The sequence below is a fragment of the Pseudomonas peli genome (genome assembly GCF_050563605.1).
GTDB classification, from domain to species: domain Bacteria; phylum Pseudomonadota; class Gammaproteobacteria; order Pseudomonadales; family Pseudomonadaceae; genus Aquipseudomonas; species Aquipseudomonas peli_A.
Genome location: NZ_JBNXUH010000006.1, coordinates 167,761 through 280,153, shown reverse-complemented (window position 1 = coordinate 280,153; position 112,393 = coordinate 167,761). Strand labels below are relative to the sequence as shown.

At 60.4% G+C, this 112,393-nt stretch carries 102 protein-coding genes and 1 pseudogene (2 of these 103 running past the window's edge); 75 read left to right on the top strand and 28 right to left on the bottom strand.

Annotated elements, in window-relative coordinates; genetic code table 11:
* From ACQ4LH_RS09830 to ACQ4LH_RS09810, 5 genes are all read left to right on the top strand, one after another.
* Positions 1-444: the 3' portion of a tetratricopeptide repeat protein gene (locus tag ACQ4LH_RS09830; protein ID WP_430697038.1), read on the top strand. Its footprint begins 138 nt before the window's first position; the window shows 444 of its 582 coding nt (coding positions 139-582); its start codon lies beyond the left edge, outside the window; the stop codon is at positions 442-444.
* Complete coding sequence (gene bamB / locus ACQ4LH_RS09825) at positions 437-1,588, top strand: outer membrane protein assembly factor BamB (protein WP_430697037.1); 1,152 nt, start codon at positions 437-439, stop codon at positions 1,586-1,588. The genes ACQ4LH_RS09830 and bamB overlap by 8 nt, the downstream gene beginning before the upstream one ends.
* A gap of 129 nt (positions 1,589-1,717) precedes the next feature.
* Positions 1,718-3,190, top strand: coding sequence for a ribosome biogenesis GTPase Der (gene der, locus ACQ4LH_RS09820; RefSeq protein ID WP_341436334.1), 1,473 nt, complete (start codon positions 1,718-1,720; stop codon positions 3,188-3,190).
* A gap of 119 nt (positions 3,191-3,309) precedes the next feature.
* A complete protein-coding gene (locus tag ACQ4LH_RS09815) occupies positions 3,310-4,458 on the top strand; it encodes a pyridoxal phosphate-dependent aminotransferase (protein ID WP_430697000.1) in 1,149 nt (382 codons plus the stop codon).
* Positions 4,446-5,240 carry an amidohydrolase gene (locus ACQ4LH_RS09810; RefSeq protein WP_430696999.1) on the top strand — a complete coding sequence of 265 codons (795 nt, stop codon included), beginning with the start codon at positions 4,446-4,448 and terminating at the stop codon, positions 5,238-5,240. Before ACQ4LH_RS09815 ends, ACQ4LH_RS09810 begins: the two co-directional genes overlap by 13 nt.
* A 9-nt stretch (positions 5,241-5,249) precedes the next feature.
* Here ACQ4LH_RS09810 and ACQ4LH_RS09805 read toward each other — a convergent pair whose 3' ends face one another.
* Both ACQ4LH_RS09805 and ACQ4LH_RS09800 read right to left on the bottom strand, forming a co-directional pair.
* On the bottom strand, positions 5,250-6,005 hold the full coding sequence (locus ACQ4LH_RS09805) for a substrate-binding periplasmic protein (protein ID WP_430696998.1): 756 nt from the start codon (positions 6,003-6,005) through the stop codon (positions 5,250-5,252).
* 85 nt (positions 6,006-6,090) lie between these two features.
* A complete protein-coding gene (locus tag ACQ4LH_RS09800; RefSeq protein ID WP_430696997.1) occupies positions 6,091-6,477 on the bottom strand; it encodes a MerR family transcriptional regulator in 387 nt (128 codons plus the stop codon).
* 76 nt (positions 6,478-6,553) lie between these two features.
* Here ACQ4LH_RS09800 and ACQ4LH_RS09795 point away from each other — a divergent pair, with 76 nt between their 5' ends.
* Positions 6,554-7,627 (top strand): SDR family oxidoreductase, encoded by a 1,074-nt coding sequence (locus ACQ4LH_RS09795; protein ID WP_430696996.1) that lies wholly within the window; start codon positions 6,554-6,556, stop codon positions 7,625-7,627.
* 15 nt (positions 7,628-7,642) lie between these two features.
* Here ACQ4LH_RS09795 and leuA read toward each other — a convergent pair whose 3' ends face one another.
* The 4 genes from leuA to xseA form a co-directional block, all read right to left on the bottom strand.
* A complete protein-coding gene (gene leuA / locus ACQ4LH_RS09790; protein WP_430696995.1) occupies positions 7,643-9,313 on the bottom strand; it encodes a 2-isopropylmalate synthase in 1,671 nt (556 codons plus the stop codon).
* A gap of 289 nt (positions 9,314-9,602) precedes the next feature.
* Positions 9,603-11,279: a flagellinolysin gene (locus tag ACQ4LH_RS09785; protein WP_430696994.1), complete on the bottom strand. Its 1,677-nt coding sequence runs from the start codon at positions 11,277-11,279 to the stop codon at positions 9,603-9,605.
* Positions 11,280-11,383: 104 nt separating this feature from the next.
* Complete coding sequence (locus tag ACQ4LH_RS09780; RefSeq protein ID WP_430696993.1) at positions 11,384-12,208, bottom strand: peptidoglycan DD-metalloendopeptidase family protein; 825 nt, start codon at positions 12,206-12,208, stop codon at positions 11,384-11,386.
* A gap of 18 nt (positions 12,209-12,226) precedes the next feature.
* Positions 12,227-13,606, bottom strand: a complete 1,380-nt coding sequence (gene xseA, locus ACQ4LH_RS09775; RefSeq protein ID WP_430696992.1) for an exodeoxyribonuclease VII large subunit — start codon at positions 13,604-13,606, stop codon at positions 12,227-12,229.
* 105 nt (positions 13,607-13,711) lie between these two features.
* On the opposite strand from xseA, the gene ACQ4LH_RS09770 reads away from it, so the two are divergent.
* Entirely contained in the window at positions 13,712-14,266 is a 555-nt protein-coding gene (locus ACQ4LH_RS09770; RefSeq protein WP_430696991.1) for a sugar ABC transporter ATPase, read from the top strand.
* A 30-nt stretch (positions 14,267-14,296) separates the two neighbouring features.
* Here the strand turns inward: ACQ4LH_RS09770 and ACQ4LH_RS09765 are convergent, their stop codons facing one another.
* Positions 14,297-16,414: a TonB-dependent siderophore receptor gene (locus ACQ4LH_RS09765; protein ID WP_430696990.1), complete on the bottom strand. Its 2,118-nt coding sequence runs from the start codon at positions 16,412-16,414 to the stop codon at positions 14,297-14,299.
* A 170-nt stretch (positions 16,415-16,584) separates the two neighbouring features.
* Between ACQ4LH_RS09765 and guaB the strand changes: the two genes are divergently transcribed.
* The 5 genes from guaB to tadA all read left to right on the top strand — a co-directional run bounded on the left by guaB (position 16,585) and on the right by tadA (position 24,111).
* Entirely contained in the window at positions 16,585-18,054 is a 1,470-nt protein-coding gene (gene guaB, locus ACQ4LH_RS09760; protein ID WP_430696989.1) for an IMP dehydrogenase, read from the top strand.
* Positions 18,055-18,146: 92 nt separating this feature from the next.
* Positions 18,147-19,727, top strand: coding sequence for a glutamine-hydrolyzing GMP synthase (gene guaA / locus ACQ4LH_RS09755; protein ID WP_430696988.1), 1,581 nt, complete (start codon positions 18,147-18,149; stop codon positions 19,725-19,727).
* A gap of 172 nt (positions 19,728-19,899) precedes the next feature.
* Complete coding sequence (locus ACQ4LH_RS09750; RefSeq protein ID WP_430696987.1) at positions 19,900-21,918, top strand: acyltransferase family protein; 2,019 nt, start codon at positions 19,900-19,902, stop codon at positions 21,916-21,918.
* 337 nt (positions 21,919-22,255) lie between these two features.
* Entirely contained in the window at positions 22,256-23,626 is a 1,371-nt protein-coding gene (locus ACQ4LH_RS09745) for a multicopper oxidase family protein (protein WP_430696986.1), read from the top strand.
* A 2-nt stretch (positions 23,627-23,628) separates the two neighbouring features.
* Positions 23,629-24,111: a tRNA adenosine(34) deaminase TadA gene (tadA, locus tag ACQ4LH_RS09740; protein ID WP_430696985.1), complete on the top strand. Its 483-nt coding sequence runs from the start codon at positions 23,629-23,631 to the stop codon at positions 24,109-24,111.
* Here the strand turns inward: tadA and mltF are convergent.
* Positions 24,108-25,568 carry a membrane-bound lytic murein transglycosylase MltF gene (mltF, locus tag ACQ4LH_RS09735; protein WP_430696984.1) on the bottom strand — a complete coding sequence of 487 codons (1,461 nt, stop codon included), beginning with the start codon at positions 25,566-25,568 and terminating at the stop codon, positions 24,108-24,110. The genes tadA and mltF overlap by 4 nt on opposite strands.
* Positions 25,569-25,732: 164 nt before the next feature.
* On the opposite strand from mltF, the gene purL reads away from it, so the two are divergent.
* From purL to ACQ4LH_RS09720, 3 genes are all read left to right on the top strand, one after another.
* A complete protein-coding gene (purL, locus tag ACQ4LH_RS09730) occupies positions 25,733-29,629 on the top strand; it encodes a phosphoribosylformylglycinamidine synthase (protein ID WP_430696983.1) in 3,897 nt (1,298 codons plus the stop codon).
* Between the two features lie 18 nt (positions 29,630-29,647).
* Positions 29,648-29,917, top strand: coding sequence for a CDGSH iron-sulfur domain-containing protein (locus ACQ4LH_RS09725; protein ID WP_430696982.1), 270 nt, complete (start codon positions 29,648-29,650; stop codon positions 29,915-29,917).
* A gap of 157 nt (positions 29,918-30,074) precedes the next feature.
* A complete protein-coding gene (locus tag ACQ4LH_RS09720; protein WP_430696981.1) occupies positions 30,075-30,392 on the top strand; it encodes an NGG1p interacting factor NIF3 in 318 nt (105 codons plus the stop codon).
* A 45-nt stretch (positions 30,393-30,437) separates the two neighbouring features.
* On the opposite strand, the gene ACQ4LH_RS09715 is transcribed toward ACQ4LH_RS09720, so the two are convergent.
* On the bottom strand, positions 30,438-30,941 hold the full coding sequence (locus tag ACQ4LH_RS09715; protein ID WP_430696980.1) for a L,D-transpeptidase family protein: 504 nt from the start codon (positions 30,939-30,941) through the stop codon (positions 30,438-30,440).
* A 15-nt stretch (positions 30,942-30,956) separates the two neighbouring features.
* The gene (locus ACQ4LH_RS09710; RefSeq protein WP_430696979.1) at positions 30,957-31,514 is read right to left on the bottom strand and encodes an NUDIX hydrolase; all 558 of its coding nucleotides are present in this window, start codon (positions 31,512-31,514) and stop codon (positions 30,957-30,959) included.
* A 162-nt stretch (positions 31,515-31,676) separates the two neighbouring features.
* On the opposite strand from ACQ4LH_RS09710, the gene ACQ4LH_RS09705 reads away from it, so the two are divergent.
* The 5 genes from ACQ4LH_RS09705 (at position 31,677) to ACQ4LH_RS09685 (ending at position 35,106) form a co-directional block, all read left to right on the top strand.
* On the top strand, positions 31,677-32,282 hold the full coding sequence (locus tag ACQ4LH_RS09705; protein ID WP_430696978.1) for a CoA pyrophosphatase: 606 nt from the start codon (positions 31,677-31,679) through the stop codon (positions 32,280-32,282).
* A gap of 19 nt (positions 32,283-32,301) precedes the next feature.
* Positions 32,302-32,826, top strand: coding sequence for a gamma carbonic anhydrase family protein (locus ACQ4LH_RS09700; RefSeq protein ID WP_430696977.1), 525 nt, complete (start codon positions 32,302-32,304; stop codon positions 32,824-32,826).
* The gene (locus tag ACQ4LH_RS09695) at positions 32,826-33,017 is read left to right on the top strand and encodes a DUF1289 domain-containing protein (protein ID WP_430696976.1); all 192 of its coding nucleotides are present in this window, start codon (positions 32,826-32,828) and stop codon (positions 33,015-33,017) included. The genes ACQ4LH_RS09700 and ACQ4LH_RS09695 overlap by 1 nt, the downstream gene beginning before the upstream one ends.
* Before the next feature lie 170 nt (positions 33,018-33,187).
* Positions 33,188-34,369 carry a formate-dependent phosphoribosylglycinamide formyltransferase gene (gene purT, locus ACQ4LH_RS09690; protein WP_430696975.1) on the top strand — a complete coding sequence of 394 codons (1,182 nt, stop codon included), beginning with the start codon at positions 33,188-33,190 and terminating at the stop codon, positions 34,367-34,369.
* Positions 34,366-35,106 (top strand): SGNH/GDSL hydrolase family protein, encoded by a 741-nt coding sequence (locus ACQ4LH_RS09685; protein WP_430696974.1) that lies wholly within the window; start codon positions 34,366-34,368, stop codon positions 35,104-35,106. The genes purT and ACQ4LH_RS09685 overlap by 4 nt, the downstream gene beginning before the upstream one ends.
* Here the strand turns inward: ACQ4LH_RS09685 and ACQ4LH_RS09680 are convergent.
* Both ACQ4LH_RS09680 and ACQ4LH_RS09675 read right to left on the bottom strand, forming a co-directional pair.
* On the bottom strand, positions 35,072-36,361 hold the full coding sequence (locus ACQ4LH_RS09680) for an HlyC/CorC family transporter (RefSeq protein ID WP_430696973.1): 1,290 nt from the start codon (positions 36,359-36,361) through the stop codon (positions 35,072-35,074). The two genes, ACQ4LH_RS09685 and ACQ4LH_RS09680, sit on opposite strands and share 35 nt — an antisense overlap.
* Positions 36,362-36,371: 10 nt before the next feature.
* Complete coding sequence (locus ACQ4LH_RS09675) at positions 36,372-37,172, bottom strand: cytochrome C assembly family protein (protein ID WP_430696972.1); 801 nt, start codon at positions 37,170-37,172, stop codon at positions 36,372-36,374.
* Positions 37,173-37,328: 156 nt separating this feature from the next.
* Between ACQ4LH_RS09675 and ffh the strand changes: the two genes are divergently transcribed.
* The 5 genes from ffh to rplS all read left to right on the top strand — a co-directional run bounded on the left by ffh (position 37,329) and on the right by rplS (position 40,896).
* Positions 37,329-38,702, top strand: coding sequence for a signal recognition particle protein (gene ffh, locus ACQ4LH_RS09670; protein ID WP_311088955.1), 1,374 nt, complete (start codon positions 37,329-37,331; stop codon positions 38,700-38,702).
* Between the two features lie 251 nt (positions 38,703-38,953).
* On the top strand, positions 38,954-39,205 hold the full coding sequence (gene rpsP / locus ACQ4LH_RS09665; RefSeq protein WP_090239277.1) for a 30S ribosomal protein S16: 252 nt from the start codon (positions 38,954-38,956) through the stop codon (positions 39,203-39,205).
* A 5-nt stretch (positions 39,206-39,210) separates the two neighbouring features.
* A complete protein-coding gene (gene rimM, locus ACQ4LH_RS09660) occupies positions 39,211-39,747 on the top strand; it encodes a ribosome maturation factor RimM (RefSeq protein WP_430696970.1) in 537 nt (178 codons plus the stop codon).
* 5 nt (positions 39,748-39,752) lie between these two features.
* Positions 39,753-40,505, top strand: coding sequence for a tRNA (guanosine(37)-N1)-methyltransferase TrmD (trmD, locus tag ACQ4LH_RS09655; protein WP_430696969.1), 753 nt, complete (start codon positions 39,753-39,755; stop codon positions 40,503-40,505).
* A gap of 40 nt (positions 40,506-40,545) precedes the next feature.
* Positions 40,546-40,896 (top strand): 50S ribosomal protein L19, encoded by a 351-nt coding sequence (gene rplS, locus ACQ4LH_RS09650; RefSeq protein ID WP_108486694.1) that lies wholly within the window; start codon positions 40,546-40,548, stop codon positions 40,894-40,896.
* A 60-nt stretch (positions 40,897-40,956) separates the two neighbouring features.
* Here rplS and ACQ4LH_RS09645 read toward each other — a convergent pair whose 3' ends face one another.
* A complete protein-coding gene (locus ACQ4LH_RS09645; RefSeq protein ID WP_430696967.1) occupies positions 40,957-41,631 on the bottom strand; it encodes a hypothetical protein in 675 nt (224 codons plus the stop codon).
* Between the two features lie 189 nt (positions 41,632-41,820).
* Here ACQ4LH_RS09645 and xerD point away from each other — a divergent pair, with 189 nt between their 5' ends.
* From xerD to ACQ4LH_RS09615, 6 genes are all read left to right on the top strand, one after another.
* Complete coding sequence (gene xerD, locus ACQ4LH_RS09640; RefSeq protein WP_430696966.1) at positions 41,821-42,717, top strand: site-specific tyrosine recombinase XerD; 897 nt, start codon at positions 41,821-41,823, stop codon at positions 42,715-42,717.
* A 93-nt stretch (positions 42,718-42,810) separates the two neighbouring features.
* Positions 42,811-43,536, top strand: a complete 726-nt coding sequence (dsbC, locus tag ACQ4LH_RS09635; RefSeq protein ID WP_430696965.1) for a bifunctional protein-disulfide isomerase/oxidoreductase DsbC — start codon at positions 42,811-42,813, stop codon at positions 43,534-43,536.
* Positions 43,537-43,649: 113 nt separating this feature from the next.
* Entirely contained in the window at positions 43,650-44,954 is a 1,305-nt protein-coding gene (locus ACQ4LH_RS09630) for a homoserine dehydrogenase (protein ID WP_430696964.1), read from the top strand.
* Between the two features lie 67 nt (positions 44,955-45,021).
* Positions 45,022-46,431 (top strand): threonine synthase, encoded by a 1,410-nt coding sequence (thrC, locus tag ACQ4LH_RS09625; protein WP_430696963.1) that lies wholly within the window; start codon positions 45,022-45,024, stop codon positions 46,429-46,431.
* A gap of 90 nt (positions 46,432-46,521) precedes the next feature.
* Positions 46,522-46,782, top strand: coding sequence for a ribosomal protein L7/L12 (locus ACQ4LH_RS09620; protein ID WP_430696962.1), 261 nt, complete (start codon positions 46,522-46,524; stop codon positions 46,780-46,782).
* Between the two features lie 39 nt (positions 46,783-46,821).
* Positions 46,822-47,556 carry a substrate-binding periplasmic protein gene (locus ACQ4LH_RS09615; RefSeq protein WP_430696961.1) on the top strand — a complete coding sequence of 245 codons (735 nt, stop codon included), beginning with the start codon at positions 46,822-46,824 and terminating at the stop codon, positions 47,554-47,556.
* A 27-nt stretch (positions 47,557-47,583) separates the two neighbouring features.
* On the opposite strand, the gene ACQ4LH_RS09610 is transcribed toward ACQ4LH_RS09615, so the two are convergent.
* The gene (locus tag ACQ4LH_RS09610; protein WP_430696960.1) at positions 47,584-48,783 is read right to left on the bottom strand and encodes a CaiB/BaiF CoA transferase family protein; all 1,200 of its coding nucleotides are present in this window, start codon (positions 48,781-48,783) and stop codon (positions 47,584-47,586) included.
* A gap of 333 nt (positions 48,784-49,116) precedes the next feature.
* On the opposite strand from ACQ4LH_RS09610, the gene ACQ4LH_RS09605 reads away from it, so the two are divergent.
* The 10 genes from ACQ4LH_RS09605 to recJ all read left to right on the top strand — a co-directional run bounded on the left by ACQ4LH_RS09605 (position 49,117) and on the right by recJ (position 62,709).
* Positions 49,117-49,746, top strand: coding sequence for a YjfI family protein (locus ACQ4LH_RS09605; protein WP_430696959.1), 630 nt, complete (start codon positions 49,117-49,119; stop codon positions 49,744-49,746).
* 4 nt (positions 49,747-49,750) lie between these two features.
* Complete coding sequence (locus ACQ4LH_RS09600; protein WP_167141962.1) at positions 49,751-50,452, top strand: PspA/IM30 family protein; 702 nt, start codon at positions 49,751-49,753, stop codon at positions 50,450-50,452.
* Between the two features lie 56 nt (positions 50,453-50,508).
* A complete protein-coding gene (locus ACQ4LH_RS09595) occupies positions 50,509-51,153 on the top strand; it encodes an OB-fold-containig protein (protein ID WP_167141959.1) in 645 nt (214 codons plus the stop codon).
* Between the two features lie 27 nt (positions 51,154-51,180).
* Entirely contained in the window at positions 51,181-53,226 is a 2,046-nt protein-coding gene (locus ACQ4LH_RS09590) for a hypothetical protein (protein WP_430696958.1), read from the top strand.
* Between the two features lie 114 nt (positions 53,227-53,340).
* The gene (locus ACQ4LH_RS09585; protein WP_430696957.1) at positions 53,341-53,580 is read left to right on the top strand and encodes a hypothetical protein; all 240 of its coding nucleotides are present in this window, start codon (positions 53,341-53,343) and stop codon (positions 53,578-53,580) included.
* A gap of 99 nt (positions 53,581-53,679) precedes the next feature.
* On the top strand, positions 53,680-58,935 hold the full coding sequence (locus ACQ4LH_RS09580) for a DNA repair ATPase (protein WP_430696956.1): 5,256 nt from the start codon (positions 53,680-53,682) through the stop codon (positions 58,933-58,935).
* Positions 58,932-59,492, top strand: a complete 561-nt coding sequence (locus ACQ4LH_RS09575; protein WP_430696955.1) for a rhomboid family intramembrane serine protease — start codon at positions 58,932-58,934, stop codon at positions 59,490-59,492. The genes ACQ4LH_RS09580 and ACQ4LH_RS09575 overlap by 4 nt, the downstream gene beginning before the upstream one ends.
* The gene (locus ACQ4LH_RS09570; protein ID WP_430696954.1) at positions 59,493-60,182 is read left to right on the top strand and encodes a phospholipase D-like domain-containing protein; all 690 of its coding nucleotides are present in this window, start codon (positions 59,493-59,495) and stop codon (positions 60,180-60,182) included. It begins immediately after the preceding gene.
* A gap of 74 nt (positions 60,183-60,256) precedes the next feature.
* Positions 60,257-60,796, top strand: a complete 540-nt coding sequence (locus tag ACQ4LH_RS09565) for a YaeQ family protein (protein WP_305590772.1) — start codon at positions 60,257-60,259, stop codon at positions 60,794-60,796.
* A gap of 200 nt (positions 60,797-60,996) precedes the next feature.
* A complete protein-coding gene (gene recJ, locus ACQ4LH_RS09560) occupies positions 60,997-62,709 on the top strand; it encodes a single-stranded-DNA-specific exonuclease RecJ (protein ID WP_430696953.1) in 1,713 nt (570 codons plus the stop codon).
* A gap of 4 nt (positions 62,710-62,713) precedes the next feature.
* Here the strand turns inward: recJ and ACQ4LH_RS09555 are convergent, their stop codons facing one another.
* Positions 62,714-63,385: a transglutaminase-like cysteine peptidase gene (locus tag ACQ4LH_RS09555; protein WP_430696952.1), complete on the bottom strand. Its 672-nt coding sequence runs from the start codon at positions 63,383-63,385 to the stop codon at positions 62,714-62,716.
* 353 nt (positions 63,386-63,738) lie between these two features.
* On the opposite strand from ACQ4LH_RS09555, the gene ACQ4LH_RS09550 reads away from it, so the two are divergent.
* Both ACQ4LH_RS09550 and ACQ4LH_RS09545 read left to right on the top strand, forming a co-directional pair.
* Positions 63,739-64,488: a tellurite resistance TerB family protein gene (locus tag ACQ4LH_RS09550; protein ID WP_430697036.1), complete on the top strand. Its 750-nt coding sequence runs from the start codon at positions 63,739-63,741 to the stop codon at positions 64,486-64,488.
* Between the two features lie 91 nt (positions 64,489-64,579).
* Positions 64,580-65,374 (top strand): hypothetical protein, encoded by a 795-nt coding sequence (locus ACQ4LH_RS09545; RefSeq protein ID WP_430696951.1) that lies wholly within the window; start codon positions 64,580-64,582, stop codon positions 65,372-65,374.
* Between the two features lie 3 nt (positions 65,375-65,377).
* Here the strand turns inward: ACQ4LH_RS09545 and ACQ4LH_RS09540 are convergent, their stop codons facing one another.
* Positions 65,378-67,015 (bottom strand): diguanylate cyclase domain-containing protein, encoded by a 1,638-nt coding sequence (locus ACQ4LH_RS09540; RefSeq protein ID WP_430696950.1) that lies wholly within the window; start codon positions 67,013-67,015, stop codon positions 65,378-65,380.
* Between the two features lie 170 nt (positions 67,016-67,185).
* Between ACQ4LH_RS09540 and prfB the strand changes: the two genes are divergently transcribed.
* The 7 genes from prfB (at position 67,186) to ACQ4LH_RS09505 (ending at position 73,963) form a co-directional block, all read left to right on the top strand.
* A protein-coding gene (gene prfB, locus ACQ4LH_RS09535) for a peptide chain release factor 2 (protein ID WP_430696949.1) occupies positions 67,186-68,281 on the top strand; the annotation gives its coding sequence in 2 pieces (ribosomal slippage) (positions 67,186-67,257 and positions 67,259-68,281; 1,095 coding nt in all).
* 86 nt (positions 68,282-68,367) lie between these two features.
* Complete coding sequence (gene lysS, locus ACQ4LH_RS09530; RefSeq protein WP_430696948.1) at positions 68,368-69,885, top strand: lysine--tRNA ligase; 1,518 nt, start codon at positions 68,368-68,370, stop codon at positions 69,883-69,885.
* 127 nt (positions 69,886-70,012) lie between these two features.
* A complete protein-coding gene (locus ACQ4LH_RS09525; protein WP_430696947.1) occupies positions 70,013-70,726 on the top strand; it encodes a TetR/AcrR family transcriptional regulator in 714 nt (237 codons plus the stop codon).
* A gap of 30 nt (positions 70,727-70,756) precedes the next feature.
* Complete coding sequence (locus tag ACQ4LH_RS09520) at positions 70,757-71,308, top strand: hypothetical protein (protein WP_430696946.1); 552 nt, start codon at positions 70,757-70,759, stop codon at positions 71,306-71,308.
* Between the two features lie 20 nt (positions 71,309-71,328).
* Entirely contained in the window at positions 71,329-72,624 is a 1,296-nt protein-coding gene (locus ACQ4LH_RS09515) for a flavohemoglobin expression-modulating QEGLA motif protein (RefSeq protein WP_430696945.1), read from the top strand.
* Positions 72,625-72,814: 190 nt separating this feature from the next.
* A complete protein-coding gene (locus ACQ4LH_RS09510; protein ID WP_430696944.1) occupies positions 72,815-73,564 on the top strand; it encodes a TIGR00266 family protein in 750 nt (249 codons plus the stop codon).
* Positions 73,565-73,657: 93 nt separating this feature from the next.
* Positions 73,658-73,963 carry a hypothetical protein gene (locus tag ACQ4LH_RS09505; RefSeq protein ID WP_090387930.1) on the top strand — a complete coding sequence of 102 codons (306 nt, stop codon included), beginning with the start codon at positions 73,658-73,660 and terminating at the stop codon, positions 73,961-73,963.
* Between the two features lie 142 nt (positions 73,964-74,105).
* Here the strand turns inward: ACQ4LH_RS09505 and ACQ4LH_RS09500 are convergent, their stop codons facing one another.
* Positions 74,106-74,447, bottom strand: a complete 342-nt coding sequence (locus ACQ4LH_RS09500) for a pilin assembly protein (RefSeq protein WP_430696943.1) — start codon at positions 74,445-74,447, stop codon at positions 74,106-74,108.
* Between the two features lie 154 nt (positions 74,448-74,601).
* Here ACQ4LH_RS09500 and ppc point away from each other — a divergent pair, with 154 nt between their 5' ends.
* From ppc to ACQ4LH_RS09465, 7 genes are all read left to right on the top strand, one after another.
* Entirely contained in the window at positions 74,602-77,238 is a 2,637-nt protein-coding gene (ppc, locus tag ACQ4LH_RS09495) for a phosphoenolpyruvate carboxylase (protein ID WP_430696942.1), read from the top strand.
* 246 nt (positions 77,239-77,484) lie between these two features.
* On the top strand, positions 77,485-78,132 hold the full coding sequence (gene adk, locus ACQ4LH_RS09490; RefSeq protein ID WP_305590786.1) for an adenylate kinase: 648 nt from the start codon (positions 77,485-77,487) through the stop codon (positions 78,130-78,132).
* 195 nt (positions 78,133-78,327) lie between these two features.
* Positions 78,328-79,113 (top strand): 5'-nucleotidase, lipoprotein e(P4) family, encoded by a 786-nt coding sequence (locus ACQ4LH_RS09485; protein WP_430696941.1) that lies wholly within the window; start codon positions 78,328-78,330, stop codon positions 79,111-79,113.
* A 150-nt stretch (positions 79,114-79,263) separates the two neighbouring features.
* Positions 79,264-79,944, top strand: a complete 681-nt coding sequence (gene tsaB / locus ACQ4LH_RS09480) for a tRNA (adenosine(37)-N6)-threonylcarbamoyltransferase complex dimerization subunit type 1 TsaB (RefSeq protein WP_430696940.1) — start codon at positions 79,264-79,266, stop codon at positions 79,942-79,944.
* Positions 79,945-80,078: 134 nt separating this feature from the next.
* Positions 80,079-80,420: a hypothetical protein gene (locus ACQ4LH_RS09475; RefSeq protein WP_430696939.1), complete on the top strand. Its 342-nt coding sequence runs from the start codon at positions 80,079-80,081 to the stop codon at positions 80,418-80,420.
* A 138-nt stretch (positions 80,421-80,558) separates the two neighbouring features.
* Entirely contained in the window at positions 80,559-81,419 is an 861-nt protein-coding gene (locus ACQ4LH_RS09470) for a DUF72 domain-containing protein (protein ID WP_430697035.1), read from the top strand.
* Positions 81,420-81,574: 155 nt separating this feature from the next.
* Positions 81,575-82,267: an extensin family protein gene (locus ACQ4LH_RS09465; RefSeq protein ID WP_430696938.1), complete on the top strand. Its 693-nt coding sequence runs from the start codon at positions 81,575-81,577 to the stop codon at positions 82,265-82,267.
* Positions 82,268-82,275: 8 nt separating this feature from the next.
* Here ACQ4LH_RS09465 and ACQ4LH_RS09460 read toward each other — a convergent pair whose 3' ends face one another.
* On the bottom strand, positions 82,276-83,040 hold the full coding sequence (locus tag ACQ4LH_RS09460; RefSeq protein ID WP_430696937.1) for a hypothetical protein: 765 nt from the start codon (positions 83,038-83,040) through the stop codon (positions 82,276-82,278).
* Between the two features lie 106 nt (positions 83,041-83,146).
* On the opposite strand from ACQ4LH_RS09460, the gene ACQ4LH_RS09455 reads away from it, so the two are divergent.
* Positions 83,147-83,935, top strand: a complete 789-nt coding sequence (locus tag ACQ4LH_RS09455) for a class I SAM-dependent methyltransferase (protein ID WP_430696936.1) — start codon at positions 83,147-83,149, stop codon at positions 83,933-83,935.
* An 18-nt stretch (positions 83,936-83,953) separates the two neighbouring features.
* Here ACQ4LH_RS09455 and ACQ4LH_RS09450 read toward each other — a convergent pair whose 3' ends face one another.
* Positions 83,954-84,592, bottom strand: a complete 639-nt coding sequence (locus ACQ4LH_RS09450) for a TetR/AcrR family transcriptional regulator (RefSeq protein ID WP_430696935.1) — start codon at positions 84,590-84,592, stop codon at positions 83,954-83,956.
* Between the two features lie 91 nt (positions 84,593-84,683).
* Between ACQ4LH_RS09450 and ACQ4LH_RS09445 the strand changes: the two genes are divergently transcribed.
* From ACQ4LH_RS09445 to ACQ4LH_RS09430, 4 genes are all read left to right on the top strand, one after another.
* Positions 84,684-85,805 carry an efflux RND transporter periplasmic adaptor subunit gene (locus tag ACQ4LH_RS09445; protein ID WP_430696934.1) on the top strand — a complete coding sequence of 374 codons (1,122 nt, stop codon included), beginning with the start codon at positions 84,684-84,686 and terminating at the stop codon, positions 85,803-85,805.
* A 5-nt stretch (positions 85,806-85,810) separates the two neighbouring features.
* On the top strand, positions 85,811-88,891 hold the full coding sequence (locus tag ACQ4LH_RS09440) for an efflux RND transporter permease subunit (protein ID WP_430696933.1): 3,081 nt from the start codon (positions 85,811-85,813) through the stop codon (positions 88,889-88,891).
* Between the two features lie 363 nt (positions 88,892-89,254).
* Positions 89,255-90,694 carry a sodium:solute symporter family protein gene (locus ACQ4LH_RS09435; RefSeq protein ID WP_430696932.1) on the top strand — a complete coding sequence of 480 codons (1,440 nt, stop codon included), beginning with the start codon at positions 89,255-89,257 and terminating at the stop codon, positions 90,692-90,694.
* Between the two features lie 91 nt (positions 90,695-90,785).
* Complete coding sequence (locus ACQ4LH_RS09430; protein WP_430696931.1) at positions 90,786-91,067, top strand: hypothetical protein; 282 nt, start codon at positions 90,786-90,788, stop codon at positions 91,065-91,067.
* 530 nt (positions 91,068-91,597) lie between these two features.
* On the opposite strand, the gene ACQ4LH_RS09425 is transcribed toward ACQ4LH_RS09430, so the two are convergent.
* Positions 91,598-92,359 (bottom strand): hypothetical protein, encoded by a 762-nt coding sequence (locus ACQ4LH_RS09425; protein WP_430696930.1) that lies wholly within the window; start codon positions 92,357-92,359, stop codon positions 91,598-91,600.
* Between the two features lie 15 nt (positions 92,360-92,374).
* The gene (locus tag ACQ4LH_RS09420; RefSeq protein WP_430696929.1) at positions 92,375-93,052 is read right to left on the bottom strand and encodes a DUF4197 domain-containing protein; all 678 of its coding nucleotides are present in this window, start codon (positions 93,050-93,052) and stop codon (positions 92,375-92,377) included.
* A gap of 358 nt (positions 93,053-93,410) precedes the next feature.
* On the opposite strand from ACQ4LH_RS09420, the pseudogene ACQ4LH_RS09415 reads away from it, so the two are divergent.
* Both ACQ4LH_RS09415 and ACQ4LH_RS09410 read left to right on the top strand, forming a co-directional pair.
* Positions 93,411-94,298, top strand: a pseudogene (locus ACQ4LH_RS09415) (cache domain-containing protein); the annotation flags it as partial.
* 561 nt (positions 94,299-94,859) lie between these two features.
* Positions 94,860-95,417, top strand: coding sequence for a methyl-accepting chemotaxis protein (locus ACQ4LH_RS09410; protein WP_430697034.1), 558 nt, complete (start codon positions 94,860-94,862; stop codon positions 95,415-95,417).
* Here the strand turns inward: ACQ4LH_RS09410 and ACQ4LH_RS09405 are convergent.
* Together ACQ4LH_RS09405 and plsB are read right to left on the bottom strand one after the other, a co-directional pair.
* On the bottom strand, positions 95,414-95,629 hold the full coding sequence (locus tag ACQ4LH_RS09405) for a hypothetical protein (protein WP_430696928.1): 216 nt from the start codon (positions 95,627-95,629) through the stop codon (positions 95,414-95,416). The genes ACQ4LH_RS09410 and ACQ4LH_RS09405 overlap by 4 nt on opposite strands.
* A 20-nt stretch (positions 95,630-95,649) precedes the next feature.
* A complete protein-coding gene (gene plsB / locus ACQ4LH_RS09400; RefSeq protein WP_430696927.1) occupies positions 95,650-98,133 on the bottom strand; it encodes a glycerol-3-phosphate 1-O-acyltransferase PlsB in 2,484 nt (827 codons plus the stop codon).
* Positions 98,134-98,345: 212 nt separating this feature from the next.
* Here plsB and ACQ4LH_RS09395 point away from each other — a divergent pair, with 212 nt between their 5' ends.
* The 8 genes from ACQ4LH_RS09395 to ACQ4LH_RS09360 all read left to right on the top strand — a co-directional run bounded on the left by ACQ4LH_RS09395 (position 98,346) and on the right by ACQ4LH_RS09360 (position 105,418).
* Positions 98,346-98,645, top strand: a complete 300-nt coding sequence (locus ACQ4LH_RS09395) for an HvfA family oxazolone/thioamide-modified RiPP metallophore (protein WP_430696926.1) — start codon at positions 98,346-98,348, stop codon at positions 98,643-98,645.
* Between the two features lie 27 nt (positions 98,646-98,672).
* On the top strand, positions 98,673-99,515 hold the full coding sequence (locus ACQ4LH_RS09390; protein WP_430696925.1) for an HvfB family MNIO-type RiPP peptide maturase: 843 nt from the start codon (positions 98,673-98,675) through the stop codon (positions 99,513-99,515).
* Entirely contained in the window at positions 99,512-100,210 is a 699-nt protein-coding gene (locus ACQ4LH_RS09385; protein WP_430696924.1) for an HvfC family RiPP maturation protein, read from the top strand. The genes ACQ4LH_RS09390 and ACQ4LH_RS09385 overlap by 4 nt, the downstream gene beginning before the upstream one ends.
* A 53-nt stretch (positions 100,211-100,263) precedes the next feature.
* Entirely contained in the window at positions 100,264-100,863 is a 600-nt protein-coding gene (locus tag ACQ4LH_RS09380; protein ID WP_430696923.1) for an HvfX family Cu-binding RiPP maturation protein, read from the top strand.
* Between the two features lie 229 nt (positions 100,864-101,092).
* Entirely contained in the window at positions 101,093-102,409 is a 1,317-nt protein-coding gene (locus ACQ4LH_RS09375) for an OprO/OprP family phosphate-selective porin (RefSeq protein ID WP_430696922.1), read from the top strand.
* A gap of 86 nt (positions 102,410-102,495) precedes the next feature.
* Positions 102,496-103,416, top strand: a complete 921-nt coding sequence (locus ACQ4LH_RS09370) for a ParB/Srx family N-terminal domain-containing protein (protein ID WP_430696921.1) — start codon at positions 102,496-102,498, stop codon at positions 103,414-103,416.
* A 66-nt stretch (positions 103,417-103,482) separates the two neighbouring features.
* Complete coding sequence (locus tag ACQ4LH_RS09365; protein ID WP_430696920.1) at positions 103,483-104,604, top strand: GNAT family N-acetyltransferase; 1,122 nt, start codon at positions 103,483-103,485, stop codon at positions 104,602-104,604.
* Positions 104,605-104,677: 73 nt separating this feature from the next.
* Positions 104,678-105,418 carry an MgtC/SapB family protein gene (locus ACQ4LH_RS09360; protein WP_430696919.1) on the top strand — a complete coding sequence of 247 codons (741 nt, stop codon included), beginning with the start codon at positions 104,678-104,680 and terminating at the stop codon, positions 105,416-105,418.
* A gap of 158 nt (positions 105,419-105,576) precedes the next feature.
* On the opposite strand, the gene ACQ4LH_RS09355 is transcribed toward ACQ4LH_RS09360, so the two are convergent.
* The 4 genes from ACQ4LH_RS09355 to ACQ4LH_RS09340 all read right to left on the bottom strand — a co-directional run bounded on the left by ACQ4LH_RS09355 (position 105,577) and on the right by ACQ4LH_RS09340 (position 109,853).
* Positions 105,577-107,409 (bottom strand): ABC transporter ATP-binding protein, encoded by a 1,833-nt coding sequence (locus ACQ4LH_RS09355; RefSeq protein WP_430696918.1) that lies wholly within the window; start codon positions 107,407-107,409, stop codon positions 105,577-105,579.
* A 124-nt stretch (positions 107,410-107,533) separates the two neighbouring features.
* Complete coding sequence (locus ACQ4LH_RS09350) at positions 107,534-108,088, bottom strand: peptidylprolyl isomerase (protein WP_282875273.1); 555 nt, start codon at positions 108,086-108,088, stop codon at positions 107,534-107,536.
* 12 nt (positions 108,089-108,100) lie between these two features.
* Positions 108,101-108,913, bottom strand: a complete 813-nt coding sequence (locus tag ACQ4LH_RS09345; RefSeq protein ID WP_430696917.1) for an alpha/beta fold hydrolase — start codon at positions 108,911-108,913, stop codon at positions 108,101-108,103.
* Positions 108,914-108,926: 13 nt separating this feature from the next.
* Positions 108,927-109,853, bottom strand: a complete 927-nt coding sequence (locus tag ACQ4LH_RS09340) for a LysR family transcriptional regulator (protein ID WP_430696916.1) — start codon at positions 109,851-109,853, stop codon at positions 108,927-108,929.
* An 88-nt stretch (positions 109,854-109,941) separates the two neighbouring features.
* On the opposite strand from ACQ4LH_RS09340, the gene ACQ4LH_RS09335 reads away from it, so the two are divergent.
* From ACQ4LH_RS09335 to rarD, 3 genes are all read left to right on the top strand, one after another.
* Positions 109,942-110,256 carry a 3-phosphoglycerate kinase gene (locus ACQ4LH_RS09335; protein ID WP_430696915.1) on the top strand — a complete coding sequence of 105 codons (315 nt, stop codon included), beginning with the start codon at positions 109,942-109,944 and terminating at the stop codon, positions 110,254-110,256.
* 341 nt (positions 110,257-110,597) lie between these two features.
* On the top strand, positions 110,598-111,197 hold the full coding sequence (locus ACQ4LH_RS09330; RefSeq protein ID WP_430696914.1) for an FMN-dependent NADH-azoreductase: 600 nt from the start codon (positions 110,598-110,600) through the stop codon (positions 111,195-111,197).
* Positions 111,198-111,397: 200 nt separating this feature from the next.
* Positions 111,398-112,294, top strand: coding sequence for an EamA family transporter RarD (rarD, locus tag ACQ4LH_RS09325; protein WP_305283800.1), 897 nt, complete (start codon positions 111,398-111,400; stop codon positions 112,292-112,294).
* Here the strand turns inward: rarD and ACQ4LH_RS09320 are convergent.
* A protein-coding gene (locus tag ACQ4LH_RS09320) for a dihydrofolate reductase family protein (protein ID WP_430696913.1) crosses the window boundary here: on the bottom strand, positions 112,289-112,393 show its final stretch. 450 nt of this gene lie beyond the right edge of the window; only the last 105 of its 555 coding nucleotides appear in the window; its start codon lies off the right edge, out of view; its stop codon occupies positions 112,289-112,291. The two genes, rarD and ACQ4LH_RS09320, sit on opposite strands and share 6 nt — an antisense overlap.

The following is a 112,393-nucleotide window of genomic DNA, read 5'->3' as shown; positions in this document are numbered from 1 at the left end:
GGCAAGCCTGATGCGAGCAAGGTCGCCGAGCTGGCCAACACGCTGAAGAATGATTTCTCCGGTACCCATTACGCCCAATACGGCAGCCTGTTTGTAGCCAAAGTTGCGGTCGAAGCGGGCAAGCTGGATGACGCTGCGAGCGAGCTGCAGGCGATTGTCGACAAGCCGGCGGATGACAGCCTGGCTGAGTTGGCTCGTCAGCGCTTGGCGCGCGTGTTGGCTGCTCAGGACAAGGCTGAAGATGCCCTGAAACTGTTGGATGCCAAGGTTGCGCCGGCGTTTGCCGCCAGCCGTGAAGAACTCAAGGGTGACCTGCTGGTGCAGCTCGGCCGTGCCGACGATGCGCACGCCGCCTACGAAAAAGCCAAGGCCTCGCTCTCTGAAGATGCCGCAGTCGGTGGTTTGCAAATGAAGCTGGATGATCTGGCAAAAGGGGATGCGTGACGTGATGCGCTGGAAGAATGCCGCACTGCTGGCCCTGGCCGTTCTGGCCGTAGGTTGCAGCAGCAATAGCAAGAAGGAACTGCCTCCGGCCGATCTGCCCAAGTTTGAGGAAGAGGTTAGCCTGCAGAAAGAATGGAGTCGTTCGATTGGCGACGGCCAGGGCGAGTCTTTCAACATGCTGGTACCGGCGATTGACGGTGAGCAGATCTATGCCGCCGACGTCGAAGGCCTGGTTGTTGCCATGGACCGCATGACCGGCAAGGTCATCTGGAAAGCTGACCTGGAGCTGCCGGTTTCTGGCGCAGTCGCCGCCGGCTATGGCCTGGTGGTGGTGGGCACGCTGAAAGGCGAGATCATCGCACTCGACACCGCTAACGGTGAAGAGAAGTGGCGCGCCCGCGTGACCAGTGAAGTGCTGGCTCCACCTGCGCTGAACGGCGACGTGGTGCTGGTACAAACCCAGGATGACCGTCTGATCGCTCTGGACATGAACACCGGCGAGCAGCGCTGGATCTTTGAAAACACCCCGGCGGTACTGACCCTGCGCGGCACTGGCAGCCCGGTACTGACCAACCGTCTGGCGATTGCCGGCCTGTCCACCGGTAAGGTGATTGCGCTGGATGCTCAGCGCGGTATTCCGGTCTGGGAACAGCGTGTGGCCGTTCCGCAGGGCCGTTCCGAACTGGATCGCGTAGTCGATATCGACGGCGGTCTGCTGCTCTCGGCTGGCACCCTTTACGCCGTCAGCTACCAGGGCCGCGTTGCCGCGATGGATCTGGAAAGCGGTCGTATCCTCTGGCAGCGCGAAGCGTCCAGTTCGGTCGGTGTTGCCCAGGGTTACGGCAGTGTTTACGTAAGCCTGGCCAGCGGCACCGTTGAAGGTATCGACGAACGTTCGGCTTCGGCACTGTGGAGCAACGATGCCCTGGCTCGCCGCCAGTTGTCGGCGCCAGAAGTGTTCTCCAGCTATATCGCGTTCGGTGACCTGGAGGGTTACCTGCACCTGGTTAGCCAGGTGGACGGTCGTTTTGTCGGCCGTACGCGGATCGACAGCGATGGCCTGCGTGCCCGTCCGCTGGTTGTAGGTGATTGGCTGTATGCCTACGGCAACGGTGGCAATCTGGTGGCGCTAACCATCAAGTGATCGCTCGCTGACGCTTTGGCTATGCTGCACAGCACTTAGGGCTGCGCAGCACTGGCCAGTGCAATGAATTCCGGCCGCTGCCTCTGCAGCGGCTTTTGTATTTTCTGAAATAACGAAGTGGAGAGCCTAATGGTTCCCGTAATTGCCCTGGTGGGCCGCCCTAACGTCGGCAAGTCCACCCTGTTTAACCGCTTGACCAAGTCCCGTGACGCGATTGTCGGCGACCTGTCTGGTCTGACCCGTGATCGCCAGTACGGCGAGGCCAAGTGGCAGGGGCGAACCTATATCGTCATCGACACCGGTGGTATTTCCGGTGACGAGGAAGGTATCGACGCGAAGATGGCCGAGCAGTCGTTGCAGGCCATCGAAGAGGCCGATGCCGTACTGTTTCTGGTGGATGCCCGCGCCGGGCTGTCCGCTTCCGATCAGATGATCGGCGAGCACCTGCGTCGACGTAACAAGCGCAGCTTCCTGGTCATCAACAAGGTCGACAACATCGACGCAGACCTGGCCCGCGCCGAGTTTTCCAGCATGGGCATGGGCGAATCCCTGGCAATTGCCGGTGCTCACGGTCGTGGCATCACCCAGATGCTCGAAGCCGTGCTGGGCTCTTTCCCCAAGGATGCCACCGAGCCGGAAGAGGGCGAGGAAGAGGAAATCGTTCTCGAAGGTCAGGAAGCCAAGCGCATTCCCGGCCCGAGCGAGAAGGACGGGATCAAGCTGGCGATCATCGGCCGGCCTAACGTTGGCAAGTCGACCCTGGTCAACCGCATGCTCGGTGAAGACCGGGTCATCGTCTATGACCAGCCCGGTACTACCCGCGACAGTATCTATATCCCCTTCGAGCGCGATGACGAGAAGTACACCCTGATCGACACCGCCGGCGTACGTCGCCGCGGCAAGATCTTCGAGGCCGTGGAAAAGTTCTCGGTGGTGAAAACCCTGCAGGCGATCCAGGATTCCAACGTCGTGGTATTCGTTATGGATGCCCGCGAAGGTGTGGTCGATCACGACCTCAACCTGCTTGGCTTTGTGCTGGAAAGCGGTCGTGCGCTGGTGATCGCCCTGAACAAATGGGACGGCATGGAGCCCAGCGAGCGCGACTATGTGAAGGTCGAGCTGCAACGCCGACTGTTCTTCGTCGACTTTGCCGATATCCACTTTATCTCGGCGCTGCACGGCACCGGCGTGGGCAATCTGTACAAGTCGGTGCAGGCCTCGTTCAAGTCGGCGATCACCCGTTGGCCGACCAACCGTCTGACCACGATTCTTGAAGACGCCGTCAGCGATCACGCGCCGCCCATGGTCAACAATCGCCGCATCAAGTTGCGCTATGCCCACCTGGGTGGTGCTAACCCGCCGCTGATCGTGATTCACGGCAACCAGGTCGAGGCGGTGCCCAAGTCCTATATCCGCTACCTGGAAAATACCTACCGCCGCGTGCTCAAGCTGGTCGGTACGCCGATCCGTATCGAGTTCAAGGGCGGCGATAACCCCTATGAGGGCAACAAGAACACCCTCACGGATCGTCAGGTAAACAAGAAGCGTCGTCTGATGAGCCACCACAAGAAGGCCGAGAAGAAGCGCAAAGACAAGCGCTAAGCTTGGATTGAAACGCTCTATAAAGGCACCTTCGGGTGCCTTTTGCGTCTCTGGGGGATCGGCTATTCTGCCGCATCAATAGCGTTCAAGCCCTGCGCTGACCCAGGAATATTGCCTCGATGATTATCAGCAAACTGCCGAACGTCGGCACCACCATCTTTACCCGCATGTCGCAGCTGGCTATGGACGCAGGTGCTTTAAATCTGTCCCAGGGCTTCCCGGATTTCGATGGTCCGCAGGCATTGCGTGATGCGGTCGGCCGGCATATTGCTGCTGGGCATAATCAGTACGCGCCGATGACCGGCTTGCCAGCGCTGCGCGAGCAGGTGGCGGCGAAGATCGCCCGCAGCTATAGCCGAACGGTTAGCGCCGATAGCGAAGTCACCATAGTTCCTGGCGCGACCCAAGGCATCTTCTGCGCTATCCAGGCGCTGATCCAGCCGGGTGACGAGGTCATCGTCTTCGACCCTAGCTACGACAGCTACGAACCCTCGGTCGAGCTGGCCGGTGGGCGTTGCGTGCATGTGCCGCTGGCCTTGCCGAGCTTCGCCATAGACTGGCAGCGTCTGGGCGATGCGCTGAGCGACAAGACTCGTCTGATTATCCTTAACAGCCCGCACAACCCCAGCGGTGCGCTGATTTCCCGTGCCGAGCTGGACCAGTTGGCGGCCTTGATCCGCGAGCGCGATATCTACCTGATCAGCGACGAGGTTTACGAGCATCTGGTGTTCGATGGCATTCAGCACGCCAGCATCCTCGCCCATGATGAGTTGTATCAGCGTGCCTTCGTGGTCAGCTCGTTCGGCAAGACCTACCACGTCACCGGCTGGAAGACCGGTTATGTAGTGGCGCCGCCGGCTTTGAGCGCCGAGCTGCGCAAGGTCCATCAGTACGTCAGCTTCTGTGGCGTGACGCCGCTGCAATGGGCGCTGGCCGACTATATGGCTGAGCATCCCGAGCACGTCGAAGAGTTGCCAGCGTTCTATCAGGCCAAGCGCGATCTGTTTTGCGACCTGCTGGCCGGCTCGCGCTTTACCTTCACCCGCGCCGCCGGCACTTATTTCCAGTTGGTCGACTACTCGGCCATTCGCAATGATCTGGATGATGTCGCCATGGCCGAATGGTTGACCCGTGAGCATGGCGTGGCCGCCATTCCGGTGTCGGTGTTCTATCAGCAGCCGCCCGAGGATTTGCGTCTGGTGCGCTTCTGCTTTGCCAAGCGTGAAGAAACCCTGCGCCAGGCGGCGGACAAACTATGCGCGATCTAGGCTTGTTGCCCGATCTTGAGCTGGTTCTGATCCAAACCACTCTGGCCTGGCAGGACCCAGCCGCCAATCGCGCGCACTTTGAGTCGCTGCTGACACAGGCGCGTGGTGCGGACCTGATCGTACTACCGGAGATGTTCAGCACCGGCTTTTCCATGGACTCCGCCGCCCTGGCCGAGCCCGAGGATGGCCCCACCAGCCAGTGGCTGCGTGAGCAGGCTCAGGCGTTGCAGGCTGTCGTCACCGGCAGCCTGATTATCCAGGCTGTCGATGGCGCCTACCGTAACCGTCTGCTCTGGGCACGCCCGGATGGAACGGTGGCTCATTACGACAAGCGCCATCTGTTCCGCATGGCCGGTGAGCACAAGCACTACAGCGCGGGTGAACAGCAGGTGCTGCTGGAGGTGAAGGGCTGGCAGGTGCGTCCGCTGATTTGCTACGACCTGCGCTTCCCGGTATGGAGTCGCGATCCACAGACCACCGACCTGTTGCTCTACACCGCCAACTGGCCAGCCGCGCGGCGCAATCACTGGAATCGCCTGTTGCCAGCACGGGCCATCGAAAACCTGTGTTATGTGGCGGCGGTAAACCGCATCGGCGAGGACGGCAAGGGGCATGCCTATAGCGGTGACAGCCAGGTGCTGGATTTTCAGGGCGAGCCGCTGCTGGAGCCTGGGGCGGCGGATGGCGTATTCCGGGTAACCCTCAATGCCTCGGAATTGGCCGCTTACCGTGAGCGTTTCCCGGCTTATCGAGACGCGGATGCTTTCACCCTGGCTGACTGATGGTCGGCTTCACTGCTTTAAGTAGTGATCGTAGATCGCCTGGTAGCGGCCGCTGGCCTTGAGTTGGGCGAGGCCGGCATTGAAGTCGTCGCGGATCTGCGGGTCGCGAAATACCGGTCGGTAGTTCTGCGGGTCTTCCTCGACGAACTGGTGCATGGCGATGGTTTTGGCCTTGAACAGGGTGGTGCGTTCAAGCAGCAGTTCGAAATAGCGATAGATGCTGCGATCACTCAGTACCAGATCGTAACGGCCCTTGTTCAGGCCAAGCACCTGCAGCTCCTGATTGTTCTGCTCGAAGTACAGGCCATCTTTCTGGCTGGCGGCCAACCATTCGGGGTAGCGCTGGGCGGCTCCCTGAAAGGCCACGATGCTAAGGCCCTTGATGTCCTCGGGCTTCTGGATGTCGAAGCGCCGGCCTTTCAGGCTGACAAACACGTTGTAGTAGATTACCGCCGGGTTGCCGTAGTGGCCACCTACAGCGGCAAGGTCCTGTCCCAGGTCGGTCATGGCCGCATCCACTTCACCTTTGCGAAACGCCAGTGGCACGCGGGCCAGAGGAAAGTAGCGGGGTTCGAGTGTGTGGCCGCGAAAGGCCAGGGCTTCGCCAATCACTTCCAGCTCGATACCGCTGTCGCTCTCCGGAAAGCAGAAGGGCGGAATCTTTTCACCGAAGGCCATGACCACGGTGTCCGCCAGGCTATTTGCGCTGCAGGCGAGCAGCAGCGGCAGAGTGAGGGTGCACATCCAGTGTGTCAGTGAACGCATGGTCAGGTACTCCTGCGATCTATTGATTGCAGTGTAGTTGTGACACCTGTGCTCGCCGTGCGTTTGGTCAGATAGCGGGTCTGATTTAGCGTGCAGTCATGGCTATTTGTATCGCCGCCTGTTCGGCGGCGCTGGCCTCCAGTCGCAGCTTTTCGCTACGCAGAAAGTCGCGCAGCTGCTGCAGGTCGGCAAGTTTCTGCTCCACCTCAACCAGCTTGCGGCTGACCAGCGCGGCGCCCTGGGTGCAGTCGAGCTGTTGCTCGCGCCGGGCTTTGAGGATTTCGCCGATCTCGCCGAGAGAAAAGCCCATGCCCTGCGCCTGCTGGATAAACCCCAGGTCATTGAGTGTTTGCTGGCTGTATTCGCGGTAATTGTTGTCGCGCCGCAGGGCGTTGATCAGCCCCAGGCTTTCGTAATAACGCAGGGTGTGGCGGCTAGCGCCGCTGCGTTTTTCCAGTTCGCCTATGCGCATGAAAATCTCGCTTGACTGTAGAGTGTGCTCGACAGTTTAGCCTGCTCGGGTCACTAATGGTTCGGGTGGATTGATCATGAACAAACACTGTTTGGTAACCGGCGGCAGCGGCTTTATCGGTCAGCATCTTCTGGCGCTACTGACTCGTCAGGGCCACTCGGCGACGCTGCTGATGCGCCAGCCGCAAACCTTGCCGGCCTTGTGCGCACAAATTGAGCAATTAGGCGGCCGCAGTGAGTTGCTGACGGCGGTGGCTGGTGACCTGGGGCGGGCTGACCTGGGCCTGGATGGCGCGGCGCGTGAGCTGGTGCGTCAGGCTGCTGTGGTGTTCCACCTGGGGGCGCAGTTCGCCTGGGGGCTGGCTGCCGAGCAGGCGCGCCAGGTCAATGTCGAGGGCGCGTTGGCAGTGGCTGAACTGGCGGCGCAGCAAGGCAGTCGCCTGCTGATGGTGGGCGGTTTTATGTTGGCCAATCATGGGCATCTGCAGCGCATCGGTATTGACCTGCAACGGCCCGAACGCACTGACTGGGACAAGGTCTATCAACGCACTGGCGCCTATGAGGGCAGTAAGCTGGAAGCGCATTTCCGCGTGCGCGTGCGTATGGCTGAGCTGCAAGCGCCACTGACGATGGTGCACCCGGCCACTGTGTGCGGTCATAGCCGCAGCGGGCATATTCTGCCGGCGCAGCCGTTGGCTGGGCTGATCAGCAATCTGGCGGGCGGTTTGCTCGGGGCGATTCCGGGTTCGGCAGCGCATTGGCTGCCGTTGGTCAGTGTGGATTTTCTCGCCGAGCTGATCGTGGCCGCGGCCTTTGATGAGCAGCAGGCAGGGCAGGAGATTCTCGCGTTGGATGCCGCGACGCCAAACCTGCAGGGCATGCTGCAGCAATTGGCCCACACGTTGGGTGTCAGCGCGCCGAGTCGGCATATGCCGATTCCTCTGCTGCGGGCGTTGCTGAAGATTCCAGGTGTGCCGCGTTTGCTGCGTACCGATGCCGAGTCGCTGGATTTTATCCAGACCACCCGTTTCAACACGGCTGCAACCCAGGCTTTGGCGCAGCGTCATCAGCTGCACTGGCCGGATATCGGCCAGGCCTTACAGGCTACCGCGCGCTACCTAGCTAACGAACCGTCAGCCGTGCAGGGCTGACGGTTCACTTGGCAATCAGGCAGCTTGTTCGGCTGCCTGACCGATCGCACGGTTAAGGGCGCTGAACAGCGCACGGAAGCTGGCGGTAGTCAGGTTTTCATCGATACCGACGCCGTGCAGCGCGCGGCCGCCGTTAACGCGCAGTTCGATATAGGCCGCCGCCTTGGCGTTGGTGCCGGCGCCGATGGCGTGTTCGCTGTAGTCCATGATCTCCACGGCCACCGGCAGGCCGGCAACCAGGGCTTCCAGCGGGCCTTTGCCGATACCGCGCCAGTGCTGGGTTTCGCCGGCATTGATGACTTCGACATCAACCGCGCTGGTGCCGTTTTCTTCCTGCAGGCGATGGCCTTTCAGCGCATAGGGCGCAGTGGCTTGCAGGTACTCGCGCTCCAGCAGCTGGTAGATCTGCGCGGCGCTCATTTCCAGGCCGAGGCGGTCGGTTTCCCTCTGCACTACTTGGCTGAACTCGATCTGCATGCGCCGCGGCAGGTTGATGCCGTATTCCTGTTCGAGCAGGAAGGTAATGCCGCCCTTGCCGGACTGGCTGTTGACGCGAATCACCGCCTCGTAATCGCGGCCGATGTCGGCCGGATCGATGGGCAGGTAAGGCACTTCCCAGATGGCGTCGCTCTTCTGCTGGGCAAAGCCCTTGCGGATCGCATCCTGGTGCGAGCCGGAGAACGCGGTATGCACCAGGTCGCCGACGTACGGATGGCGCGGGTGCACCGGGATCTGGTTGCAGTCCTCGACCACCTTGCGCACGGTGTCGATATTGGAGAAGTCCAGCTCCGGGTCAACGCCCTGGGTGTAGAGGTTCAGCGCCAGGGTCACCAGGCAGACGTTGCCGGTACGCTCGCCATTGCCGAACAGGCAACCTTCGACGCGATCCGCGCCAGCCATCACGGCCAACTCGGAGGCGGCCACACCGGTGCCACGGTCGTTGTGGGTGTGCACGCTGAGCAGCACGCTGTCGCGCTTGTCGATATGCCGGCCGAACCACTCGATCTGGTCGGCGTAGTTGTTTGGCGTGGCGCACTCGATAGTCGCCGGCAGGTTGAGGATCAGCTTGTTCGCCTGGGTCGGCTGGAACACCTCGATCACTGCGTTGCACACCTCGACGGCGAAATCGATTTCGGTGGAACTGAACACTTCTGGCGAATACTCGAAGCCCCAGCGCGTCTCGGGAGCGGCGTCGGCCAGGCGTTTGATGGTCTGGCCGGCGGCCACGGCGATGGCTTTGACGCCGGCCTTGTCCTGGTTGAAGACGATCTTGCGAAAGCTCGGTGCGCAGGCGTTGTAGTAATGAACGATGGCCTTCTTCGCGCCCTTCAGCGACTCGAAAGTGCGTTCGATAAGGTCGTCACGGGCCTGGGTCAGCACCTGAATGGTCACGTCATCCGGGATATGGCCGCCTTCGATCAGCTCGCGGACGAAGTCGAAATCGGTCTGCGAGGCGGACGGGAAGCCGACTTCGATTTCCTTCAGGCCCACGGCCAGCAGGCACTTGAAGAAGCGCATCTTCTTCTCGGCATCCATCGGCTCGATCAACGACTGGTTGCCATCGCGCAGGTCGGTGGACAGCCAGATTGGCGCCTTGTCGATGATCTTGTCCGGCCAGGTGCGGTCTGGAATCTGGATCTGGGTGAACGGGCGGTATTTGCTGGACGGGTCTTTAAGCATGCTCATGGGGCAATCCTTTTAGCGCGGCGGCAATCGGCGAGCCGGGCGGAATTTGAAAAATTAATGCAGGGCGTGGGCGTAAGAATTAGCCACGCAGTCGCTGGCTGACCAAGCAGAGGTTGGCGTGTTGGCGCAGCAGAATAAGAGTGTGATTAGTGTGCATGGCGTCAACCCTAACCAGCGAGGGTAAAGCGTGCAAGCATTGATAAAAAAACGCTTTCGGATTGCTTGTTTTTGATTGTTTTGGGTTTTATTTGCGGTGATGTGCCGAATATGCAGCGGAGATTGCGAGCGTTTAACCGAGCAGGCTTAGCACGGCTTGAGGCCGTTGATTGGCTTGGGCAAGTACGCTTTGCGCGGCTTGCTGAATGATCTGCCGAGAAACCAGATTGGAGGTTTCTGCCGCGAAGTTGGTGTCGAGGATACGTGAGCGGCTGGCGGCGGCGTTCTCGGCAATGCTTTGCAGGTTGTTGATGGTGCTTTCCAGGCGATTTTGCAGGGCTCCCATATAGCCGCGCTGGCGGTCGATATAGGCCAGGGCGTCATCGATGTCCATGACGGCCAGGCCAGGCGTCTTACTGAGGTCTAGGCGACTTAGGGCCATCGCATCGGCGCTGAATGCACTGAAGCCGACTTGTATGGTTTCGTAAGCCTCGGCCCCAACCTGGAATTGCGTGATGGTGTTACCGCCAACGCCGTTGACGTTAAATAATTCGGGCTCAACCAATTTGAAACCTTGTGAGCCCGGGAGGCCTGTGCCTTGGTTGAGCAGAACATTCTCGGCAGTAAGTACATTACCGCCATCGGCATCGAAACCACCAATTGCACCGGTGTCAGCGTTGTTCAGGTCTAGTCCTGCAACGTAGGTCGCGGCATCGGCATTGAACTGGGTATTAAAGTCAGCCAGGCTGCTGAAGGCTCCCTTGCTGGCGTTAGTCAATGCCTGGTCCAGAGTCGAGCCGCTGTTCTGTTGTAGGTAACCCATGATGTCTTTGATGCCCTTGCCGCCCGCCGCCTTGATTTCCTCATGCATGTAGCGAATTGCGGCATAGCCGCCGGAATAACCTGCTGAGGCGCTTACATCATCGGCGTTAAATGCAGCCAGAATGGCCGCCGTGTTGGTGCCTACAGCGGTGTCCCCAGCCAGGCGCTCATCAGCTCCCTGCACGGCCTCTGCGCTGCCCTCGATAAACCAGCTGGGCAGCCCGGCAAAGTTCATGGTGCGGCCCATGACCGCGTGCGCCATTTCATGGGCAATTACCCGGTCGGTGTATTGCGGTGTACTGCCGCCGTTGGGCAGGGTTGAGGCATCGAAATAGGCCAGGTTGACGTTGAGAACTTGATTAAAGATCTTCCCGCCAGCGCCCGCGCTGCCTGAAACAGAAGCCAGTGCTTGGCTGGATGAGTCGTTGGTAAAGGTTATTTCCAGTTCAGCGCCATCCGCGCTCAGGCCGAACGCATCGGCCACCCGCTGTTCACCCTCGCTGATCCAGAAACCTTTCAGGGCATTGAGTACGGCCCTCTGATCGAGATCGCCGAGAACCGAGAAGGTGCCTTGGTCAAATACCTTACGCCCAGCAAAGGTCGTGGTTTCGTTAACGCGGTTGATCTCTTGCAACAGCTGCTGGGCTTCTTGATCCAAGGCGGTACGTTCACTGGCGCCGTTGGAGCCGTTCATGGCCTGCAGGCCGAGCGAGCGAATGCGCTGCAGGGCGTCGGTGACGCTTTGCAAAGCGCCTTCCGCTACCTGCAGCAGCGATATGCCGTCGTTGGCATTGCGCGTAGCCACGTTCAGCCCTCGCACTTGCGAGGTCAGACGGTTGGAGATTTGCAGCCCGGCGGCATCGTCCTTGGCGCTGTTGATGCGTTGTCCGGTGGACAGGCGCTGCAGCGAAGTACCGAGGGCCGTGCTGTTGCTCTCCAATTGGCGACGCGTGAACGACGACGAGATGTTGGTGTTAACCGTCAGCATCTACGTGTGTACCCGCTCTACCGGGCGGAAAACCCGGTGTCACAGACGTAATCGGCATGCGCTGGAAAGGCTTGAGATGCTCGCGGAATCAAGTCGACGAACGGTCAGGGCTTGAAGGCACCGATAAAGATCGCCGGATCGACGCGTGCATCGTTGAGGCTGACGTTCCAGTGCAGGTGCGGCCCGGTGGCGCGGCCGGTGGCGCCGACTTTGCCGAGTACACCGCCACGGGGAATTTCATCGCCGACCTTCACACCGATGGCCGAGAGGTGGCAGAACATGCTGATCAGCCCCTGGCCGTGGTCGATAAATACGGTTTTACCGTTAAAGAAGTAGTCGCCAATCAGGATCACCTTGCCTGCAGCCGGCGCCTTGATCGGCGTGCCGCTATTGGCGGCGAAGTCCAGCCCGGAGTGCGGGTTGCGTTCTTCGCCGTTGAAGAAGCGGCGCAGACCGAATGGGCTCGACAGCGGGCCGTTCACCGGCCTGTCGAACAACAGATTGCTCGGCTGGCGCGCGCTGAACTGCTGGTAAGCGCGGGTCTGCTCCGCCAGTTCGCGTTCGATGCGTGTAAGGTTCTTGGCGTTCGGATTGACCTGCTGCTGATTCTTGATGGTGATGCGCTGCTCGACGTAATGCTTACTGCCGACCTGAAAGCTCAGTGTCTGGCTGCCGTTGACGCTGATCTGCTGGCTGCCCGGCTTGATGCTTAGCGGGATGCCGACGATTGCGATCCAGCGCTGCTGATCCTCATTAATCACCAGCACCGGTTTGTTCTGATAGCGCACGCTGGGCGCGCTGGCGGCCGGTCCCAAATTAACCACGGCCACGCCGCCCGGTACGGGCTTATTAAGCAGTCGGCTGATAAAGCCTTCGGCGTGGACGGGTAGGGCGAGGCAGAACAGGGTAAGCAGGGTGAATAAACGCATGGGGGACCTGTGTGGAAATCAATCGAGCAGCGAAAGGGTGATCGGCTGCACATGGTTGTCTTCGACCCGCACCTCCAACTCGCCGTTGCTCAGGCGCGCCTTCAGGCGTTGGCCGGGCTGGGTGTCGGTGGCGTTGCGAATGGCACGGCCCCGCTCATCCAGCAGAATGCTGTAGCCACGACCGAGGGTCGCCAGCGGGCTGACCGCGTGCAGCGTCTGCACCTGGCTATGCAGTTGCAGGCGGCGCGCCTTGAGGCTTTCGCGCATGCTGCGTTGCAGGCGTTCGGCCAGGGCTTGCAGGCGTTGATCCAGCAGCTTGAGGTTGCGTTCCGGGTGCAGGCTTAGCAGGCGGGTTTGCAGATGATTCAGGCGTTCGCGGCGGCTAGTCAGCTGTCGCTCGAAGGCGCGGGTCAGGCGCATATCCAGGTCATCCACGCGTTGGGCATGCTGGCGCAGACGCTCGCCGGGGTGGCGCAAACGCCGCTGCAAACCCTCCAGGCGCATGCGTTCGCGCTCCAAGCGGTGCTGCATACGCAGGTTGAGGCGGCGCTTGAGGTTGTGCAGGCGTTGCACCAGTTCGCTGCTGTCGGGGGCCAGCAGCTCGGCGGCGGCAGAAGGCGTCGGCGCGCGCACATCGGCGACAAAATCGGCGATGGAGACATCGGTCTCATGGCCCACGGCGCTGACGATGGGCGTGACGCAGGCGGCAATGGCGCGGGCCACCGGCTCTTCGTTAAAGCACCAGAGGTCTTCCAGCGAGCCGCCACCACGGGCCAGGATCAGTGCATCAAAGCCTTTGCTATCGGCCAGTGCGAGGGCGCGGACGATCTGTGCGGTGGCCTCGCGGCCTTGCACGGCGGTGGGGATCAGGGTCAGCTCGACCTGTGGGGCGCGACGGCGGAATACGCTGATGATGTCGCGGATCACCGCGCCGGTGGGCGAGCTGATAATGCCGATGCGTTTCGGATGAGCCGGCAGGGCAACTTTAGCCTCGGCCGCGAACAGCCCTTCGGCGTTAAGCTTTTCTTTCAGCGCTTCGAAGGCCAGGCGCAGCGCACCATCGCCGGCGGGTTCCACTGCATCGAGAATCAGCTGGTAGTCGCCGCGCCCTTCAAACAGCGAGACTTTGCCGCGCACCTTGACCGCCAGGCCATCACGCAGCGCTTGGCGCACCTTGGCGGCGTTCTGCCGGAACAGCGCACAGCGCACCTGGGCCTGACTATCTTTAAGGGTGAAATAGATATGCCCGGACGCCGGCTTGGCCAGGTTGGAGATTTCCCCCTCGACCCAGATACCGCCGAATACATCTTCCAGCAGCAGGCGTGCGCGATTGTTCAATTGGCTGACGCTGAGTACCTCGCGGTCGAGGTTCAGGCGTTGGAAGGGATCTTTGATCATGGCCGGCATAGTAAAGGCTTTGCCATGCCTGCCATAGGGGATTGGCCTTGACCGGCGCTGTAAGCCCTTTAAGCTGCGCGCCTATAGCGCAATCCGAGTCCAGCCATGAGTGAGCAGCAGGCCATTATCGTGCCGCAGATTTCCAGCTTTCCCGGCCATGAGGCGCGGGCGCGGTTGATCGTGCGCTGGCTGGTCAAGCAGAACATCATCGAAGAGCAGCTGACCACCTGTGGGCGCACCTTCAAACATATGGGCTACGGCATTGCCGAGGGTGCGCGACGGGTGGTCGAGCGCCCCGAGTTGTTGCCATATGGTCAGGCGGTGCATGGCCTGGAGATTATCTACAAGCGCTGCATCTATACCCCGACGACGAGCTTTCTCGAAGAGGCCGGCTGCCCTGAGTGCCGGCGGGAAGTCGGGGGAAGGTTGTTCGACAGCCTGGAGGAATGGATGCCGGGGCATACCGATAACTTTCGGTGCCCGCTGTGCGGCCATGAAGACGATATCAACGGTTTTCTGTTTCTGCAGCCCTGCGGGTTTTCCAACCTCGGCTTTATCTTCAACAACTGGGCGGATGCCGGCTTTAAGCAGAGCTTTCTCGACGAGTTTGCTGCGCGCTTGGGCTATCCGGTTTCCCTGGTACGGGTCGATCTTGCCTGAGTCGGCTCATCCCTGAGCCCTACTAAAAGGTCAAAAGTCGACGCTGGCCGATAGGCGCAGTTCGCGCGGTTCGCCGACCGCGACGCGCAGGTTGCCGCCGCTGGATGGGTAGTACTCCTGGTTGAACAGGTTGCGCGCGTTCAGCTGCAGGCGGGTCTTGTCGCCCAGTAGTTGGCTTTCCCAACTGATAAACGCGTCGGCCACGGTGTAGCTGTCCAGCCAGAAGCTGTTGGCGTTATCGCCTGCGCGTTCGCCGACATAGCGCGCGCCGCCGCCTACTCGCCATTCTCCGGCGTCGCTGGGCAGCGCCAGGTGGTGGGTCAGGTACAGACTGGCGATATTCTGCGCGGCATTGACCAGTTCATTGCCCTGGTTGTCCGGGTCGTCGAGGATTTCCGTATCGGTGTAGGCATAGGTGCCGAGCAGCTCCCAGCGTTCGGCAAGGCGCCCGCTGATATCGATTTCCACACCCCGCGAGCCGACCTTGCCGGCCGCCTGCGAGGTGCCATTGTTGCTGACCACAACGTTCTCTTTCTCGATATCGAACAGCGCGGCGCTGGCCGTGAGGGCGCTGCCCAGGTCGAGCTTGATGCCCAGTTCATAGCTGCGACCCTCTTCAGGGTCGAACGCTTGGCCGGTGTCGGCATCGGAGGCGTTGGGCACAAACGAGCGGCTGTAGTTGCCGTACAGCGAGACCTGCTGATTGAGCTGATAGACCAGGCCGGCAAACGGCAGAAAGCTGTTGTCCTGGCGGTCGGTAGTTTTCTCGTAGGCGCTGCCGCGGCCCTGTTCAACCAGTTGTTCGAAGTGTTGATAACGGCCGCCGGCCACCAGTATCCATTGGTCGTTAAGGTGCCAGTTGTCCTTCGCATACAGCGAACGCGAATGCAGCTCGTCGCTTCTGTCACTCTGCGCGGCGCTGATCAGCGACGGTTCTGCAAGGTTGCCGTAGACCGGGCGGTAGATATTGAAGCTGCCGACGGCCGGGCCGCGGTAGGTATCGCCGCGGAAGTTGTCGACCCGCTCGGTGTCCATGCCCAGGAGCAGGTCATGTTGTTGGCCGAACAGGCTGGCGTTGCCGATCCAGTCCCAGGCCAGATACTGGGTCTGATTGTCGTGTTCGCTGCCGTCGGCGCGGCGGCTGAGTGCGCCGGTGGTGGCATTAAGCGCGTTGGGCCGCGCTTCGGCGTAGTCGTAGCGCTCGTTGTTCCAGCCGTAGGTCAGGCGGCTTAGCCAGTCCGGGTTGAGTTGGTACTCGGCCTTGGCGGTAAACAGCTCATCGGTGCCTTCGGCTTTGGACCAGCTTTCGTTGAACCGTGCGTTGTACTGGGTGTTCGCCGGTTTGCCGTTGATGATCACCGTGCCGCGATCCACCGGGGTTGAGTATTCCTTGTGTTCGTAAGCCAGGCTGATGCGCAGATCTTCGCCGCTCCAACTCAGGGACGGTGCGATCAGGCTGTGGTTATCCGCGCCGAAATTGCGCCAGTAGTCCTCGTGCTGCCGTTCGGCAATCAGGCGATAGGCGAAGCCGCTGTCGCCCAACGGGCCGGTGGTGTCGAGCATGAGGTTGCCGCCGCCCTCGCTGCTGGTTTCACCGCTGATCTGCGTGCGCCGCTGGTATTCGGGCTGCTTGCTGATCACGTTGATCAGGCCGCCGGGCTCCAGTGCGCCATACAGCAGAGAGGCCGGGCCCTTTAGCACTTCCACGCGCTCGGTGGTGGCGCTGAAGTTGCGCGACAGGCTGGAACGGATGCCGTCACGCAGAATCGAGCCGTCGGCGTTGCTGCCGAAACCCCGTTTGACGAAGCCGTCCTGGGTGCCGGCCAGGGTGTTGCTCTGGGTCATGCCGCTGACGAATTTCATCGCATCGTCCAGCGATTGCACCTGATAGTCCTCGATCACCTGTTGGGTGACCACTTGCACCGCCTGGGCCTCCTGCATGATCGGTACGGCGCTTTTGCTCGCGGTACTGGCCGTGCTGGCGCTGTAGCTGCTGTCGTCTTCCCGGCTTGCAGTGACGGCCTGGCTGGGTAGCTCAAGTGGGCTGGCAGTTTCGGTCGCGAGGCTGCTGGCGGCGGGCATCAAGGCCAGGGCGAGCAGGGTGAAGCGCCAGGCTGGCTGGGCGGAGGAGAGGCGGGTGGAGGGCATGTGCTACTCAGTCGCGGATGTTTTTGAGAATCATTATTGTATTATTCTCGTCCCGCTTCTGGATAGCACCGTGTAGGCTTCGCGCAGTTATGTTGTTGTTTGCGTTGAGTGCAGGGGGGCGTCTGAGTATAATGGCGCGCTTCCAATTTTCCCGTCCGGGAGCCCCCGCCATGCTGCGTATCAGTCAAGAAGCTCTTACCTTCGACGACGTTCTACTTATTCCAGGTTATTCCGAAGTTCTGCCGAAGGATGTCAGCCTCAAAACGCGTCTGACCCGTGGCATTGAACTGAATATTCCGTTGCTCTCTGCTGCTATGGATACCGTGACTGAAGCCCGTCTGGCGATTGCCATGGCTCAGGAAGGCGGCATCGGCATCATCCACAAGAACATGACCGTCGAGCAGCAAGCTGCCGAAGTGCGCAAGGTCAAACGCTACGAGGCGGGCGTGGTCAAGGACCCGATCACCATCGAAGCCGACGCCACCGTACGTGATCTGTTCGAACTGACCCGCATGCACAACATCTCCGGCGTACCGGTGCTGAGCGATGGCGACCTGGTCGGCATCGTCACCTCCCGTGACGTGCGTTTCGAGAACCGCCTGGACGCCACCGTGCGTGAAGTGATGACGCCGAAAGAGCGTCTGGTCACCGTCCCGGAAGGTGCCGACAAAGACGTGGTGCGCGAGCTGCTGCACAAGCACCGCATCGAAAAAGTCCTGATCGTCGATGGTGCCTTCCACCTGAAGGGCATGATGACCGTCAAGGACATCGAAAAAGCCAAAGCCTACCCGCTGGCCAGCAAGGACGATCAAGGTCGTCTGCGCGTCGGCGCAGCTGTCGGCACCGGTGCCGATACTGCCGACCGCGTCGCTGCACTGGCTAACGCCGGCGTTGACGTGATCATCGTCGACACCGCACACGGTCACTCCAAAGGCGTGATCGACCGCGTGCGTTGGGTCAAGCAGAACTTCCCGGACGTTCAGGTGATCGGCGGCAACATCGCCACCGGCGAAGCCGCCAAGGCCCTGGCCGAAGCTGGCGCTGATGCAGTCAAGGTCGGTATCGGCCCTGGCTCGATCTGCACCACGCGCATCGTCGCTGGTGTTGGCGTGCCGCAAATCTCCGCCGTGGCCAACGTTGCCGCCGCACTGGCTGGCACCGGTGTGCCGCTGATCGCCGATGGCGGTATCCGTTTCTCCGGTGACCTGTCCAAGGCCATCGTTGCTGGCGCGTCCTGCGTGATGATCGGTTCGATGCTCGCCGGTACTGAAGAAGCACCAGGCGAAGTCGAGCTGTTCCAGGGGCGTTCCTACAAGGCTTACCGCGGTATGGGTTCGCTGGGCGCCATGGCGCAGGCGCAGGGCTCCTCGGATCGTTACTTCCAGGACTCTTCGGCTGGTGCCGAGAAGCTGGTGCCGGAAGGCATCGAAGGTCGCGTGCCATACAAGGGCGCAATGGCGGCCATCGTTCACCAGCTGATGGGCGGCCTGCGTGCCTCCATGGGCTACACCGGTTGCGCGACGATCGAAGAGATGCGCAGCAAGCCTGAGTTTGTTCGCATCACCGGCGCTGGCATGGCCGAGTCCCATGTACACGATGTACAGATCACCAAAGAAGCCCCGAACTATCGCGTGGGTTAATTGTTGATCAGTTGATATAAAGCCCGGGGCTGTCGCTGTTGTTTTACAGGGCAGCCCCGAGTCATTTGTGAATTCCGCTACGAGAGACGGCCATGGCTCATCAAGACATCCACGCTCACCGCATCCTGATTCTGGATTTCGGTTCCCAGTACACCCAGCTGATCGCCCGCCGCGTGCGCGAGATCGGTGTGTATTGCGAGCTGCACCCGTTCGACATGAGCGACGATGACATCCGTGCCTTCGCCCCGCGCGGCATCATTCTCGCCGGTGGCCCGGAGTCGGTGCATGAAGCCGGCAGCCCGCGTGCACCGAAAGCCGTGTTCGACCTCGGTGTACCGGTTTTCGGTATCTGCTACGGCATGCAGACCATGGCCGAGCAGCTGGGCGGCAAGGTTGAAGGTTCCGAGCTGCGTGAGTTCGGTTATGCCCGCGTTGATATCGTCGGCAAAGCCCGCCTGCTCAACGGCATCGAAGACCACGTCGATGACGACGGCGTGTTCGGCCTCGACGTGTGGATGAGCCACGGTGACAAAGTCACCGCCATGCCAGCCGGTTTCCATATTCTCGCCAGCACCCCGAGCTGCCCGATCGCCGCCATGGCCGACGACAGCCGCGGCTACTACGGCGTGCAGTTCCACCCGGAAGTGACCCATACCAAGCAGGGCGGTCGCATCCTCTCGCGCTTTATCCTGGAAATCTGCGGCTGCGAAGCGCTGTGGACTGCCTCCAATATCGTTGACGACGCCATCGCCAATGTGCGCGCCCAGGTTGGCAGCGCCAACGTACTGCTCGGCCTGTCCGGCGGTGTGGATTCCTCGGTGGTTGCGGCGCTGTTGCACAAGGCCATTGGCGACCAGCTGACCTGCGTATTTGTCGACAACGGCCTGCTGCGCCTGCACGAAGGCGAGCAAGTGATGGCCATGTTCGCCGAGAACATGGGCGTTAAAGTGATCCGCGCTAACGCCGAGGAGCAGTTCCTCAATAACCTGGCCGGCGAAGCCGATCCGGAGAAGAAGCGCAAGATCATCGGCCGCACCTTTATCGACGTGTTCGATGCCGAGTCCTGCAAGCTGGACAACATCAAGTTCCTCGCCCAGGGCACCATCTACCCTGACGTGATCGAGTCGGCTGGCGCGAAAAGCGGCAAGGCCCACGTGATCAAGTCGCACCACAACGTCGGTGGCCTGCCGGAAGAAATGAACCTGAAACTGGTCGAGCCGCTGCGCGAACTGTTCAAGGACGAAGTGCGCCGTCTGGGTCTGGAACTCGGCCTGCCGTATGACATGGTCTACCGTCACCCATTCCCGGGTCCAGGCCTGGGCGTGCGTATCCTCGGTGAAGTGAAGAAGGAATACGCCGACATCCTGCGTCGTGCTGACCATATCTTTATCGAAGAGCTGCGCAAGGCCGACTGGTACCACAAGGTCAGCCAGGCCTTCGTAGTGTTCCAGCCAGTGAAGTCGGTGGGCGTGGTTGGCGATGGTCGTCGTTACGCCTGGGTCGTAGCCCTGCGCGCCGTTGAAACCATCGACTTCATGACTGCACGTTGGGCGCACCTGCCTTACGAGCTGCTGGAAACCGTCAGCGGCCGCATCATCAACGAGATCGAAGGCATCTCCCGCGTCACCTACGACGTGTCGAGCAAGCCGCCAGCGACTATCGAGTGGGAGTAGAAGTTATTACTTGAGTTTTCCATATTTTTTAAATTATAGAAATTTTTCAGAGCAAGAATAAATTTCTGGCTTAGTTTGGTGTTTGCGTTAAATTTACAATTTTTAGAGTCGTTGTACGCGGCTGCTATAAATTCATAAGTAGAAAGAATAGTAGCAGGTAGCAGAGAGAAGTATGGACTACAGGCGAGAGATAGATGGGCTTAGGGCGCTTGCTGTGCTGCCAGTCATCCTGTTCCACGCAGGATTTGATACGTTTAGTGGCGGTTTCGTAGGTGTTGATGTCTTCTTCGTAATCAGCGGCTACTTGATTACAACAATTATTCTGGCTGAGCTTGAGCAAGGCCGGTTCTCAATTGTTAGCTTCTACGAGAGGCGTGCTAGGCGTATTTTGCCAGCGTTGTTTCTCGTAATGCTTGCGTGTATTCCCTTCGCTTGGGTTTTGCTTTCGCCCGCGGAACTCAACAGCTTTTCTAAAAGTTTGGTTGCCGTTCCTCTATTTATTTCGAACGTTTTCTTCTGGAGGGATGGGGGTTACTTTGAAACAGCCGCAGAGCTTAAACCGTTGTTACATACGTGGAGCTTGGCAGTAGAAGAGCAGTACTACGTTCTGTTTCCATTATTTTTGATGCTATTTTGGAGGTTAGGTAAGCGTTGGATACTTGTAATGCTTGGGCTTGTATTCGTTTCTAGTCTTGCTATTGCGCAGTGGGCAGCATACGCAAGGCCAGATGCCTCATTTTATCTTCTTCCCACGCGTGGCTGGGAGTTGCTGATTGGTGCCCTCGCAGCCTTTTATTTGTCGAGTGCTAATCGTAAAGACTTTGGAAAATTCTTAAGTGAAGTGGCTGGGTGGCTAGGCGTTTCGTTGATTTGCTACGCTGTCTTCGCCTATAGCAAATCAACGCCATTTCCAGGAGTCTATGCACTTGTTCCTACGCTAGGTGCGGTGCTGGTTATCTTGTTCGCTACACAAAAAACTTATGTTGGTAGGTTTGTAGGGAACAAGGTGTTTGTGGGGATGGGTTTGATAAGTTACAGTGCTTATCTCTGGCATCAGCCAGTATTGGCTTATGCCAGAAACTGGTTTATGGATATTGGCCATTTTGTTGTCTCTTTGCTGATCGTTGTTGTAATGGTTCTTTCTATTTTAAGCTGGAAAATCGTTGAGCAACCTTTCCGGAAAAAAGGAAAATTCGATAGAAAATTTGTTTTTGTGTCTTCGTTTTTAGGGGCGCTATTTTTTATTTTAACAGGGTATTTTACTTCTAAAATTGACTTCGCCATAGAGCGGGCTATGGCGAAAGAGTTATCATTAAGTGGCGCCATATATTCTTCAAACATTAATGAGCGTATTTTTGTGAAGAATAGGATTTTGTATGAGAATAGTAAGCCAGAAGCAATAGTTATCGGCTCATCTAGAATTATGCAGGCAGGTAGTAAGGTTGTTGGGCTCGATTTACTTAATCTTTCAGTAAGTGGCGCATCTCTGGAGGATTTGCTTGCGATTTGGGAGTTAAGTGCGAGGAAGTTCAATCCTTCTTATGTTTTCTTAGGTGCTGATCCTTGGATTTTTAATCGCTATTCTGGTCAGTCCCGTTGGACTTCTTTAGGGAGCGAGTATAGTGCGGCTGTTTCTAGGCTAGGGTTTTCTAATGAGACAAAGTTCTCAGTAAGTAAGGCTCCGTCAAGCTTAAATGCAGTCGCTGTTGAATTTTATAAGTCTGTTAATCAAGGCAAGAAGATTGGAGCTGAAGATGACTTGCCTTCAATGACTGACAAAATTCGCAAGGATGGTAGTCGTGTTTATAACTTGGCCTATGCTAATAAGTCGCTTGGCGAGGTTGAGCGTGGAGCGGTAAGCTTTATTTCTTACGCTATGTCTAGCTATGGCTATTCAAGCGAAGTTAGAGTTATTTTAGAGAGGTTTGTTGCAGAGCTCAAAGCGCAGAATCGAAAGGTTGTGTTTGTGCTTTCGCCATATCATCCTACGTTATTTGAACTGATGCGGCTGGAAGATAGAAAATTTTTGGAGATTGAGTCTATCTTTAGAGAAATTGCTGGTTCTAACGGTATCCAAGTGATTGGATCTTATGATCCGGTTAAGGTTGGCTGTTCTTATGAAGATTTTTACGATGGAATGCATCCGAAGGATGAATGTATGGCGAAGGTGTTTTCTGAGTTTAGTAAATGAGAGCGGTTTATTTGCTATCGCACGTCGCGGAAGATTTTTATAATTGAAAAACTTGAGATGCGTTATCACTTCTAAAAATCACACGATAGTTGCACGCTGAGTTTTAGGAGGCGTAAGTGCTTGCCAATAAAAAACATCTCTCTGCGTTTTTATTGAGTGGGAGTGATTTAGCCAACAAGGGCAGCGTAAGCTGCCCTTGTTGTTTCTGCTGCGGCATATTGTCCATTTTTATCGGTCGTCAGCCTGGTCGCTTAGATGAGAATATATTGCAATGGGTGGCCCGGATTAAATCTGGCTTCATATCTTCCCGGATTGCATCCGGGCTACGGGGATCTCAATGTCTTTTACCCGCAGACAAATGCTGATCGGCCTTGCTGGTCTTGGCGTCGTCGGCCTTGGTGCTGGTGGCGTGCGCTACTGGCTGGGTCGCCCGGAAAATGTGGCAACCCACGACTATGAACTGATCGCCGCGCCGCTGGATATCGAACTGGTGCCGGGGCATACCACGCCGGCCTGGGCTTACGGTGGTCAGGTACCTGGTGTGGAGTTGCGCTGCCGCCAGGGTGAGCGCTTGCGGGTGCGCTTTATTAACAAGCTGGACGTGCCGACCACTATTCATTGGCATGGCATTCGTTTGCCGCTGGAGATGGACGGTGTGCCCTATGTGTCGCAGGCGCCGGTGCTGCCGGGGGAGTACTTCGACTACAACTTCATCACCCCCGATGCCGGCAGCTTCTGGTATCACCCGCACGTCGCTAGCGGCGAGCAGTTGGGTCGCGGCCTGGTCGGTGCGCTGATCGTCGAAGAACGAGAGCCGACCGGCTTTCGTCACGACCACACGCTGAACCTGAAAAGCTGGCATATCGATGAGCAGGGCGCTTTTACCGAGTTCAGCGTACCGCGCGAGGCGGCGCGTGGCGGTACGCCGGGGCGCTTGAGTACGGTCAATGGCAAGCATGCACCGACCCTGGATCTGCCTGCCGGGCAGGTGGTGCGCCTGCGTTTGATCAATTTGGATAACACCCTGACCTATCGCCTCAACCTGCCTGGCGCGGATGTGCGCATCTATGCGCTTGACGGTAATCCGGTCGAACCACGGCCGCTGGGCAAGGAGTACTGGCTGGGGCCGGGCATGCGTATCGAACTGGGGTTGAAGGTGCCGGCCGCGGGTACAGAGCTGTCGCTGCGTAATGGTCCATTGCGTCTGGCGACCTTGCGCGCGCAGCCCAGCGCCGAGGGTGCGGGTGAGTGGCCGCCAGCGCTGCCAGCCAACCCGGTGGCCGAGCCTGATCTGGCCAATGCCGAAACCGTCAAGTTCAACTTCGAATGGGCCGGCGCGGTGTCGGTTGGTTTGGCCCAGGGCGCGGCGCACAGCTTCTGGCAGATCAATGGCCAGGCCTGGGATATCAATGACAAGACCTGCGCCGACCGGCCGATTGCCCGTCTGCAGCTGGGCAAGAGCTATATCTTCGAGCTGCGCAACCTCAGCCAGTATCAGCACCCGATCCACCTGCATGGCATGACCTTCAAGGTGCTGGCATCCAATCGCAAGTCGATCATCCCGTATTTCACCGACACCTACTTGCTGGGCAAAAACGAAAGTGCGCGGGTGGCGCTGGTCGCGGATAATCCGGGTGTCTGGATGTTCCACTGCCATGTGATCGACCATATGGAAACTGGTCTTATGGCATCAATTGAGGTCGTTTAAGCGTGCGCCAACCCCTGATCATTGATCGCAGCCAGGATCAGCACTTTATGCGCGAGGCCCTGGCCCTGGCCGCCGAAGGTGCCGCCCTGGGCGAGGTGCCGGTTGGCGCGGTGTTGGTGCAGGATGGCCTGATTGTCGGGCGCGGCTTTAACTGCCCGATCTCCACCCATGACCCCAGCGCCCATGCCGAGATGGTGGCGATTCGCGCCGCCGCCCAGGCCGTGGACAACTACCGCCTGCCGGGCAGCACCCTGTATGTGACCCTGGAGCCGTGCAGCATGTGCGCCGGGCTGATTGTGCATGCACGGGTGCAGCGCGTGGTGTATGGCGCAACCGAACCCAAAGCCGGGGTGGCGAGCAGCCGTGGACAGTTTTTCAGCCAGGAATTTCTCAATCACCGGGTGTTGATTGAGGGCGGTGTTTTGGCGGAGGAGTGTGGGGCGGCACTCAGCGCATTCTTTAAGGCCCGGCGCGAGCAGCGTTAAAGCGGTGGGGTCTGCTCATTGGGCTGACGTTTGTCGATGCCCGGCAGGTGCTGGTTGCTTTCCGCGAGCTGCGAGCCTTCCAGCTGCGGCTGGGTTACCCAGGTGAGGATGTCGTAGTAGCGGCGGATGTTGCGCACAAAGTGCACCGGCTCACCGCCACGGGCATAGCCATAACGGGTTTTGCTGTACCACTGCTTCTGCGACAGGCGCGGCAGGATCTTCTGCACATCCAGCCATTTATTCGGGTCCAGGCCTTCGGCCTCGGTTAGCTTGCGCGCATCTTCCAGATGGCCGCCGCCGATGTTGTAGGACGCCAGGGCGAACCAGGTGCGATCCGGCTCCTGAATGCTCTCCGGCAGCTGATTCTTCACATAGACAATGTATTTGGCGCCGCCCTCGATGCTCTGCTTGGGGTTCAGGCGGTCCGATACACCCATGGCCTGGGCGGTGCGCAGGGTCAGCATCATCAGTCCGCGTACGCCGGTTTTTGAAGTGGCTGTGGGTTGCCAGAGTGATTCCTGATAACCCATGGCGGCGAGCAAGCGCCAGTCGACCTGATTGGCTTGGGCAGCTTCGCGAAAGTGTTTCTCGTAGCGCGGCAGGCGTTGTTGCAGGTGCTTGGCGAAGGTGTAGGCGCCGACATAGCCGAGTACATCGACATGGCCGTAGTAGCGATCCTTCAACCGCTGCAGGCTGCCGTTCTGGTGGGCGCGCTCGATAAAGGCATTCATCTCGTCAAGCAGGCTGCGGTCTTCGCCGGGGGCGGTGGCCCAGGCCAGGTTTTGCGCATCGCCCAGGTCAAAGGCCACGCGCACGTTGGAGAAGTACACCTGATTCATCGCCAGCTCGTTGGAGTCGACCAGGGTCAGGTCGATCTGCCCTTCATCGACCATGCGCAGCAGGTCGACCACCTCAACGGCAGCGGATTCTTCATAAGCCAGTTCCGGTAATTGCAGCTTGAGCGCGGCCAGCTGTTCGGCATGGCTGCTGCCTTTAAGTACCAGAATACGTTTGCCGAGCAGATCATCCGGGCGGGTCGGGCGTTGCTGGCCGTTGCGGTAGATCACCTGGGGGGTGACTTCGAGGTAGGGCAGAGAGAAGCGTGCGTGCTGCTGCCGTCCGTCGCTTTCTACCAGGCCGGCGGCGGCCAGCACCGGGCCGTTGGGTTTGTTCAGGCTGGCGAATAGCTCGTCGAGGTTGTCGGCGGTTTCGATTTTCAGCTCAAGGCCCAAATCGTCGGCAAAGCGCTTCACCAGCTCGTATTCGAAGCCGGTCTCGCCGTTACGGTCTTGAAAATAGGTGGCCGGGCTGTTGCGGGTGATCACCCGCAGTACACCCTCCGCCTGAACGCGCTCGAGTGTGCTGGGTTCTTCAGCACAGCCGCCGAGCAGCAGGAGGATTCCGATCACCGACAGCCAGCAGGCGCAGCGCACACGGAACGCAGATTGGGCAAACATTGGCGCAGTATACGCAAAGCATGGGGCGCGCCATATCTCGACAGCGGGTGGCTTCTCTGCTAGCGCAGTCGCTGCGCTTGGCGTGCTGCCACGGGTGCCGTTGGCAACGCTTTAGGCTAGAATGCACGGCCTCAAAGTACACCCCTTCCCAGAGGCTGTCCCCGATGTTGATCCTGCGCGGCGCTCCCGCCCTTTCTGCTTTCCGTCACGGCAAACTGCTTGAGCAACTGACCAGCAAGGTTCCTGCGGTCACCGGCCTGTATGCCGAGTTCGCGCATTTCGCCGAGGTTACCGGCGTTTTGACTGCCGACGAAGAGCAGGTATTGGCCCGTTTGCTGAAGTACGGCCCGAGTGTGCCGGTGCAGGAGCCAAGCGGCCGCCTGTTCCTGACCATTCCGCGCTTTGGCACCATCTCGCCTTGGTCGAGCAAGGCCAGCGACATTGCTCGCAACTGCGGCCTGGCGAAGATTCAGCGCATCGAGCGCGGCCTAGCGTATTACGTCAGCGGCGAGCTGAATGCCGCCGAGGCGCAGCAGGTTGCCGACGTACTGCATGACCGCATGACCCAACTGGTGCTGGATAACCTCGAAGGCGCCGCTGCGCTGTTCAGCCACGCGCAGCCCAAGCCGCTGACTGCCGTGGACATCCTTGGTGGTGGTCGCGCTGCGCTAGAGAAGGCCAACGTTGAGCTGGGCCTGGCCCTGGCTGAAGACGAAATCGATTACCTGGTGACCAGCTTCAACGGTCTGGGGCGCAACCCCCACGATATCGAACTGATGATGTTCGCCCAGGCCAACTCTGAGCACTGCCGTCACAAGATTTTCAATGCCAGCTGGGATATCGATGGCGAAAGCCAGGAGAAATCCCTGTTCGGCATGATCAAAAACACCTACCAGATGCACAACGAAGGCGTGTTGTCCGCTTATAAGGACAACGCCTCGGTGATCGTCGGCAGTGTTGCCGGTCGTTTCTTTCCGGACCCTGAGACCCGCCAGTACGGTGCGACCCAGGAGCCCGTGCATATCCTGATGAAGGTGGAAACCCACAACCACCCGACGGCTATTTCGCCGTTCTCTGGTGCGTCCACCGGTTCCGGTGGCGAGATTCGCGACGAAGGTGCCACCGGCCGTGGTGCCAAGCCGAAGGCGGGGCTGACCGGTTTCACCGTTTCCAACCTGAACATCCCCGGTTTCGAGCAGCCTTGGGAAGTGCCTTATGGCAAGCCCGAGCGCATTGTTACCGCGCTGGACATCATGATCGAAGGCCCGCTGGGCGGCGCGGCGTTCAACAACGAGTTCGGCCGTCCGGCATTGACCGGCTATTTCCGTACTTTCGAGCAGGCGATCCAGACCCCACGCGGTGAAGAAGTGCGTGGTTACCACAAGCCGATCATGCTCGCCGGCGGCATGGGCAACATCCGTGCAGATCACGTGCAGAAGGGCGAGATCACCGTGGGCGCCAAGCTGATCGTGCTCGGCGGCCCAGCCATGCTGATCGGCCTGGGCGGCGGCGCCGCGTCGTCGGTCGCCACCGGTGCCAGCTCGGCTGACCTGGATTTTGCCTCGGTACAGCGCGAGAACCCGGAAATGGAGCGCCGCTGCCAGGAAGTTATCGACCGTTGCTGGCAGCTGGGTGACAACAACCCAATCGCCTTTATCCATGACGTTGGCGCCGGTGGTATTTCCAACGCCTTCCCTGAGCTGGTCAATGACGGTGGCCGTGGTGGCCGCTTCGAACTGCGCAACGTGCCCAACGACGAACCGGGCATGGCGCCACACGAGATCTGGAGCAACGAGTCCCAGGAACGTTACGTACTGGCCGTCAGCGCCGTCGATTTTGAGCGCTTCAAGGCCATCTGTGAGCGCGAGCGTTGTCCGTTTGCCGTGGTTGGCGAGGCTACTGAAGAAGCCCACCTGACCGTGACTGACAGCCATTTCGCCAACACCCCGGTGGACATGCCGCTGGAAGTGCTTCTGGGCAAGCCGCCGCGCATGCACCGTTCGGCCGCCCGCGAAGCTGAGCTGGGCGATGACTTCGATGCCAGCACCCTGGCCATCGACGAAGCAGTAACCCGCGTGCTGCATCACCCGGCCGTGGCCAGCAAGAGCTTCCTGATCACCATCGGCGACCGCACCATTACCGGCCTGGTTGCTCGCGACCAGATGGTTGGTCCGTGGCAGGTGCCGGTGGCTGATTGCGCGGTCACCGCCACCAGCTTCGACGTCTACACCGGTGAAGCCATGGCCATGGGCGAGCGCACCCCGCTGGCGCTGCTGGATGCTGCGGCGTCCGGGCGTATGGCGATTGGCGAAACCCTGACCAACCTGGCCGCGTCGCGCATCGAGAAGATGTCCGATATCAAACTGTCCGCCAACTGGATGGCCGCTGCTGGCCACCCGGGTGAAGACGCGCGCCTGTATGACACCGTGAAAGCGGTTGGCATGGAGCTGTGCCCGGAGCTGGGTATCACCATCCCGGTGGGCAAGGACTCGATGTCGATGAAAACCCAGTGGCGCGACGAGGGCACGGACAAGAGCGTGACCTCGCCGCTGTCGCTGGTGGTGACCGGCTTTGCTCCGGTCAGCGATATCCGCAAGACCCTGACCCCGCAACTGCGCATGGACAAGGGCGAAACCGACCTGATCCTGATCGACCTGGGCCGTGGCCAGAACCGCATGGGTGCCTCAATCCTTACCCAGGTGTACGGCAAACTCGGCACCCAGGCGCCGGATGTGGATGACGCCGAAGACCTCAAGGCCTTCTTTGCGGTGATCCAGGGCCTGAATGCTGACGGTCATATCCTGTCCTACCACGACCGTTCCGACGGTGGCCTGCTGGTTACCGCGTTGGAAATGGCCTTTGCCGGTCATTGCGGCCTTAATCTATTCCTCGATGCGCTGGCCGACGACAGCGCTGAGCTGGCCGCTGTGTTGTTCAACGAAGAGCTGGGCGCGGTGATCCAGGTGCATCAGGACGCCACTCCGGAAGTACTGGCGCAGTTCAGCGCTGCCGGTCTGGGCGACTGCGTGGCGGTGATCGGCCAGCCGGTCAACAGCGACGACGTGGCGATCAGCTTCAATGGTCAGCCGGTCTTTGGCGGCCAGCGCCGCCTGCTGCAGCGTCAGTGGGCGCAAACCAGCTACCAGATTCAGCGTCTGCGCGACAACGTGCAGTGCGCCGAGCAGGAATTCGACACCATCCTCGACGAGGACAATCCGGGCCTGTCGGCCAAGCTCAGCTTCGACGTCAATCAGGACATCAGCGCGCCGTATATCCGTAAGGGTGTACGTCCGCAGATCGCCGTACTGCGTGAGCAGGGCGTCAACGGTCAGGTGGAAATGGCCGCTGCCTTCGATCGCGCTGGTTTCAACGCGATCGACGTACACATGAGCGACATCCTTAGCGGTCGCGTCAGTCTTGAAGAGTTCAAGGGCCTGGTCGCCTGCGGCGGCTTCTCCTACGGCGATGTGCTCGGTGCCGGCGAAGGCTGGGCTAAGTCGATCCTGTTCAACAGCCGTGCACGTGATGGCTTCCAGGCGTTCTTCGAGCGCAAGGACAGCTTCAGTCTTGGCGTGTGCAACGGTTGCCAGATGATGAGCAACCTGCACGAGCTGATCCCCGGCACCGAGTTCTGGCCGCATTTCGTGCGCAACCGCTCCGAGCAGTTCGAGGCGCGTGTGGCCATGGTTCAGGTGCAGGAGTCAGCGTCGATCTTCCTGCGTGGCATGGCCGGTTCGCGCATGCCAATCGCCATCGCTCACGGCGAGGGGCATGCCGAGTTCGAGAACGAGGAAGCCCTGCTCGAAGCCGATCTGTCCGGCTGCGTGGCCATGCGCTTTATCGACAACCACGGCAAGGTCACCGAAACCTACCCGGCCAACCCCAACGGTTCGCCGCGCGGGATCACCGGTCTGACCAGCCGCGACGGCCGCGTGACCATCATGATGCCGCACCCGGAGCGGGTATTCCGCGCCGTGCAGAACTCCTGGAAGCCGGATGATTGGCAGGAAGATGCCGGCTGGCTGCGGATGTTCCGCAACGCTCGCGTGTGGGTGGATTGATCCGGTTGGCGCAGGCTTATGTCGAGTAAGCCTGCGCCGATTCTGCCTGAGGTGCGCCAGGTCAAACCTGGCGATACCTTGCTGCTGTGCCGCTGCGGGCGTTCGTCCCAGCTTCCCGATTGTGTTTCTGCCTGCCCTGATGTGCTTGAACTGCAGCCTGAGCGTGAGCAGTTTCTGCTGCTTTGCCGTTGCGCCCGCTCGCAACGTCTACCTTACTGTGATGGTAGCTATAACCAGCCGGTAACCGGTATCAAGGCCCGCTGGCGGCGATTCTGGCGTGGCTTGTAGCCTGGCTTATTAAGCTAATACGTTGAACACACAGCACATTATCCGGTCATAGGGTGCAAGTGTGATGGGCTGCGCGAATACCCGATAAGGCAAAATGCCATTATTGTGTGGCATCATTATCGAACTGTTTTTATCAGTCTTGCCGGCGGAGACTTCGATGTACAAGCTGTGTTTTTATGTGCCTGAAACTCATCTGGATGCCGTGAAAAGCGCGGTGTTCAGCGCCGGCGGCGGACGTATTGGTCATTATGATCAGTGTTGTTGGCAGACCCTGGGGCAGGGCCAGTTCCGCGCTCTGGAAGGCAGTCAGCCATTTCTCGGTCAGCCTGGGCAGGTCAAGCAGGTAGCAGAGTGGAAAGTCGAGATGGTCGTGGCCGATGAGCTGATCCATGATGCCGTCAAGGCCATGAAGAAGCAGCATCCCTATGAGACGCCGGCTTTTGAGGTGTGGCGGCTGTCAGATATCCAGTTCTAATTCATAAAAAAGGCGCCATGAAGGCGCCTTTTTTATGCCTGTTGATCAGGGTCTGATTTCGATCAGGGTGCCGTCCTTGACCACTGCCCAGACCTCGCGCATATCAATGTTGCGCATGGCGATGCAGCCTTCGGTCCAGTCTAGGGTGTGGAACATCCACTCCGGGTATTCCTCATCCAGCGGCGTGCCGTGAATCATGATCATGCCGCCGGCCGATACGCCACTCTTGCGCGCCTGCGCCTGGTCGCGGGCGTTGGGGTAAGAGATGTGCATGGACAGGTTGTACTTGTCGCTGGTCTTGCGCCAGTCGATCCAATAGAAACCTTCTGGGGTGCGCAGATCGCCTTCGCGTTGTTTGGCCCCTTTAGGCTTTTTGCCCAGAGAGATGCGATAGGACTTGAGGGTGTCGCCACGGCTGATCAGGTGCAACTTGCGTTCAGATTTGATCACCAACACCTTGTCGATGACTTTGCCCTTGAGGGTCGGTGTGGTGCTGGCGGGAGCAGCCAGGGTAACGGTCAGGCAGAGTAGGGCGAACAACCAGCGCATCGTATTTCCCGTGAATCAAAAGGCTTTCTTGTAATGTGCGCGCAAGGCTTCAAGCGGCTCGTTGCGGACCGGGTAGTGCTGCTCTCGGCGGTCCGCGAAGTAGCATTCTAAGGTACGCCCGATGGTCGGGAAAGCCAGCTCTGACCAGGGGATGTCCTGTTCGTGAAATAGCTGAACCTCAAGGCTCTCTTCGCCCGGGGCAAAGTCCAGGTCGACCAGCTCGGCGCGAAACAGCATATACACCTGATTGATATGCGGCAGGTCGAATAGGGTATAGAGGCTCAGGCTGCGCACTCGCGCGCAGGCTTCTTCGTGGGTTTCGCGGGCGGCGGCCTGCTCCAGGGTTTCGCCGTTCTCCATAAAGCCTGCCGGTAAGGTCCAGTAGCCACGCCGTGGCTCGATGGCGCGGCGGCACAGCAGCACCTGTTCGCCCCACACCGGCAGGCAGCCGGCGATGATTCGCGGGTTTTGATAATGCACGGTCTGGCACTGCGCGCAGACGTGGCGCAGGCGGTTGTCGCCCTGCGGGATGATGTGACTGACCGCGCCGCCACAGTTGCTACAGAACTTCATGCCAGGCCCTCGCTGCGTGTTGGCTATCTTGGCGCGCGTGTTGTGTGCTCGGCAAGCGGGGTTTATCGAGCGCCAGAATGATTGCTGCTGGTGGCGCGGGGCTTGGGCCGTGCGCTGCTTTCGTGCCATGATCGAACGCAGAATAAAAGACTGAGAATCCCCATGCTGGACGAGTTGCTCCATCGCATGCGTGGCTATAGCCCGCACATTCTGCAGACCGACAAGCGTTACCCTGAGGCCGCAGTGCTGGTGCCCATTACCCGCAGCGACGAGCCAGAAGTGGTATTGACCTTGCGCGCCAGCGGTTTGTCCACCCATGGTGGTGAGGTGGCGTTTCCCGGTGGTCGGCGTGACCCGGAAGATGCCGATCTGATCGAGACCGCCTTGCGTGAGGCGGAAGAAGAAATCGGCTTGCCGCCTGGGCTGGTCGAGGTGGTAGGGCCACTTAGTACCCTGGTGTCGCGCCACGGTATTCAGGTCACGCCCTATGTCGGCCTGGTGCCGGATTTTGTCGAGTACAAACCCAACGACGGTGAGATTGCCGCCGTATTTGCCGTGCCGCTGGCGTTCTTTCGCGACGACCCGCGGGAAACCACCCACCGTATCGATTACCTCGGGCGCAGTTGGTATGTGCCGAGTTACCGTTATGGCGAATATAAAATCTGGGGGCTGACGGCGATCATGCTGGTCGAGTTGGTCAACCTGGTGTTCGACGATGTGCATATCGATATGCACCAGCCGCCCGAGCACTTTATCAAGCTCACCTGAGCCTATTGAGGAAGCATCCATGAAATATCGCCTGGGTTCGTCCCAAGTCGAGGCCCATGCCGACAGCTGGGTTGCACCGAATGCCACCCTGGTCGGCAAGGTCAAGCTGGAGCCGGGTGCTAGCGTGTGGTTCAACGCCGTGCTGCGCGGCGACAACGAGCTGATCCATATCGGCGAGAACAGCAACGTGCAGGACGGCACCGTGATGCACACCGATATGGGCTTTCCGCTGAATATCGGTACCGGCGTGACCATTGGCCACAACGCCATGCTGCACGGCTGCTCGGTGGGCGATTACAGTCTGATCGGCATCAATGCGGTGATCCTCAATGGCGCGAAAATCGGCAAGTACTGCATCATCGGCGCCAACAGCTTGATCGGTGAAGGCAAGGAAATCCCCGATGGTTCGCTGGTGATGGGTTCGCCCGGCAAGGTGGTGCGCGAACTGACCGAGCCGCAGAAGAAGATGCTCGAAGCCAGCGCCGCCCATTACGTGCACAACGCCCAGCGCTATGCTCGTGACCTGCAGGAGCAGGATGACTGATGCAACCGCAGGAACGTCCGGTCGCCTCGCCCTGCGTGCATGTCTGCGCGCTGGATGATGAAGATATCTGTATCGGCTGCCAACGCTCGGTGGCCGAAATCACCCGCTGGAGCCTGATGGATAACGCCGAGCGCCGCGAGGTGCTGGTGCAGTGTCATGAGCGGGCCAAGGCCAAAGGCATTCTGCTGTAAGAACCGGATCACGATCTGCTGCGCGTCGGCCCTGCTGCGTTAAAAACAGGCTCGGAATGCTCATTTACAGCTCGTAAACTCCGCTTCCTCGCCTGTTTTTGCCTTGCAGTGCTCTAGCTCGCGAGATCGTGAGCAGGTTCTAACTTTCTTGATCAGTTTGAGGATTCACCATGCCCCGTATCGGAACCCCTTTGTCGCCGAGCGCGACCCGTGTGCTGTTGTGTGGCTCTGGCGAGCTGGGCAAGGAAGTGGTGATCGAGTTGCAGCGTCTGGGTGTCGAGGTTATCGCCGTGGATCGCTACGCCAATGCCCCGGCCATGCAGGTGGCGCATCGCAGTCATGTGATCAATATGCTTGATGGCGACGCGTTGCGGGCGGTGATCGAGCTGGAACAGCCGCATTACATCGTGCCGGAGATTGAGGCCATCGCCACCGCGACCCTGGTCGAGCTGGAGAATGAAGGCTTTACCGTCATCCCCAGCGCCCGCGCCGCGCAGCTGACCATGAACCGTGAAGGCATCCGCCGCCTGGCCGCCGAAGAGCTGGGTCTGCCGACTTCGCCTTATCAGTTTGCCGACTCCTTCGAGCAGTGCCGCGCCGCAGTCGAGAGCATCGGCTTTCCCTGTCTGATCAAGCCGATCATGAGTTCCTCGGGTAAAGGCCAGTCGGTGCTGAAAAGTCTGGATGATCTGCAAGCCGCCTGGGATTACGCCCAGGCCGGTGGCCGCGCCGGCAAGGGCCGGGTGATAGTCGAGGGTTTTATCGATTTCGATTATGAAATCGCGCTGCTTACCGTGCGCCACAGCGGCGGTACCACCTTCTGTGCGCCTGTTGGTCATCGTCAGGTCAAGGGCGATTACCAGGAGTCCTGGCAGCCGCAGCCGATGAGCGCCAAGGCTCAGGCCGAAGCCGAGCGCATCGCCCTGGCGGTTACCGGATCGCTGGGAGGGCGTGGGCTGTTTGGCGTGGAACTGTTCGTCAAAGGTGATCGGGTGTGGTTCTGCGAGATATCGCCGCGCCCGCACGACACCGGCCTGGTCACCCTGATTTCTCAGGATCTGTCCGAGTTTGCGCTGCATGCACGGGCGATTCTCGGTTTGCCGATTCCGGCGATTCGTCAGTTCGGCCCATCGGCTTCTGCGGTGATATTGGTCGAGGGCGAGTCGCAGCAGGTCAGCTTCGGCAACCTGGCGGCGGCTCTAGCTGAACCGGATACCGCTGTGCGCCTGTTCGGCAAGCCCGAAGTCAGTGGCCAGCGGCGGATGGGCGTGGCGCTGGCGCGGGATGAGTCATTGCAAGCGGCGCGGGCCAAGGCCACGCGTGCGGCGCAGGCGGTCAAGGTCGAGCTGTGAATGCGCTGCGTGCCTATGCCTGGTGGCTAGGGCTGGTGCTGTTGGCGCCGATTGCCTTGCCGCTAGCGCTGCGCACGCGCCGTAGCACGCTGCGTTTACCGCCAGCCGCAGGGCCACTGAGTGGCGTGGCTGGTGCGGACTTACCGGGCGAGCCATTGCGTCTGCTGGTGCTGGGCGAGTCGACCGTGGTTGGCGTGGGGGTGGATGAACTGGACGCCGCGCTGGTCGGGCAGCTGGCTACGGCGCTGGCTGCGCGTTGCGGCCGTCCGGTTGCCTGGCGTGCCTGCGGCGAAAACGGCATTACCGCTGCGCAGGCCCATGAACGGCTGCTGCCGCAGGTGCTGGATCAGCCCTTTGATCTGGCACTGCTGGTGTTCGGCGTCAATGACACCACCCACCTGACCTCATTACCCCGTTGGGACGCCGCACTCGGCGGTATGGCTGAAGCGTTGGCCGCGCGCGGCGCTCGGGTGGCGTTTAGCAGTGTGCCGCCATTGCAGCATTTCAGCGCCTTGCCCTGGCTGCTGCGGCGTTTGCTCGGTATGCGCGCCGGCCTGCTGGATGCGCGCCTGCGCCAACTAGCGGCAGGCCTGGGGGCAGGGCATCACGCGGTTGAGCTGGAGTTTTCCGCCGAGTACCTGGCGCGTGATGGTTATCACCCGTCAGGTCTGGGCTATCGCGTGTGGGCGCAGGGGCTGGCCGTCAGTCTTGCGCCGGCGGCTCGGTGTGCGCCTTAGGCTTGGTTTGCCAGGCGCGCACGCTTTTTACCCGGTTTTCTGACGATTGCAGAATTTCCAGGCGATAAGGGCCGATTTTCAGGCATACGGCGCTGTCAGGGATGCTTTCCAGTGCCTCGGTCACCAGGCCGTTGAGGGTTTTCGGCCCATCGCAGGGCAGGTGCCAGTCCAGCGCCTTGTTGATTTCACGGATATAAGCCGCGCCATCGATTACCTGGGTACCGTCTTCCTGAGGGTGAATATCCGGGCTGCGCAGGGTGTCCTGGTTGCTGAAGTCACCGACGATTTCTTCGAGGATGTCTTCCAGGGTAACGATGCCGATCACATCACCGTATTCATCGACGACGATGCCGATCCGGCGTTTCTGCTTCTGAAAATTGATCAGTTGGGTCGACAGCGGCGTGCCTTCGGGTACGAAGTACGGCTCGTTGCAGGCCGCCAGTAGCGCCTCTTTGCTCAGCTCGTTGTGCGTCAGCAGCCTGGCAATCTGGCGCATGTGCACGATGCCTTCGATCTGATTGATGTCAGTACGAAATACCGGCAGGCGCGTGTGGGTGGTGTTAGTCAGCAGATTGATAATGCTTTCAAGGTCGTCATCAAGGTTGATGCCGGTGACTTCATTGCGCGGAATCATGATGTCATCCACCGTCACCCGCTCAAGATCAAGGATGCCGAGCAGCATGTTCTGGCGATTCTTCGGCATGCCGGCGCCGGACTCGCGCACCACGCTGCGTAGCTCTTCGGTAGACAAACTGTCGCTGGCACGTTGCGAAGGATCGATGCCCAGCAGGCGCAGCAGCACGTTGCTGATGGTGCTGGTGGTCCAGACCACCGGGTAGAGCAGGCGTTGCAGCAGTAGCAGCAAGCGGCTGGCGGGAAAAGCCACCAGTTCCGGACGCAGGGCAGCCAGGGTTTTCGGGGTGATTTCGCCGAAAATCAGCACGACGATGGTCAGGCCAGCGGTGGCAATTGCGATCCCGGCTTCGCCCCAGATATCCACGGCCAGCACGGTGGCGATGGAGGCGGCGAGGATGTTGACCACGTTGTTGCCAACCAGAATCGTGCCGAGCAGGCGGTCTGGGCGGCTGAGCAGGATAGTGACGCGCTTGGCGCCCTTATGTCCCTCCTTGGCCATGTGCTTGAGGCGATAGCGGTTGAGGCTGAGCATCCCGGTCTCCGAACTGGAGAAGAATGCCGAGCAAAGAATCAGAAAAATCAGCAGCCCAAGCAGGTAGCTGGAGTGAAGGTCGTCCACGGAAGGGGTCTCAGATATGCAGGATGAATTCGCGAACCAGCTTGCTGCCGAAATAGGCCAGCATCAGCAGGCAGAAGCCCGCCAGGGTCCAGCGAATGGCTTTGTGGCCGCGCCAGCCGAGTTGATGGCGGCCCCACAACAGCACGGCAAACACCACCCAGGCAAAGCACGACAGGATGGTTTTATGCGCCAGGTGCTGGGCAAACAGGTCGCTGATAAACAGCGCGCCAGACAGCAGAGAGAGTGACAGCAATGCCCAGCCGGCCCAGAGAAAGCCGAACAGCAGGCTTTCCATGGTCTGTAAGGGGGGGAAGTTCTTGATCAGCCCGGACGGGTGCTTGTGCTTGAGCTGATGGTCCTGCAATAGCAGCAGCAGCGACTGGAATACCGCAATGGTCAGCATGCCGTAGGCGGTGATCGACAGCAGGATATGCGCCAGGATGCCGGGCGCTTCATCAATGGCCTGGGTGGTGCCGCTCGGCATAAATTGGGCGAGCAGAACTGTGACAAAGCCCAGGGGGAATAGCAGTAACAGCAGGTTTTCCACCGGGATTCGCGTGCAGGCCAGTAGCGTCAGCAGAATAACGGCAGCGGCAATCAGGCTGGCGGCCTTGAAGAAGTCCAGCGACAGACCACTGGTATCGAACATCTGCAGAAACAGGCTGCTGCCGTGCAGCAGCAGCGCCAGTGTGCCGAGTGCAACCAGCAGGCGCTTATTGGATGTGCTGCGCTGTTGCAGGCGCAGGCCTTGATAGAGTGCGGCTCCCGCGTAGAGGCAGGCAGCGGCGAGGCTGGGTAGCAGAGGGTGCATAAATCCTTGTCAGGCAAACCCGAAAGGCGGCCAGTGTGGCATACAACCCGTGCGCCACGAAAGCGTCTGGCGGTGTCGGTGCCTTGCAGTCTTCGCTATAATCCGCGACCTGTTGCAAGCCCACCCTCGGCTCGACTGAGCCTGAAAGGAACGCGCATGTTCGAAAATCTGACTGACCGCCTCTCGCAAACTCTGCGAAATGTCACTGGCAAAGCCAAGCTGAGTGAAGACAACATCAAGGACACCTTGCGTGAAGTGCGCATGGCCTTGCTTGAGGCTGACGTCGCCTTGCCGGTAGTCAAGGACTTCGTTAATAAGGTCAAGGATCGCGCGGTCGGCACCGAGGTGTCGAAGAGCCTGACGCCGGGTCAGGCGTTCGTGAAGATCGTTCGCGCCGAACTCGAAGAGCTGATGGGCGCGGCCAACGAAGACCTGGCGCTGAATGCCGTGCCGCCAGCCGTGGTGCTGATGGCGGGTCTGCAGGGTGCGGGTAAGACCACCACCGTAGGTAAGCTGGCGCGCTTCCTTAAAGAGCGCAAGAAAAAGACCGTGATGGTGGTGTCTGCCGACGTTTACCGTCCGGCGGCGATTAAGCAGCTGGAAACCCTGGCCAATGATATTGGCGTGACCTTCTTCCCCTCCGATCTCAGCCAGAAGCCGGTGGATATCGCTGAGGCGGCGATCAAGGAAGCCAAACTCAAGTTTATTGATGTAGTGATCGTCGATACCGCCGGTCGTCTGGCTATCGATGCCGAAATGATGGCGGAGATCCAGGCGCTGCACGCGGCGATCAAGCCTGTGGAAACCCTGTTCGTGGTCGACGCCATGACCGGTCAGGACGCCGCCAATACCGCCAAGGCCTTTAATGATGCGCTGCCGCTGACCGGTGTGGTGCTGACCAAGGTCGACGGTGATGCGCGCGGCGGTGCGGCGTTGTCGGTGCGCGCGATTACTGGCAAGCCGATCAAGTTTATCGGTATGGGTGAGAAGACCGAGGCGCTCGAACCCTTCCACCCGGATCGGATTGCCTCGCGCATTCTCGGCATGGGCGACGTACTCAGTCTGATCGAACAGGCCGAGCAGACCCTGGATCGCGAGAAAGCCGAGAAGCTCACCAAGAAACTGAAGAAGGGCAAGGGCTTCGATCTCGAAGACTTCCGTGACCAGCTGCAGCAGATGAAAAACATGGGCGGTCTCGGCGGCTTGATGGACAAGCTGCCACAGATGGGCGGCGTCAATCTGGCGCAGATGGGCAATGCCCAAGGCGCTGCCGAGAAACAGTTCAAGCAGATGGAGGCGATCATCAACTCGATGACCCCTCAGGAGCGCCGCGATCCTGATGTGATCAGTGGCTCGCGCAAGCGCCGCATCGCCATGGGCTCCGGTACTCAGGTGCAGGACATCGGTCGCTTGATCAAGCAACACAAGCAGATGCAGAAGATGATGAAGAAATTCACTGCCAAAGGCGGTATGGCCAAGATGATGCGCGGCATGGGCGGGATGATGCCGGGCGGCATGCCGAAGATGTAAGGAATCCGCGTCGGCGGCGATGTCGACGCAGCCCCCGCGGAAGGCGGGGATTTACAGTAAACCCGCCTTTTGCGGGAGCTGATTGGCCGGTTTGGACAGCGGCCCTCTGGCAAATCTTGATTGCACAGTCCTATGCGCCTGAAAAAGCCATTTGCAAAAATCCGGATATTCCTTAGAATATGCGGCCTTTCGGGCACCCATGCCCGCCGTGCATTTAGATTTGCAGCACCGACTACAGGAACTATGTTCACATGCTAACGATTCGTCTTGCCCTTGGCGGCTCCAAAAAGCGCCCGTTCTACAAAATCAACGTGACCGACAGCCGTAACCCACGCGACGGTTCGCACAAAGAAGAAATCGGTTTCTTCAACCCTATCGCTCGTGGTCAGGAAGTTCGTCTGTCCGTGAAGCAAGACCGCCTGGCCCATTGGCTGAGCGTTGGTGCACAGCCTTCTGATCGTGTTGCCCAGTTGTTGAAGGACGCTGCTAAGGCTGCGGCCTAAGCAATATGAGCGCGACGCCTGTTTCTACCGATGATTTGATCGTTATCGGCAAGATCTACTCTGTACATGGCGTTCGCGGTGAAGTGAAGGTGTATTCCTTTACTGATCCTGTTGCAAACCTGTTGGAGTACAAGTCCTGGACGCTTAGGCGCGAAGGCAGTGTCAAACAGGTAGAGCTGGTCAGCGGACGCGGGAGTGATAAGTTCCTGGTCGCGAAGCTTAAGGGTCTTGATGATCGTGAAGAAGCGCGTCTTCTCGCTGGTTATGAGATCTGTGTGCCGCGCAACCTGTTCCCTGAGTTAACAGACGGCGAGTACTACTGGTACCAGTTGGAAGGTCTCAAGGTTATCGACCAGGCAGGGCAATTGCTCGGCAAAATCGATCACTTGTTAGAAACCGGTGCCAACGATGTGATGGTGGTTAAACCCTGCACCGACAGCCTGGATGGTCGTGAGCGCCTGTTGCCCTATACCGAGCAATGCGTGTTGTCGATTGATCTGAGTTCTGGCGAAATGCGGGTCGACTGGGATGCGGACTTCTAAGCCTGATGCCTAATCTGCGCGTTGAAGTCATTACGTTGTTCCCGGAAATGTTTGCTGCCATCAGCGAATATGGCATTACCAGCCGAGCGGTGAAACAGGGCTTGTTGCAACTGACCTGTTGGAGTCCGCGTAGCTACACCACAGACCGTCACCACACCGTGGATGATCGGCCTTTTGGCGGTGGCCCAGGCATGGTGATGAAGATCAAGCCGCTTGAAGATGCTTTGCTTGAAGCGAAGCAGGCTGCAGGTGGTGCGGCCAAGGTGATTTACCTGTCGCCGCAAGGTCGCCAGCTGACGCAGTCAGCAGTACGCGAACTGGCCAATGAGGATGCGTTAATCCTGATTGCCGGCCGCTACGAAGGAATTGATGAGCGCTTTATTGAGGCGCATGTCGATGAAGAATGGTCGATTGGGGACTACGTCCTGTCTGGCGGTGAGCTGCCGGCCATGGTGCTGATCGACGCGGTAACGCGCCTTTTGCCTGGTGCATTGGGTCATGCAGATTCGGCCGAGGAGGACTCCTTTACGGATGGCCTACTCGACTGCCCGCACTACACCCGCCCGGAGGTGTATGCGGATAAACGTGTTCCCGAAGTGTTGCTTAGTGGCAACCACGAACACATCCGGCGCTGGCGTTTGCAGCAGTCCCTTGGTCGGACCTACGAACGACGTGCCGATCTTCTGGAAAGCCGCTCGCTTTCTGGAGAAGAGAAAAAGCTGCTGGAGGAATACGTCCGCCAGCGGGACGATAGTTAATGTATCGATGACCGGCCGAGGCCTGTCTTAGGAGCGCAGCATGACCAACAAGATTATTCAGCAGCTTGAAGCTGAGCAGATGGGCAAAGAGATCCCGACTTTCGCACCGGGTGACACTGTTGTAGTCCAGGTTAAAGTGAAAGAAGGCGACCGTCAGCGTCTGCAGGCTTTCGAAGGCGTTGTAATCGCCAAGCGTAACCGTGGTCTGAACAGTGCTTTCACTGTTCGTAAGATCTCCAACGGCGTTGGCGTTGAGCGTACTTTCCAGACCTACAGCCCGCTGGTTGATAGCCTGGCTGTTAAGCGTCGCGGTGACGTACGTAAAGCCAAGCTGTACTACCTGCGTGACCTGTCCGGTAAGGCAGCGCGCATCAAGGAAAAACTGGGCTAAGTCTCAGCTTTCCAATAAAAAAGCAGCCTTCGGGCTGCTTTTTTCGTTTCTGCGCTGCGATTAGTGCAGGCTGATCTTCAGCGAGGCTTGCGACAAGTCGATGTCATGCAGGCTCAGGCTGCCAAAGCTCTGGCCCTGCGGTGCGCCAGCGACGCGGATGTTGTCGAAGCGCAGCTCGCCAATTGAGCTGGGCAAGCGCACATTGACCGAACCGTCGGCATTGATCACCGAGGTCAGTTTGCTGGTGTCGTACTGCACATCCTTCATCGAAGTTTCTGCCTCAAGGCTGCTCAGTACCGGCATCACCAGTTTGCTCAGCTGGCTGACGGTGCCCAGGCCGTCCCCGCTGCCGGCTTGGAGAAACAGGCCTTGCAGCACATCGTCCAGGCCCTGGGCGCTGACATTACTCATTTCCATATCACTCAAGGGGCGCAGGCCGCGGGGTGTTTCTTCCTGGCTGATGGCGCTGGGCAAGTTGCGCGGTGCATCGGCGCTGGCGATCTGGAAGGGGCTGAGTAGGGCTGCGATCAGGGTGGCGGCCAGGCGCAGGTTGTTCTGTTTGCTGAGGGCCTTTTTCAGCTGGCGTTCGGTTAGCCAGCCTTGCTCAATTAGCGTTTCGCCCAGGCGCTTGTGGTTGGTGAGTTGCAGTTGAATGGCAGCATCCAGCTGGCCGCGGTTAATCAGTCCTTTGTTGATCAGAATCTGACCAAGACGTGAGTGTTGTTGGCTGGACATGCGTGGGCACCGTTGTGCTGTAGTGGCGTGATGCAATCATGGTCTGCAAATGGCGGTCTGTCACCCTCCCAAAGATAGGGTGACTGGGGCTTTCTTCGTTGCTCTAGCAACCGTTGGTCGGTGTGCTTAGCACTGGCCCATGGCGCTGCGCTCGTAGACACTAGCGGGCATATCGTTTGAGGTTTCTTGATGCCAGCTATCGATCATCCGCTGATTGACCGTTTTCTTGAGTCGTTATGGTTGGAAAAGGGCTTGTCGGCCCACACGCGCTCCGCCTATCGCAGTGATCTAGCGCTGTTCAATGGCTGGCTGCAGGTGCGTGATGTGCAGCTGCCGGATGCGGGGCGTGAGCTGATTCTCGATCACCTGGCCTGGCGCCTGAATGAGGGCTACAAGGCGCGCTCTACCGCGCGGCAGCTCTCGGGCTTGCGCGGTTTCTACCGGTTTCTCTTGCGCGAGCAGCTGATCAGTCACGACCCGACGCTGCAGGTGGATTTGCCGCAGTTGGGTCGGCCGTTGCCCAAGTCGCTGTCCGAGGCTGATGTCGAGGCCTTGCTGGCCGCTCCCGAGCTGGATGACCCGATTGGTTTGCGCGACCGGGCGATGCTTGAGGTGCTGTATGCCTGCGGTCTACGTGTCAGTGAGTTGATTGGCTTGACGCTGGAGCAGGTCAATCTGCGTCAGGGCGTGTTGCGGGTATTCGGCAAGGGCAGCAAGGAGCGTCTGGTGCCGCTGGGTGAGGAGGCGATTGCCTGGATCGAGCGTTACAGCAAAGAGGCGCGGCCGTTTCTGCTGGATGGCAAACCCAGCGATGTGCTGTTTCCCAGCCTGCGCGGTGAGCAGATGACCCGGCAGACCTTCTGGTACCGCATCAAGCACCAGGCCAAGGTGGCGGGAATTGCTAAGAACTTGTCACCGCATACCCTGCGCCATGCTTTTGCAACTCACTTGCTCAACCACGGCGCCGATTTGCGCGTGGTGCAGATGCTTCTGGGGCACAGCGATCTATCGACCACGCAGATCTACACCCACGTCGCTCGCGCACGGCTGCAGGAGTTACATGCACAGCACCACCCGCGAGGCTGAGAGCGCCGTCCGGCCTGCGATGGTCGGTCTCTGCGGGCTTCTATGATAGGCTGCGTCCATCATTTGTTAGATCGTCTTTTGCCAGGAGTTTGTATGCGTTTTAACCGCATTGTTGTCGCGTTGGTCTTGGGTCTGACCAGCAGCGTGGGCGTTGCTGCCGATGCCGACCAGGCCATCCGCAATAGCCTCAAGGCTATCGATCCAGCCCTGCCGATTGAGGCGATTGCCGAGAGCCCAATGCCTGGCGTTTATCAGGTCGAGTTGGCCGGTGGTCGGCAGCTGTACACCAGTGCCGATGGTCAGTTTCTGTTGCAGGGTTACCTGTTTCAGGTCAAAAACGGCCAGCCGGTGAATCTCACCGAGGCGGCGGAAAGCCGTGGTGTGGTCAAGCTGCTGGATGCCATTCCTACTTCGGAAATGGTGGTGTTTGCACCCAAGCAGCCGAAAACCCATATCACCGTATTTACTGACACCGATTGCGGCTATTGCCAGAAATTGCACAGCGAAGTACCTGAGCTCAATCGCCTGGGTGTCGAGGTGCGTTACCTAGCCTTCCCGCGCCAAGGGCTGGAAAGTGCTGCGGCCAAAGAGCTGTCGAATGTCTGGTGCGCCAAGGACCAGCAGGACGCCATGAATCGCGCGAAAGGCCGCCAGGGCGTGGCAGATGCGCAGTGCGACAGTCCGGTAGCCAAGCAGTACGCGCTGGGGCAGATGATCGGGGTCAGCGGTACGCCGGCCATCGTGTTGGCCAACGGCAAGATCATTCCAGGCTATCAACCAGCACCGCAGCTGGCGAAAATAGCCCTGGAATCCAAGTGATCTGAGGCTCGCGCCTGATTGACTAATAAACAGCCGCTTCGTATGGTGCGGCTCTTTTTCTACGGCCGGGGCTTGCTCCGGCCGTTTTACGCAGTGCAGATGGGGAGTTCAGTGTGAAACCGGTGAAAGTAGGCATCTGTGGGCTGGGTACCGTCGGTGGCGGTACGTTGAATGTACTCAAGCGAAATGCCGAGGAAATTACCCGGCGCGCAGGGCGTGGTATTGAAGTTGCCCAGATCGCCATTCGCTCGCCCAAGCCGCAGTACGACACGACCGGTATTAGCATGACCAGCGATGCCTTCGAGCTGGTGAACAACCCCGAGATTGATATCGTTATCGAGTTGATTGGCGGTTACACCCTGGCTAAGGAGCTGGTGCTCAAGGCCATCGAGAACGGCAAGCACGTGGTCACCGCGAACAAGGCGCTGATCGCGGTGCACGGCAATGAGATCTTCGCCAAGGCCCGCGAGAAGGGTGTGATTGTCGCCTTCGAGGCGGCCGTTGCCGGTGGTATCCCGGTGATCAAGGCAATTCGCGAAGGCCTGGCGGCCAACCGCATCAACTGGCTGGCTGGCATCATCAACGGCACTGGCAACTTTATCCTCAGCGAAATGCGTGAGAAGGGCCGCACCTTCGAAGACGTGCTGGCTGAGGCGCAGGCGCTGGGTTATGCTGAAGCTGATCCGACCTTCGACGTCGAAGGCATCGACGCCGCGCACAAGCTGACCATCCTGGCTTCGATCGCCTTTGGTATTCCGCTGCAGTTCGACAAGGCCTATACCGAAGGCATCACCAAGCTGACTACCGCTGACGTGAACTACGCCGAAGCGCTGGGCTATCGCATCAAGCATCTGGGCGTGGCTCGACGTACGGACGCCGGCATTGAGCTGCGCGTACACCCGACGCTGATCCCGGCGGATCGCCTGATCGCCAACGTCAACGGTGTGATGAACGCGGTCATGGTCAATGGTGATGCCGCCGGCAGCACTTTGTTCTACGGCGCAGGCGCCGGCATGGAGCCGACCGCCTCCTCGGTCATCGCTGACCTGGTGGACGTGGTGCGTGCGCTGACGGCCGATCCGACCAACCGCGTGCCGCACCTGGCCTTCCAGCCGGATTCGCTGTCCGATCACCCGATTCTGCCGATCGAAGCCTGCGAGAGCGCCTACTACTTGCGCATCCAGGCCAAGGATCATCCGGGTGTGCTGGCCCAGGTGGCGAGCATTCTGTCGGCTCGCGGGATCAATATCGAGTCGATCATGCAGAAGGAAGTTGAGGAGCAGGATGGCTTGGTGCCGATGATCCTGGTCACCCATCGCGTGGTCGAGGCGCGAATCAATGAGGCGATTAGTGCCCTTGAGGCGCTCGAAGATGTGGTCGGCAGCGTTGTGCGTATCCGCGTCGAGCAGCTGAACTAATCCGTATCTGGCCGCCGCTGCTGTAGGCAGCGGCGGCCCTTAAAGATTCAACCGAAGGTTTGCCCCTATGCGCTATATCAGTACCCGCGGCCAGGCACCGGCCCTGAATTTCGAAGACGTGCTGCTCGCCGGCCTGGCCAGTGATGGCGGCCTCTATGTACCGGAAAACCTGCCGCGCTTTACCCAGGAAGAAATCGCCTCCTGGGCTGGCCTGCCGTATCACGAGCTGGCCTTCCGGGTGATGCGCCCGTTCGTCACTGGCAGCATCGCCGATGCCGATTTCAAGAAAATCCTCGAAGAAACCTACGGCGTGTTTGCTCACAACGCCGTGGCGCCGCTGCGTCAGCTGAATGGCAACGAATGGGTGCTGGAGCTGTTCCATGGCCCGACCTTGGCCTTCAAGGACTTTGCCCTGCAGCTGCTCGGTCGTCTGCTTGATCACGTGCTGGCCAAGCGCAACGAGCGCGTGGTGATCATGGGCGCCACCTCCGGCGATACCGGCTCGGCCGCCATCGAAGGCTGCAAGGCTTGTGACAACGTCGACATCTTTATTATGCACCCGCACAACCGTGTGTCCGAGGTGCAGCGCCGGCAGATGACCACCATCCTCGGTGACAACATTCATAACATCGCCATCGAGGGCAACTTCGATGACTGCCAGGAAATGGTCAAGGACAGCTTCGCTGACCAGGGCTTCCTCAAGGGCACGCGTCTGGTCGCGGTCAACTCGATCAACTGGGCGCGGATCATGGCCCAGATCGTTTACTACTTCCATGCAGCCCTGCAGCTCGGCGGGCCGGCGCGCTCCATCGCGTTCTCGGTGCCGACCGGCAACTTCGGCGACATATTCGCCGGCTACCTGGCGCGCAACATGGGCTTGCCGATCAGCCAGCTGATCGTCGCGACCAATCGCAACGACATCCTGCACCGCTTTATGAGCGGCAATCAGTATGTGAAGGGCGACCTGCACCCGACGCTTTCTCCGTCCATGGACATCATGGTCTCGTCGAACTTCGAGCGCCTGCTGTTTGACCTGCACGGTCGCAACGGCGCGGCGATTGCCGAGCTGATGGCTACCTTCAAGCAGGGTGGCGGTTTCAGTGTCGATCAGGATCGCTGGACCGAAGCACGCAAGCTGTTCGACTCCCTGGCAGTGGACGATGCGCAGACCTGCGAAACCATCACCGAGGTGTTCAACGAGTGTGGCGAGTTGCTTGATCCGCACACCGCCATTGGCGTACGTGCTGCCCGTGAATGCCGCCGTAGTCTGGCCACCCCGATGGTGATTCTCGGCACTGCGCACCCGGTCAAATTCCCGGAAGCGGTGGAGAAGGCTGGCGTAGGTCAGGCTCCGGCGTTGCCTGTACACCTGGCGGATCTGTTCGAGCGCGAGGAGCGCTGCACGGTACTGGCTAACGACCTGAAAACCGTACAGGGCTTCGTGGCTCAGCATGGCAATCGCGGCAAGCCGCTGTAAACCAGGCGCTGGTCGACAAAGCCGGTACCCGCAAGGGGCCGGCTTTTTTTGCGGCTATGCTCTGGGTAGTTTGTTGGGATGGAGCGTGTCATGGCGGAGTTTGATCAGGATTTGCCGGTTGAGGTTATAGCGGTACTTGAGCGTGGGCAGAAGATCGAGGCAATCAAGCTGCTGCGTGAGCTCAAGGGTATTGGCTTGAAAGAGGCCAAGGAGGCCGTGGACGACTACACGCCTGAGCGACAGCCGGGTGGCGTCTCGGTAGTGCAGTCGGGCGGGCATGGCGGTATCTTCTGGTTGTTGGGTTTACTTGTGCTGGGCGTTGCAGTCGCCTGGTTGTTTGGCGCGTTCTAGCGGCAGTGCGTGGTGTGGTAGGGGTAGTAGGGTGATGGCGTGAAGTGGTTGAGCAAGGTGGTTTTTCTACTGTGCGGTGTCTTTCCCTTGGCTGGCGTCAACGCCGCTACCTTTGAAGTCGGCTTTTATAACTACCCGCCGATGATGATCGAGCAGGGTAAAACCGGTATCTATCAGGACATCTTCGATGAGCTAGGCAAGCTCACAGGCGACACGTTCAGCGTGCAGTACTACCCCTATCCGCGTATTGGCTTGCTGTTCAACGGCGGGCAGCTCGATATTGAGCCTGGTGTCTATCCGGGTTGGGTGCAAAGCCAGCCGACCCCTGGGGTGTTTTCGGTGCCGTTCGGTAAAGTGGTTGATGTCATGATGTTTGCTCCGGGCAAGGCTTTTCCGGTGGCACGGCCTGAGGATTTGCGCGGCAAGTCAGTAGGCCTGGTTCGCGGTTATGCCTACCCTGACTTACGCGCGCTGATTGAGGCGGGACAGCTCGATCGGCGCAATGCGCTGAATGAGGCGCAGTTGCTGGAGATGTTGGCGAAGTCGCGCTTTGATCAAATTGTGGTCAATAAGGCGATTGCTCAATACAGCCTGGCCAAGACCCCGGAGTACCGTCACCTCGAGATCGGCGATGTAATGAGCTCTTTCGATGTCAGCATGCGCGTTCATCCACGCCACGAAGCCTGGCTGGATAAGTTGGATGCGGCAATTCTGACGCTCAAGCGGCGCGGTGTTATTGAGGGGATCTACGCCAAGTACGGCGTTCACCTCTAGCTACAGCGCGCTCGCTGGGATTGCTGATTAGATGGCACCATCGCTACGCAATTGGGCGATCTGCTCACGGCTATAACCCAGCCCGCTCAGCACCTGTTCATTGTGTTCGCCCAGCTCCGGGCCGACCCAGTTCACCTCTCCCGGTGTGTCGCTCAGTTTGGGTACGATGCCGGGCATCTTGAAGGCTTTACCGTCTGGCAGCTTGGCCGACAAGAGCATTTCTCGGGCAAGAAATTGCGGGTCGTGGAACATGTCCTCGGCGCTGAAGATGCGGCTGGCCGGCACTTCGGCTTGGTTCAGCGTAGTCAGCACCTGCTCCAGCGGCAGCGAGCCGACCCAGCGGTCGATCACGCCATAGATCTCATCGCGTCGTGCATCGCGGCCATCATTGCTGGTCAATGTCACGTCGTCGGCTAGGTCCTGGCGACCGATGGCCTGCATAAAGCGCTTGAAGATCGCATCGCCGTTGGCGCCGATCTGGATATGTTTGCCGTCGCTGCTGGTATGAATCGAGGAGGGCGTGATGCCGGGCATGATATTACCCGTGCGTTCGCGGATAAAACCAAACACATCGAACTCCGGCACCATGGACTCCATCATGGCGAAAATCGCCTCGTACAGCGCCACATCGACCACCTGGCCGCTGCCGCCGTTGACCTCGCGATGCCTTAGCGCCATCAGCGCGCCAATTACGCCCCACAGTGCGGCAATCGAATCGCCAATCGAGATACCGGTGCGCACTGGTGGGCGGTCCTCGAAACCGGTGATATAGCGCAGTCCGCCCATGGACTCACCCACCGCACCAAAGCCTGGTTGATCCTTCATGGGCCCCGTTTGGCCGAAACCGGACAGGCGCACCATCACCAGTTTAGGGTTCAGTGCATGCAACACATCCCAGCCCAGGCCGAGCTTCTCCAGCACGCCGGGGCGGAAGTTCTCGATCAGGATGTCGGCCTCGCCGAGCAGTTTCTTCAGCACCTCGCGGCCGGCTTCGTTCTTGAGGTTAAGGGTGATCGACTGCTTGTTGCGCGCCTGCACAAACCACCACAGCGAAGTGCCCTCATACAGCTTGCGCCACTTGCGCAGCGGGTCGCCGCCGTCCGGCGATTCCACCTTGATCACCTCGGCGCCGAACTCGGCGCAGATGCGCGAGGCAAACGGGCCGGCGATCAGGGTGCCGAGCTCGAGCACTTTCAGGCCGGCGAGGGGTTTGTTAGCTGGGCTCATAAGGGCTTCCGTTGGCAGTGGGCTGGCCAAGGCTATTCGATTGTGGGGTGCTGCGTCATATTTCAATGGGCGCTATCGCGTGCAGCGGCTGCGATGCTGTTGGCAGATTTAGCTGTTTAGTTGGCGGGCGATATGACGTTAAATTGCCTTCACGAATGGATGCTTGGCGCTATAACCCTGGATGGTTCCTCTCCTGCGATTTTTCCCTGTGTTTCTCTGAAGCGCTGCTCTTGAGCGGTTCGCTTGAGTGCGCCTGAAAATCAGTAAACATGCATTTTAAAATATTACATGTGATGTATTGATTCATTACATGTGTAGATCTAGTCTGCGTTCATGGAAAACAAATCATCAGCCCACTACCAGCGTCTTTTTCGTCAGCGCCTGCGCGAGCAGGGGTTGGTGAAAAAAGAGGTCTGGATACTGCCAGAGCATGCCCCGCTGCTTATGGCATTCGAGCGGAAACTTCGCCAGCCGCACTCATTAAAGCTGGCTTCAATGGAAAAGGAGGAGGGTATGAGCATGCCGCAGGTTTGGACTGCACAGGCTTTATACGATGCGCTATCGGTCGCTGAGCTATTCAAGGGCGGGCAGGCGAGCATCGAGCTGATTCAAAGCTCGGATGCCAGCTTGCACGTGACCATGCACGACTATGGCGACCTGCCTTTGTTTATCGCCGTATTTGGTGAGCAAATCGTGGTCGAGGGCCTGCTGTGGCCTGCCGCCGATGTGCGCGACAGTGCGGCGTTCAACGAGCAGGTGCTGCGCACGCACAAACTGTTTCCGCTGTCTTCTATCGGTCTGGAAACTCTGCCGGACGGCCAGCCTTGCTACACCATGTTTGGTGCGCTGAGTTCGGCGTCGACACTGACTGATGTGGTGTTCGAGATCGAATTGCTGGCCGACAACGTGATCAAGGCCACCGAAGCCTATGAAGGCTTCCTCAAGGCTGACGCTAAGGAGTGATGCTATGAACGTCTGGAGCAAATTGCTGACGGCGCTGCGTGGCGGCGCCAATGAAGTGGGTGAGGCCGTGGTTGACGGTCAGGCGCTGCGTATTCTCGATCAGGAGATACGCGATGCCGATCTAGAACTGCGCAAGTCCAAGGAAGCCTTGGCTGAGATTATGGCCAAACAGAAACTGGCCAGTGATCGTCTGGGCAAGAGCACGGCGAAGATTGCCGAGTACGAGCAGTACGCGCTCAAGGCTCTGGATGCCGGTAATGAAACCCTGGCCAAGGAAGTCGCCGAGAAGATCGCCAATCTGGAAGCCGAACAGGCCAGCGACCGCGAGCAGGCCGATGGTTTTGCGGCCAGCGTGGCGCAGTTGCGCAAGGCCGTGACACAGGCAGAAGGGCACATCAAACGCCTGAAACAACAGGTCGATACGGTCAAGGCCACGGAAAGCGTGCAGAAAGCGCAGATGGCAGTGGCGCAGCGTTATGGCGGCTCGCAGGCCAAGTTGCATACCGCCGTCGAATCGCTGGAGCGCATCAAGCTCAAGCAGGCCGAGCGTGCAGCCATGATGGAAGCCAGTGCGGAACTGGCCGCAACCAGCGCACCGGATGACGCCTTGGAGGTCAAACTACGTGCTGCCGGCATCGTGCCGGACAACGCCAGTGCTGACAGCGTGCTGGCACGTCTGAAGAGTAAGGCCAAACCAGAAGCCTAAACGGCCAATGCGGGGGCTGCGGCTCCCGCTTCTTCGACTAGCAGGATGTAAAGAAAATGGAGCTATTCATACAGACCGCGCTGTCGTTCCCCGTGGTGGTGCTCAGTTTTGCACTCTGCGTGGCGATTCTGTATTGGCTGGTCGCCGCCATGGGCATTCTCGATGTCGATCTGCTGGATATCGAAGTCGATTCAGCACTGGAAAACCATTCGTTGCAACCTGAAGGCTTGGCCGGCCTGCTACTCAAGCTGGGCCTGAACGGCGTGCCGGTGACATTGGTTCTCACCCTGCTGTTCTTTTTCGCCTGGTTCCTCTGCTATTTCGCCGAGCTGTTTTTGTTGCGCTTTCTGCCTTTGGGCATTTTGCGTTACCCCCTGGGTTTGCTGGTGATCGCCGCTGCGTTGATCGCCGTGGTGCCGGTGGTGAGCCTGTTGGTGCGGCCGTTGCGTCCGCTGTTTCTCAAGCTGGAAACCACCACCAGCAAGTCCGTGCTCGGGCAGGTAGCCATCGTGCGCAGTGGGCGAGTAACTGCCGCTCAGGGTGAGGCGACGCTTGAGGATGGTGGCGCTGGGCTGATTCTGCGTGTACGTGCCGATGAGGCACATGGATTCAAACGTGGCGACCGCGTGGTGTTGCTGGAGTACCTGGAGGCCGAACACGCCTATCGGGTGATTACCGAAGACGAGTTCAAGGGCATCTAGCCCGTTTATCAAAGGAGATTGATTGTAATGAGCCTCGAGCTGCTAATGCCTTTTCTGACCGGTTTAGGTCTGTTCTTTCTGGTTATTTTTGGCTTTTTCGTCCTGTTCAAAGCCTTCTATATCAAGGTGCCGCAGGGTACCGCGCTGATCGTCAACGACATGTCTTCGACGCCCAAGGTGCATTTCACCGGTGCCCTGGTGTACCCGGTGATCAACCTCAAGGAGTTCATGAAGATCTCCCTGATCACCCTGGAAGTGGACCGTCGCGCCAAGGACGGGTTGATCTGCAAGGACAACATGCGTGCCGACATCACCGTGGCCTTCTATCTGCGCGTCAATGAAACCCAGCAGGACGTGCTCAAGGTGGCCAAGGCCATCGGGGTGGAGCGCGCTTCTGACCGCAGTGCGGTCAACGAGCTGTTCAACGCTAAGTTCTCCGAAGCACTTAAAACCGTCGGCAAGCAGTTCGACTTCGTTCAGCTGTTCGAGAACCGCCAGGAATTTCGCGATCGTATCGTTGAGGTGATCGGCAACGATCTCAACGGCTATGTGCTGGAAGACGTGGCCATCGACTATCTGGAGCAGACCTCCAAGGCATCGCTCGACCCGAGCAATATTCTCGATGCCGAGGGTATCCGCAAGATCACTCAGCTGACTGCTGCGCAGAACGTCATTACCAATGATCTGGAGCGCAACGAAGAGCTGGCGATCAAGAAGAAGAACGTGGAAACCCGCGAGGCGACTCTGGCTCTCGAGCGTCAGCAAGCCGATGCCGAGGCGCGGCAGAAACGCGAGATCGAAACCATCCGCGCCCGCGAAGAAGCCGAGACCCTCAAGGTCAAGGAAGAAGAGCGCTTGAAGGCTGAGCAGGCGCGCATTACTACCCAGCAGGAGCTGGATATCCGCGCCGAGAACCATCAGCGCGAAGTCGAAGTGGCGCAGCAGAACCGCCAGCGTGCTGTGGTTATCGAGGTGGAAAAAGTCACCCGCGCCAAGGACCTGGAAATCGTCTCCCGCGAGCGCGAAGTCGAACTGCAGCGCATCGAGAAAGAAAAAGCCCTTGAAGTCGAGCGCAAGAATATCGCCGGGGTGATCCGCGAGCGCGTGGCGGTCGAGAAGACCGTGGCCCAGGAAGAAGAGCGCATCAAGGAAGTGCGTGAAGTGTCCGAAGCGGATCGGAACAAGCAGGTCATGGTGCTCAACGCCCAGGCCGAAGCCGAGCAGGAGCTGGTGCGCCAGGTCAAGCAGGCTGAAGCCGACGAGACCCGCTCCCAGCACAAAGCAGTGGAAATCAACAACCTCGCTCAGGCCGAGTTGGAAGCCGCGGCCAAGCAGGCCGAAGCCAAGAAGAAAATGGCCGAAGGTATCGAGGCCGAGCGCGCTGCGCCTGGTCTGGCCGATGCGCGGGTGCGTGAAGTCACCGCCGCAGCCAAGGAGAAGGAAGGCCTGGCTGAAGCCCGTGTGCATGCTGAACAACTGATTGCCGAAGCCAAGGGTGACCAGGAGAAAGGCCTGGCCGAGGCGCGGGTGACCGAAGCCAAAGCTGCCGCCAAGGAAAAAGACGGCCTGGCCGACGCCAAGGTACTGGAAGAGAAACTCGGTGCTCAGGCGCGCGGCGAAGAACAGCTCGGCGCGGCCAAGGCCAAAGCCACCCAGGATCTGGGTATGGCCGAAGCCCATGTGTTGCTGGAACGTCTGAATGCCGAGGCCGAAGGCCTGGGCAAGAAGTTCGGTGCTCTCGATGCGCTCAGCGACAACGCGCGTCAGCACGAGGAGTTCCGCATGCAGTTGGAGGCGAACTTCGACGAAGCCATGGCTGCCATCGCCGCCAACAAGGAAATCGCCAAGGATCAGGCCGAAGTGCTCTCTGCGGCGCTGTCCAAGGCGAAGATCGAGATCGTCGGCGGCGAAGGCGACTTCTTCAACTCCTTCGCCAAGTCGCTGTCGGTGGGCAAAGCCATCGAAGGCGTGGTCGGCAAGAGCCCGGTGGTGCAGGACGTGTTGGCCCGTCTGCTGAATGGTCGTGTCAGCGAAAGCAAAACGCCGGCGGCAGTGGATAGCAGCGAAAGCTAAGTGCATGCCGGTAACGGCTGAAAGCTATCGTCTTAGCAATAAGTTGGATGTTCTCTTGGGGTTGGCGAAAGCCAACTCCTTGAATGGCCCGTTTATCTCTAATTAGGAAGTTTTATGTCAGAACCACGGGATTATCTGGAAATGTCGTTTCGCTCGATTCAGTGCTTTGCCAATGACGGCCGCCTGGATGTGCAGGAATTGGGTGCGCTGCTGAATATTGCCGAGCGTGACGGGGTGATTGATGACAATGAGATTCGCGTGCTGAAGAAGATCATTGCTCATATCAAACCCGAAGAACTCGATCAGGCGATGCGCGAAAAACTTGCCGAAATTGCCCAAAAAATTGGTGCATAAAAAGGTACAGCCATGTGCTTCGCCTTTGGGGCTGGCTGAAGCCGGCCCCTAGTCTCATCCCACCTTGCTAGCAGACAGCGCAGATTCAGGAAGACCACGATGTCGGATGCTCCAGCCGTAGCCCAACCACAGGATGTATTGGACAAGGCCGTCGCCGAAGGCGGTGCCTACGAGGTGCTGCACAAGCGCCTGCAGGAGCAAGGCCTGCGCCTGCGCCAGACCACCGAGGCGTTGAACGCTCAGCGCTTGCAGGAGTTCGGCAGCAGCCAGATGGAAGTGGTCGGGCGGGTACGCATCCGCACCGAGAACAATTGCACGGCGCGCGATATCGTTCAGGTCGGCGAGAATCTGCTGTTCGGCTACAACGTGTTCCTCGGTCTGAAAAAGGAAACCCGCGTCGAGGACGTGTTTTCCCTGTATCGCCTGAGCGAGCAGGACGAAGGCTATGAAGCCGAGAGCGTGGCGCTGGCCGACAGCTTTCTCGGCCAGAGCAGCTTCGTTAACGACTTCAACGAGCTCTACACCTATTACAAGAACACCCGCCTGCTGCAACTGCTGGTACGCGACGGCAAGCTGCTGGCCAGCTTCCAGATCGGTGAGCGGGTCAGCGATATCCGGGTGTTCCGCTGGTCGATCTCAGTCGACGGCAAAGAAGTTCGCTATATCGACAACCGCGGTGAGCGCGATATAGCGCTGCCGGCGCCGTTCGATTTCGAATGGCAAAAGACTTCTCGCGAGATGGTGGTCAACGGTCGCCATCCGCATATGAATATCCTCGACACCATCTTCGTCGAGACCATCGGCGGCGACCTCACGGTCAAGGTCGAGAACAACACCGAAGACGGCCTGGGTATCTATCGCGAAGAAGTGTTGGATAAGACCCAGTCGCTGGACGATGCGCAGATCGAGTACGCCAAACTCGGCAGCCTGATCCTGCTGAAAGTCCTACCGTACCGCGAAGAGCAGTGGCGCTACCTGGTATTCAACAGCCTGACGCGCAAGGTCGAACGCATCGACGCCATCGGCCTGGCCTGCGTTCAGCTGCCGGAAGACCACGGCATCATCTTCCCTGGTGGCTACTACCTGCAGAACGGCGAGTCCAAGGCTTTCGAACAGCCCATGGCCGGTATGCGCTTCAAGCGCGCGGTGCGTTCGCCCAATGGCGAGGACGTGCAGTACATCTTCTACCACCCGGAAGAAGGCCGTTCGGCGCTGTTCACCTACAACATGATCAACCGCCAGCTGCACAACCCGATCTTCGGCCACGGCTATGCGCGCCTGGAAGACGGACGCATGGTGATCTTCGCCGCCGAAGGCACGGAGCCGACCCGTATCCATCCGATGCAAATCTGGCAGACGCCATTTTGCAGTGATGATTTCGCCGCTCGCCAACCGGTGCGCAGCGGTTTCTTCGGGCGCATCGGCAATGCCGAGCTGGTGCGCGGTGTCTCCGACCTGCTGGGCCTTAGTCGCGAGATCGAAACCCCGGAAGTCTCGGTGCAGCGCTACACCCAGCTGTGTCAGAACACTCGCCGTCTGTTCGACGTCTACCACTGGCTGGGCGATGCCCAGTGCCAGGGCATGGCGCCGCTGCTGCGCGAGATCGCCGCCACCGGCGAACTGGTGCTCGATGAGTTCGAGAAGGTCGAGAGCATTCGCCAGCAATCGGCGCGCGCCATGGCTGAAGCGGAAACCCGCCAGCAGGCGCTGCTCTCCGGCCTGCTGATCGATAGCTGGGATGAGGTGCAGCACTTCGTCGACGCGCTCAATGGCATCAATGCCCTGCGCGGCCAACTGCTGACCATCCGCGACTACCGCTATATCGACGTGGCGCGCATCGACGCCATGGAAACCGATCTGCTCGCCGCCCAGGAGCAGGTCGCGGCCGCCACCTCGGGGTTTCTGGCCAGCAAGGCAGCGCTGGAGCCCTATGTGCTGCAGCTGGCCCAGCTCGACGCCCAGGCGCAGAAGGCCGAGAGCGTCAACCAACTCAACGAACCGCTGGTGGCGTTGCAGGCCATGGCTGGCAACCTGGATATGTTGTCCAGCCTGATGGCCTCGCTGCCGATCGACGATGCCACCCAGCGCACCACGATCGTCGAGTCGATTTCCGAAGTCTATGCCCGTCTTAACCAGGCCAAGGCCCGTGCCGAGCAGCGGCGCAAGGGGCTGGGCTCGGCGGAGACGGTGGCGCAGTTCGGCGCCCAGTTCAAACTGTTCAGCCAGGGCATCACCAACGCCCTGGCCATGGCCCAGGACCCGGAGCGCTGCGACGAACAGCTGTCGCGTCTGCTGGTGCAGCTGGAAGAGCTGGAAAGCCAGTTCGGCGATCAGGAACAGTTCCTCGGCGATATCCTGGCCAAGCGCGAAGAGCTGCTGGAAACCTTCGAGGCGCACAAGCAGGCGCTGCTCGACGAGCGTCAGCGCAAGGCCCAGGGCCTGCTAGATGCCGCGCGGCGGATTCTGGAAAGCCTCGGTCGGCGCACCGCGCGCCTGACCCAGCCGGATGAGCTGAACGCCTTCTTCGCTGCCGATCCGCTGATTCTCAAGCTGCGCGAACTGGCCGAGCGCTTGCGCGAGCTGAAGGACAGCGTCAAGGCCGAGGATGTCGAGTCGCGTCTCAAGGCTGCCCGCGACCAAGCTGTGCGTAGCCTGCGTGACAAGAGCGAGCTGTTCGAGGAGGGCGGCAACGTCATCAAGCTTGGCCCGCGCCACCGCTTTAGCGTCAACACCCAGGAGCTGGACCTGACCCTGATGCCGCGTGGCGATCAGCTCTACCTGCACCTGACCGGCACCGAATTCCTCGAGCCGCTGCGTAACGATGAGTTGGAAGCGCTGCGCGATTACTGGCAGGTGTCCCTGGAGTCCGAGTCCGCCACGCTGTACCGCGCCGAATACCTGGCCGGCGAAGTGCTGGCGGCGGCCGATGCGGGGCGCGATGGCCTTAGCCTGGATCTGCTCAAACAGCAGCTGGCGCAGCCGGAAGCGCTGATCAAGAGCATTCGCGACTTCGCCGCGCCGCGCTACAAGGAAGGCTACGAGAAGGGCATCCACGACCACGATGCGGCGCTGATCCTCGCCCAGTTGCTGCCGCTGCGCGACAGCGCCAGCCTGCTCAGTTACGGCGCCTTGCCCCGTGGTTTCGCCAGCTTTTTCTGGGGCCAGGCGCAGCGTCGCGACGATGCCAAACAGTGGCCGCAGCGTGCGCGCAGCGCCCGGCATATCCAGCAGTTGTTCGGCCAACGCGACAGCCTATTGCAGTTACAGGCGGAAGTCGTCGAGACCATGGCCGGCTATATCGCCCAGCAGGGCATGAATCTAAGTCTGGCGACGCTGGCCGAGGCGGCGGAATACCTGGTGCAGGAACTGGCCGCCGAGCGTATCGAATTCGTCTTCAGCAAATACGCTCGCGAGCTGCTGGCTGGCCTGCAGGCGCGCCTGCAGGCGGCGCATATGTGGGATGTTTATCAGCAGACCCTGACACAACTGCAGGAGCGCCCAGCGGCGCAGTGGGCTCTGGTGGAAAACTGGCTGCGCGGCCTTTGCGCGGCAGAGGAATTCGCCGCGCTCAGTGCCTACGTGCCCGAAGCCGTGGCCCTGACGCTGCTCGCCGAGGACTTGCCCAAGCGCATCACCGAGGTGGACCTGCGCTTTACCGCCAAGGAGTTGATGGGCGAACACCCGCGCATCAGCGAACGGCAACTGGTGCTGGCGGTGGACGATTTCTTCGCCCGCCTGCGCGTGCATCGCGAGCAGTTTTTGCCCGGCTTGCAGCGCTACCAGGCACTGCGCCAGGAAGTGGTGGCGCGCGAGCGCGAGGCGCTGCGCCTCAATGAGTTCAAGCCCAAGCCGCTTAGCTCCTTCGTGCGCAACAAGCTGATCAACGATGTCTATCTCGGCGTGATCGGCGACAACCTGGCCAAGCAGATGGGTACCGCCGGGGAGAACCGTCGCTCGGACCTCTCCGGCCTGCTGATGCTGATTTCGCCGCCGGGATACGGCAAAACCACGTTGATGGAGTACGTCGCTCACCGCCTGGGGCTGATCTTTATGAAGATCAACGGCCCGGCGCTGGGTCACGAAGTGCGCTCCTTGGATCCAGCCCAGGCGCCGGATGCTACTTCACGTCAGGAGCTGGAAAAGCTCAACCTGGCGCTGGAGATGGGCAACAACGTGATGCTCTATCTCGACGATATCCAGCACACCCACCCGGAGTTCCTGCAGAAATTCATCTCGCTGTGCGATGGGACTCGACGTATCGAAGGTGTGTGGAAGGGCCGCACGCGGACCTACGATATGCGTGGGCGCAAGTTCTGCGTGATCATGTCGGGTAACCCCTATACCGAGTCCGGTGACGTATTCAAGATCCCGGATATGCTGGCCAACCGCGCCGATATCTATAACCTCGGCGACACCCTGGGCGGCATGCAGGAAGCCTTCGCACTGTCCTATATCGAGAACGGCCTGACCTCCAACCCGGTGCTGGCACCGCTGGCCACCCGCGATATGGCCGATGTCTATCGCTTCGTCGCCAAGGCCGAGGGCAAGCCGTTCTCCAGTAACGAGCTGAGCCACAGCTACAGCGGTGCCGAGGTCAACGAAATCGTCACCACCCTGCAGCGTCTGATGCAGGTGCGCGACGTGGTCGGCCGGGTCAACCAGCAGTACATCGCCAGTGCCGCCCAGGCCGATCAATACCGCACCGAACCACCGTTCAAGTTGCAGGGCAGCTACCGCAATATGAACAAGATGGCGGAGAAGATCAGCTCGGTGATGAACGATACCGAGGTGCTGCAACTGATCGCCGATCACTACCAGGGCGAATCCCAGTTGCTCACCACAGGCGCCGAGGAAAACCTGCTCAAGCTCGCCGAGTTGCGCGGCAATATGACCGACGTGCAGGCCGAGCGCTGGGCGCAGATCAAACGCGACTTTATGCGCAACAAGGCCATGGGCGGCAGCGATACGGATGTCGGTGGCCGGGTGGTGGCCCAGCTCAATGATCTGGTCGAGGGGGTGCGTGGCCTGGCCAAGCTGGCACCGGGCGAGCAAGCCGCCGCGCCGATGATTCCTTGGGCCGAGCTGCTCGCCGGGTTGGATAATCTGGGCAAGCTGCGCCCGCAGGTAGAGGTGATCACGCCGCCACAACCCGCAGTGCAGAAAGTCCTGGAGAGCCTGGCAGACAGCCTGCAGAACAGCTTTCTGCCGTTGATCCACGCGATGGACAAGAAGATCGATATCGACCTGCGTACCCACAACCGTATGCTGGAAATCTCCACCCAGTTGCGTGATCTGGGCGAGCAACTGGGCCACGAGCAGCGCCTGGGTGGCGACAGCGAAAGCGAAACGCCATGAAGGCCGGGCTGTTGCCACGCGTGCAGCTGTTGCTGGGCATCGCCGCACTGATGCTGGTGCTGCAGCTGGGCAACAGCCTGAGTGGTTACAGCCTGAATATCTGGGGGGTGATACCGCGGCGGCTTGAGTCATTGCCGGGCGTGCTGTTTGCGCCTTGGCTGCATGGTGGCTGGATGCATTTGCTGAGCAACCTCAGCGGTCTGCTGGTACTGGGGCTGCTGGCCCTGCTCGAATCGCGCCGCGACTTTATCCAGGCCAGCCTGTTTATCATCCTCGGCAGCGGGCTGTTGGTCTGGCTGTTCGGTCGCGAGGGTATCCATGTCGGTGCCAGCGGCTGGTTGTTCGGGCTGTGGGCATTGTTACTGGCGCGGGCCTGGTTTCGTCGTAGCTGGCTCGATCTGCTGCTGGCGGTACTGGTGTTTTTTCTGCACGGCGGCTGGGTTTTTGGCCTGCTGCCGCAGCAAGGCGTGTCATTTGAATATCATCTGGCCGGCGCGCTCTGCGGTGGGCTCTATGCGGCCTGGCGCTACACGCCGCGCGCACGACAAGGAGGTTAAATGGATTTCAATCGTCTCGATCAGCAGCTGCGTGACAGCCTGGTTGATCTGCGTCTGAGCAATGAGGAGCGTGATGAGCTGCGCCAGCTGGGCAGTGACCTGGGCCAGGATCAGGTGCGCTACTTGCGTAACCGCGCCTTTGCCCTGGTGCGTGAGTTGGTGCAGGCCGATTTGAACAATAGCGAGCCAGCGCTGAAATGGCTGGAGCAGGTGGTCAAGACCCTCGATGCCAGCAGCAGTCCACCGCGTCCGGCTTTGGCCAACGCGCACTTCAGCCCCGGCGATGATTGTTTGCGCAAGATTCGCGAACTTTGTCGGCAGGTGCGTACATCGCTGGATATCTGCGTGTACACCATCTCCGATGACCGCCTTAGCGAAGAAATTATCGCCTGCCATCGCCGCGGCATTGCCGTGCGGGTAATCAGTGACAATGAAAAGCAGTTCGACGAGGGCAGTGATATCCAGCATTTGATCGCCCAGGGCGTGCCGCTGCGCATCGACGACAGCCCGTATCACATGCACCACAAGTTTGCGTTATTCGACGGCAATCTGTTGCTCAACGGCAGCTTTAACTGGACCCGCAGCGCCACCACCAGCAATGAGGAAAACTTGCTGGTGACCGACCACGCAGTGCTGGTCGCCAGTTACCGCAGTGAGTTCGACAAGCTTTGGACGCGCTACGGCCGCTGAGCGTTCCGGTTCGTGATGGGGCAGCCTTTGCGGTAGACTTGCCGGCTTATTCGACCAGTCAAGAAGCCCCGTCCATGGCCCTGCCGTCTACCACCTACAAAATCGAATTGAACCTCACCGACATGGACCGTAGCGTCTATGAAAACCTGCGTTTTACCGTGGCCAAGCATCCTTCGGAAACCGAAGAACGCCTGGCTGCGCGCCTGGTTGCCTATGCCTTGTTCTATCACGAGCACCTGGCGTTCGGTCGCGGTCTGTCGGATGTTGATGAGCCTGCGTTGTGGGAGAAGAGCCTGGACGACCGCGTGCTGCACTGGATCGAAGTCGGTCAGCCGGACAGCGACCGCATCACCTGGTGTTCGCGGCGTACCGAAAAATTCAGCCTGGTGGCCTATGGCAACCTGCGCGTGTGGCAAACCAAAGCGCTTGATCCGGTGCGCAGCCTGAAAAATATCAACGTCGTCGCCCTCGACCAGGAAGCCCTGGCCAAGCTGGCGCTGGACATGCCGCGTTCGCTGAACTGGAGCGTGATGATCAGTGACGGTGAGCTGTTCGTCACCGACGAGCGTGGCCAGCATGAGCTGCCCATTGAGTGGTTGGCCGGCGAGCGCTAAGAACCTATTTGCGATCTGCTGCGCGTCGGCCCTGCTGCGTTAAAAACAGGCTCGGAATGCTCATTTACAGCCAGTAAACTCCGCTTCCTCGCCTGTTTTTGCCTTGCATGACTCTAGCTCGCGAGATCGAAAACAGGTTCTTTGCGTCTCCCTAATAAAAATAGGAGCGGACGTCCCGCTCCGTTTGTACCGGAATCCTGATGCGTATCGAATCCCGCCCGCTGCCTGAAACCTTGCCTGATCTGGGCGCTCTGCCGCCGTTGTTGACCCGTCTTTATGCTGCTCGCGGCGTGCAATCCGCTGCCGAGCTGGACAAGGGCCTGGCGCGGTTAATTCCCTATCAGCAGCTCAAAGGCATGGATGCGGCGGTCGAGCTGCTGGTGCAGGGTTTGCAGCAAGGTCAGCGGATGCTGATCGTCGGCGATTTCGATGCCGATGGCGCCACTGCCAGCACGGTCGGGGTACTCGGTTTGCGCATGCTTGGCGCGGCGCATGTCGATTATCTGGTGCCCAATCGTTTCGAATACGGCTACGGCCTGACTCCGGAAATCGTCGCGGTGGCGCTTGAGCGTGAGCCGCAATTGTTGATCACCGTGGATAACGGTATCTCCAGCGTCGAGGGCGTCGCGGCGGCCAAGGCAGCGGGGCTGACCGTGCTGGTGACCGATCACCACTTGCCGGGGGCCGAGTTGCCGGCGGCGGATGCTATCGTCAATCCCAATCAGCCTGGCTGTGACTTCCCCAGCAAGGCGCTGGCCGGCGTCGGGGTGATGTTCTATGTGCTGCTGGCCCTGCGTGCGCGCTTGCGTGAAATGGGCTGGTTTACTGCGCAGCGTCCGGAGCCAAATCTCGGTGAGCTGCTTGATCTGGTGGCCCTGGGTAGCGTGGCTGACGTGGTGCCTCTGGATGCCAATAACCGCATCCTGGTGCATCAGGGCCTGGCGCGGATTCGCGCCGGGCGGGCGCGGCCGGGCTTGCGCGCGATTCTCGAGGTGGCGGGGCGTGATCATCGGCGTATTACCTCCACCGACCTGGGTTTTATCCTCGGCCCACGCCTGAATGCAGCCGGGCGGCTGGATGATATGGCGCTGGGCATCGAATGCCTGCTTTGTGAAGACGAAGCCCTGGCCCGCGATATGGCCGTGCAGCTGGATCAGCTCAATCAGGACCGCAAGGCCATCGAGCAGGGTATGCAGCGCGAGGCCTTGGCCCAGCTCAAGGACCTGCCGCTGGAGGACATGCCCTTTGGTCTATGCCTGTTTGAGGCGGATTGGCACCAGGGGGTGATCGGTATCCTCGCCTCGCGGATGAAAGAGCGTTATCACCGTCCGACCATCGCCTTCGCCGATGCCGGCGATGGCGTGCTGAAAGGCTCGGCGCGTTCGGTACCGGGCTTTCATATCCGCGATGCGCTGGATGCGGTGGCCGCCAAACACCCGCAGCTGATCAGCAAGTTCGGTGGCCACGCAATGGCCGCTGGATTATCACTGCCGCAGGCGAATTTCGGCGCCTTTGCCGCCGCCTTCGACGCTGAGGTGCGCCGCCAGCTGTGTGAGGACGATCTGACCGGTCGTTTGCTGTCTGATGGCGCCTTGTCTATCGAAGAGTTCCACCTGCCCTTGGCCAAGGAACTGCGCAATGCCGGGCCCTGGGGTCAGCACTTCCCGGAACCGCTGTTTCATGGCGTATTTCAGCTGGTGCAGCAGCGCGTGGTCGGCGAGAGGCACCTTAAAGTGGTGCTGAAAAGCGAATGCGGCAGCGTGCAGCTCGATGGCATCGCCTTTGGTGTGGACCGCGAGATCTGGCCGAATCCAACCGTGCGCTGGGTCGAGTTGGCCTACAAGCTGGACGTCAATGAGTACCGTGGGCAGGAAAGCGTGCAGTTGCTGATCGCCCATATCAGCCCGCGCTGATTGACTAGCTCTGCGGTGACGGGGCGGCTGAGCCGTCGGTCAGGGCCCGTTCGCTCAGCTCATTCCAGCGGGCGAGAAACTGCGGAGGCTGGCTGACGCGCTGCGGCGACTTGGCCAGGAACACGCCGTGGTTATTGAAGGAATACACCGGCAGCAGATCGCCACGCTCACTGGCCGGGCGGATGCGCGGATCGAGGTTGTCGAGAATCAGCGGTTGCTCGCTGGCGCTGGGGTAATAGGCCAGCACCATATGCGCCTGGTTCTGCTTGAGCGCCTTGACGAAAGTCAGGCGCAGTTTCTCGCTCGGTACACCCATGCGCACCAGGCTGAAGTATTTGGCGATGGCGAAATCTTCGCAGTCACCTTTGCCCAGGCTGAGTGTTTGCGCCGGCGTTGCCCAGTAATCGTCAGCTCCCCAAGCCTGCTGGTCACTGACAAAACTCACTGAACGGTTGATGAAGTGGTTGACCCGCTCCAACTGCGCGCGCTCGTCGTCGCCAGCGGAGTTGTCGAGCAGGTTGAGCCAACTGGCCAAGCGCGTATCGCTGAGAGCCGTAGCCAGGGCGCTATGCTGTGTGGTCGTCGCATCGGCCACCAGCACCGGGCTGAATAGCCAGCAACTGGCAAGCAGGCTGCGCAGCAAGCGGTGAGCGGGGCGATTGGCGCGTGGGTGCATGGCGCGAAGTCTCCGGCGTCGGCTCTTGATAGCCTTTTGCCGTTGCGAGGTTTGTGTGCCCGCCATCCTTGGCGGGCACCCTACGGGCCGTCGCTGTGCGACGTCAAAAATTGCTCCCGGCAATTTTTTGTAGCGCCATCCTATCGGCGTCAAATATAGATCGACTATCAGCAGAATGTGATGGTGACCACTATTTGACATATTTGTAGTCGGATAACCGACGAATAGCCGGTTTTCCTGGCGTTCACGCCCGTTGGCAATCTTTCGAAGCACTCTGGCGTTAGGTGGCGAGAAACCTCCGTCTCTAGAATCAGTCTGTGTGCTTGCACAACCATTTTTAGGGAGAGCGCTTGATGATTACCCGTGGCTTGCTTGATCAGTTGTTGAAATCCGGCCAGGACCTGATGCAGCAGAAATCCGCCGGCAGTTCCGCTGGTGGCTCGGCCGGTGGCCTAGGCGGCGCTCTGGGCGGTTTGCTCGACGGCGCCGGTAAAGGTGGTCAGGGCGGTGATCTCGGCACTCTGCTCAAAGGGGCGGGTGGTGGCGCGCTGGCAGCCGGTGCGCTGGGCATGCTGCTGGGCAACAAGAGTGCGCGCAAGATGGGCGGCAAGGCGCTGACCTATGGCGGCCTGGCCGCGCTTGGCGTGGTTGCCTACAAGGCCTACAACAACTGGCAGGCGCAGCAGGCCAATGCGCCGCAGGGCGAGCCACAAACCCTGGATCGCTTGCCAGCACCGCAGGCCGAGATTCACAGTCAGGCCATTCTCAAGGCACTGGTGGGTGCGGCCAAAGCCGATGGTCATGTCGATGCCCGCGAGCGGCAGTTGATCGAGGGCGAGTTGGTCAAACTCACCAGTGACGCCGAATTGCAGCATTGGCTGCAGGCCGAATTGAACAAGCCGTTGGACCCCGCCGAAATCGCCCGCGCGGCCAGCACGCCGGAAATGGCCGCAGAAATGTATATAGCCAGTGTGCTGATGGTCGATGAAGAGCACTTTATGGAGCGTGCCTACCTGGAAGAGTTGGCCCGTCAGCTCAAGCTGGATCCGGCGCTAAAGGCCGAGCTTGAGGCCCAGGTGCGTCAGGAGCTGGTGGCGGGCTAATAGCGCGTAGCGGCCATCTGCCAAGGGTTCTGGCCGCTAGCCGGCGGCCTGCCTATAATCGGCGCCTTTCCTCGCTATGGATGGACGCCCGATGCGCCGCACCTACACGAATTGCCTGCTGAGTCTGGCGCTGGTTTTTTTCAGCGCGATCGCGCAGTCCGCGCCTGATGTGGCGCTGACTCAAGTGCAGCTGGCGCAGGTACAGGTGTTTCGCGCCAGTACTGATCTGTTTATCCACCGTGGTGAAGGCGGACATGCCGAATTGGCGGCCAAGGTGCAGGCTGACCTGGGCAAGTTGCGTGAAAGCATGGCGACCTTGCAGGCGCAGCCGCTGACCGATTCAGCGCGCTTGGCGATGGAGCAGTTGCAGCCACCGCTGGCAGCCTTTACCGCGCTGGTCGAGCAGACCCTGGCCTACAACCCCAGCGAGCCGGACCTGCCGTGGGAGTTCAACTTCCAGTACAGCAAAGCCCTGCGTGAGTTGGTGGCGGCCCTGGAGGCACTTGAGCAGCAACTGCTCAAAGGCCTGGCGCAGCCATTGTCAGCGGCGGATATGCGTTTGCAGAGCCTGCCGGCCAAGGTGCAATACCTGGCGGCGCGCTACACCGCGCGGGCTTATGTTGGTGATATCGAGACTCTGCCCGAGCAACAGCAGCATTACCTGAATCAGGATATCGATGTGCTAGCCAAGCAGGTTGATGCCGAACTCGCCACCCTGGCGACTGAGTTGACCGGCGAGCAGCAACAGCGTTTGCAACGGGCGCAGACGCGCTGGAAGTTTATCTACTCGCGTCTGGTCGGCTACAACGACAACCTGGTGCCGCTGGTGGTCGAGCGGCACGCGGCCGAGATGGCGGACCAGTTGCTGCGTCTGCGGGCTAAATAAGCCTCAGTGTTTGTAGGCCGTGTGGAACACCGCGCAGTTCTTGCCGGCATGTTTCGCCCGGTACAGGGCCTGGTCGGCCAGTTCCAGTGCTTCGGCCAGGTTGCTGCTGTCCAGCGGCCAGAGCGCGCCGCCGATGCTGCAGCCGACCTTGACCTGATTGTTGCCCAGATCAACCGGCGCACTCAGCGCCGCAAGAGTGCGCTCGGCCACTAGTTGGGCTTGCGGCAGGGCTTCGCCACTCGGCACTTGCAGCACCATCAGAAATTCATCACCGCCCAGGCGCGCGACCAGATCGCCTTCGCGTAGGCAGCTGCGCAGGCGTACTGCCACCTCGCGCAGCAGCTGATCGCCTGCGGCATGGCCGAACTGGTCGTTGATCGGCTTGAAACCGTCCAGATCCAGATAAAACAACGCCAGGCAATTGCTGTTGGCCTGGCTGCGTTGCTGCGCGCGCGGCAGGTAGCTTTCCAGGGCGACGCGGTTCGGCAGGCCGGTGAGGGCGTCGTGGTGGGCGAGATTTTCCATGGCGCCCAGGGCGTTTTGCTGGTGGGTCAGGCTTTCCACCAGGTGGCGAATCGAATGGCTGAGAATCTCGATCTCGCGGGTGCTTTTCAGCTCGGGAATAACGCTGATTTCCCCGGCGCTAAGGCGGTCCGCCGCTTCGGCGATCTGCCGCAAGGGGCGGGTGAAGTAGCCAGTCACCAGCCAGCCAAGCAGCGCGAACAATACTGCCAGGCCGCTACCCCACAGCAGGATATAGCGCGTTGTCTCGCGTGCAGGGGCGTAGGCTTCATCCAGTGGCTGGCGGGCGATCACCGTCCAGCCCAGGCCCTTGTAGTCCATATGGCCCTGGCTCAGCGCCAGCCCCGTCAGGTACTGCTTGCCGTCCGGCCATTCCTGCACGGCCCAAAGGTCGTTTTGCTCGGCAAGCTGGTTGAGGGCGGGCAGGTGCAGGCGCTGGCCGATCATTTCTTTGGGGGCGAGCAGCACGGTGCGGTCCTGGCCGATCACGAAGAACTCGACATTACGGCGTTTCTGGATCGGTTCGAGGATGGCCAGGCGTACTTCATCGGCCCATGACCAGGACAGGTGCGACGCCAGCACGCCCACCAGGCTGCCATCCGCGGCAAATACCGGCAGGCTGATATCGACGAACTTCATCGCCTCGCCAGTCGGGTTGGGCAGCAGCTTGGCCAGCAGTACGGCCTCATGCACGTCGCCGATAAACACGTTCTTTTGCGCTTCCAGGTACACCGGGCGCTGGGCGATGCTGGCTCCTTCCAGCACGCCATCACTGGAGGCCAGTACCGTGCCTTTAGCGTCGGTAAAGCCGATCCAGGCGATGCTGGGGAATTCGGTTTGCAGGCGGTCGAGCAGCACGCGGATTTCGACGATATCGTCCGGCTGGCTGAGCGCACGCAGCTTGCCGATCACTTGCAGCATGGCCGCGCGGCTCTGCATGTCGCGGTCCAGGCGGTCGACCATCATAAAGGAGACTTCGGCGAGGTCGCGGCCAACCTCCTCGCGGATGCGCTGGCTGGCATCGTGGCCAATCAGGGTGCCGAGCAACCAGCTCAGGCTGGCGACAAGAAGGGCAATCAAAATGGCGAAACGACTACGCAGGCTGTGCGATGAACTCATGGCACGACGGCTCCTGTGGGCGGGCAGCTGGTTTACAGATGCGTTTGAGTATAGTGCGCCGTTGGTCTGCACTGTTGTGCGCCAGCGCCAATTGCGGGCTGCAAGGGCTGATTCGACTGGGGTATACTCGCCGGCTTTTCCGAAAGTTTGACCTACGAGTGCTGCCAGCCATGGAAATCAACCCGATCCTTAATAGCATCAAGGACCTGTCCGAGCGCACCCTGACTATTCGGGGGTATCTTTGACTACGATCACAAACATGATCGTCTCGTCGAAGTAAACCGCGAACTCGAAGACCCGAACGTCTGGAACAACCCCGAATACGCGCAGAACCTGGGTCGCGAGCGCGCCTCGCTGGCGCTGATCGTCGATACCCTGGATGACCTGCACGGCAGCCTGGCCGATTCGCGCGACCTGCTCGATATGGCCGTCGAAGAAAACGACGAAGGCGCGGTGAATGACGTTGCCGCCGAGATCGAGCGCCTGCGCGAGATCCTCGAAAAGCTCGAATTCCGCCGTATGTTCAGCGGCGAGATGGACCCGAACAACGCCTATCTGGACATCCAGGCCGGCTCCGGCGGTACTGAAGCCCAGGACTGGGCCAATATGCTGCTGCGCATGTACCTGCGCTGGGCCGACAAGCGCGGTTTTGACGCCACCATCATGGAGCTGTCCGCCGGTGAAGTTGCCGGGATCAAGGGTGCGACCCTGCATATCAAGGGCGAGTACGCCTTTGGCTGGCTGCGTACCGAGATCGGCGTGCACCGCTTAGTGCGCAAAAGCCCGTTCGACTCCGGCAACCGTCGCCACACCTCGTTTACCGCAGTGTTCGTCTCGCCGGAAATCGATGACAACATCGAAATCGAGATCAACCCGGCGGACCTGCGTATCGACACCTATCGTTCATCCGGTGCCGGTGGTCAGCACGTAAACACCACCGATTCGGCGGTGCGTATTACTCACGTGCCGACCAACACCGTGGTCAGCTGCCAGAACGAACGTTCGCAGCACGCCAACAAAGACACCGCGATGAAGATGTTGCGTGCGCGTTTGTACGAGCAGGAAGTGCAGAAGCGCAACGCCGCCTCGCAGGTGCTGGAAGACAGCAAGTCGGATATCGGCTGGGGCCACCAGATTCGCTCCTACGTGCTCGATGCCTCGCGGATCAAGGATCTGCGCACCAACATCGAGCGTAGCGACTGCGACAAGGTGCTCGACGGCGACATCGACGAATACCTGGTGGCGAGCCTTAAGCAGGGGCTCTAACCGCCGAATGATGGTTTTAGGCAGGTTGGGCGCGCGCATGCGCGACCCAACCATCCGCCAACGATTTACAGGACAGACGAACGACCATGAGCGACCAACAACTCGACCAGCAAGCCCTCTCCCACGAAGACCAGCAACAGGAAGAAAACAAGCTGGTTGCCCAGCGCAAGGAAAAGCTTGCCGCCATCCGTGAGCAGGGCAACGCCTTCCCTAACGATTTTCGCCGTGACAACTACTGCGCCGACCTGCAGAAACAGTACGCCGAGAAGACCAAGGAAGAGCTGGCCGAGGCTGCCATTCCGGTCAAGGTTGCCGGGCGCATCATGCTCAACCGTGGCTCGTTCATGGTGATTCAGGACATGACCGGGCGCATCCAGGTCTACGTCAACCGCAAGACCCTGTCTGAAGAAACCCTGGCCGCGGTGAAAACCTGGGACATGGGCGACATCATCTCCGCCGTTGGCACCCTGGCCCGTTCCGGCAAGGGCGACCTGTACGTGGAAATGACCGACGTGCGCCTGCTGACCAAGTCGCTGCGCCCGCTGCCGGATAAGCACCATGGTTTGAGCGACACCGAACAGCGTTACCGTCAGCGCTACGTTGACCTGATCGTCAACGAAGACGTGCGCCAGACCTTCCGCGTGCGTTCGCAGGTTATCGCGCATATCCGCAGCTTTCTGATGAAGCGTGACTTCCTCGAAGTGGAAACGCCGATGCTGCAGACCATTCCCGGCGGCGCAGCGGCCAAACCGTTCGAGACTCACCACAACGCCCTGGATATGCAGATGTTCCTGCGTATCGCCCCGGAGCTGTACCTCAAGCGTCTGGTGGTCGGTGGCTTTGAGAAGGTGTTCGAGATCAACCGCAACTTCCGTAACGAAGGTGTCTCGACTCGTCATAACCCTGAATTCACCATGTTGGAGTTCTACCAGGCTTACGCCGACTACGAAGACAACATGGACCTGACCGAGGAGCTGTTCCGCGAGTTGGCCCAGCTGGTGCTCGGCACCACCGACGTGCCGTACGGCGACAAGGTGTTCCACTTCGGCGAGCCGTTTGTGCGCCTGTCGGTGTTCGACTCGATCCTCAAGTACAACCCTGAGCTGACCGCTGACGACCTGACTGACCTCGACAAGGCCCGTGCCATCGCCAAGAAGGCCGGCGCCAAGGTGCTCGGCTTCGAAGGCCTGGGCAAACTGCAGGTGATGATTTTCGAAGAGCTGGTCGAGCACAAGCTGGAGCAGCCGCACTTCATTACTCGCTACCCGTTCGAAGTCTCGCCGCTGGCCCGTCGTAGTGATGATGATCCGAGCGTTACCGACCGCTTCGAGCTGTTTATCGGTGGCCGCGAGATCGCCAATGCCTACTCCGAGCTCAACGACGCCGAAGACCAGGCTGCGCGCTTTATGCAGCAGGTGGCCGACAAGGACGCCGGCGACGACGAAGCCATGCACTATGACGCCGACTTTGTCCGCGCCCTGGAATACGGCATGCCGCCGACCGCGGGTGAGGGCATTGGCATCGACCGCCTGGTGATGTTGCTGACCAACTCACCGTCGATTCGCGACGTGATCCTGTTCCCGCATATGCGCCCGCAAGCCTGATGCTGATAAGCCGCCTCCGGGCGGCTTTTTATTACCTGGCTTTTTATTGTCTGCAGATGGATTATTTTTGAGATTTACTGACTAAGTCATTAGTAATCTTGAATAAACGACAGAGGATTGTCTTGCTGTGACAGCCAAGCCCGCCCAAGAAAGCGCCACCCTGGTGGCCAACGCCGTCGCTGAGAGCGTGCAGTATCAGGGACGCAAAGCCAGCCGCCAGGGCAGTGAACAGCGCCGTCAGGCCATTCTCGATGCCGCCATGCGCATTATCGTGCGCGAAGGCGTGCGCGCTGTTCGGCACCGCGCTGTGGCCGCCGAGGCCGAAGTGCCGCTGTCGGCGACTACCTATTACTTCAAAGACATCAACGACCTGATCACCGATACCTTCGCTCAGTTCGTCGAGCGCAGCGCGGCTCATATGGGCCAGTTCTGGAGCAGTACCGAAGGCTTGCTGCGTGATCAGGTCAGCCGCCTGGATGGCAGCGCCGAGGCGCGCCGGCGTCTGGCCAATGAGATTGCCCGGTTAGCGGTGGAGTACGTGCGCCAGCAGTTGCTGACCCGTCGTGAACACCTGCTGGCCGAGCAGGCCTTTCAGCAGGAAGCTTTGCTCAACCCGCGTCTGCACGGGCTGCTGCGCGCTCACCGGCAGATTCTGCTGCAGGGCGTGACACACTTCTTCGAGGTGCTGGGTTCACAGCAGGCGGAGCAGGATGCCAAGCTCTTGACGGCGATTATTGTGCGCATGGAGTATCAGGGCCTGCTCGATGGTGTCGATCATCTGGACAGTGAAGATATGTTGGCCATGCTTAAACGCTATATGCATCTGGTACTGGGCTTGTAACCCGGTCAATCCGTTCACAAGGAGAGCTGAATGAAAGCCTGGCGCGCGCTGCTTGCCGTGTCCTTCCTGTTGCTTGGTGGCTGTCTGGTGACCTTTAAGGACCCGATTCCCGCCAATGAAGCAGCCCCGATTCCCCTGCTTGGCGAGTGGTCGCGCAAGAACGAGTGGGGCGAGCAGCTGTATTTGCAGATCACCCGTGCCGGTTCCAACGTCTACAAGGCGCGTTCCTATGTCGATAGTCTGGATAACCTCGATAGCGTTGAGGAATACGGCTTTACCGTGGCCCACCATGGCCGCCGTTGGTACCTCTCGGCGGGCTTGCCGAAAAGCCTGGGGGCGAACTTCGCCATCGCCGGGTTCGAGCTGACCACCAGCAATGAACTGGTGATCTACAACCTGGATGTCGACCGTATTCTCCACGAGCTGGAGCAGGGCTCATTGCAGGGCGAAGTGATTGACGGCGCAGAAGGCGATGGCGTGCTGATCAGCAGCCCGCTGGAGCAGGTGTTCAGCTACCTCGACGATCAGGCCAATTCGGATGTATTTATTGAAGTCGCGCGTTATCAGCGGGCGGGTGACTAGCAGGTTGTGGTGAGGAAAGCATGAACAGTCATACCGGGTTGGACGATTATCAGTTGATCGTGCGCGCGCTGTCCGACCGTCTGGTCGACGCGCAAACGCCGATACGCGTGCTGGATGCGGTGAAGTGGGATGACTCGATTCGCAATGAGTTTCTCAAGCATAAAGGCAAGAAGCTGCCCGCCGTTGACCGTGCCTACTACGCCAACCGGCCGCTGCCCTTTGATGCGTCGGCGAAGAAGCTGGAATTCCAGAATATCGAGCGCGATATCACCCGCCAGCTCGGCCAGTTCAACCCGGTGGGCAAGATCATGCGGCGCATGTGCCGCGAGTATCGCATGGTCATTCGCATGCTCGAAGCGCGCGGCACCGAGGACTTTGGCCTGATCAGCCAGGAGCTCTACGGCGCGGCCTCCGATGCCTTCCATGCTGGTGACCCGACCCTGGCCGACCTGGGCCTGATGTTTTCCGACTTCCTGAATAACATCGACAAGCGTGGCGACCTCAAGGACGAAGCCAAGACCCTGACCGCCAAAGAAGCGGTCAACCTGCTGCAACATCGCCTGAACAAGGTGTTTGGCGAGGAGGAGAGCACCATTCGGGTGTTCGAGTCCGACGGTATTCTTGCCGACGCCGCTGCCGGCGCTGATTACATCAAGATTCGCGCCGATGCGATGTTCAATGACCGCGATGTAAAAGCCCTGGAAGTGCACGAGGGCCTGGTGCATGTGGCGACCACCCTGAATGGTCTGAGCCAGCCGGTTTGCACCTTTCTGGCCAAGGGCCCGCCCTCGTCCACGGTGACCCAGGAAGGCCTGGCGATCCTGATGGAGGTGATCACCTTCGCCTCCTACCCAACTCGTTTGCGCAAACTGACCAACCGCACCCGCGCCATTCATATGGCCGAAGAGGGCGCGGATTTCCTGCAGGTATTCGACTTCTACCGCGAGCAGGGCTTCAGCCAGGAACAGAGCTACAGCAACGCCAACCGGGTGTTCCGTGGCTCGACCCCCACCGGCATGCCTTTCACCAAGGACCTGTCCTACCTGAAAGGCTTCATCATGATTTACAACTACATCCAGCTCGCCGTGCGCAAAGGTAAGCTGGAGCAGATTCCGCTGCTGTTCTGCGGCAAAACCACCCTGGAAGACATGCGCACCCTGCGTCAGCTGGTGGATGAGGGGCTGGTCGTCGCGCCCAAGTACCTGCCGCCGCAGTTCAGCGACCTGAATTCGCTGTCAGCCTGGATGTGCTTCTCCAATTTCCTCAATCACCTGAGTCTTGATCGGATTGAAGCCGACTACGCCAATATCCTCTAGGAGCTACTGCGCTCGGGTATGCAGCGTTGTGCACGACCTGAAAAATGCTCATTTACAGTCGTAAACTCCGCTTTTTCAGGTCGTACGCGCCTTGCCTAACCTTCGCTCGTGACGCACCTAGCCCTTTAATAGACGATTCGTAGCCCGGATGAAATCCGGGTTGCTCTTCCTGCATTAACAGGAGCTGCGCATGCCCAGCCATCAACTCGACTACGAAATCCTTGGCGCCTCTGCGCAGAGCGTGGAGATCATTCTCGATCCGGGCGAAACGGTGATCGCCGAAGCCGGGGTGATGAATTACATGACCGACGGCATCCGCTTTGAAACGCGCATGGGTGATGGCGCGGCCACGGGCGTGCTGGGCAAGCTGTGGGGCATGGGCAAGCGCATGCTTACCGGCGAGTCGCTGTTTATGACGCACTTCTCCAATGCCGGCAAAACCCAGGCGCGAGTGGCGTTTGCCGCACCTTATCCAGGCACCGTGGTGCCGATTCAGCTGGCTGAGCATGGCGGTACGCTGATCTGTCAGAAGGACGCCTTTCTCTGCGCGGCCTACGGCACGGCGGTCGGCATCAGCTTTAACAAGCGCCTGGGTGCCGGGTTCTTCGGAGGCGAGGGCTTTATCCTGCAGAAGCTCGAAGGTGACGGCCTGGTCTTTGTTCACGCAGGCGGCACGGTGATTCGCAAGGAGCTGAACAACGAGACCCTGCGCCTGGACACCGGTTGCCTGGTGGCCTTCACCAGCGGCATTGATTACGACATCGCCCTGGCCGGCGGCCTGAAAAGCATGCTGTTTGGCGGCGAGGGCATTCTTCTGGCCACGCTCAAGGGTACTGGTACCGTGTGGGTGCAGAGCCTGCCGTTCTCGCGCCTGGCCGAGCGTATTTATGAAGCGACGTTCAAGGCCCGTGAGGAAGTGCGCGCAGGCGGCAGTAAATGATGCGGCAATCTGGGCCTTTGCAGGCGTGAGTGTTTGCTGCAAGCTGCGCCGCCTGTGCTTAGCCCGCCAACTGAAAAATTCCGAGAGTCTGTTATGAGCGAAGTAAACCCCATCCCGCTGATCCTTACCGGCATCGGCAGCATCTGCGCCACGGTGGCTGTGCTCGGCTATTACGGTTACCTGCATATCGCCAAGCCGGAAGATGCCCTGCTGCTGTCCGAGTTCACCATGCTCAAGACCGTCCCGGGTGAGGATTACAAAGTCTCGCTCAAACCCGCCAGCCAGGTCGCACAGTGCATAGACGGCGTGCTGGTGCTGTTTGACCTGGAGCAGAAGGGCCTTAGTGGCGTACTGGTCGATCAGCGCAAGCAGGCCGTGCGCTGCAGCGAAGGCCAGTAAGCCCTGCCCGATCTGCTGCGCGTCGGCCCTGCGGCGTTAAAAGCAGGCTCGGAATGCTCATTTACACCAGTAAACTCCGCTTCCTCGCCTGTTTTTGCCTTGCAGGTCTCTAGCTCGCGAGATCGTGAGCATATTCTTAGTTTTAGTCAGCCTGTTTCTGCTGCTCGCTAAGGCGCTGCAAATGCCGGCGTGACAGGGCGAGGAAGCGCGGCGTCAGGCCGATGTCTTCATACAGCGGGTCGCCCTGTTCATCGCTGGCCACCACCGTGCTGCCCTTGACGTAGGGCAGGCTGGCCTCCAGCTCTTCGAGCGCCGCGCCGAGCAATTCCCCCAGCAGCTCTTCAACGTGGTGCTTGGGGTACATCTCCTGCAATGCCGCCAGGCGCGCTGCGGCTTCCAGGTCCAGCCGTATCTGATAAGGCGTTGCGCTCAGCCGCCCCTGGGCGTTTTCCTGCCAGTGCTGAACAAGCTCGCGAATCTTCATGATTGCCTCGTGTCTGTTCTATGCCCGCCGTGTTTTGGTGGGCTGCACAGTTAAGACTAGTGCCTGAGTCGATAAGTGCGGCCGCAGCGTCGCGCACTTGTAAGAAGTTGGCGCGCTGGGCACTCTGGAGGCAGGATCAGCGGAGGCAACACTCATGGCAGAAATCGACGCGCGTCTGCGCGAGGACGTCCACCAGCTCGGCGAACTACTGGGTAACACCATCAGCGTGCAGCATGGCGCTGCCTTCCTCGACAAGATCGAGCGTATTCGCAAAGGCGCCAAGGCCTCGCGCCGTGGCTCGCAGGAGGGTGCGGAGCAACTCAGTGCAACCCTGAACCAACTTGACGATGACGAACTGTTGCCGGTGGCGCGGGCGTTCAACCAGTTTCTCAACCTGGCCAATATCGCTGAGCAGTACCACCGCGTGCGCCGCCGTGCGCCGGGTGAAGCGCAGCCGTTTGAAGACAATATGCTCGCTGATCTGCTGCAGCGGCTATCCAGCAACGGCCACAAGGGCGAGGCGTTGGCCCGCCAGTTCGGCCGTCTGGATATCGAACTGGTGCTGACCGCACACCCCACCGAAGTGGCGCGGCGCACCCTGATTCAGAAATACGATGCGATGGCCGAACAGCTGGCGGCTGGCGACCATAGCGACCTCTCGGCGGCCGAGCGTGAGCAGGTCAAACAGCGCCTGCAACGGCTGATTGCCGAAGCCTGGCACACCGAGGAAATCCGCCGCAGCCGACCAAGCCCTGTGGATGAGGCCAAGTGGGGCTTTGCGGTGATCGAACATTCGCTCTGGCATGCCATTCCCAATGTGCTGCGCAAGGCCGATCAGGTGCTGCACAGCGCCACCGGGTTGCACCTGCCGCTGGATGCCGCGCCGATTCGTTTCGCCTCGTGGATGGGCGGCGACCGTGACGGCAACCCGAATGTCACCGCAAGCATTACCCGCGAAGTGCTGCTGCTGGCGCGCTGGATGGCGGCGGATCTGTACCTGCGCGATGTCGATAACTTGGCCGCCGATCTGTCCATGCAGCAGGCCAGCCCGGCGCTGCTGGCGCGGGTAGGTGAGAGCGCTGAGCCATATCGCAGCCTGCTCAAGCAGCTGCGTGAGCGTCTGCGCGCCACCCGCAGCTGGGCCCAGGCTGCGCTGCATGAGCAAGTGCCTGCGTCTGCAGCCGTGCTGCAGGACAATCGCGAGCTGCTGGATCCGTTGACCCTGTGCTACCAGTCGCTGCATGAATGCGGTATGGGTGTGATCGCCGATGGCCCGTTGCTCGATTGCCTGCGCCGCGCGGCGACCTTCGGTCTGTTTCTGGTGCGTCTGGATGTACGTCAGGACTCCAGTCGCCACGCCGCCGCCATGAGTGAAATCACCGATTACCTCGGCCTGGGTCGTTACGCCGAGTGGGATGAAGAGGCGCGCCTGGCGTTTTTGTTGAAAGAGCTGGAGAGCCGCCGGCCGCTGCTGCCGGGGCACTTCAAACCCAGTGGGGAAACCGAGGAAGTGCTGGCCACCTGCCGTGAAGTGGCTGGTGCCCCCGCTGCAGCGCTGGGTTCCTACGTGATCTCCATGGCCGGTGCGGCTTCCGATGTGCTGGCGGTGCAGCTGCTGCTCAAGGAAGCCGGCTTGCAACGGCCGATGCGCGTGGTGCCGCTGTTCGAAACTCTCGCCGATCTGGACAACGCCGGCCCGGTGATCAGCCGGCTGCTGGCACTGCATGGCTACCGCGCGCGCTTGCATGGGCCGCAGGAAGTGATGATCGGTTACTCCGACTCCGCCAAGGACGCCGGCACCACGGCGGCGGCTTGGGCGCAGTACCGCGCCCAGGAAACCCTGGTGCAGGTATGCCGCGAGCAGGATGTCGAGCTGCTGCTGTTTCACGGTCGCGGCGGCACGGTGGGGCGCGGCGGCGGCCCGGCGCATGCGGCGATTCTGTCGCAGCCGCCAGGTTCGGTGACGGGGCGTTTCCGCACCACCGAGCAGGGTGAAATGATTCGTTTCAAATTCGGCCTACCGGATATCGCTGAGCAGAATCTCAATCTGTACCTGGCGGCGGTGCTGGAAGCCACTTTGCTGCCGCCGCCCAGCCCGGAGCCGGCCTGGCGCGAGCTGATGGACAAACTGGCCAGCGATGGCGTCAGCGCCTACCGCGCGGTGGTGCGTGAGCACCCGCAATTTGTCGACTATTTCCGCCAGGCCACGCCGGAGCAGGAACTGGGACGCTTGCCCCTGGGCAGTCGTCCGGCCAAGCGTCGCGAGGGTGGCGTTGAGAGCCTGCGCGCGATTCCGTGGATCTTCGCCTGGACGCAAACGCGCCTGATGCTGCCGGCCTGGTTGGGCTGGGAGGCGGCGCTGGATAACGCTTTTCAGCGTGGCGAAGGCGAGTTGCTCGGGCAGATGCGCGAGCACTGGCCGTTCTTCCGCACGCGTATCGACATGCTGGAGATGGTGCTGGCCAAGGCCGACGAGTCCATCGCCCAGCTGTATGACGAGCGTTTGGTCGAACCGGCCCTGCGTCCGCTGGGCGAGCATCTACGCGGCCTATTGTCGCAGGCAGTGGTCGCAGTGCTGGGTTTGACCGGTCAGTCGCAGCTGTTGGCGCACAGCCCGGAAACTCTGGAGTCGATCAGTGTGCGCAACACCTACCTGGACCCATTGCACCTGCTCCAGGCCGAGCTGCTGGCGCGCTCACGACTGCGTGATAATCAGGCCGACAGCCCTCTGGAACAGGCCTTGCTGGTCAGTGTGGCGGGTATTGCGGCGGGTTTGCGTAACACCGGCTAGGCGTATTGCAGAGGGAGGAGGGGGCTTTCGCTGGTACATATGTAGTGCGCTGGCGAAAGCACTACCTTTTAGAGGTGGTCGCATGTGTATCCGACTTTCGGTGGCTTGTGCGCTATGGGTGCGCTGTGTATCTTGAGCGGCCTTTCGGCACTCTGGCCCAGTTTGGCAGCGCTGCTTGAACAATTCTGAGATTGGCCCCACGAGGCGAGTCCGACGATTTTTACTTAAATCTTGAGGAGCACATCGATGCGCGTGATTTTGCTGGGGGCGCCCGGTGCCGGTAAAGGTACCCAAGCTGGTTTCATCACCAAGAAATTTGGTATTCCGCAAATCTCCACCGGTGACATGCTGCGTGCTGCGGTCAAGGCCGGCACTGAACTGGGCCTGGTTGCCAAAAGCGTAATGGACAGTGGTGGTCTGGTCTCCGATGACCTGATCATCAATCTGGTCAAAGAGCGCATCGCCCAAGCCGATTGCGCCAATGGTTTCCTCTTTGATGGTTTCCCACGCACCATTCCTCAGGCTGAAGCCCTGAAGGAAGCTGGCGTGGTCATCGACAACGTGGTCGAAATTGCGGTGGATGACGAAGAAATCGTCGGTCGTATTGCCGGTCGTCGCGTGCACCCTGCATCGGGTCGCGTCTACCACACTGAACACAATCCGCCGAAAGTTGCCGGTAAGGATGACGAAACCGGTGACGAGCTGATTCAGCGCGAAGACGACAAAGAAGAAACCGTACGTCATCGCCTGTCGGTCTATCACTCGCAGACCAAGCCGCTGGTGGACTTCTACCAGAAGCTTGCTGCCGCTGACGGTACGCCGAAGTACAGCGCCATTGCTGGTGTTGGTTCGGTCGACGAGATCACTGCCAAGGTGCTTGCAGCTCTCAGCTAAGCCTTGCTGCAGTCAGCCAACGGCCCGCTTTTGCGGGCCGTTGTCGTTTCTGCGGTTGGCGCGCTGGACTCGCTGAGCGTCGTTCATAGAACAGTAACCTTGCTCGCCTAGGCTAGCATCGGTTTTGGTCTATACCACGGTGAGAGGGTCGTAGACTTTATGCCTTAACCCATACTAAGGAAGAGAGCGCAGTCAATGACCGAGAAAACAGCAAAGAGTGCTATCTGGTTGGGCCTTGCGTTAGCGCTGGTGGGGAGTCCTGCGGCCTTCGCCGATACCCAGGCGAAGCCCAAGACCGACTGCAGCGTTGCCGAGTTCACCATGGGTCTGCGTTTCCAGCAGCAATCGGCGGAAGTTCAGGCCCTGCAGCTGCAGGCGTACAACATCGCGACGCTGAAGCTGGATGCGGCAGTGGCCGCAGCGAAAGATCCGTCCAAGCTGGCCATCGTTACCGATCTGGATGAAACCGTTATTGATAACAGCGCGCTGCTTGCGCGCGATCTGGCCAACTGTCACACCTATGATGCCTGGGACACCTGGCTGCCCTGGGAGCGCGACGGCACTCCGGCGCTGATCCCCGGCGCCAAGCAGTTCCTGCAGCACGCCGACAGCCTGGGCGTGACCATTCGTTATATCTCGGACCGTGCCGACGAGCAGAAGAAGTACACCCTGGCTACCCTGAGCAAGCTCGGGCTGCCGCAAATCTCTGAAGAAAGCGTGTTGCTGCTGGGCCCGCCCAAGGTCGAGCGTCGCGCCATCGTCAGCGCCGATCATCAGATCGTACTGCTGCTGGGCGATACGCTGCATGACTTCGATGGGCGTTTCCGCAAGACGCCACTGGCCGATCAGCGCGCCACCGTGGCCGCTGAGGCGAGCAAGTGGGGCGCCGAGTGGATCGTCTTCCCCAACGCAAGCTACGGCACCTGGTCCAAGGCACCTTTGCAAGGTTGGGACGCCAAGACTGTTATCGAAGCCTGGTAAGCACGTGTTACTCAAGCATGCAGCGGGCCGGTTCGGGCCCGCTGCATGCCTGTGGTGCTGTGATTCCGCTGCGTGGCTCAGTGATTGCGCTGGAAAAAAAAGCCTCAAGCCGTTCTAATGCCGGTCCATTTCGTCACCTGTCCGAATGCAATGACCACTCTCCTGGCCCTGGATACCGCCACCGAAGCCTGCTCCGTTGCCCTGCTGCATAACGGCCAGGTGCTCAGCCATTACGAAGTGATTCCGCGCCTGCATGCCCAGCGTCTGCTGCCGATGATCAAGCAGCTGCTGGCCGATGCAGGGGTACCGTTGTCGGCGCTCGATGCGATTGCCTTTGGTCGTGGCCCGGGTGCCTTTACCGGTGTGCGAATTGCTATCGGTGTGGTGCAGGGTCTGGCGTTTGCCCTGGAGCGTCCGGTGTTGCCGGTGTCCAACCTCGCCGTGCTGGCGCAGCGCAGCTTGCGCGAGCATGGCGCGCAGCAAGTGGCAGCGGCCATCGATGCACGTATGGATGAGGTCTATTGGGGTTGCTACCGCGCCGAGCAGGGCGAGATGCGTCTGGCCGGCGTCGAGGCTGTATTGCCTCCGGAACGTGCCAGCCTGCCGGGTGATGCCTGCGGTGACTGGTTTGCTGCCGGCACCGGTTGGGGCACCTTTGCCGCGCGTATTCCGGTTGCGGTCAGCGGACAGGATGCCGCCATGCTGCCGCACGCCGAAGACCTGCTCAGCCTGGCGCGCTTTGCCTGGGCTCGTGGTGAGGCGGTGGTGGCTGACCTGGCGCAGCCGGTTTACCTGCGTGATCAGGTGGCCACGCCCAAGGCCTCGGTTTAAACCGCTGGGCACCGGCGCACCTTCTGTCGCGCATATTGCCGCGTTGCACCGCGCTTGATTGCCAAGCCGGTCTACGGGGGCTAAATTGCCATCACTTGTGTCCATCGTTGGCTAAGCAAGCCGAGCAGTAACTGATGCGTATCGACGGTTTTACTTCCTCTTATTCGCCAGATCGCAGTGCCCGCCCGGGCTCTGCGGTTACGCCATTTCGCGAAGCGCAGCGCGAGATCGAGGAACGTCGTGAGCAGGCAGCATCACCCGCCAGCACCCAGGGTTTCGAACAAGTCGCCCAGGCGCGCAAGGTCGAAGCCAGTAATGCCAGCAGTGATAGCCTGCCATCGCGCTTGCAAGACCAGCTGTACCAGCCCCCGCTGAACAACCGCGCCGCCCAGGCGTTGGCCAGCTATAGCTCCACCGCCAGCTTCGCCAGTGAGACGGATGCCCAGCAGGTTATGGGCCTCGACCTCTACGCCTAGAAGACCATTGCGAAACTACTGCGCTCGCCTATGCCGCGTTGATATCAGCCTCGTCGTGCTCATGTACAACTCGTACACTGCGCGCCCCTCGGCTGATCTCGCCTTCGCTCGCTACCTTGCCCAACGGTCTTCAAATTGATCTTGCCTTACTACCTCGGTTGCCCGTCATGGAGCGAGCCAGCCTGGCGCGGTTCTTTGTATCCAGAAGGCAGTCGCATCGCCGACTTTCTGCCGTTGTATGCCCAGGTGTTCAATGCCGTTGAGGGCAATACCACCTTCTATGCAAAGCCCTCCGTCGATACCGTGGCCCGTTGGGCCGAGCGTATGCCGGCGCATCTGCGCTTTTGCGCCAAGCTGCCGCGCGAGATCAGCCATAACGGTGACTTGCGCGAGCAACTGAGCGCCACCGAGGATTTCCGCCGCCTACTGGCGCCGTTGGGTAAGCGGGTCGCGCCGTTCTGGCTGCAACTGCCAGCAAGCTTCGGTCCGCAGCGCCTGGCGGAACTGAGCGCTTTTATCGAGCTTTGGCAGGCCGAGGAGCTGGCCGTCGAGGTGCGTCATCCGGCGTTCTTTGCCAAGGGCGAGGAAGAACGCAGCCTTAATCGTCTGCTGCATGGGTGCGGCATTGAGCGGATTTGCCTGGATTCGCGGGCGCTGTTCAGCTGTGTCTCCAGCGCGCCGGCCGTGTTGCATGCACAGGCCAAGAAACCGCGCCTGCCGCTGCGGCCCACGGCCTTTAGCCAGGCGCCGCAGCTGCGCTTTATCGGTCATCCCGAGTTGCTGGCCAATGATCCCTTTATGGCGCCCTGGCTGGACAAGGTGGCGGGCTGGATCGAAGAAGGCCGCACGCCTTACGTCTTTCTGCACACCTCGGATAATCGCCTGGCCCCGCAGCTGGCGCAGCGCTTCCATCAGCAATTGATGCTGCGTCTGCCGGGTTTGCTGGCCTTGCCACAAGTACAGCTAGAGGATCCTGTCGAGCAGTTGGGCCTGCTCTGAGAACCTATGCACGATCTGCTGCGCGTCGGCCCTGCTGCGTTAAAAACAGGCTCGGAATGCTCATGTACAGCTCGTACACTGCGCTTCCTCGCCTTTTTTGCCTTGCATGGTTCTAGCTCGCAAGATCGTGAACAGGTTCTGATAGGCTGCGCGGCATGACCTTCTTTCGTGTCTTTCTTCTTCTCTGTGTAGTGCTCGCCGGCCTGTTGCTGGCGATTTGGCGTGGCTGGCTTGAGGTGCCGCCGCGCTGGAACCCATGGGCGGTGCTGGATATTCGCGAAACGCCGAACCTGCTGACCAGCTTCAAGCTCTGGCGGCTGCAGGATAATCCGGCGTTGTGTCAGCAGGCTTTGAACACCTCCTCACTGCGCTTTACCCCGCAGGTCGACAGCAGCGCGGAGGTGGCCTGTCCGTTGAACAATACCCTGCGCGTACACAGTTCCGGCGTTGCTTTCAGCAGCAGTTTTATCGCCAGCTGCCCGCTGGCAGCGGCCTTTGCCCTGTTCGAACAGCATGATCTGCAGCCAATTGCTCAGGGCGTGTTTGGTCAGCGGGTGGCGCGGGTCGAGCATGTGGGTAGTTTCGCCTGCCGCACCATTGCCGGCAGTCAGCGGCGTAGCCAACATGCCTCGGCGAATGCGCTGGATATCATCGGTTTTCGCCTGACCGATGGCCGGCGCATCAGCGTGCTGCAGGATTGGCCCAAGCAGGGCAAGAACGCCGAGTTTCTGCGCCAGGTGCAACAGGCTGCCTGCAAGCGCTTCAACACCACCCTGGGGCCGGATTACAACGCGGCCCATCGCGACCACTTTCACGTGGATATGGGGCTGTGGCGGATGTGCCGCTAAATGCCAGTTTAACGCTGCGCCAACAATAGATCGGCAGCCTGGCCGCTGCGGCCGTCGGCGAATTCGAAGCGGCCGAGTTGGGCGATTTCGTCGTAAGCGCCCAGGGCAATCTTCACGTCGCGCGCTTGCAGGTCGATGGCGCTAACGCCGGCTTGGCTCAGCGACTGGCTGGACTGCCGGCCCTGGGCGTCGAAACGCAGCAGGCTCAGACGCTCGAAGATGGCGTCTTGGCTGTCGATGCGGCCATCGCCGTTGTCATCGTATTTGCGCAGTTCGGCAAAGCCGTTGGCCGCGCCATTCTGGTCGCCGAACAGCTCGCGACCATCATCAATGCGGCCGTTGCCGTTGCGGTCATAGGCGAGCAGCGCATCGTCGCCGGTGGGCACGCTGATCTGGTCGAGCTTGCCGTCGGCATCCAGGTCAAAACGTACCGAACGGCTCAGGCCGCTGGTGCTGAAACCGTTGCCGGCCAGGTCCAGTACCAGAGGGTCGGTTTTCTGCGGTTCGGCGTTGATATTGACGTTCAGCTCCAGCTCGCGCTGGGCGGCTAGCTCCTGAAAATCGCTGGCCTGAGCGGTGACGGCGGGTGGCTCGCTGGGCGCTTCGGGTTCACTGGGTAGTGCTTCGGCTTCGACTTCATCGGGCATCAGGGTGCGGCGCAGGATTTGATAATCCAGGGATGCGCGTTTGCCTTCATCCAGCGTCTCGCTGATTGAACTGGAGTTGGCGGCCGACGGGGCGACGCTGCGTGGGGCGGAAATTACATCGAACATGGCGAACTCGGTGCGGCTGGAAACTGCCGGGTCTGGCAAAATGCCGCTCGAGCAGGTTATCGGCTGCTTTTGCAGTCAATTGAGTGATTTTTGAGCACATTTTCTGATGAGTGATGAGCGGCTAATAGCCAGAATTCGTATGCAGGCCCTGGCTCCCCATCTACAGGTCGCGGCCGAAACCTGGGCGGCGCGCCTGGGCCTGCCGCTGGAAGGCGACAGCGAGTTTGCCCTGCAACTGGGTGAGGGCGGTTTGCAGCTGGTTGAGCTGGGCCCGCAGGCGCCGGGGCCGGTGAAAGTGGATTTTGTCGAGGGTGCGGTGGCGCATCGTCGGCTGTTCGGTGGCGGCAGCGGGCAGATGATTGCCAAGGCGGTTGGGGTGCAGGCCGGGGTGCGCCCTACTGTGCTGGATGCCACGGCTGGCCTGGGCCGCGATGCCTTTGTGCTGGCCAGTCTGGGTTGCCGCATGACCTTGATCGAGCGCCAGCCGCTGATTGCCGCGTTGCTGGAAGATGGCTTGGCGCGTGCCGCGCTGGACCGCGATGTGGCGCCGATTGCCGCGCAGATGCAGCTGCTGAATGGCAACGCCATCGAGCTGATGCGCGCCTGGCAGGGCGAGCCGCCCCAAGTGATCTATCTCGATCCGATGTTTCCGCACCGCGACAAGAGCGCGCTGGTTAAGAAAGAGATGCGCCTGTTCCGTCCCTTTGTTGGCGACGACCTGGATGCGCCCGCATTGCTTGAAGCGGCGCTGAATCTGGCCAGCCATCGGGTGGTGGTCAAACGCCCACGCAAGGCCCCGCTGATTGACGGTGCCAAGCCGGGTTATGCCCTGGAAGGCAAGTCCAGTCGCTACGACATCTACCCGAAGAAGAAGCTGCAAGCCGCCAGCGAATAAGGCTGGCGACGCCTTGCGCTACTCGGCGCGGAAGGCGCGCAGAAACACCTCGACCGCATCGCGCACATGGGCTTCGGCCTCGGCGCCCTGCAGGGCCTCACCGCAGCCGATCAGCAGGCGGAAGTTGGCGCCGCCCTTGATCAGGCAGAAGAACTGATCTGCCGCGCTCAGCGGGTCGGGAATGCGTAATTTGCCGCTCTGGTCGGCCCGGCGCAGCAACTCTTCCATGCCGTGCAGCACGCGCTGTGGGCCGGCTTCATAGAACATCCGCGAAAGCTTGGAGTCCTGCGCAGCCAGGCTCACCATCACCCGGTGCAGCTCCACTGACTCGCGGCTGTTGATCAGCTCATTGAAGCCCCGGCCGATATTCAGCAGCAGTTGTGCCACCGGCACCTCGTCGCTCAGCTCGAACAGCAGCTCAGGCAGTTGCTCCTCGCATTTGGACTGCACCGCGGCGGCAAACAGCTTCTCCTTGTCGGTGAAGTGGCTGTACACCGTGAGCTTGGAAACCCCGGCTTCCGCGGCAATCGCATCCATACTGCTACCGTCATAGCCATTACTGAGGAATAGGGTTTTCGCCGCTTCCAGAATGGCTTTGCGCTTGGCCAGGTCTTTTGGGCGACCGGGGCCGCTGGTTGGCAACACTTTGTTTGGCATTGGTCGTTTTTAATACTGGACTAGTGAGTTTGCTATTTTTACTATACCTGTCAGTTTAATTATTCAAAAGCCTCCACAAAGGTTAGTCATCATGTTTCGTCATGCACTGTCTGTTGCTTTGCCTGTCAGTCTTATCCTGTTGCTCGCAGCCTGCGGCAATGGCGAGCCCGCCAAAGTTGCCGTGCGTCCGGCGATGGTGGTGCAGCCGCAACTGGCTGGCGACCTGATGGATGCCTACCCCGGTGAGGTGCGTGCGCGCCTGGAGCCGGAACTGGCTTTCCGTATCGGTGGCAAGGTAGCCAAGCGCCTGGTCGATGTCGGCGCGCGGGTGAAGAAGGATCAACCGCTGGCCGAGCTGGACCCGCAGGACGTGCGTCTGCAGCTGGAAGCCACCCGTGCCCAGGTGTCGTCGGCCGAGGCCAACCTGCAGTTGGTGCGCGCCGAGCGTGATCGCTACAAGACCCTGCTGGCACGCAACCTGGTCAGCCGTTCGCAGTACGACAACGCCGAGAACCTCTACCGCTCCGGTGAGGCGCGGCTGAAACAGATCAAGGCTGAATTCAACGTGGCCAACAACCAGGCCGGCTATGCCGTGCTGCGCGCATCGCAAGATGGCGTAGTAGCGCAGCGTATGGTCGAAGTCGGCCAGGTGGTTGCCGCCGGGCAAACCGTGTTCACCCTGGCCGCTGATGGCGAGCGTGAAGTGCTGATCAACCTGCCGGAGCAAGCCTTCGAGCGCTTCAAGGTCGGTCAGGATGTCGCGGTTGAGCTGTGGTCGCAGCCGGATCAACGCTTCCCAGGGCGCATCCGTGAGATGTCGCCATCGGCCGACCCGCAATCGCGCACTTTCGCCGCCCGCGTAGCGTTCGTGGAAGGCAAGGTGCCGGCCGAACTGGGCCAAAGCGCTCGCGTGTTTATCGCCCACAACGGCGAAGTGCCGCTGGCCGTGCCACTGTCGGCGCTGACGGCGGAGAAGGGCCAGCCCTACGTCTGGGTGGTCGATCCCAAGGACTCCACCCTCAAGCGCACCGACGTGCGTATCGGTGCCTACGGCGAGAAAACCGTGCCGGTGCTCGAAGGTCTGCAAGCCAGCGATTGGGTGGTAGCCGCCGGTGGCCAGGTGCTGCGCGAAGGCCAGCAGGTGCGTCCGGTTGACCGCGACAACCGTGCAGTGCAACTGACGGCCCAGGCCAACCCGACGGTCGAGGAGTAAGCCCGATGGATTTCAACCTATCCGCCTGGGCGTTGCGCAATCGCCAGATCGTGCTGTATCTCATGCTGCTGCTGGCGGTGGTCGGGGCTATTTCCTACACCAAGCTGGGCCAGAGCGAAGACCCGCCCTTTACCTTCAAGGCCATGGTGGTACGCACCAACTGGCCAGGGGCGAGCGCCGAAGAGGTGTCGCGCCAGGTTACCGAGCGCATCGAAAAGAAGCTGATGGAGACCGGCGACTACGACAAGATCGTCTCGTTCTCGCGTCCGGGTGAATCCCAGGTCACCTTTATCGCCCGCGATTCGATGCACTCTGCGGACATTCCCGAGCTGTTCTACCAGGTGCGCAAGAAGGTCAGCGATATTCGCCACACCTTGCCCCAGGGCATTCAGGGGCCGTTCTATAACGACGAATTTGGCACCACCTTCGGCAATATCTATGCGCTGACCGGCGAAGGCTTCGACTACGCCGTGCTCAAGGATTACGCCGACCGCGTCCAGCTGCAGCTGCAGCGCGTCAAGGACGTCGGCAAGGTCGACCTGCTCGGCTTGCAGGACGAAAAGGTGTGGATCGAGCTGTCCAACACCAAGCTGGCCACTCTCGGCCTGCCGCTGGCCGCCGTGCAGCAGGCGCTGGAAGAACAGAACGCCGTGGCCGCCGCCGGCTTCTTCGAAACCAGCAGCGACCGCGTGCAACTGCGCGTCACCGGGCGCTTTGAAACGGTCGATGAAATCCGTAATTTCCCCATTCGCGTAGCCGATCGCACCTTCCGCATCGCCGATGTCGCCGAGGTCAAACGCGGCTTCAATGATCCACCCGCACCGCGCATGCGCTATATGGGTGAAGACGCCATTGGCCTGGCCGTATCGATGAAACCGGGTGGTGACATTCTGGTCCTCGGTCAGGCGCTGGAAGGCGAGTTCGCTCGCCTGCAGGAAACCCTGCCGGCCGGCATGCAGCTGAGCAAGGTCTCCGATCAGCCGGCTGCGGTGAAAACCGGGGTAGGCGAGTTCGTCCGCGTGCTCACCGAAGCGGTGATCATCGTGCTGCTGGTGAGCTTCTTCTCCCTCGGTCTGCGCACTGGTCTGGTGGTGGCGCTGTCGATTCCGCTGGTGCTGGCGATGACCTTTGCCGCCATGTACTACCTCGGCATCGGCCTGCACAAGATTTCTCTTGGCGCGCTGGTGCTGGCGCTGGGCCTGATGGTGGATGACGCGATCATTGCCGTGGAGATGATGGCGATCAAGATGGAGCAGGGCTACGACCGCATCAAAGCGGCCAGTTATGCCTGGACCAGCACCGCCTTCCCCATGCTCACCGGTACCCTGATTACCGCCGCCGGCTTCCTGCCGATTGCCACCGCGCAGTCCGGCACCGGCGAATACACCCGCTCGATCTTCCAGGTGGTGGCGATTGCCCTGCTGGTGTCGTGGATCGCCGCCGTGGTGTTTGTGCCGTACCTCGGTGCCAAGTTGCTGCCGGATCTGGCCAAGCTGCACGCCGCCAAGCATGGCGGCAGTACTGACGGCCATGACCCATACGGCACGCCGTTCTACCGCCGCGTGCGTACGGCGGTGGAGTGGTGCGTGCGTCGGCGCAAGACCGTGATCCTGCTGACCATCGGCCTGTTTGTTGCCTCGATCGTGCTGTTCCGCTTTGTGCCGCAGCAGTTCTTCCCGGCTTCTGGCCGGCTGGAACTGATGGTCGACCTCAAACTCAGTGAAGGCGCGTCCCTGGCCGCCACCGAAGAGCAGGCCAAGCGTCTGGAGCAACTGCTTAGCGGCCATGAAGGCATCGACAACTTCGTCGCCTACGTCGGCACCGGCTCGCCGCGCTTCTACCTGCCGCTGGACCAGCAACTGCCGGCCGCCAGCTTTGCCCAGTTCGTGGTACTGGCGAAAAGCATCGAAGACCGCGAGAAGATCCGCACCTGGCTGATTGATGTGCTGCAGGACGAGTTCCCAACCCTGCGCACCCGTATCGCCCGCCTGGAAAACGGCCCGCCCGTGGGTTACCCGGTGCAGTTCCGCGTTTCCGGCGAGCATATCGACGAGGTGCGCCAACTGGCCCGTCAGGTTGCCGACAAGGTGCGTGAGAACAGCCACGTGACCAACGTGCACCTGGACTGGGAAGAGCCAAGCAAAGTGGTGCGCCTGAACATCGACCAGGAACGCGCTCGTGCCCTGGGCGTCAGCACTGCCGACCTGTCGCGCTTCCTGCAAAGTTCGCTGACCGGCTCGCCAGTCAGCCAGTACCGTGAAGGCAACGAGCTGATCGAAATCCTCCTGCGCGGCACCTTGAGTGAGCGTCAGGAACTCGGCCTGCTGCCAAGCCTGGCAGTGCCGACCGACAATGGCCGTAGCGTGCCGCTGTCGCAGATCGCCACCCTGGAGTACGGCTTCGAGGAAGGCATCATCTGGCACCGCAACCGCCTGCCGACCGTCACCGTGCGTGCAGACGTGTATGGCAAGGAGCAGCCTGCGAGCCTGATCAAGCAGATTCTGCCGACTCTTGAGCCAGTGCGTGCGCAACTGCCGGACGGCTATCAGCTGGACGTCGGTGGCACCGTGGAAGACTCCAGCCGTGGCCAGGCTTCGGTAAACGCCGGTATTCCGCTGTTTATCGTGGTGGTGCTGACCCTGCTGATGCTGCAGCTGAAAAGCTTCTCGCGCTCGGCCATGGTGTTCCTCACCGCGCCACTGGGGCTGATCGGCGTGACGCTGTTCCTGCTGATCTTCCGGCAGCCGTTCGGCTTCGTCGCCATGCTCGGCACCATCGCCCTGTCGGGGATGATCATGCGCAACTCGGTGATTCTGGTGGACCAGATCGAACAGGACATCGCCTCAGGCATGGACCGCTGGCACGCGATTATCGAAGCCACCGTGCGCCGCTTCCGGCCTATCGTGCTGACCGCCCTGGCGGCGGTACTGGCGATGATCCCGCTGTCGCGCAGCGTGTTCTTCGGGCCGATGGCCGTAGCGATCATGGGCGGTCTGATCGTCGCCACGGCGTTGACCCTACTGTTCCTGCCGGCGCTGTATGCGGCGTGGTTCCGGGTCAAGGAAGTGGAAGCAAAACCAGCCTGAATCGGCGGTTGCTGATGTGAAAAAGCCAGGCCCAATGCCTGGCTTTTTTATGCCTGGCGATTAGGGCGTTTGCTGGCTTGCTGTCAAAAATATGCAACTACCTGCAGCTGCGCCTGAACAGGTTATGCAGCGATTACAGTCTGTTACATGGGGGTGCAGGCCGTTTTAGCGAATTATCTGCTGACGTTTCGTCGTTTTTGTTTGACATATTTTACGTATTTGCCAGACTGCGCGACCTTGAACGGGCGCGTGCAGCTACCCGTCAAAAATGGTCATAACAAAAACCTGTAGCCCATCGATCCGTCCTGCGCAGCCTGCGCGGGCCATGCATGCGGTGGGCTGACGTCTGTGGAACGGGAAAGCATGCTGATCTGGTTCGTTGCGCTCTATTTGCTGGTGACTGTCGCCATCGGTTTCTACGCCTCCACCCGGGTGCACAACACCCGCGATTTCGCCTCCGGTGGTCGTAGCATGGGCTTTCCCATCGTCGCCGCGATGGTGTTCGCCACCTGGTTCGGCTCCGAGGCGGTGCTGGGCATTCCCGCCACCTTCCTCGAAGAAGGCTTTGCCGGCATCGTCGAGGACCCATTCGGCTCCTTCGGCTGCCTGTTCCTCGTCGGCCTGATCATCGCCCGGCCGCTGTACCGGATGAACCTGCTGACCATCGGTGACTACTTCAAAAAGCGCTTCGGCCCGCAAGTCGAGCTGATCATCAGCCTGGTCATCGTCATGTCCTACCTGGGCTGGATCGCCGCGCAGCTGATTGCGCTGGGCCTGGTGTTCAACGTCATCTCAGACGGCAGCATCAGCACCACCCAGGGCATGTTCCTCGGCACCTTTATCGTGCTGCTCTACACCCTGTTCGGCGGCATGTGGTCGATTGCCCTGACCGACTTCTTCCAGATGATCATCATCGTGGTCGGCCTGATCTACTTGGTCTGGCTGTTCAGCGACATGGCCGGCGGCGCCGATCTGGTGATCAGCAAGGCGGCCAGCGAAGGCAAGTTCACCTTTATGCACGCCTTCGAGCCCAAGGATATCGTCGCCTTTATCGGCGCCGCGGTGACCATGATGCTCGGCTCCATCCCGCAGCAGGACGTGTACCAGCGCGTGATGTCGGCCAAGAGCGAGAACATCGCCGCGCGCGCCTCGATGACCGGTGCGGTGTTCTACCTCGGCTTCTGCATGCTGCCGGTGTTTCTGGTCTACGCCGCCTCGATGATCGACCCGGCGCTGGTCGAGAAGTGGCTGGCCGAAGATTCGCAGATGATTCTGCCGCTGCTGATCCTCGACAAGACGCCGCTGTTCGCCCAGATCATGTTCTTCGGTGCGCTGCTCTCGGCCATCATGTCCACCGCCTCCGGCACCCTGCTGGCGCCATCGGTAACCCTGACCGAGAACGTGCTCAAGCGCTTCTTGCCGGTGCTTAACGACAAGCAGTTCCTGCTACTGATGCGCGTCACTATCGTGGTCTGCGCGGCATCCACCCTGAGCTTTGCCCTGTATTCGGATGCGAGCATCTACGAGATGGTCGGCAACGCTTACAAGGTGACCCTGGTGGCGGCGGTGGTGCCGTTGTTTGCCGGGTTGTTCTGGAAGCGTGCGACCACCCAGGGCGCGTTGGTTGCCATCGCCTTTGGTCTGGTGTCGTGGATCTATCTGGAATACAGCTGGAGCGAAGCCGCCTTCTGGCCGCCACAGCTGGCGGGCCTGCTGTTCAGCATGGCCGGTATGTTGATTGGTACGCTGCTGCCGCAATGGAGCCGTAACCACAACGGCACGCTGGTGGCGCAGGCGGAGTAAGCCTGGCGTTTGCCTGACAAAACCCCGCTGATTGGCGGGGTTTTGTTTTCGGGCCGGGCGAGGGCATATCTCGCCCTTGCAGGAGCGGCCCATGGCCGTGAGCTTTGTTGTTTTCTGGGATTGGTCTTTGTATGCGCCGTTTTTGCTGCGTTTCGGATATTGGTTCCGCCCTTACGGCGGCTCACTTTTGGCAGACGCCCCAAAAGTAAGCAAAAAGTCTTGCCCCTTGCATTCGGGTCTTGCTGCGCTCGACTTCCCTTGTTCCATCATTGCTCCAGGGGCCCGCCGCGAAGGGCCATCCCTGGCCCATCGCGGCTCTCGCGGCATCCATGCCGCTCAACCCCTTCCGCAACGATTCCACTCGGCCTTCTGATGGGGCGTTTGGCGTCGTCTGCGAGATTGTGGGCAAGTGACAAAAAGGCCAAACCAGCGCTGCGTAGGATGGGTGGCGCGCAGCGATACCCATCAATCAACCGCATGGGTATCGCGCTGCTCAACCCATCCTACGAATGTCCGCCGACCCTGTAGGAGCGGGCTTGCCCGCGATGCTTTTGCTTCGGCTTTTCCCACAACTCGCCCAAACAACGCGGTCCCCGAACCCCGTCAGGAGGCCGAGCGTAGGTGCTGTGGAGAGGGGCGTTTGGCATGGATGCCAAACGAGGAACGATGGGCCAGGGATGGCCCTCCGTGACGACCCTCGGAACAGCACCGGAGCGAGGGGAGTTGAGCGCAGCGAAATCCGGATGCCGGGCGCGCTTTCTCTTTGGTTACTTTCTCTTTGCGCGCGCAAAGAGAAAGTAACTCGGCGTAAGGCCGAAACCAGTAGTAGCAGTCAAAGAACGTGCGGCGGGCGTTGGGAAAAGATGGGTATCGCTACGCTTAACCCATCCATCCTATGAGGGATTAGGCGGAATTCCAGGACGTTCCGAGCTCAAGGGCCACACCCTTGAATCGACTGAAGTAGAAGGTTCGATCAAATGGGCTCACGATGGCCAAAGCGTCTTCTCTCGTTGGTAGTTCGAATAGCTGCGATGGTTTCGCTCCGTCGGAAACTAGAAGCAGCCAGTTCTTCTTGACGCGTTGGGCGTACTTGGGAAGAAGAGCAGCCTTCTTGTCCACTCCTGCTTGAAGAATCTGATTGGTCATCGGAGCGACCCACCCAGCGCCTGGTGAAGACCAGTGCGCCATGCTGGCTTCCGGGACGCCCAGCATGTGGACGTAATTGATGACTTCTGGAAGTGTCTCCGTGACGTAGTCCGGCTTCCACTGAACGTGTTGTCCAGGTACAAGCGCCTGGGCTTGAACGAAGGTTGCCAACCGTGATGCTGTTTCCTCTCTGTTTACTTTCCGGAGGTCTCTGCTTAGGGAGAAAAGAACGGATACGTGTGCATGTTGAGCTCCAGATATGCGGTAGAGCTGACTCGCTTGGGCGACAATTTGCTGTGTCAATGACTCTCGGCCTTGAAGAGAGCCGCTAGCTTCTCGTTGGTTCTGGAACAGCTCGGTTATCTCGACACCAACAAGTTCGTCATCAACGCGAATGATCACGTCGGGTGCCTCATTGCTGGCATCAACGATTTCAGCTTCAATCTGTGCTGCCGCCAAGAATTGCTCCAGCAGGAAGCGCTCGAATTGCTTCTTCTTGTGCGGTGAGCCCATGAACATGACTCCTAATCCTTCTTACAACGCCCCAAACACCTTCTTAGCCAAACTGGTCGCCGCACCAGCCGGGTTCTCACGGATGCTGGCTTCCTGCTCAGCGATCATCGCGAACAGGCCGTCCAGCGCCTGCTCGGTTACATAGTTCTCAATATTCGCGCTTTTCGCGTCGATCACGCCAAAGCTCGCGGCTTGGCCGGCGAAGCTGTTGTATTGCTTGGCCAGGCCGACTTGGTCGGTGGCTTGCTTAACGATGGGCAGGAACTTGGCGCGGATCTGTTCGCGGCTGGTCTTGTTCAGGTACTGGGTGGCGGAATCTTCCGAGCCGGCGAGGATGCGCTTGGCGTCCTGCACGGTCATCTTCTTCACCGAATCCACCAGCAGCGCCTGGGCTTGCGGCACGGCGGCTTCGGCGGCTTTGTTCATGCTCGCTTCAAGCTGATCAACCTGCGCGCCCATGCCCATCATCTTCATGGTTTTCGCGGCTTTGCCGAGGTTGCCCGGCAGTTCGATGCGCACGTCCGGGTTGTTGCTGAAACCACCGGGTTTGCCCAGTTGCTGCACGGCCACTTTGGCGCCTTGGGTGAGGGCGTCCTTGAGGCCGCCGCTGGCGTCGCTTTGCGAGAGGTCGGCCAGCGACAGGGCGAAGGCGCTGCTGGAGAGGGCGAGGCCGGCGGCCAGGGAGATAAGACGAAGCATGATGGGCATCCTTGTGCGATGGGTAAGGCAGTAGCTGGAGCTTAACGGACTGGCGCGTACAGGCAAATGGAGCTGTGCTGTGGTTTGGCTGTTTGAGGAGGTGGCCGAAAAACTGCTTTGAGCTGTTGCCAATCCGCATAGGCATGCGGCCCTGCAGCGGTTAACCGCCACGGCCTTGCGCTTATTCATCTATAACTCATTGCATGCGTCTGGCACTTAGGTCGGTGCCAGATTGTGTGCACGCAAATTGCGTAAGCAACGGCGTATTGCAGGCCCCGATCTTGCTGGTGGAACCGGGAGCGTTCGTAGGCAGTTCTGGTAGTCCCCTTGAGTGTCCTTTCCACGCAGGAGTAATGGCATGGCTTTAGTCCCCGTTCGGCTGTCGCAGCGTTTGACTATGGGTTGCATCGTCCTTCTGATTCTTACCGCACTGGCGGTGTTTGCCGTGATGGCCCTGCGTGGCCAGCCGCGTGTGGTGGCGGCCAGTGGCGAGCTGATTGAGCAGACCGGTAGCGCCATCGTGCGTCAGCTGGCGTTGCAGTTGGCGCGCATTGAAGGGGTGACGGCCAGCCTGGCGCATCTGGCCGAAGTGCTGCCGCGTGAAGAGCCGCTGTACCTCAACAGCCTGCCCAATCTGATCGACAGTCAGGGTGATAAAGCGATTGCCGGCGGCGGCGTCTGGCCAGAGCCAAATGCCTTTAGCGAGGGCGCTGCGCGCCGCAGTTTCTTCTGGGCGCGCGGCGCGGATGGGCGCTTGAGCTATTCCGACGATTACAACGCGGCCGATGGCCCTGGTTACCACAACGATGCCTGGTACACCGGCGCGCGCAGCAGCAAGGCCGGCCAGTGCCTGTGGTCGGAGGCTTATCAGGATGCGGTGACCGGTGTGCCGATGGTCACCTGCAGTGTGCCTTACCAGCTTGAAGGACGCTTTGCCGGCGTCGCGACCTTGGACTTGCTGCTGGACGATCTGGCGCGCTTTCTAACCGAGCAGGGCAAGGTGACCGATGGCTATGCCTTCGCCCTTGATCAGGCGGGCAACGTGCTGCATTTCCCGAACATGACCGGCGCCAAGGTCGGCGCGATGATCAAATTTGCTGATCTGGCGCAGCAGCACAGCTGGCTCAAACCGGTGCAGGAAGCGCTGAACAGCAGCAGTTCGGGGGCGATTCGCAACCTTGATCTGGAAAACGACGAGCAGCTTAAGCAGGCCAGCCGCGTCAGCCTGTTCGTGATGCCCGATACCGGCTGGGTGATCGGTCTGGCGACCCCGCAGGAACGGGTCACGGGTTTGGCGCGTGCGCTGACCTGGGAGATTTTGTTGTTCCTCCTGCCGCTGCTGGCCGTGTTGCTGGCGCTGGCCTGGTTGGCCGGGCGCAAGTTGATCGGCCAACTGGAAGAAACCACCGCGCAGATCGACTCCCTGGGTCGTGGCTCGGCTAACCGTGATGTGGAATTGAGCGTGGAGCGCGAGGATGAAATCGGCGCGCTGCGTCACGCGGTCAATCGCTATGCCGGGCAGTTGCGAACCATGCTTCAGCGCATCGCCGAGGAAGCCGACCATCTGCAGACCGAAGCCGCGCAACTGGGCGGCCTGAGCAGCACCCTGGCCGGGCGCGCCGAGCAGCAGCGGCAAGAGAACACCCAACTGGCGGCAGCGATTACCGAGATGTCGTCGAGTGCTCAGGAAGTGGCGCAGAACACCAACGACTGCGCCAATACTGCGCAGAGTTCACTGCTGGTGGTGCAGCAAGGGCAGCAGAAGGTTGCCTCCAACAGCTCGGCAATTCAGGCGCTGTCGGCGGAAATGGCCGGTGCGGCGATGGTGATCAGCCGGCTGGAGAAAGACAGCCAGCAGGTTGGCGCCGTGCTGGATGTGATCAAGGCGATTTCCGAACAAACCAACCTGCTGGCGCTGAATGCCGCTATCGAGGCCGCCCGGGCCGGTGAGCAGGGCCGTGGATTTGCTGTGGTGGCCGATGAGGTGCGTACCCTGGCGGGTAAAACCCAGGCCTCGGCCAATGAGATCAGCACCATGATCAGCGCGCTGCAGCAGGCCTCACGCCAGGCGGTGCAGGCCATGCAAGCCGGTGAGGCACGTACCGAACATGCGGTGGTCGAGGCCGAAGGCGCGGCGACGGCGCTGTCCAGTACGGTGCAGAGCTTCGATGATATTTCCCAACGCGCCCAGCAGATCGCCGTGGCGGCGCAACAGCAAAGCCATGTGACCCAGGAGATCAACGAACTGGCGGTGCGTATCCACAGCATCAGCGAAGAAAACGCCCGCGATGCCCAGGCGCTGGATCAGGTCAGCAGCGCCATGCAGGCGTTGTCGTCACGCTTGACCGGGTTAAGCCGCGGTTAGTTGTTTAACCGCTGCAGCTCGCGACGCACCATCTGCGCGTAGGCGGCGGGCTTAAGGGCGTACAGCTCAGCTGCGACCCAGCTAAGCCAACGCCCACCCAGCTCGGCCTTGGCGGCCAGCAGGCGCTGGGCTTCAGCTTCTGCGCGGGCTTGATTGGCTTGGTGAAACGCCGCACGGGAGGGCCGTGCGGGTTGGTCGTTGGTTTCGCTCATAACGGTGCGGCCAGGCCGGTTTACACCGGCTCGGCGACATCCTCGTTGCGATCCATGGCCACCTGGCGGATCGACAGGCGCAGCTCTGCCGGCAGTACGCGCTTGGCGGCGCCTTCGGCCAGTTCGCTGAGCAGCGGGTGATGGCTGAGCTTGCCGGCTTCATCCTGACGCAGCACGCCATGCTCCAGCAGACTCTGGATAAAGTGACGGAACAGGCTTTTGTCGAAGAACTCCGGGGCGTTGAGGCCATGCAGGATCGACAAGCGCTGGGCCATCACGGTGCAGAGGTCTTCCAGCTCTTCGGCGCTGATGGCGTTCTGTCCGGCATTCAGCAGCAGGGCAGTGGCCATATAGAAGCGCTGCAGGGTTTGCACGATGGCGCGGGCCAGCAGGGTGAGCAGGACGAACTCGCGCGAGCTTGGCGCCGGGCGCACGTACATGTCGCCATCGAGCTTGAGCAGGCCCTGTTCAACGAAGGCGGTCAGCCATTGATCGACCACACCGTCCAGCTCATCCAGGTTCCAGCGGATAAACAGTTCGGCTTGCAGGTAGGGGTAGAGCGCGCGAGTGTAGCGCAGGATCTGCTCGCGGCTCATCCGTGAACTGCTCTGGAAGAAGCTCGCCAGCAGCGCCGGCAGGGCGAAGATGTGCAGCACGTTGTTGCGGTAGTAGGTCATCAGAACGGCGTTCTGCTCGTCCAGATAGAGGATCTTGCCGAGGGCATCCTTCTGTTCGGCGAGCAGGTTCATCTTCTGCACGTATTCGATCAGCGCCTGGCCGTTACCGTCCGGCAGGGTGGTGTGCGGCGAGTAGGGCACGCTGCGCAGCAGGGCTAGATAGAGGTCGAGCACCCGCGACAGGGCGCGCTCATCCAGGGCCAGCTTGCTGGTGGAGAGCAGCGCCAGGGCTACCAGGTTGACCGGGTTGATCGCCGCCGCCTCGTTGAGGTGCTGCGCCACGCGCTCGCCGAGGTTGTTGGTGGCTTCATTCAGCCAGGCTGGGCGGTACTGGGTGCCATAGTCCTGCGTGCGCCAGTCGGGTTGCTCACTGTCGAGAAATTCCGCCAGCTTGATCGGCTCACCGAAGTTGACCCAGACATGGCCGAAACGCTGCTTGAGTGCGCCGATAACCTTGAAGATGTCGAAGATCGACTCTTTCTTCTTGCTCGCGCCGCGCAGCTCACCCAGGTAGGTGCGGCCTTCCAGCACGCGCTCGTAGCCGATATAGACCGGCACAAACACCACCGGCAGGCGGTTGCTGCGCAGGAAGCTGCGCATGGTGATGGCCAGCATGCCGGTTTTCGGCTGCAGCATGCGCCCGGTGCGCGAGCGGCCGCCTTCGACGAAGTACTCGACTGGGAAGCCCTTGCTGAACAGGGTGTGCAGGTATTCGTTGAAGACTGCGGTGTACAGCGGGTTGCCCTTGAAGGTGCGGCGCATAAAGAACGCGCCGCCACGCCGTAGCAGGCTGCCGATCACCGGCATATTGAGGTTGATACCGGCAGCGATATGCGGCGGCGTCAGACCATTGCGGAACAGCAGGTAGGACAGCAGCAGGTAGTCGATATGGCTGCGGTGGCAGGGCACATAGATCACCTCATGGCCCTGGGCGACTTCCTGCACGCCTTCGATATGGTTGACCTTGATGCCGTCGTAGATCTTGTTCCAGAACCAGCTCAGCACCAGTTCGAGGAAGCGAATGGCGGTGTAGGTGTAGTCCGAGGCGATCTCGTTGCCATAGCGCAGGGCCTGGCTTTCGGCCTTCTCCAGGCTGATGTTCTCGCGTTCGGCTTCTTCGATGATCGCCTGGCGCACCTGCGGGCCGTGCACCAGGCCTTTGACCAGGTTGCGTCGGTGCGACACGTCCGGGCCGATCACGGCGGCCTTCTGATTGCGGAAGTGCACGCGCAGGATTCGCTGGACCATGCGCAGGGTGCGCTCGTGGCCTTTGTCCTGCTCGATCAACTCGCGCATATGAATAGGTGTGGAGAACTGCACACGGGTCTTGCGCCCCAGAATCAGGATGCTCACCAGTCGGCGCAGACGCCCGGTGACCGCCCAACTGTCGGCAAACAGCAGCTTCCATGGGCTGGTTTCACGGTCTGGCGATTGGCCCCAGAACACGCTGACCGGAATGATCTGCGCATCGTCTACCGCATGCTGGCTCAGCGCGCTGACCAGGCGTTGCAGGGTGGGCGAGATGCCGCGTTTGTCCTGCCGGCCGAGCCAATCGGGCTCTGGGGTCAGGTAGAAGAAGGCGGCAGGCTCCAGCAGCTCACCCACCGCTACCGGCAATACCGGGCGCGGCAAGCCGGCCTTGCGGCACTCGGTGTCGACCACCGCCAGGTCACTCATCGACGGCTGCTGCAGCACGTAGAACACCGGCTTGCTGCGGTCGAGCTTGAGGGTAAAGGCGGACTGGTTAATGGTTTCCGAGCGCACCCAGAGGTACAGCACGCGGCGCAGGGTGCCAAAAACGAGACGGCGGAGCGGGGATCGGGTCATACGGAGTCTGCAGGCTTGAAAACGAGCATTTGCTCGGGGGGCGTAGTGTGCCGGATCGGCTGCCTGGCGGCAAAAATCTTCTAGGATTTAGCCGCCAGCTGGTTTGGTTGCGAAATTTTTTCGGTCCAGCTGTAACAGCCGCTTGTCGGCCGCGTCTATTGGGCCGAGGTAGCCAATCGGCCGCCACTGTGAACCACCATCGGAGAATTGCCATGAAACATCTGAACACTGTTGTTGCTTCCCTGGGCGCGGTGCTGTTGAGCAGCGCAGTATTTAGCGTGCAGGCCGCGAGCAACCCGTTTGCTGCGCAGGAGCTGAGCAGCGGTTACAGCCTGGCTGAGGGCGAGAAATCTGCCGAAGGCAGCTGTGGCGAAGGCAAATGCGGCGGCGAGATGAAGAAAGCTGAAGGCGAAGGCAAGTGTGGTGAAGGCAAGTGCGGTGGCGAAGCCAAGGCCGAAGGCGAGGGCAAATGCGGTGAAGGCAAGTGCGGCGCTGAGAAGAAAGCCGAGTAACTGAATAACTGGGTGTAGGGGCAGAATATGCAGATGGATTTCGTCAACGGCGCTGGGCTGGGCCTGCGTCGCGGCCTGCTTGGCGCGCTGCAGGACTGCAGCGTAGGCGAGGTGGATTTCCTCGAAGTGGCGCCGGAGAACTGGATCGGCGTGGGTGGACGTTTGGGCAAGCAGTTGCGTGCCTTAAGCGAGCGCCTGCCACTGCTCTGCCATGGTCTGTCCCTCAACCTCGGTGGTTTTGCCCCGCTGGATATCGAGCTGCTCAAGGCCATCAAGGCCTTTCTCGAGCAGCACGGTGTGCGCGGTTACAGCGAGCATCTGTCGGCCTGCGCCGATCATGGCCAGCTCTATGACCTGATGCCGCTGCCCTTTTCCGAGGAGTCGGTGCTGCGTATCGCCGAGCGCGTGCGCATCGTGCAGGACGTGCTGGAGCGTCCGCTGATTATCGAGAACGTTTCGGCCTATGCGCAGTTGCCGGGCGAGCTGGATGAAGCGGCGTTTGTCAGCGCTGTGCTGGAGCAGGCCGACTGCCAGCTGTTGCTCGACGTGAACAACGTCTTCGTCAACAGCATCAATTTCAACTTCGATGCGGCCGCCTATATCGCTGCCATGCCCAGTGCGCGCATCGCCTATCTGCATGTGGCCGGGCATTACGACCAGGCCAGCGATCTGAAAATCGACACCCACGGCGCGCCGGTGATCGACCCGGTCTGGGCGCTGCTGGAACAGGCCTACGCCGTGCACGGCGTGCGCCCGACCTTGCTGGAGCGGGATTTCAACTTCCCGCCGATTGCCGAGCTGTATGCCGAGGTGGCGCAGACTCGTCAGCTGCAAGCGGCTGCAGCTCCTTTGCGGAGTTACGGCACATGAGTGGCGTGGAGCTGCAACAGCAGTTTGCCGCGCGTATTCGTCAGCCGGAGCAGCAACCCTTGCTCGATGGCATCAGCGCCGAGCGTATGGCGGTGTATGAATCGCTGTTCTTCAACAATATCGAAGGCTTTATCAGCGGCGCTTTTCCGGTGCTGCACCGGCTGATCGACGCCAGCCGCTGGCAGCGCCTGGTACGCAGTTTTATCGCCGAGCATCAGGCGCGCACGCCGTACTTTCTTGAGATCAGCCAGGAGTTTCTCACCTGGTTGCAGCAGGGCTATGTCGCCGAGGCGGGCGATCCGCCGTTTATCCTCGAACTGGCGCATTACGAATGGGTCGAGTTGGCCCTGGATGTCAGCGAGGCCGAGTTGCCTGCGCAGGGCTGGTCGCCACTGGCTTGGCCGCTGGCCTATCAGTGGCCGGTGCAGCGTATTGGCACGGACTTCCAGCCGGCCGAGCCACCCAGCGAGCCGACGTGCTTGCTGGTCTGGCGTGATGCGCAGGACAAGGTGCGCTTTATGCAAATAAGCCCGTTTGCCTATCAATTGGCGGCGCGGCTGCAGGCCGGTGAGGCTGCCGAGCCGGCCCTGCTGGAACTGGCGCAGCAGCATGGCCTAAACGCCGACAACGCCTATTTCAACAACGCCCAAACCCTGCTGGATGACTGGCAGCGCCAGGGCATCTGGCGTCCTTAACCTCTCGCTGTACCTGACCCTCGGCGCCCAGCGCCGGCTTGTGGAGATTTACCATGCTGAGCTTTTTCAATCGTCTCCAGGACGCCCTGGACGCTTCTTGTCGCCTGGATTTTCTCGGCCCGCTGTTGCTGCGCCTGTACCTGGTGCCGGTGTTCTGGATGGCTGGCAGCCACAAACTGGCGGATATCGAGGCCACTGCCGCGTGGTTCGGCAACCCGGATTGGGGCCTGGGTTTGCCATTCCCCGAGCTGCTGGCCTGGGCGGCAGCGCTGACTGAAATGGGCGGGGCGCTGCTGCTGTTGTTCGGCTTGGCAGTGCGCTGGGTGAGCATTCCGCTGATCGTTACCATGCTGGTGGCGATCTTCGTCGTGCACCTGCCCTACGGCTGGCAGGCGATTGCCGATGCCAGCGCGCCGTTTGCCAATGAGCGGGTCATGGAGTCGGTGGGCAAGCTCGAGCGCGCCCGTGAGCTGCTCAAAGAACACGGCAATTACGACTGGCTGACCAGCAGCGGCAAGCTGGTGGTGCTGAACAACGGCATCGAGTTTGCCGCCACCTATCTGGTAATGCTGGTGGCGCTGTTTTTCAGCGGCGCCGGGCGCTGGCTAAGCCTGGATTACTGGCTGGGCAAGGCGTTACGCAAACAGTCTTGAGCCAAATCTGGCCCGCCGCTGCAAGGGCGCGCGGGCCGTTGGCAAAGTGCCGGTCTAGAGTTGTTCCCACTGCTTATAGGCAAAGGAAGTAAAAAGTTCCGTTGTAATCAAATATTTATATATCAGCAACTGCCCTGAAATATCCCGCCGCCAAGATTCCCTCCAGCACGAACGAGCCCCAGCGCTCGAGTGTTTTCAACACTTAAAAGTCCATTTAGAGGAATCTTCGATGATCCGTAAGCACAGCTTTCGTGGAGTAATGGCCGGCTTCGCAACCAGCGCTCTGGCCCTGGCCGTTTCCGCCCAGGCTTTCGCCGGTACCGTCAGCACTGACGGCGCCGATATCGTGATCAAAACCAAGGGTGGCCTGGAAGTCGCTACCACTGACAAAGAGTTCAGCTTCAAACTAGGCGGCAAGCTGCAGTGGGATGCCACCAACTTTGACGGCCTGATGGCCGGTACGCAGAACGATCCGTTCGATGACACCTTCAACACCTTTATCCGTCGCGGTGAAGTCGGTTTTGAAGGCGTGGCCTACAAGGACTGGGGCTATGGCCTGCGTGTCAGCTATGACGAAGATGAGGGCACCGACTTCGATCGTGCCTATATCACCTACAGTGGACTGGGCTTTGCCGACGTGACCGTTGGCCAGTTCGGTGTCGACTACGGCCTGGAAGGCACCACCAGTTCGTCCTGGATCACTGCCATCGAACGTCCGTTTATGTATGACTTCCTCAATGGCGACGAAGATGCCAAGTTCGGTGTCAACGTTATGCACGCCGGCGACAACTACGGCCTGATGGCTCAGGTTGCCCACTACGATCAGTATGAGAGCGACGACAACGACGAGCTGTACGGCTACACCCTGCGCGCCAACTGGGCACCTTACCTGGATGGCACTGATGTGATCCACCTGGGTGCTAACTACCACAGCAGCAGCCCGGACGATAACACTGCCAACGTGCGTACTCGCATGGGCATCCGCAGTGATGAGGACGCGCGCATAGCCTTTGGTGCTACTGCCGATACCGACAAAGACTCTGAATGGGTGTTGGAAGCCGGTGCTCAGTTCGGTTCGTTCCGCGCTGCTGCTGAATATTTCCAGCGCCAGGTTTCCGGTGAGACTGCTGGTGGTCTTGATGCCGACGTGGATGCCAGCGGTTACTCCGCTCAGGTGTCTTACATGATTGGTGGCGCTCGTAACTACAAAGCCGGTGCCGGCAAGTGGGACAAGCCAACCGACATGAAGGGTACTTTCGAAGTATTTGCACGCTATGAAAGCAACACCATCGACTCTGATGCGGGTGCTATTCCTCCTCAGTTGATGGGCGGTGTGGTTGGCGTGGTCGCTGATGATCTGAGTGATGAATTCACTGCCAATGCCATGGTGGTCGGTGTGAACTACTTTGCTACTCCGGCTGTACGCATGAGCCTGAACTATGTTGACTACGAAGTAGATAACATCGACACCAACTCGCAAGTAGGTGGTGAAAACGTGCAGGACGACGGCAAAGCCATCATCGGCCGCCTGCAGTACGTATTCTAAGTAACACTGCTTAACCGCTGCTCCTATCTTTGAGCCCCGCCTAGTGCGGGGCTTTTTTTCGTCAGTTTTGTGTGAGGAAAAGTCTGATGCGCATGTGTGCTGTGTTGTTACTGCTGGTGGGTTTTAGCGCTATTGCCGTGGCTGAGGATTACCGTGCGGCCAAACCGGGTGATTTGTTGCAGGTGCGTCTTGAACAGTTGCACCCGACCCAGGCCGTGGTGGGTTATGACCAGATTTATTACAAGCTCGGGCGTTTTGCCAAAGAGCCGAACAAGCTCTTCGATGAGTATTGCGAGGGCAATGGCCAGGGCGAAAGCAGCAAGGTGCCAAAGGGCGCCAATCTGCATCAGCCGGACAGCTTTAGTTGCCAGGGCGCAGTGGCTTCACGCAGCAGTGAGATGAAAACCGTGGTGGTAGGTCCAGAGGGCCAACTGTACCTGACCGATGGTCACCATACGTTCACCACGCTGTGGGAGCAGCCTGAAGGCGGTGCAAAGCTGCAGATGTGGGTCAAGGTGACCGACAACTTTAGCGACAGCCCGGATCTGGCCAGCTTCTGGCAGCGCATGCAGGCTGCACGCAAGGTCTGGCTCAAGGATGGCCAGGGCCAGATGATTACCCCGGAGCAGATTCCAGCGCAGCTTGGCCTGGGCAGCCTGGCGGATGATCCCTACCGCGCACTGGTGTATTTCACCCGCGAGGTGGCCTATGACAAACCGCGTTCGGGCGACGTGGCCCCGGAGTTTCTTGAGTTCTACTGGGGCAACTGGCTGCGTGGCCAGCTCAACCTGAGCGAATACGACCTGCGCGACAAGGGCGACTACCGCGACGCGATTGGCGCAGCGGCCAAGTTGATGGTCGCCCTGGAGGCCGATAGCACGGTGGGTGACAGCGGCTTCAAGGCGTCTGAGCTGGGCGGCTATTCCTCCGTCGACCGCAAGGAAATGGGCAAAATGGCCAGCAAGAAGCTGCCGTATATGGTTGCCTACAAGGCCACGCGCCAGTAAAGCCAAGGCAGCATCAAGGCGTGCGGCTATATATAGTGCAGCCTTGCCCGACTCACCGAGCTGCCGATGTTGCCGACCTGCCTGAACTCCATCCATGAAATTGCCGCCAGTCAGTGGGATGCACTGCTGACTGATGCGCAGCCTTTCTTGCGCCATGCTTTTCTCTCGGCGCTGGAAGAAAGCGGCAGCGTTGGCGGGCGCAGTGGCTGGCAGCCGGCTCATACGGTTTTAAAGGGCGAACAGGGCCAACTGCTGGCGGCCATGCCGAGCTACGTGAAAAGCCATTCCTATGGTGAGTACGTGTTCGACCATGGCTGGGCCGATGCCTGCCACCGCGCGGGTATCGATTATTACCCCAAGCTGCTCGGCGCGATTCCCTTCTCGCCAGTAACGGGCCAACGCCTGCTGGGCGCACCGCAGGCGGCCGGGCAATTGCTCGACGAGCTAAGCGCTGGCTTGGAGCAACAGGGCCTGTCGAGCCTGCATATCAACTTCACCACCGAGGCCGAAAATGCGCTGCTGCAGGGCCGTGACGGCTGGTTGCAGCGTCTGGGTTGTCAGTTTCACTGGCGCAACCGCGGCTACCGGGATTTTCAGGAGTTTCTCGATGCGCTCAGTTCACGCAAGCGTAAACAGATGCGCAAAGAGCGCGAGCAAGTGGCGGGGCAGGGCATCGAATTTGACTGGCGTGAGGGCCATCAGCTCAGTGAGCTGGAGTGGGACTTCGTCTACCTGTGTTACGCCAACACCTACCGCGTGCGCGGCCAGTCACCGTACCTGACGCGCGCCTTCTTCAGCCTGCTGGCCGAGCGCATGCCGGAGATGATCCGCGTGGTGCTCGCCCATCAGGCCGGTAGACCTGTGGCTATGGCATTCAGTCTGGTCGGTGGCGACAGCCTGTACGGACGTTACTGGGGTTGTCTGGCGGAGTTTGATCGGCTGCACTTCGAGACCTGTTTCTACCAGGGTATGGACCATGCTATCGCCAGTGGCCTGCAACGCTTCGACGCCGGTGCTCAAGGCGAGCACAAGCTGATTCGCGGCTTTGAACCGGTCATCACCCACTCCTGGCATTACCTCTGCCACCCCGGCCTGCGCAATGCCGTGGCGAACTTCCTCGCCGAAGAACAGCACGGCATCCGCGCTTATGCCGAACAGGCCCGCGAGCTGTTGCCGTACCGTCAATAGCGTCGCCGGCTCGCGCAGTTTAGCGGGGCGGCAACTACGCTCAGAGCATGTCCGCTGTTGCGCGAGGTGTGTTGTGAGTGCATTTGCCCTGGTCGATAAGCTCTGGCTGCTGCCGGGCGTGGCGGTCAATCTGACCCTGTTTCTGAATATGCTCGGCGCGCTGCTGCTCGGCTTGCTGGTCGGTTACGAGCGTTCCTACCATGGCCGCGCAGCGGGCATGCGCACCTATGGCATGGTCTGCATGGCCTCCTGTGCGCTGACGGTGCTCTGCGTGTACCCGCAGCACTGGTTGGGCGATCACTCACTATCCAGCGTCGACCCGACGCGGGTAATTCAGGGCGTGGTCACCGGCATCGGTTTTCTTGGTGCCGGGCTGATCATGAAAGACGGCATGAGCATCAGCGGCCTGACCACGGCGGCGTCGATCTGGGCGTCTTCGGCGATTGGCGTGCTGGTGGGCGTCGGCTTCTATGGTGCGGCGGTGTTGCTCAGCCTGATTTCCGCCGGGTTGATGATGTGGGGCGCCAAGCTGGAGGCGCGGCTGCCGTCGCGCCCGGCGCTGGCCATTGTGCTGCGCTTCGCTCCGGGTTTTGTCCGACCGCATGAGGCGCGTTTGCGTGAGATCGCCCGCGAACGCGGCTATGTAATTGCCGGTGGCTCGTTCACCGTGAGTTTTGATCAGGGCCAGCTGGAATGGCGCTTTGTCGCCGTGGCGGTGGACGGGCAGAAGAGTGCACGGATCAGCGATATGGCCGACGAGCTGGCGCAGCTGGAAGGGGTGGCGAAGTTTCAGATGGCCCATGCGCGCAACTGAACTTCGCCAATCCGTTCTTAAAGCCTATTCACGATCTCGCGAGCTAGAGTCCTGCAAGGCAAAAACAGGCGAGGAAGCGGAGTGTACTTTTGTACATGAGCATTCCGAGCCTGTTTTTAACGCCGCAGGGCCGACGCGCAGCAGATCGTGAACAGGTTTTAATCAACGCCGACAAACCCCCCGGTCTGATGCTGCCAAAGGCGCGCGTAGAGGCCGCCTGCGGCGATCAGCTCACTGTGGCTGCCTGTTTCGACAATGCGCCCCTGATCGATCACCACCAGGCGATCCATGCGCGCAATGGTCGACAGGCGGTGGGCGATGGCGATCACTGTTTTGCCTTGCATCAGGGTATCCAGGCTTTCCTGAATGGCCGCTTCGATTTCCGAGTCCAGCGCCGAGGTGGCTTCGTCCAGCACCAGAATTGGCGCGTCCTTGAGTAGCACGCGGGCGATGGCGATGCGCTGGCGCTGGCCGCCAGAGAGTTTTACTCCGCGCTCGCCGATCTGCGCGTCGAAACCATGGCCGCCCATGCCGTCGTCTAGTTGCGGGATAAAGCTGTCGGCGCGGGCCTTGCGCACGGCGTCGAGCAGCTGTGCTTCGCTGGCTTCGGGTTTACCGTAGAGCAGGTTGTCGCGGATCGAACGGTGTAGCAGCGAGGTGTCCTGGGTGACCATGCCGATCTGCGCGCGCAGGCTTTCCTGGGCTACGTCGGCGATGTTCTGGCCGTCGATCAAGATGCGTCCGCTCTCCAGGTCGTAGAGGCGCAGCAGCAGGTTGGCCAGGGTTGATTTGCCGGCGCCGGAAGGGCCGATCAGGCCGATCTTCTCGCCGGGCGCCACTGTCAGGCTCAGGCCGGCGATCACGCCGTTGCGTTTGCCGTAGTGAAAGTGAATGTTGTCGAACTGCACGGCGCCCTGGCTGACGTGCAGTGGCTTGGCTTGTTCCTGATCGAGCACCTGGCGCGGCTGGACGATGGTTTTCATGCCGTCCTGCACGGTGCCGACGTTTTCGAAAATGCCGTTGACCACCCACATGATCCATTCGGCCATGCCGTTGATGCGGATTACCAGGCCCAACGCCAGGGCGATAGCGCCAGTGCTGATCAGTTGCTGATCCCACAACCACAGTGCCAGCGCGCCGGTGCCGACGATCAGCATGCCGTTGAGGCAGGTGATCAGAAAATCCAGGGTGGTGATGATGCGTGACTGCAAACGCACCTTGCCGAGCAGCTCCTGCATGGCTTCGCGGGCGTAGTGTTCCTCGACCTGGGTGTGGGCGAACAGCTTGAGCGTGGTGACGTTGCTGTAGCCGTCGACCACCCGGCCCATGACTTTCGAGCGCGCCGCCGAGGCCGCTGCAGAGCGTGCCTTGATGCGCGGCACGAAATACCAGAGCGCCGCGCAGTAACCGACGATCCACAGCAGCAGCGGGGCAATCAGGCGCAGGTCGGCGGCGGCAAACAGGTACAGCGCGCTGACGGCGTACACCAGTACATGCCAGAGCGCGTCAACCACCTGCATCGCCGAGTCGCGCAGTGAAGGGCCGGTTTGCATGATGCGCTGGGCGATGCGCCCGGCGAAATCGTTCTGGAAAAAGCTCAGGCTCTGTTTGAGCACATAGCGGTGGTTCTGCCAGCGGATCAGATTGGTCAGGCCGGGGTTGATGGTCTGGTGCGTCAGCAGATTGTGCAGGCCGAACACCAGCGGGCGGATAACCAGCGCCACCAGCAGCATCCACAGCAGGGTGTTCTGGTGTTGCTCGAAGAACTCGCCACTCGGGGTGTTCTGCGTCATGTCGATCAGCTGACCGAGGAAGCTGAACAGCGCCACTTCGATCAGGGCGGCGACGAAACCGACCACCAGCACGGCGATCATCAACGGCCAGACCTGGCGCAAATAGTAGGCATAAAACGCCAGCATGCCGGCGGGTGGCTCGACATCCGGGCTGGCTTTGAAAACGTCGATAAGGCTTTCGAAACGGCGAAACAACATGTCAGGCATCCTGCCTAAATCAGGGAATAGCGCCCGATTCTAACGAGTTTGCCGAGGAGGGTGTTGCGCAGAAAAAAGAGGGTTAAAGCGCGCGGGGTGAGCAGGCCCACCCCGCATGGGTTTATCAGAGACGCTTGGCTGCGGTGATCAGCACCGGCTCACGCGGGACGTTCTGATGGCCGCCACGGTTGGCAGTCGGCACCTGGGCGATCTTGTCGACCACGTCCATGCCCTTCACCACCTTGCCGAACACGGCGTAACCGAAGTCACGCGAGCCGTGGTCGAGGAAGGCGTTGTCCTTGTGGTTGATAAAGAACTGGCTGGTGGCCGAGTCGCGTACCTGGGTGCGGGCCATGGCCAGGGTGCCGCGCACATTGTGCAGGCCGTTGTCGGCTTCGTTCTTGATCGGCGCCTGGGTGTCTTTTTGCTGCATGTCGGCATCGAAGCCGCCGCCTTGCACCATAAAGCCTGGGATCACGCGGTGGAACTGGGTGCCGGCGTAGTAGCCGCTGTCGACGTAGGCGAGGAAGTTGGCGGTGCTGATCGGCGCCTTCTCGGCATCCAGTTCGATCTCGATTTCACCGAGGCTGGTAGTCAGCAGCACTTTCGGGTTTTCTGCGGCCAGCAGGCTGCCGGCAAATAGGATGGAGCAGGCGGCGAGGGTTAGGGTCTTGAACATACGGGGTAGTCCTTATTGTTGCTTGGCAGTGGGGGCGGTCTGCTCGACTTCGGCAAGGAAGGCTAGCAGGCTGCTGTTGAATTGTTCGGGTTGGTCCAGCGGTGTGGCGTGGCGCGAGTCTTCGATCACCAGCAGGCGCGCATTGGCCATTTCGTCAACGTAGGCCTGCTTCTGCGCCACCGGGGTGTAATCGCGGTCGGCCGTGACCACCAGGGTCGGACAGCTGATCCGCGCCAGGCGTTCCCGCACGCCCCAGCCGATAATCGCATCCAGGCTGGCAAGATAAGCACGCTTGTCGTTCTGCGGCCAGCGCACCAGGATTTTCTGCCGCAGCTCTTCCTGCTCTGGTTTGGGGAACAGCAGCTTGCCCAGGGCCTTGGCAATGGTGTCGAGGCTAAGCAGGCGTGACAGCGTCCAGCGTTTGGCGATCTCGATATAGTCGCGCGGGCTTTTCGCCTTCACTTCCGGGCCGCTGTTGACGATGCACAGGCTCTTCAGCAATTCGGGGCGATCCACGCCCAGTTGGAAACCGATCATGCCGCCCATGGAAATACCCACCAGATGCACCTGCGGCAGTTGCAGGTGCTCGATCAGCGCCGCCACATCCTCGGCAAAGCCTTGAATGCTGTAGCGCTCGCGGGGTTTGTCCGAGCGGCCATGGCCGCGCACATCGAGGGCGATAACCCGGTAGTGACGAGCCAGCTCGGGGATCTGGTATTCCCAGTCGCGGGTGCTCGAACCGAGGCCGTGGACCAGCAGTACGGGCGCGCCGTGGCCGTATTCCTCGTAGTGCAGCTGGCAGTCGTCGTTATCAAAAAATGACATCTACAGGTTCCTCTCAGGCGGAGGGCAGGGGCGCAGCAAAGGCTGCATTCAAAGGGGCGGCATCGAAGCGCTGGATCAGCTCGACGAGAATCTGCGTGGCCGGGCCCAGGGGTTTGTCTTTGTTCGAGTAGAGGAAGAACAGCGGGTTGCGGCTGCCACCCTGATCCAGCGGCAGGGGCTTGAGCTGGCCGTCCTTGAGCTCGCGTTCGATCAGGTGACGCGGCAACCAGGCAAAGCCCAGGCCATTGCTGACAAAGGTGGCGGCGGTGGCCAGGCTGCCGACTGTCCAGCGTTGTTCGGCGCCGAGCCAGCCGACATCGCGCGGTTGCTGGCGACCGGAGTCGCGGATCACCACCTGCATCTGGGTTTCCAGATCCTGGAAGGTTACGACGCGCTGCAGGCGGTGCAGCGGGTGATCGGGGTGGGCGACGGCGACAAATTCCACGGTGCTCATTTCCGCGCCGAGAAAGCCGGGAATGTTTAGCGCGCTGATGGCCAGGTCGGCCATGCCGTCCTTGAGCACTTCCTCCACGCCGGACAGCACTTCTTCGCGCAGGCGCACCCGGCAGCCGCGGCTTTGCGGCATAAACGCGGTCAGCGCGCGCACCAGTCGGGCATTGGGGTAGGCGGCATCGACCACCAGGCGCACTTCGGCCTCCCAGCCCTGTTCCATATGGTGGGCTAAGTCTTCCAGCTGGCTGGCCTGTTTGACCAACTGCCGCGAGCGGCGCAGCAGCACGTCACCGGCTTCAGTCAAAACCGCTTTGCGCCCATCGATACGCAGCAGCGGCACGCCCAGCTGCTCCTGCATGCGCGCCACGGTGTAGCTGACCGAGGATTGCGAGCGGTGCAGCACCTCGGCCGCCTGAGCAAAGCCGCCGTGATCGACCACTGCCTGCAGGGTGCGCCATTGGTCGAGGGTTACGCGGGGGGCTTTCATATTCGGTTCCTGTGCTCACTCAAGTTCCAGGGTGCAAATGACGACTCAATCAACCTAAACTGGCCGTCTTTTGCCGGAGACTGCCCTGATGAAAAAGCTCTGTTGCGCACTGCTGGCCTGCCTGCCGCTGACTGTAATGGCCTACCCGATCGAGGTGGAGAAACAGCTAAATGGCGCTGAAGTCTCGGCCACCACCCAGGAAATCGACCACAACATGGGCGGTTTGCAGCTGTACAACTATGGCCGCAGCGACGCCAAGTGTGCGGCGGTGTTCCGTAACGGTCCGGAAGCGCCGCGCACCCGCAAGGTCAGCCTGGCTGCCGGTGAAAGCAGCAGCCTGGCGGTGAAGTTCAGCCGCAGCATTATTAAGCTGCGGGTCAAGCTGACCTGCGAACTGTCTTAAACCTTCCAGCCTGCTGCGCGTCGGCCCTGCTGCGTTAGAAACAGGCTCGGCAAGCCGCTTGCGGCTAACGCGCTTTAGCGCGGCCCGAAAGGCGAGTGAAACGAGTAATGCTCATGTACAAAAGTACACTCCGCTCCCTCGCCTGTTTCTGCCTTGCATGGCTCTAGCTCGCGAGGCTTTTAATAGGTTCTAGCCACGCGACTGCCCAGAGACTAAGCCTGGGCAGGCTATAAATCAAATTATTAGATTGTTTGGCGCAGGTATTTGTGCTTTTTAATCGGATTGTGCGCTCCTATTCTTTGCTCATCGACGTTCAACAACCCTTCGATGGAGCAAACAACATGGCAAACGTCCTGGTAATTGAAAGCAGCGCCCGTCAGCAAGGTTCGGTTTCGCGTCAGCTGACTGCGCAATTTATCGCCAACTGGTCGGCTGCCAATCCGGCGGATCAGATCAAGGTGCGTGACCTCGCGGTTGACCAGGTGCCGCACCTGGACGCCAACTTGCTGGGTGGCTGGATGACCCCGGCCGGGCAGCAGAGTGAAGCCGAGCAGGCAGCGCTGGCGCTGTCCAACCTGCTGACTGACGAATTGCTGGCCGCCGATGTGCTGGTGCTGGCTGCGCCTATGTACAACTTCGCCATCCCCAGCACCCTGAAAGCCTGGCTCGATCACGTGCTGCGCGCCGGGGTGACCTTCAAGTACACCGAAACCGGTCCGCAAGGCCTGCTCAGCGGCAAGCGCGCCTTTGTCTTGACCGCCCGTGGCGGCATCTACGCCGGCGGCACTCAGGACCATCAGGAACCCTACCTGCGTCAGGCGCTGGCCTTTGTCGGTATCCACGATGTCAGCTTTATCCACGCCGAAGGCCTCAACCTGGGCGGCGACTTTCTCGAAAAAGGCCTGAACCAGGCCAAGGCGCAACTGGCCCAGGCCATCTGATTTTCCCGCTGCATCCTGCTCTCCTGGCGTCCGGCGCTCCTGGACGTCTCTGCCCGCTCTGCTGATGCAGTGCGGGCTTTTTTATGGCCTGTGTTTTTGCGCTGTACGGCTGTTTAAGTACCTGGCTGTGTCGCTTTGTGGCTGTGGTCTTAACTACAAGCCAGGCAAGATGTCGGGGTTTGATTGAGCAGGGTGATGTGATGCAGCTGTCTGGGCGCGGTGTGGCGCTGTCGATTATTGCCTCGGTGTTGTTTGCCCTGGTGCCCGGCTATGTGCGGCTGTTGGCGCCACTGGATGGCTTGCAGGTATTTGCCCAGCGGGTGCTCTGGTCGATGCCGGCAGTGTTGCTGCTGATCACCTTGTCGCGGCAATGGCCGGTGCTGCTCGCCGCCTGCGGTCGAGTGCGGCGCGAGCCGTTGCTGCTGGCCAGCCTGCCACTGGCTGCGCTGCTGATGGGTATTCAGTGGGCACTGTTTGTCTGGGCGCCGCTGGCCGGGCGCATGCTGGAAGTGTCGCTGGGCTATTTCCTGCTGCCGTTGGCCATGGTGCTGGCCGGGCGGGTGTTCTATGGCGAGCGGCTGCGGCCGTTGCAGCGTCTGGCAGTGTTCTGCGCCTTGCTCGGCGTGGCCCATGAGTTGTGGCTGACCCAGGCGTTCTCCTGGGTGGTGATGGTCACGGTACTGGGCTACCCACCGTATTTCATGCTGCGCCGCTGGATGCGCTTGGATGCCTTGTCCGGGTTTGCCTTCGAGATGCTGTTTATGGCTCCGGTGGCAATCTGGCTGGTGCTGCAATGGAGCCCGCCGCAGCTGTTCAGTCAGGCGCCGCAGCTGTGGTGGCTGCTGCCGGGGCTGGCGATCCTCAGCTCCCTGGCGTTTGCCGCGATGATGGCCGCCAGTCGTCTGCTGCCGATGGGGCTGTTTGGCATTCTCAGTTATGTCGAGCCGGTGCTGCTGTTTCTGGTGGCGCTGCTGTTTCTCGGCGAGCAGTTCAATAGCGCGCAATGGCTGACCTATCTGCCGATCTGGCTGGCGGTGCTGCTGGTCGGCTGGGACAGCGCGCGGCTGCTGATCAAGCAGGCGCGGCAAGGTTTATAGAACGACATCCGCAGGGTTTTCCGGCAACACCTGATAATGCAGCTGCACCACGCCGCTGCTGAAGCTGCGCTGTTCGTGCAGCCTCAGGCTGCGCTCCAG

Coding starts and splice junctions, on each gene's coding strand:
- bamB (WP_430697037.1), top strand. CDS start 437: ATGCGTGACGTGATGCGCTGGAAGAATGCCGCACTGCTGGCCCTGGCC.
- der (WP_341436334.1), top strand. CDS start 1,718: ATGGTTCCCGTAATTGCCCTGGTGGGCCGCCCTAACGTCGGCAAGTCC.
- ACQ4LH_RS09815 (WP_430697000.1), top strand. CDS start 3,310: ATGATTATCAGCAAACTGCCGAACGTCGGCACCACCATCTTTACCCGC.
- ACQ4LH_RS09810 (WP_430696999.1), top strand. CDS start 4,446: ATGCGCGATCTAGGCTTGTTGCCCGATCTTGAGCTGGTTCTGATCCAA.
- ACQ4LH_RS09805 (WP_430696998.1), bottom strand. CDS start 6,005: ATGCGTTCACTGACACACTGGATGTGCACCCTCACTCTGCCGCTGCTG.
- ACQ4LH_RS09800 (WP_430696997.1), bottom strand. CDS start 6,477: ATGCGCATAGGCGAACTGGAAAAACGCAGCGGCGCTAGCCGCCACACC.
- ACQ4LH_RS09795 (WP_430696996.1), top strand. CDS start 6,554: ATGAACAAACACTGTTTGGTAACCGGCGGCAGCGGCTTTATCGGTCAG.
- leuA (WP_430696995.1), bottom strand. CDS start 9,313: ATGAGCATGCTTAAAGACCCGTCCAGCAAATACCGCCCGTTCACCCAG.
- ACQ4LH_RS09785 (WP_430696994.1), bottom strand. CDS start 11,279: ATGCTGACGGTTAACACCAACATCTCGTCGTCGTTCACGCGTCGCCAA.
- ACQ4LH_RS09780 (WP_430696993.1), bottom strand. CDS start 12,208: ATGCGTTTATTCACCCTGCTTACCCTGTTCTGCCTCGCCCTACCCGTC.
- xseA (WP_430696992.1), bottom strand. CDS start 13,606: ATGATCAAAGATCCCTTCCAACGCCTGAACCTCGACCGCGAGGTACTC.
- ACQ4LH_RS09770 (WP_430696991.1), top strand. CDS start 13,712: ATGAGTGAGCAGCAGGCCATTATCGTGCCGCAGATTTCCAGCTTTCCC.
- ACQ4LH_RS09765 (WP_430696990.1), bottom strand. CDS start 16,414: ATGCCCTCCACCCGCCTCTCCTCCGCCCAGCCAGCCTGGCGCTTCACC.
- guaB (WP_430696989.1), top strand. CDS start 16,585: ATGCTGCGTATCAGTCAAGAAGCTCTTACCTTCGACGACGTTCTACTT.
- guaA (WP_430696988.1), top strand. CDS start 18,147: ATGGCTCATCAAGACATCCACGCTCACCGCATCCTGATTCTGGATTTC.
- ACQ4LH_RS09750 (WP_430696987.1), top strand. CDS start 19,900: ATGGACTACAGGCGAGAGATAGATGGGCTTAGGGCGCTTGCTGTGCTG.
- ACQ4LH_RS09745 (WP_430696986.1), top strand. CDS start 22,256: ATGTCTTTTACCCGCAGACAAATGCTGATCGGCCTTGCTGGTCTTGGC.
- mltF (WP_430696984.1), bottom strand. CDS start 25,568: ATGTTTGCCCAATCTGCGTTCCGTGTGCGCTGCGCCTGCTGGCTGTCG.
- purL (WP_430696983.1), top strand. CDS start 25,733: ATGTTGATCCTGCGCGGCGCTCCCGCCCTTTCTGCTTTCCGTCACGGC.
- ACQ4LH_RS09725 (WP_430696982.1), top strand. CDS start 29,648: ATGTCGAGTAAGCCTGCGCCGATTCTGCCTGAGGTGCGCCAGGTCAAA.
- ACQ4LH_RS09720 (WP_430696981.1), top strand. CDS start 30,075: ATGTACAAGCTGTGTTTTTATGTGCCTGAAACTCATCTGGATGCCGTG.
- ACQ4LH_RS09715 (WP_430696980.1), bottom strand. CDS start 30,941: ATGCGCTGGTTGTTCGCCCTACTCTGCCTGACCGTTACCCTGGCTGCT.
- ACQ4LH_RS09710 (WP_430696979.1), bottom strand. CDS start 31,514: ATGAAGTTCTGTAGCAACTGTGGCGGCGCGGTCAGTCACATCATCCCG.
- ACQ4LH_RS09705 (WP_430696978.1), top strand. CDS start 31,677: ATGCTGGACGAGTTGCTCCATCGCATGCGTGGCTATAGCCCGCACATT.
- ACQ4LH_RS09700 (WP_430696977.1), top strand. CDS start 32,302: ATGAAATATCGCCTGGGTTCGTCCCAAGTCGAGGCCCATGCCGACAGC.
- ACQ4LH_RS09695 (WP_430696976.1), top strand. CDS start 32,826: ATGCAACCGCAGGAACGTCCGGTCGCCTCGCCCTGCGTGCATGTCTGC.
- purT (WP_430696975.1), top strand. CDS start 33,188: ATGCCCCGTATCGGAACCCCTTTGTCGCCGAGCGCGACCCGTGTGCTG.
- ACQ4LH_RS09675 (WP_430696972.1), bottom strand. CDS start 37,172: ATGCACCCTCTGCTACCCAGCCTCGCCGCTGCCTGCCTCTACGCGGGA.
- ffh (WP_311088955.1), top strand. CDS start 37,329: ATGTTCGAAAATCTGACTGACCGCCTCTCGCAAACTCTGCGAAATGTC.
- rpsP (WP_090239277.1), top strand. CDS start 38,954: ATGCTAACGATTCGTCTTGCCCTTGGCGGCTCCAAAAAGCGCCCGTTC.
- rimM (WP_430696970.1), top strand. CDS start 39,211: ATGAGCGCGACGCCTGTTTCTACCGATGATTTGATCGTTATCGGCAAG.
- trmD (WP_430696969.1), top strand. CDS start 39,753: ATGCCTAATCTGCGCGTTGAAGTCATTACGTTGTTCCCGGAAATGTTT.
- rplS (WP_108486694.1), top strand. CDS start 40,546: ATGACCAACAAGATTATTCAGCAGCTTGAAGCTGAGCAGATGGGCAAA.
- ACQ4LH_RS09645 (WP_430696967.1), bottom strand. CDS start 41,631: ATGTCCAGCCAACAACACTCACGTCTTGGTCAGATTCTGATCAACAAA.
- xerD (WP_430696966.1), top strand. CDS start 41,821: ATGCCAGCTATCGATCATCCGCTGATTGACCGTTTTCTTGAGTCGTTA.
- dsbC (WP_430696965.1), top strand. CDS start 42,811: ATGCGTTTTAACCGCATTGTTGTCGCGTTGGTCTTGGGTCTGACCAGC.
- thrC (WP_430696963.1), top strand. CDS start 45,022: ATGCGCTATATCAGTACCCGCGGCCAGGCACCGGCCCTGAATTTCGAA.
- ACQ4LH_RS09620 (WP_430696962.1), top strand. CDS start 46,522: ATGGCGGAGTTTGATCAGGATTTGCCGGTTGAGGTTATAGCGGTACTT.
- ACQ4LH_RS09610 (WP_430696960.1), bottom strand. CDS start 48,783: ATGAGCCCAGCTAACAAACCCCTCGCCGGCCTGAAAGTGCTCGAGCTC.
- ACQ4LH_RS09605 (WP_430696959.1), top strand. CDS start 49,117: ATGGAAAACAAATCATCAGCCCACTACCAGCGTCTTTTTCGTCAGCGC.
- ACQ4LH_RS09600 (WP_167141962.1), top strand. CDS start 49,751: ATGAACGTCTGGAGCAAATTGCTGACGGCGCTGCGTGGCGGCGCCAAT.
- ACQ4LH_RS09595 (WP_167141959.1), top strand. CDS start 50,509: ATGGAGCTATTCATACAGACCGCGCTGTCGTTCCCCGTGGTGGTGCTC.
- ACQ4LH_RS09590 (WP_430696958.1), top strand. CDS start 51,181: ATGAGCCTCGAGCTGCTAATGCCTTTTCTGACCGGTTTAGGTCTGTTC.
- ACQ4LH_RS09585 (WP_430696957.1), top strand. CDS start 53,341: ATGTCAGAACCACGGGATTATCTGGAAATGTCGTTTCGCTCGATTCAG.
- ACQ4LH_RS09580 (WP_430696956.1), top strand. CDS start 53,680: ATGTCGGATGCTCCAGCCGTAGCCCAACCACAGGATGTATTGGACAAG.
- ACQ4LH_RS09575 (WP_430696955.1), top strand. CDS start 58,932: ATGAAGGCCGGGCTGTTGCCACGCGTGCAGCTGTTGCTGGGCATCGCC.
- ACQ4LH_RS09570 (WP_430696954.1), top strand. CDS start 59,493: ATGGATTTCAATCGTCTCGATCAGCAGCTGCGTGACAGCCTGGTTGAT.
- ACQ4LH_RS09565 (WP_305590772.1), top strand. CDS start 60,257: ATGGCCCTGCCGTCTACCACCTACAAAATCGAATTGAACCTCACCGAC.
- recJ (WP_430696953.1), top strand. CDS start 60,997: ATGCGTATCGAATCCCGCCCGCTGCCTGAAACCTTGCCTGATCTGGGC.
- ACQ4LH_RS09555 (WP_430696952.1), bottom strand. CDS start 63,385: ATGCACCCACGCGCCAATCGCCCCGCTCACCGCTTGCTGCGCAGCCTG.
- ACQ4LH_RS09550 (WP_430697036.1), top strand. CDS start 63,739: ATGATTACCCGTGGCTTGCTTGATCAGTTGTTGAAATCCGGCCAGGAC.
- ACQ4LH_RS09545 (WP_430696951.1), top strand. CDS start 64,580: ATGCGCCGCACCTACACGAATTGCCTGCTGAGTCTGGCGCTGGTTTTT.
- ACQ4LH_RS09540 (WP_430696950.1), bottom strand. CDS start 67,015: ATGAGTTCATCGCACAGCCTGCGTAGTCGTTTCGCCATTTTGATTGCC.
- lysS (WP_430696948.1), top strand. CDS start 68,368: ATGAGCGACCAACAACTCGACCAGCAAGCCCTCTCCCACGAAGACCAG.
- ACQ4LH_RS09520 (WP_430696946.1), top strand. CDS start 70,757: ATGAAAGCCTGGCGCGCGCTGCTTGCCGTGTCCTTCCTGTTGCTTGGT.
- ACQ4LH_RS09515 (WP_430696945.1), top strand. CDS start 71,329: ATGAACAGTCATACCGGGTTGGACGATTATCAGTTGATCGTGCGCGCG.
- ACQ4LH_RS09510 (WP_430696944.1), top strand. CDS start 72,815: ATGCCCAGCCATCAACTCGACTACGAAATCCTTGGCGCCTCTGCGCAG.
- ACQ4LH_RS09505 (WP_090387930.1), top strand. CDS start 73,658: ATGAGCGAAGTAAACCCCATCCCGCTGATCCTTACCGGCATCGGCAGC.
- ACQ4LH_RS09500 (WP_430696943.1), bottom strand. CDS start 74,447: ATGAAGATTCGCGAGCTTGTTCAGCACTGGCAGGAAAACGCCCAGGGG.
- ppc (WP_430696942.1), top strand. CDS start 74,602: ATGGCAGAAATCGACGCGCGTCTGCGCGAGGACGTCCACCAGCTCGGC.
- adk (WP_305590786.1), top strand. CDS start 77,485: ATGCGCGTGATTTTGCTGGGGGCGCCCGGTGCCGGTAAAGGTACCCAA.
- ACQ4LH_RS09485 (WP_430696941.1), top strand. CDS start 78,328: ATGACCGAGAAAACAGCAAAGAGTGCTATCTGGTTGGGCCTTGCGTTA.
- tsaB (WP_430696940.1), top strand. CDS start 79,264: ATGACCACTCTCCTGGCCCTGGATACCGCCACCGAAGCCTGCTCCGTT.
- ACQ4LH_RS09475 (WP_430696939.1), top strand. CDS start 80,079: ATGCGTATCGACGGTTTTACTTCCTCTTATTCGCCAGATCGCAGTGCC.
- ACQ4LH_RS09465 (WP_430696938.1), top strand. CDS start 81,575: ATGACCTTCTTTCGTGTCTTTCTTCTTCTCTGTGTAGTGCTCGCCGGC.
- ACQ4LH_RS09460 (WP_430696937.1), bottom strand. CDS start 83,040: ATGTTCGATGTAATTTCCGCCCCACGCAGCGTCGCCCCGTCGGCCGCC.
- ACQ4LH_RS09455 (WP_430696936.1), top strand. CDS start 83,147: ATGAGTGATGAGCGGCTAATAGCCAGAATTCGTATGCAGGCCCTGGCT.
- ACQ4LH_RS09450 (WP_430696935.1), bottom strand. CDS start 84,592: ATGCCAAACAAAGTGTTGCCAACCAGCGGCCCCGGTCGCCCAAAAGAC.
- ACQ4LH_RS09445 (WP_430696934.1), top strand. CDS start 84,684: ATGTTTCGTCATGCACTGTCTGTTGCTTTGCCTGTCAGTCTTATCCTG.
- ACQ4LH_RS09440 (WP_430696933.1), top strand. CDS start 85,811: ATGGATTTCAACCTATCCGCCTGGGCGTTGCGCAATCGCCAGATCGTG.
- ACQ4LH_RS09435 (WP_430696932.1), top strand. CDS start 89,255: ATGCTGATCTGGTTCGTTGCGCTCTATTTGCTGGTGACTGTCGCCATC.
- ACQ4LH_RS09430 (WP_430696931.1), top strand. CDS start 90,786: ATGGCCGTGAGCTTTGTTGTTTTCTGGGATTGGTCTTTGTATGCGCCG.
- ACQ4LH_RS09425 (WP_430696930.1), bottom strand. CDS start 92,359: ATGTTCATGGGCTCACCGCACAAGAAGAAGCAATTCGAGCGCTTCCTG.
- ACQ4LH_RS09420 (WP_430696929.1), bottom strand. CDS start 93,052: ATGCTTCGTCTTATCTCCCTGGCCGCCGGCCTCGCCCTCTCCAGCAGC.
- ACQ4LH_RS09410 (WP_430697034.1), top strand. CDS start 94,860: ATGGCCGGTGCGGCGATGGTGATCAGCCGGCTGGAGAAAGACAGCCAG.
- ACQ4LH_RS09405 (WP_430696928.1), bottom strand. CDS start 95,629: ATGAGCGAAACCAACGACCAACCCGCACGGCCCTCCCGTGCGGCGTTT.
- plsB (WP_430696927.1), bottom strand. CDS start 98,133: ATGACCCGATCCCCGCTCCGCCGTCTCGTTTTTGGCACCCTGCGCCGC.
- ACQ4LH_RS09395 (WP_430696926.1), top strand. CDS start 98,346: ATGAAACATCTGAACACTGTTGTTGCTTCCCTGGGCGCGGTGCTGTTG.
- ACQ4LH_RS09390 (WP_430696925.1), top strand. CDS start 98,673: ATGCAGATGGATTTCGTCAACGGCGCTGGGCTGGGCCTGCGTCGCGGC.
- ACQ4LH_RS09385 (WP_430696924.1), top strand. CDS start 99,512: ATGAGTGGCGTGGAGCTGCAACAGCAGTTTGCCGCGCGTATTCGTCAG.
- ACQ4LH_RS09380 (WP_430696923.1), top strand. CDS start 100,264: ATGCTGAGCTTTTTCAATCGTCTCCAGGACGCCCTGGACGCTTCTTGT.
- ACQ4LH_RS09375 (WP_430696922.1), top strand. CDS start 101,093: ATGATCCGTAAGCACAGCTTTCGTGGAGTAATGGCCGGCTTCGCAACC.
- ACQ4LH_RS09370 (WP_430696921.1), top strand. CDS start 102,496: ATGCGCATGTGTGCTGTGTTGTTACTGCTGGTGGGTTTTAGCGCTATT.
- ACQ4LH_RS09365 (WP_430696920.1), top strand. CDS start 103,483: ATGTTGCCGACCTGCCTGAACTCCATCCATGAAATTGCCGCCAGTCAG.
- ACQ4LH_RS09355 (WP_430696918.1), bottom strand. CDS start 107,409: ATGTTGTTTCGCCGTTTCGAAAGCCTTATCGACGTTTTCAAAGCCAGC.
- ACQ4LH_RS09350 (WP_282875273.1), bottom strand. CDS start 108,088: ATGTTCAAGACCCTAACCCTCGCCGCCTGCTCCATCCTATTTGCCGGC.
- ACQ4LH_RS09345 (WP_430696917.1), bottom strand. CDS start 108,913: ATGTCATTTTTTGATAACGACGACTGCCAGCTGCACTACGAGGAATAC.
- ACQ4LH_RS09340 (WP_430696916.1), bottom strand. CDS start 109,853: ATGAAAGCCCCCCGCGTAACCCTCGACCAATGGCGCACCCTGCAGGCA.
- ACQ4LH_RS09335 (WP_430696915.1), top strand. CDS start 109,942: ATGAAAAAGCTCTGTTGCGCACTGCTGGCCTGCCTGCCGCTGACTGTA.
- ACQ4LH_RS09330 (WP_430696914.1), top strand. CDS start 110,598: ATGGCAAACGTCCTGGTAATTGAAAGCAGCGCCCGTCAGCAAGGTTCG.
- rarD (WP_305283800.1), top strand. CDS start 111,398: ATGCAGCTGTCTGGGCGCGGTGTGGCGCTGTCGATTATTGCCTCGGTG.